Raw genomic sequence first — 115343 nt, 5'->3', positions numbered from 1 at the left:
TTGGCATCCAGCCCAGGAAATCCCGGGACTTCCTATTCTTTACCGGCGAGCCAACGGATGATGTTCGCCATCAGTTTTCCGTAGAGCGGCCATCCTAGGAAATCCTGCGACAGCCAGTGCGGGCCGATATCGGTCGCCCAGGCCACAGTGCGGCCGTGGCCATGGTTGCGGACGGCAAGAAGCGGCCAATCCGCGCCGCGATGGTGGCAGGTCGCCAGAAGCCGGGACGAACCGTCACTCCTGAAATCCAGCTTGTTCATGCCGAGGATCGGTGGCAATGGCCCCGGCACGCCGGCAAAGATCGGATGCGACGGCTGCAGGATCAAGGCCTGCAGGCCTTGCGGCACCTCCATGCCGTCGCTGAACGGCAGGCAGCGCACGGGCAACACATCCTCGACCGGGGTGTCATAGAACCGCGCCGTCCCGAACATGCCTTGAAAGCCCATATAGCCGCCCGCCAGCATCAATCCGCCACCAGCTTCGACATAGGCCTTGAGCATTTCGAGGCGGTTGACGCCGACACGGCCGGCGCGGGCATCCGGTGTCACCAGCAAGGTCAGCGCGCCGACATCGGAGATCACCACGGCCTGGTACTGGGCGAGCGCATCGAGATCGAACGGAAACTCGGCACCACAGCGATCGCCGCCGATCTGTGTGACCGCGATGCCCTCACCGGCGAGCGCGGCGTTGAAGGCCGTTGCACCATTTGTCGATGTCGCACTTGTCAGCACATCGCCCCCGACGGCGACCGAGGTCGTTGCCGCGAAGGTTTCGCCTGCAAGCAACATTTTCATTGCCGCCCCCACATTGTTCGACTGAAAGAAGCGAGTTGAGAGGGGGGCACCGGCTGGAGCCGGCGCCCGCCGTGGTTTCAAGACCGCGGGATCAGAACTTGAACTCGGCCAGATTGTCGGGGGTGACGATCTTGGCCGGCCCCAGGATCAATTCACCACCGGCGCCGATCGTGTATTCGCCGAGCCGGCCGGCGGTGAACTTGTCGCCTTCCTTGCCGGTGATCTTGCACTGCGCCAGTGCCTGGGCGGCCTGGTAGGTCAGGTAGCCGAGATCGGAGACATTCCACCAGATGTCCTGGGCAGCGCCGTCCTTGATGTATTTCGAGATCAGCGTCGCCGGGGCCAGACCGGTCAGCTTGACCTTGCCGATCATGCCGGCTTCCTCCAATGCACGTGCCGCCGCCGGCAGGCCGATGCCGGCCGGAACGATGATCGCCTTGAGGTCGGGGAACGCCTGCACCAGCGCCAGCGCCTGCTGCTGGTTGATCTGCTCGCTCTCCTCGCCATAGGCGACCTGGACCAGCTTCATCTTGGCGAACTTCGGCTCGGCCGCCATCTTCTTCTTCATGAAGTCGATCCAGGCATTCTGGTTGGTTGCCGTCGGCGTCGACGACAGGATCGCGAACTCGCCCTCGCCGCCGGTCAGATTATAGGCGCTTTCCAGCATCATCTCGGCCAGGCTGTCGCCCTTGGCCTGGTTGATGAAGATCGAGCGGGCGTCACCCGCGACGTCGGAATCGTAGGACACGACCCTGACGCCCTGCTGTGCGGCACGCTTCAAGGCCGGCGCGACGGCATTGGCGTCATTGGCCGAAATCGCGATGACGCCGACCTTTTGCGAGACCAGGCTGTTGATGAAGTCGATCTGCGCTTCGGCAGTCGCTTGCGAGGGCGCGACCTGGATCGCCTTGCCGCCGATTTCCTTGGCGGCCTCCTCGGCGCCCTGCTGGGCGACCTTGAAGTAGGGATCGGTGTCGAGCTTGGGCAGGAAGCCGACCGTTACCGGTTCCTTGGCGCATTCCTGGCTGAGAGCCAGCGAGGTTGGCGCGAGCAGAACCGCGGATGCGAGCAGGGCTAATCTAAACGCTTTCATTGTGACTCCTCCGTCAAAAATTCGGGCTTGAAGGAAGGGGCCCGAGATCACCCCTTGGTCTCGCGCAGGACGCGCGATCTCGAGAGCCGCTCCTGTACGGAGCGCCAGTAATTGCCGACCAGCAGCGAGCCGATCAGAAGCATGCCAATGGTCATGCCCTGCGCGTCGCCGCCGATCTGGTTGAGCGCCAGCACGTTGCGGATGACAGCGATCAGGACCAGTGCCAGCATGACCCCGGTCAGGCGACCCTTGCCGCCAAAGACACTGACGCCGCCGAGCAGGACGATGGTGATGACGTCGAGCTCCATGCCGAGTGCATTGTTGGCGCGGGCATTGGACAGGCGCGCCGTGTAGACGATGCCGGCGATAGCGGCGACGACACCCGAGGCGGCGAACAGGTTCAGCACCATGCGGCGCGTGTTGATGCCGGAATAGCGCGCCACTTCGGGGCTGCCGCCGAGCGCGTAGATGCGCTTGCCGGTCGGCGTCTTCTGCAGCACCACCGCGAACACCGGCGCCAGCACCAGGAACGGCACGATGGTCCACGGTATCTCGGTACCAGGCAGATTGTTGATGCCGAAATCGACGACCGCGGGCGGCAGGATGTTGACCGAACCGGTGCCGAGCAGGATGTAGCCAATACCGCGATAGAGCGCCATCGTGCCGAGCGTCACCACCAGCGACTGCAGTCCGAGGCCCGAGACCAGATAGCCATTGAAGGTGCCGAGCAGGCCGCCGGCGACAAGCGTCAGCGGGATGGCCGCCAGTGTCGGCACGCCGGCCTGGACAAGCAGGCCGAAGACCACGGACGTAAGCGCCAGCACCGAGGCGATCGACAGGTCGATCTCGCGGGTGATGATGAGCAGCGTCATCGGCAGGATCAGCAGTGCCTTTTCCGAGGCGCTCGCGGCAAGTTGCGAGAGATTGAAGCCGGAGACGAAGTTCGGCACGAAGACCGCCGCGTAGAGGAAGACCGCAAGGCAAGCGGTCGCCAGCAAAAGGTCCCAGAAGTCGATCGAGCTCAGGAACTTTCTCATCTCGCCCTCGCCTGTCTTGCATGCTCCGCACGCCGCACGATCAAGGTGTCGATACCGATGGCGACCAGGATCACCAGGCCGTACACGCCCTGCAGCCACAACGGGTCGACTCGCACCAGCGTCAGCCCGTTCTTGATGACCAGCAAAGTGAGCGCGCCGAGGATGATGCCAAGCAATGTGCCCGATCCGCCGCGGATGGCGACGCCGCCGACCACCGCCGAAGCGATCACCGTGAGTTCGAAGCCGAGCGCAACACGGGCATCGATTGTGGCGTAGCGGGATGCCCAAAGCGCCCCGCACAGGCCGCCGAGCACGCCAGCCATGCCAAAGGCCAGGAGGATGCGCCGGTCAACGGGGATACCGATAAGGCGCGCGCCATCCGGATTGGATCCGGTGGCGTAAAGTTCGCGCCCGATGGCCGTGCGATAGAGCAGCACATAGCCGGCGCAGAGAATGACGATGGCGATGACGACGATCAGCGGCACGCCGGCGATCTTCAGGCCAGTCATGTCGAGCCAGGCTTGCGTGACCTCGTCGGCGCTGATCTGGTTGCCGGCCGCCCATAGTGAATTAAAGCCACGAAAGATCGACATCGAGCCCAGTGTGACGACGATGGCTGGGATCCTTCCCTTGGTGACGACAAGGCCGTTGAGCAGCCCGGCGACGCCGCCGACCGCGCAAGCGGTCGCCAGGCCGACGCCGATGTCGAGCCCTGGATAGGCTTGAACCATGCTGGCCGCCATGTAGGCTGAAAGGCCGATCACTGCGGCGATTGAAAGGTCGATGTTGCGGGTGATCAGCACCAGCATCTGGGCGAGTGCCGCCACGACCAGCAGCGCAGCGTCCATCGACACGGCGGTCAGGTTTGCCGCACTCACCATGCGCGGATTGATGATGGTAACCGGGATGGCGACCGCCAGCATCGCGGCGAGCAGCCCGAACTCCCGCCGCTTGAGGAAATCGAGCATTCCTTTTTTCTTCTCGTTGACGGCGACACGCTCCGCCTCCGCTGCCGGATCGACGCGATCGCTGGTCTTCGTCGCCGCCTCCAGCACTTTTTCCTGGGTGGCTTCGTCCCTGGCGAATTCGGCCGTCTGGTGTCCTTCGCGCAGAACGACGATGCGGTCGCACATGCCGATGAGCTCGGGCATTTCGGAGGAGATCAGGATGATCGCCATGCCTTGCGCGGCAAGGTCTGCGATCATCGCGTGCACTTCCGCCTTGGTGCCGACGTCGATGCCTTGCGTCGGCTCGTCGAGGATGAGGACGCGCGGCTCGGTGCGCAGCCATTTGGCCAGCACGACCTTCTGCTGGTTGCCACCGGACAGTTCCTTCACCGGCTGCCCGTAGCCGGAGAAGCGCAGGTTCATGCGCTTCAGCCAATCCGCGACCAGATCAATCGCGCGGTCAGTGCCGTAGAATCCGAAGTGAGCGGCCTTGTCGAGGACCGGCAGCACCGCATTGTCGAGGATGGAGAAATCCATCACCAGGCTCTGTCCCATGCGGTCTTCCGAGACATAGGCGATGCGCGCGTCCATGGCGTCGCGCGCCGATGCGAAGCGCACAGGTTGGCCGTCGATAAGAATTTCGCCGGCATCCGGCCGATCGATGCCGAATAGCACGCGCGCGATCTCGGTCCGCCCGCTGCCGACCAGGCCGCCAAGCCCGAGCACCTCTCCGGCGTGGAGCTTGAGGTCGATGTTGGAAAAGCCGCCGGCGCGCGAAAGCCCCCTCGCCTCCAGCACCAGCGCGCCGGTTGCGTGACGCCGTTCTGGATAGAGGTCGGTCACTTCGCGACCGACCATCATGCTGATGGCGGCGGCGCGACCGAGCTCTGCCTTCGGCTTGACGCCGATGAGGCGCCCGTCGCGCAGCACCGCGATACGGTCTGCGATGCGGAAGATTTCGTCCATGCGATGACCGACGAACATCATTGCCACGCCGTGCAGCCTCAGATCAGCGACGACGGTGAAAAGCCGCTCAACTTCGCGCTGCGAGAGGGCCGCCGTGGGCTCGTCCATGATCAGCACGCGCGCGTTGAGCGACAGAGCACGGGCGATCTCGACCAGTTGTTGTTCGGAGGTACGCAGCATTCCAAGCCGCGTTTCGGCGGGCACGTCGAGGCCGACTGTCGCCAGCACCTTGCGCGCGCCAACAAGCATCGCCGCGTTGTCGATGCCGCCGAAGCGGTCGCGCGGCATATGACCGAGATAGATGTTTTCCGCCACTGAAAGATCGGGGAACAGGCCGGGATGCTGGTGCATGACCGCAATGCCGGCGGCCTGGGCGTCGTGCGGGGAATGGAAAACCACAGGCTTGCCGTCGACTTCGACATGGCCGTCGGTTGGGGAGTGCACGCCGGCCAGCAGCTTCACGCAAGTGCTCTTGCCGGCGCCATTTTCCCCAAGCAGCGCCAACACCTCGCCGGAGCGCAATTCGAAGGACGCGTCCTTGAGGGCGATCGTGCCGCCGAAGGCCTTTGTCGCCTGAACCAGGGCAACAGGGACAGCCACGTCCCTACGCCCGGTGGCGTCGGCTTCGCCTAATGCGGTCAGCTGCAACACCTCTCCTCCCTGGCTTTAGTTATTTTTTCAATTTGCTATATTAAATAGGTGCGGGTCGCAATAGGAAAATTGACTTCCACGATCTGGGCGCGCACTGTCCCGTCACGCACAGGCGCTGCCGGAGTGCCTCGAGCGCAGCAGTTTCAAAGCTGTAAGCGGCCAGAGTGGCTCCGCGAGAAATAAATGGGAGGCGCCAGTTTTGTCTGGAAAAGGCAGCAATTCCGTCAAGGTTCGGCATTACAATGAGCGCTTCGTGCTCGATGCCATCCGCCGCCTGAAGGAGGCGTCCAAGTCCGATCTGGCACGCGTCGCAAATCTGACGCCGGCCGCAGTCGCCACCATTGTCGACGGGCTGGAGTCGTCTGGATTCGTAAAGCAAGTGGGAAAAAGGTTCGGGCAACGCGGATCTCCCTCCACTCTCTACAGGCTTACGCCGGAGCGGATCTACAGCGTCGGCATCAAGATCGGCCGGCGTGCGCTGGAAGCCGTGCTTGTAGACTTCGCCGGCGAGGTCCGCGCCCGCGAGTCGCACGAATATCGGTTTCCGGATCCCGATCTGGTGCTCAGGGCCGGAAATATGTCGCTCTCCAATTTCGACAAGGTGGTCGCCGGACTTGGCGATGCCAGCATCGTGGGCGTCGGCATCGCTTCGCCCTATTTCCTCGGCGGCTGGAGTGAGGAACTGGGCTTTCCCGACGACCTTGGCAGCCGCTGGGAGGCAATCGACCTGACAACATTCTTCACTACTCGGCCGAAGACGCCGGTCTTCGTCGAAAACGACGCGTCATCGGCAGCACTCGCCGAACTCATCCAGGGGGCCGGCGCGCGGTTTCGCGACTTCATGCATATTTCTATCGACACTTTCGTCGGCGGCGGGCTGGTGCAAGGCGGCAAGGTCCATACTGGTCCGCATGGCAACAGCGCCGCACTCGGACCATTGCCAGTCTCACCTTCAAGTCTTGATTCGGTAGCGGCCAAGCCGGCGCGCTACCAAAGCCTGCTGCATCGCGCTTCCATCTATGTGCTGGTCAATCATCTCAAGTCGCGCGGCGTCGAGATCAATCGTGTGCGGGAACTGGACCCTTTGCCGCCGGGGGCGCGCGAGCCACTGTTCGAATGGATCGACGATTGTGCGAACGCGCTGGTCGAGGCGATCATTGCCATCACCTCCGTCATCGACATCGAGGCGATAGTTCTCGACAGCATCCTGCCGCGGCCGATCCATCTCGAACTACTGGCAAGAGTGCAGACCCAGTTCAACCGGACCAGCGCGATCGGCATCGTCGCGCCGGAAATCGTTTCTGGACAATTCGGCCCCGAGGCCTCGCCGATCGGCGCGGCTATGTTGCCGTTCTCGGCACTGCTGGCCCCCGACAGCGGCGTGCTGATGATCGGCAAGGACAAAACGAAGCTTCTAGGCAGCCTGTCGGCGCTGGCCGGCCACGCCTGAATGCTCCTAACTCGAAAAAGGCGTCTCCACCAGAGGCACCATCCCCTCTTCTCCCGGCATTCCCTCTCGCCGAAGCCGCTACGCTTCAGGCGGCGCAAAGCCATGAAATAATTTATCTTTTAGACGTGCAGGGCGGGTTGGTATTTTCGCGGTCTTCGGCGCATATGGTCCAACGAGCCGACGTGTTGGTATTTTTGTTGGTATCCGACATCCTGTTGGTATCGACGCAACCAATGTGAGACCCCAAATGGCCCTTTCCGACGTGAAATGCCGCAGCGCCCGAGCCACCTCAAAACTCATGAAACCGTCTGACGGTGGCGGGCTCCAGCTTTGGATGCAGCCTACCGGGCGATCGCCTCGACCTTCCGGGTCGACACGCCCTGTATGAGGTCCTCAACGAGAAGCAGTTTCAATGGCTGCCCCTAAATTTGCAACTAACCTGTCGCGATCGGCATAGAGATATGGTGCCGCAGTCAGTCCCGAGGGTAGTGGCGTGCCACCCCAGTAAGGCGTGCCTGCATAGTAACGATTGGCCGCCGTGTTCCTGACGCGGAGCTCTATTGCGACCTCCCCGCACGCGACAGGCAGCGCGAAGCGTGCTTCTCCCGCGACATGCCGGCCGACAAATGTGCCATCGAGCCAAAGCTCCGCCGTTTCATGCAGGCCTGGCAGCAGCAGATGCCAGACGAGACCGTCGGCGAGAATGGGCAGGTTTGCGCACCGGCGGTAGACTCCTGAGCCGGCGAAAGTGGCATGGCCTTGCGCCTCCCATCCGCGATCGACGGCAACCGGAATTGGTTCGCCGCCGTCGATCTCCAGGGTCCAGCCTTCGGAAAGCACGATCGGCGCCGGCACATCGACAAGGGCGGCGGCGCGACGCCGTCTGGCATCGACCGAGTTGTTCGACGCCGGGTCGCCATTCCGGATCGACAGGCACACCAGACGCTGGGCACCGACATCGAGGGACAATGTTCCATCGATCACCGTACAAGGCGTGACGCCCACTTCGCCCGTCTCGGGATTCCAGAACGAGACTTCCGGCGTCGGCTCGGCCAACCGGACGTTGAGCCGCCGCGTGGTCGCCTGGTCGTTGAAAGCGGCCAGTCGCCAGATGTCACCGCACCGCGAAACCGAACTCCAGGAAGGGCCATCTTCGAACCGCATGTCGGGCAGCGGGCGCGGTTCGGCCGCGATATGGCGCGCGGTGTCTTGCTGTCCCGCATCCGGCAGATGCACCACACGCCCACACTCCGCAGCAAGGCTGGTTAAGAGCACGGCGCCGGACGGGTCCTCTCCCTTCGTTCTGGTCTTGTGCGGCAGTGGGCCGGTCGCCAGCAGCCGACCGCCACTTCGAACGAAAGCGGCGATAATCTCGGCCGTGGCAACCGAGGCGAGCGTCGTCACCGCAGGCAATACCAGCACCTCATAGCGCGGCGTGGGCCCCAGCACCGAGGCCAGCATGCTCTCGTCCACGATGTCGTAGCCGAGGCCTGCGCGCGCCAGCGCTTCCGCCCACCAGCCGAAATGCTCTCCGCAGGCAGGTGCCATCGCCTCTGCACGGATCGTCTCGAGCGGATAAAGAAGCGCCACCGGTCGCAGCGGTTCGCCGTGCTCCAGAAAAGCCGAGAGCCGCGCCAGTTCCGCGAAGATCGCCGGGCAATCCTCCCACCACGGCTCGAAGTTGAAGGCTGGCGGAAAGTCGAAACGTGCGCTGAGCAGCCCGTCGCCCTTGTCGCCATCGGTGACATTGTAGGCGTGCAGCAGGATCTGCCGCGCGCCGAACAGGAGATGGCGGATCGCCTGCGCGCGGAACCGCTCGGCCGTCAGTCCCCATTGCCCGGCAAGGCTCGCCGTGCCCGTCTCCCGTCCGGTCGAGTACTGCTCGATCATACAACGGCGGCGCCCGTGCGCCCGCGCCACGCTGTCGCCGAGCTTGGCAGAGAGTTGCGGCGCGTAGCCGGCCGCATCGACCGCCGTCATACTTCGGTAGGCGTCGATACCGAAATAGTCGACACCCGGCATGCTGCGAGGATCGAAACCCTTGAGACCGGCGTGCAGCCCCCAGGCGCCGACATGGGTCAAAAGTTCGTGCCCGGTAAAGCCAATGCCGCGCTCGTCGGTCCAGCGAGACAGAGTTCCGAAGAAGGCTTCATGCATGCGCCGGCCATAGGCTTCGAAAAAGCTGGCCCGCAACGCGGCCGTGCGCGGACCGACGTCGCGCACCAGCGACAGCAGTTGCATGGCGTCGGCCGGGTCGGCGGCGTCCCAGAGCAGGCTGTTGCCGACGTCGCCATGGTGCTCGTCCCAGACGTGGAACCCGGCATAGGGGTGGTCGAAGAAGAAGCCGTCCGCCGCGCCACTGGCGGCGTCCAGCAGCGGCGCGTAGACAGCGTCGGCAAAGCGTTCCGCCGCTTCCGGCAGGAGATAATTGATGAGCCGCGAAGTCAGGCATCTTGCCGATGCAAAGACGGTGACCGCACTTCCTGCAGGGATGGTACCCCCGTGCTCGATCACGATCCGGCACGAGGCGGCGCCTGTTTGCTTGACCTCGACTGCGCCAGTCACCAAGCGGATGTCGCTTTCGGCAGAGAAGGTCGATTCCTGATCGGGGTGCGAAACAGCGAGCACCACCTGCCAGTCGTCCCAGCGCGGCACGCCACCCTCGTAGCACCAGGTGCGGCCCGCCTCGCCCAGAAAATCGAGAAAGGGCGAGTGGATATTTGAGATCGTCAATTCGGTGCTGTCCTGCCTCGTTTTCCCGCTCGTCCAGAATAAGTGGCGCTCGCGCAGGTGGTCGGCATTGTGGACGGTGTGCCCACCGCCGTGACCGGACATCCAGCCATATTCGTCATAGATCGTGAGCCTGAGATCCAGTCGCCGCGCCTCGGCCGCCGCCAGCCGATATGCGTCAAGGTAGGGAGGAGACAGATAGGATTCGAGCGGGAGCGCGCGACGGGCCTGGATCATCACCGTGCCGACGCCCTTGGCGCGCATATCTGCCAGTTGCCGACCGATTTCCTCCACAGTGGGAATGCGGTGCCAGAACCAGAAGACCGCCGGCCGAAAATCCGGCCCCGGTGCGCGAAACCAGTCCAGGCCGTCACCGCTCATGACGCAGGCGCCAAATGGCAGTCAAGCCGCGCGCCGGCCCCTGCCCCCGACAGATCCATGACGCAGCACCCGTCGTCCAGCGCCGTCGCGATCTCCTCCCCATCGAGGCGCGCTGACACGAGGCGCGCAGCCATTTCCGGCCCGAGCCGGAAGGTTGCACTGCTGGTGCAGCCCTCCGGGAAACGGACCGACAGCAGCCCTCGTTCCACGACGATCTGGCTGATGCGGCCTCTGTAATCAGTGGAAAACAGCACGGCGCCTCTTGCCGAGAGAGTGAGCGTTCCCGCTTCGACCGTGATCACGACGTCACCGGCGGGGCTCGACAGCGGGCCTAGCCGCACGGTTTCGCCGTTATTTGCCAATTCCCAGCCGTGCCACGGGCCGATGTCCATGACCTGGCAGACTCCGAGCAGCGGCAACATCGCACCCCATGTGTAGAAGGGATCGGCATCGCCTTGATCGACGATTTCGCCGGTCTCGGCATTGTAATTCTCACCGCAAAGCCGCGCGCTCGTCCACGACTGCTCGAACAGGGTAAGGCTCTTGCGCGCAAGTTCGGCCGCCTCCAGCTCGAATCCATAACGGCGCAGACCCTGCCAGACGAAATAGTTGACATTCGCCCAGATGCGCCCTCGCCAATAAACGTTTTCCTGGTAGGCGGGATCGTCGCGCGACGCATTGGGCAGCACGAACTGCCCGCCGAATGTCGCCGGATCGGCAAGGTGCTCAAGAAGCCGGGCTGCCTGCTCCTCGCTCGCAGCGCCGCACAACAGCGGATAGAAACTTGTGGGGCAGACGCTGGAGACGAAGCCGCCGTGGCGCTGCCGGTTGGCGAACAGCCCGCGCGCCTCGTCCCACAGTTCGGTCCGGATCCTGCCGCAAATATCTTTTGCCAGAGCTTCGAAACTTGCGGCATCGTCGATGTGGCCGAGCTCACGGGCAATCTTTCCCAGCATTTCGGCATCGAGCGCCAGCGCGCAATTGAGCCCGACGTCAAACGTCGAAAGCGAGCGTGTGACGGGATCGTAGATCGCCTCGTCATGCGTTGCGGAATTGTCCATGCCGGTTTCGTTGCGCGCGCCGAAAGCTGTGCCCTTGTAGAGGGCATCGCCAACGTCCGAAGTGCCGCAGGAAACCAGCCCGCGCCCGTCCGGATCGCGGCTGGCTCGCCACCACCGATTGTTCCGCAGCAATGGGCCATAGGCGTGTTCGAGCAACGATCGGTCCCGGCTGCGTAGATACATCGTCCAGGCGACGAAGGCGCCGTGCGGCGCTTGTGACCGGTCGACCCAGGAATCGCGCGATGTCAGCAGGCAGGCAAAATTGCCCTGCGGCGTCGCGCTGGCCATCGCGACGTCGAAATTATCACGCGCAAGCGACGGATCGAAAAGACCGGCCATTAGCGCCGCGAAAGTCTGGTCGTTGAACCAGACGGCGAAGCCGCCCAGATTCCAGATGCGGCTGATCGCGGTATAGGTGCGGGCATTGATGCGGTCATAGAGCGTGTTCCAGCCGATCACGTCGCGCACCGCGTCGAGCGCGCCTTCGTTGCGCCCGGTGTGAAGCGGCTTGGCGGGTGCTGCGTCTGTCACCAGCGCTTCCTTCGCTGTCTTCACGGCCAGCGCGCGGCTGTCAGCCACCGCTGCGGCAAACCGGGCTTCCGGCATCATTTCGAGATTGAACCGCAGCGCGATGACCTTTGCCGAATTCGACCGGCTCGATAGGTCGAAATAGCCGTTGGCGTCCATCTCGGCGACCAGGGCTTCGACGCTGTCGTGACCGGTCACCTGTACCGGCGCGTCGCGCGAGACCAGCGACACGTATCGCGATCCGACAGCCAGGGTCGCGGCGCCATCTTGATGGTTGTAGCTGACCTCTTCCCCGTTCTCCGCCGACAGGCAAAGCACGACCCAGTAGCGCAGACCCCACTCCCGCTTTTCGCGCACCGACCAGCGGCCCTCGATGCAGAAGGGATCGCGCTTTGCATAGGAGAACTTGAGCCGCGTGCCGCCATGCGTGGTCTCGAAATCGATGACCTCGCCATGGAGGCCGTGGCGTCCGAAGCGAATTTCCACGGGCGGGCTGATGGTTGTCGCCTTGCGCGCACCGGACGAGAACAGCACTGGCGTCATGCGGACGCCGAGCGGCAGGAACACCATCTCGCCCGGCCGTTCCGACCATGTGTTCCAGGCGCGTTCGGCGGGCACGTTGGCGTTTTTGAGCATGTGATATTTCCGTTGCATCAATGGTGAGCGGATCGAACGGCAGCGAGCGAATCCGGGATGGCTTGCCAATCCGGTCTGTCGGGCGCGAAACGCGCCCTCAGATAGCCCAAGAGGTCAACCAGATCGGTATCATCCAGCACGCCGCCGAAGGCAGGCATCGCCATGACACCGAAATCGCCCGCGTCCGTCCTGAGCGGCGAGGCAGCCGGCGCGGAGACGCCTTCCAGGACGGCGTGGAGAAGATTGTCCGGCACATCGGAATGAAGATTGGTGTTGAAGGCCAGCGACGTGATGGACGACGTTTCGGAGTGACAAGTCTCGCAAGCGCCGGCGAACAGGCGCGCACCGCGGGGAAAGGCGGCCGCCGCTTTGGGGGCGGCAAGATTTGCAGCGGCGATTGCGCTTCCGGCCGACGAGCCGGCTGGAGACGTTTCGCCGCCGACGTTGAAGCCGGCGAGATAGACCGCCATCGCTCGGATGTCCGCGTCGGGAAGTGGTGCCAGCGAGTCCACCACGTGGGCCATCGGCCCGGCCGCGGCGCCATGCGCGGCCGAATGACCGGTTCGCAGATAGTCGTAGAAGGCGTTTTCGCTCCACGCGACCGGAGCGAATGATTTTGCCGTCAGCGCATGCGCATGCCAGCCGTCTGCGACGCCGCCGGCAAGATGCATCGCCCCCTTGATCTCTCCGCCAAGCGCATTGCGCGGTGAATGGCAGGCACTGCAATGGCCAAGGCCTTCGACCAGTTCCGCGCCCCGGTTCCAGGCCGCGCTTCGGATCGGGTCAGACGGTACCGGCGATGACGACAGGAAAAGCGCGTTCCACCCGGCCATCAGTGGCCGCATGCCGAAGGGGAAACGCAGCTGCGTTTCCGGTGCTTTGGCAGTCACTGCAGGCTGCACCATGAGATAGGCGTAGAGCGCTTGAATATCGGCCTCGCTCGCCTTGGCGAAGGATGTGTAGGGATGCGCCGGATAGAGATGATGTCCATCGCGCGCAACACCCTGGCGCATTGCCCTGGCGAAAGCCGGATAGGACCAGGCACCGATGCCGGCCGCTTCATCCGGGGTGATGTTGGTGGCATAGACGGTACCGAAGGGGGTTTCGAGAGCCCTGCCCCCGGCAAACGGCGTGCCGTCGGCGCCAACATGGCAGACGTTGCAGGCGCCTGCCGCCGCTGCCAGCCGGCCACGCTCGATCGTGGCGGCTGAAAAGACGTCGGGCAGCGGACGCGCCACCGGCGCGATCCCGGCACTGAACGGAAAAATCCCCGCACCGAGGGCCACGGCGCCGGAAAAGGCGCCGGCGAGCGGCCATGCGAATCTCAGGCGCAACCGCCTGGATCGCCTATTCTCGTTCGATACCAGCGGAGTCGGCAGCGGATTCAAGGCAGCGCGCACACGTTCCGGCGTCAACGGCAGTTCGCGAAAGCGCACGCCGGTGGCGTCGAACACCGCGTTGGCAATGGCGGCGGCACTTGGCACCGAGGCAGATTCGCCCGCACCCAGCGGCGGCTCGTCGGGACGCGGGATCATCAGCACGTCGATGTCCGGCACTTCGGGAAAGCCGATGATCGGGTAAGCGCCCCATTCGAGGCTGGCGACGGCGGTAGAGGAAAATTTGACCTCTTCCTTGAGAACCCGGCTCGTCGACTGGATGACATTGCCATGGATCTGGTGGCGAACGCCGTCGGGGTTGATCACCGCACCGGTATCCTGGCCGCAGATGACTTTGGTGACGGCGATCTCGCCCGTCACCTTGTTCACCGCCACGTCGGCGACCCAGGCCGCCCAGGCGGCGGCCTTGCCGGGGAAGGGACCATGGACATAGACCGCGTAGGCGAAGCCGCGTCCGCAGAGGATGTCACCCTCGCGCCCGAGCGTGCCCGGTGCGGTATGCGGCTTCCAATTCGCTCGTTCGGCGACGGCCCGCACGAGGTCGATGGCTCGTGGATCGGTCAGGTAGCGCAGGCGATACTCGATCGGATCGACTTGCGCTGCCGTTGCCAGTTCGTCGATGAAGGATTCATGGGCGAAGCTGTTGGGCATCGCCGACACGCCTCGGAACCAGGAGGCGCGAGCGAGTGTCGGCATATCGTGAACGGTGACGCGCAGATTGCCGAACGCGTAGGGAGGCACCGCCGTGCGATCGCCCATCAACGCGACCTCTGCGACTGGCGAAACCTTTCCGGTCAGGATCAGCGGCAGGGTCGGCGCCAGATTGGACGGGTAACGCGTTTCAAAATCGTAAGCCGCGGGGCCGCCCTCGCCGTCAAGTCCGCCGCGCACGTCGATCACCTGCGCAGCCCCCTTTGGCTCCCAGGCGTGCTCCTGCTCACGGGTCAGTTGGACGCGCACCGGGCGACCCACGGCACGGGAAAGAAGCGCGGCATCGGCCGTCACATCGTCGGCGCAGTTGCGACCGTAGCAGCCGGCCGCCTCCAGCCGCTCGACGACGATCCGCTCCTCCGGCAGGTCGAGCAGTTTTGAGAGGTCAGCGCGCATCGGAAACGGATTCTGCGTGCCGGACCAGACAGTCAGGCCGTCTTCGCGCCAGTCAGCGACCGCACAGGAAGGGCCGATCGAGCCGTGCATTTGGTAAGGCCAGACATAGGTCCGTTCCATAGGCATCGCCGTCGCGCCGAGCGCGCGTTCGACATCGCCGCGGTCAGCAAGCTTGCGGATCGTCGACCGATTGTTACGAAGCGCCGCCTCGGGAGCATTGAGGTCGGGGACGACGGGCGCGTCGCGCCATTGCACCTTGAGCCGCTGCATCGCCTCGATGGCGTGCTCTTCGCGCGCCGCCACAACGCCAACGAAATCGCCGATGGTCACGACCGCCACCAGCCCCGGCACATCGGCCACCGATGCCTGGTCGACGGCGATCAGGCTGGCGGCGACGTGACCCCCTGAATCGAAGCCGGCGTAGGGCGGGCGGACAACGCGGCCATGCAGCATGCCTGGCAGGCGCACGTCATGGACGTAGACAAAGGCTCCGGTGGCCTTGGCCGGAATGTCGGCGCGCGGCTGCGGCCGGCCCACTATACGGTACTGCGCGGCTGGCTTCAGGGGCGCGTGCGGATCGATCGCAAGGTGCGTATTGGCGCCGGCGATGAGATCCCCAAAGGAGACGAAGAGATTTTCTTCCCTATCCGCCGGCTTGACTACACCGTCCTCGATGATCAGTTCCTCCGCCGAGATGCCAAGCCTTGGGGCGGCCAGCTTGATCAGATATGCGCGGGCGGTCGCGGCGGCGGCGCGCAGTGGCATGGCGGTGACCTGGATGGTCTCGCTGGCGATGGTCGCGCCCTGATCCGGAGCCGCAGAAGTCGAGCCGAGAACCATACGTACGCGCTCGAACGGAACGTCCAGTTCCTCGGCAACGATTTGGGCCAACGCCGTGCGTATGCCGGTGCCGAGATCGACGTGGCCGTTGAAGGCGGTCACGGAGCCGTCCGCGTCGAGCGCGAGGAAGAGTTCGCCATCTTGGCCGGCGACACGGCTCGGCCGCAGAACCAGGAGCGCCTCGCTGTCGCGTAGATAGGCGGTGGCAGGCCGGTCGCGCGGGCCGCTCATCAAACGTGCTCCGAAGTGGCGCCAGCGGTCACTTGCGCGGTGGCGCTGGCTGCCGCGCGCACGGCGGCGAGGATTTCCAGATGGGTGCCGCAGCGGCACAAATGATGCCGCAGCGCGGCGCGGATCGCCGTCTCGTCTGGCCGCGGATCGCGCCTGAGCAGCGCGACAGTGGCAATGATCATGCCGTTCAGGCAGTAGCCACATTGGGCGGCATTGTTGGCAATGAACGCGGCCTGCACGAGATGGAGGTGATCCGTGGTTCCCAGCCCCTCCAGGGTGGTGACCGACCGATCGGCGACCGCGCCGATGGGAACCACGCACGACCGGACCGAGGTGTCGCCGACGAGAACGGCGCAGGCTCCGCATTCGGCCAGGCCACAGCCATATTTCGGAGCGTTCAAGCCGAGGTCATTACGCAGCACGTGGAGGAGCAGTGTTGTTGATGGGAGGGAGAGTTCAATATCCCTGCCATTCACGCGGAGCGCAATCAAAGCATCCACTCGAGCCTCCGCAAAACTCGGAATGCCAGAAGATCGGTATGCTTCACTCGTTCGTGTCGGCGTCCTCTCCCAATAGACGCAGCGTATGGAGAAGCGCCATGCGCTCGGCCGGGTTGAGGTGCTTCATGGTCAGCTCGGTGATCTCCAGCGCATGCGGCACCGTGCGCTCCAACAATTGCAGGCCGGCCGCGGTGATGGAGACAATCACCTTGCGTGCATCCGCGGGATCCTTCGAAAACGCGATCAGGCCGCGATCCTTCAGCCTGTCGATGATCCCGCGGATCGTGCCCTGGTCGACACTTGTCGCCTTCACGAGTTCGCTCTGGGACTGGGGTCCGTTGTCCTTCAGCGCGCACAGTGTCGAGAATTGCACTGCCGTTAGTTGCGGGTCGCCGGCATTCGCCTGGAAGATGGCGAGATGGCGCTGATAGGCCCGCCGGAGCAGGTAGCCGACCTGATCCGAGAAGACATAGCGATCTACGCCTTCCATACGATCCTCTTCGCTCGACTGGTGTCCCGGCACCTAGCGTCCCAACCCAGAATATTGACGTTCGAGGTATGCTTAAGACGTTGGCATCGTACAAAGCAAGATGGCGTCCACGGCTTTCGGGCCTGCTTTCCCGACAACACGTCGTCAGCGGCGATCGATGTCCGCATAGAGCGGTTTGCAACCGGCCCTTTCTCGGCTTCGGTAGCGTTGCGCAGCGTGCGTTCAAACACATGACGGGTCCATTGCCCAACAAGGTGGCGACGGCAGCTGGGATCGAATTTGCGACCGATGGCAACATCATGCGGGCTGCATCCATCACTGGTCATGGCGGGAATGAGGTCGTGAAGATCGGTGATTTTCCCGATGCAGTTCGCAGCCCAAGGCCCTCGTTGGCGCCAGTGCCTTGTCGATGCCGACACGGTCTGGAATGCTGCTTTGTGCACCCTCTTTCGTGCAGGCCAGCGATCCCGCTGTCGAGCCGATACGGAGGGCTGCTCCGAAAGGCAGCCCTTCGTCGATCGCCGCCGCGAAGGCGCTGACAAAACTGTCGCCGGCAACGGTTGTGTCCAAGGGAGTGACCGCAAGCGCTTGCGCCGTATGGTGTTCACCGGCCACGAAAGCCACAGCGCCCGCAGCCCCAAGCGTCACCACAACCTGGCAGCCGAAACGGTCGTGCAGGGCTTTGCCCGCGGTTTCCGCATCGGCGGCCGGAAGCCCGGCGTTTTCCGCGATGGACAACACTTCGTGTTCGTTGACCACCAACGTTTCCAGCGACCGCATCATGTCCTCTGGCACGGGCCCAGCCGGCGCTGCGTTGAGGATGATCCGCCAGTGCCGGTCTGCTGCGAAGCGGACGGGTTCGCGCAGCGCGTCCTCGCGGATTTCCCGTTGCAACAGCAGGATGGTGCCGGCCGGGCAATCCAGAGCCGCAAGCTGAGCGGCCTCGGTTTCGAGGTTGGCACCGGCCGCAACGACGATGGCGTTCTCTCCCTGCGCATCGACAGTGATGAAGGCGAGAGCGGTTGGGCTGCCAGAGACGGCGAGCGCGGACAGATCGACGCCGGCATTCTCCATCTCTGCGACAGCCTCGCGGCCGAAGGCATCGTTTCCGCGCGACCCCACGAATGCTACCATCGCGCCTGTCCGAGCTGCGGCCACCGCCTGGTTGGCCCCCTTGCCGCCCGGAACTTTGTATAGGCCGGGCCCATGACAGTTTCGCCGGGATGCGGAATTCGCTCGACCGGGATGATCAAGTCCATGTTGACAGAGCCAAAAACAACAATCATTTCAGCAGCCAGCCTTCTTGGAGCACGGTTTCCCCACCGGCCGGCCTCTTGCAGGTCAGAGAGCCTCGGCCGATGGTGAACGCCGTGTTGTGGTCAGTCCGTCCAGCCTGCGATCAGCGTGGCGGTACTCGCCAGCGCGATTTGCTCTGGCACCCGCGGCAACAACAGATCCATGACCGCCTGATGGGATTCGAGTGACGAACTGGTCACGGCATCCTCCACGACTATGACCCGGTATCCCCGGTCAACGGCATCGAATACCGTCGCCAGCACACAGATGTCCGTCTCCACGCCCGTAATGATCAGCGTGTCGATATTGCGGGCCGCGAGACGCTCCTGGAGTTCTGCGACTCCGAACATGGAATAGGTTGGCTTATCGAGGATTTCCTCACCACGCGCCAGCGTAGCAAACGGTTCGACCAGATCGATCAGGCCGGGGTCCTTCGACGCCGCCTCCGTAATTCCCAACCATCGTCGATAGTAGCTTCGCCACGCACCTTGCGCGGTTTCGGGCGTGTCGGGCACGGTGAAGCGTGCGAAGATCGTGTGTCCGGCCTTTGCCTCGAGGATCCTTGTCACATTGGGCACGATGTCGGCCAGCGTCGGTGTATGCCAATCCGTGCTCTCGGCAAACAGGCGCTGCATATCGATGCACAGATGGACGGCATTGCGGCCGATGGGTTCGGACAGTGCCGTCATGCCGCCACCTCCAGTGGAACCGTGTGCGCGGGCGACCATGTCAGCTCGACGAGCTCGCCGACCGTATGCGGCTTGCCATCACTGTTCTGGGCGAAGATCTTGAAGCTGAGGCCGTCGAATGCCGCCTCGTAGGTCAATGCCGTTCCCGCATAGACCGATGACGATATCGTGGCGCTGACGCGGTTGCTGCGGTCGGTGTCTTTTCCGCCACGTGCCACGTTCCTGATGACAATCTTTTCCGGCCGCACCGCGACCGTCGCTTCGCTTCCCGTAGCGGGCAGCGGTGCGTCGACGGCCACAGTCGATCCGTTGGCAAGCCTGATGCCGCCCGCAACGACCGTGCCGGTGAGGAAATTCGTGTCGCCCAGAAATTCCGCCGCGAAACGGGTTTTCGGGCGTTCATAGACCTCGGTGGGGGCGCCGATCTGCACGATGCGTCCGCGGTCGAGTATCGCCACCTTGTCCGACAGTGTCAGCGCCTCTTCCTGATCGTGCGTGACGAAGATGGTGGTCAGGCCGCTTTCCTTCTGGATGCGGATCAGTTCCACCTGCATCTCCTGGCGCAGTCGGCGGTCGAGCGCCGAAAGTGGCTCGTCCAGCAGAAGCACGCTCGGCTTGGTGACGATCGCCCTGGCGAGCGCGACACGCTGCTGCTGGCCGCCGGACAATTGCTTGGGTTTGCGGTCGCCGAAGCCAGGCAAGCGCACAAGCTCGAGTGCGCGCTCGACCTGTTTGCGCGACTCCTCGCCCTTGATGCCGCGGCGAGCCAGCCCGAACGCCACGTTTTCGTTCACCGTCATGTGCGGGAAGAGCGCATAGGACTGAAACACCATGCCGATGTTGCGCGCCCAGACCGGGGTGCGCGTAACGTCGCGCCCGCCGATCGACACATTGCCCTGATCCGGGATGATGAACCCAGCGATAATGCGCAGCAGCGTGGTTTTTCCCGACCCGGACGGTCCCAGCAGGCTGGTGAAGGAGCCTTGCGTGAAGTCCGTGGAAATGTCGGTCAGGACGGGAACCGCGCCATAGTTCTTGGCGATCGAACGGACTTCAACGTTTGTCACTGACGCCTCCCGGCTTTGCGAACAGGGCGAAGATCACGATGACCGCCATCGAGCCGACCAGCAGGATGGTCGAGATAGCGTTGATCTCCGGGGTGAAACCCTTGCGGATTGCCGAATAGATCTGCACCGGCAGGGTCGAGAATCCGGGCGTGGCAAGGAAGTACGAGATGACGAACTGGTCGAGCGAGACTGCGAAGGCAAACAGTGCCGCGCCAAGGATGCTCGGATAGAGCAGCGGCAAGGTGATCGAGAAGAAGGCGTGCACCGGCGTCGAGCCGAGGCTCATCGCCGCCTCCTCAAGATCGGCACGCACCGTCTGGAAGCCGGTGCCGACGACCAGCACGACATAAGGGATGGCAAGCGCCACATGGCCGATCAGCAGCGCGTGCAGGCCACGGCCGATGCCGCTGTAGAAGAAGAACACCAGCATCGCCGTGCCGGTGATCAGCCAGGGAATGGCGATCGGCGGCAAGAGCATCAGCTGAAGCAGCGTCTTGCCGCGAAAGGTTCGCCGCGACAGCGCCACCGAGGCCATGGTGCCCAGCGCCGTTGCGATGATCGAAGTGGCAATGGCGATCCAGACGCTGTTGATGCCGGAATTGACGAGCTGGGTGTTGCCGGCGAGCGATGCGTACCACCGGGTCGAGAAGGTGAACGGCAGCTCGTAGAGCGGGGATTCGTTGAACCCCATCGCCATCATCACAAGGATCGGCAGATAAAGGAAGGCCAGGATGGCAAAGATGTAGAAGCGGGCGGCGATCTTCATCTTCGGTCTCTCACAAAGCCGTGCCGCGGCGCAACACGCCGGAGAAGGTGGCGAAGATGCCCAAAACCACTGCAAGCATGGTGAACGAGAGAGCCGCACCGAGCGGCCAGTTGAAGGCCTGCGTAAACTGATCCTCGATCACCGTGCCCATGGTCACGCCGACGCGGCCACCGAGAATTCTGGGCTCCATGAACGAGCCAATCACCGGCACGAAGATCAGGACCGATCCGGAGATCAGGCCGGGGGCGGCCATTGGCAGCAGGATCTTCAAAAGAATCGTCCACCAGCGCGCACCGAGGCTGGTGGCGGCTTCGACGATGGTGTTGTCGATGGTGACCAGCGCGATGTAGCACGTCAGGATCATGTAGGGCAGATAGCCGTGCACCAGGCCGACCACGACAGCCTGCCGCGTGTACAGGAATCCGACCGACCCGGCGCTAGGCCAGACCGAATGGATAAGATAATCTAGGAACCCGCCTTCGCGCAGCACCATGGTCCAGGAGAATACGCGCACGAGACCGTTCGTCCAGAACGGCAGCAGAACCAGGATCAGCAGGGTCTCGCGCACCTTGCCTTCGGTGGCGCGGACCAGGGCCAGCGCAGCAAAGAAGCCCATCACGGCGCAGAAGAACGTCGTCCAGAAGCCCATCAGCAGGGATTGCCAGGCGACGCCGATCAGGTAGGGCTGGTCGATGAAGGCACGGTACTGTTTCAACGTGAAGGCAATCGGAGCCTTGCCCATCGGCGTCGCGGTCAGGAAACTGAACGCGAACATGGTGCAGAGCGGCAGGAACACCGCGAGCGTCAGCCAGCCATACGTTGGCACCAGCAACGCCGCCGTCGCCGCCCACGACGGCAACGGCCTGCGCGAGCCGCCAGGCTCGCGCGACGGGGTCGGCTTCGCCGCCTCAGCCGGCATAGAACGCCTTGACCTCTTCCCAGACGTTGTTGAAGGCCGCGCGCCGGTCATCGGGAAGCGCCGACTGCAGCGTCATCGTCTTGAGATACTCCGGCTTGTGGATGACCCGGTTCAGGTCATCGGCGGGGAGCTTTTCCATAGCTGCGGCGTTGGCCGAAGCGGGCGCGCCGACTTTGGTCGCCCACTCGACATAGAATTCCGGGTCGATCATGTAGTCGATGAAGGCGAGCCCTGCGTCTTGCTTGGTGCTGGTCGCCGGAACCGACAGGCTGTCCAGCCAGCCAATGCCGCCTTCCTTGGGCACAACGAATTCGACTGGCAGCTTACTGATGCGCCTGGAGCGGACGGATGCCCCCGACCAGTAGACGGAGAGGTCGAACTCCTTGGCGGCGAAGGATTTGTTCCACTGGTCCTCGCTCGACCACAAAAGCTTGACGTTGGGCTTGAACGCCTTGAGCTTCTCGGTGACGACCGCGAGGTCGGTCGGGTTGTTCATATCCTGACCGGACAGCAGCGCGCCGATGGCGACACCGCTCACGGCGTCGTCGAACAGCGCCACGCGGCCGGCATTGGCCGGATCGCCCAACGCGGCATAGCTGTCCGGCTTGGTGCTGCCTTCGCGGATGGCGAGCGCTGTGATGCCCCACACCCACGGCACGCCATAGACTTTGCCGGCCGTCTTGAGGTTGGGATGGTTGCGCAGCTCAGGCGACAGGCCGCTGGCGTTCTTGAGCTTGCTGAAGTCGATCTCGGCAAGGAGGTCTTCGCCGGCCGCCTGCTGGGAACGGGCACTGTTGATCAGCGCCACGTCGTAGACGCCGGGGTTGGTTCGCAGCTTCGTCAGCATTTCCGCTTCCGAACTGAAATAGTCGTGCACCACCTGGATTCCGGTCTTCTCGGTAAAGGCTTTTACCGCCCAGGCCTCGTCGGTTCCGTAACCCTGCCAGTTCAGAACCGTTATGCTGGTCGCGGCCCGTGCCAGCCTTGGCCCTGCCATGCCGGCCACCGCGGCAGCACCCATCATTGTCAGAAAACTGCGTCGTGTCTGTTGCATGTTCTTGCTCCCATTTTTTGTTGGTATACAAACAAAACTTCCGAACCCGATCGTTGTCAATAGGTTACATAAATATTTTGTAATATAAGATTTCGTCGGTGCAAATTATGGTGCAATATATCTCAGGTTCCGTCCTTCAGAAGAAGCGACGGAAAGCAATAATGCCGAAAGAATTTTAGTATCGTTACATCGATTTTATCGACGGAGGCTTGTTCTATGCGTGCTGCATCTCCTTCACAACGATCTTGCCATCCACGACGATCGGCTCATCATCCAGAAAAAGGCTGCAATCCCGCATCGGGATATCGAGGTGACAGGCGGTGTCATTGGGGCCGCCGAGTTCGTTGTTCGGGCCTGTCGAAAACATCACGTTGCCGTAGAAGGAGCGCAGCTCCATGCCCATGCCGCCGGGAAACTGCGTCAGGCCGTGCCACTGCGCCCGGTGGTCGAGCCCCCAGCCGACATGGCTCATGCCCATGCCACGCGGGTCCTTGAACTCGCCCATGTAGGATTTGATCAGCTCGGCCTCGAGCCCGCCGCGGATGTCTTGAACGAAGCCTTTTTCGATCGTGTAGACGACCGGTTCGCGCACGTAGGTGTTGAATGGCAAAAGCACGTCCCCAGGCGCCAGCACGATCTTGCCGTCGACGCCGTCGTCGGCGCCGCCGGTGAAGACGAAGGCCGCTGGCCAGTGGTCCCAGCGCCCGGGCTGGTCGGTGTACCCGTATTCGCCAACCGTCGGATAGACGCCGAGCTTGTAGACCACGTCGGTGCCATGGCGTGAGGTGATGCGCATCGTCTTGGCCTTCGACAAAAGCGCTTCGCCGATTTCGACGCGCTCGCGCAATTCCTTGGTGGGCAGCAGTCGGGCGAGCAGCGGTGCGGGTTCGACCGCCGTCAGCACGCGCGCGCCCGCCGCCTGGATCGCCATCTGCTCCGGGCTGAACAAAAGAAAGATGAGGTCGACGACCATGTCGGCCTGCTTCAGCGCTTCGACCGCCTCAGGATTTGCAGCCAGGCCGGTCTCGCCGACCGCCCAGGCGCCGTTGCCGGGCAGCGGCGCGGGCAGGCGCATGTGGTACATGCGTGCACCGAGGCGCTGGCCGGCGGCGAGGAAGGCGTCGGCATAGTCGAGCCGCTCGCTGCCTTGCGACAGCACGATGACCTTCTCTCCTTCATGCACGCCGCTGAGCGTGAGCTGGTGCAGGCAGATTTCAGTCAGAACGTTGCGGTCCATCCAGCGATCTCCTTTGCAATGTGGGCGGCGTTGCGGCCCAGTTCATGGGGTTCGGTTATTCATTCTGCTCGGGCGCCCTTCGCCGGCCAGCGCGGCTGATTTCTTCCAGCGCCTCCTTCAGGCCGACGACGTCGCCATATTTGGCATCGATGTCGAACAGGTTGGCTTCATGCGGCCCGGCGTGCCGGTCGCCAACGCAATCCCTGATCACGATGGTTCGGAAGCCGTGCTGGACCGCGTCCACGGCGCTTGCCCGGATGCAGCCGCTGGTCGAGCAGCCGGCGAGTATGACCGTGTCGATGCCATCGGCATGCAGCATCGGCGCGAGGCTGGTGCCGAAGAAGGCACTGGCATACTGCTTGGTGACGACCAGTTCGCCCGGCACCGGTTCGACGCCGTCGCAGAATTCGGCCAGCGGACTGCCGGGGACCAGGGCCGCCATCACAGGCGCCTTCTTCACCCAGATCCCGCCGTCGGCGCAGTTCGGCGCGCGGTAGAGGATGTTGGTGTGGATCACCGGTACGCCGGCTTGGCGCGCAGCGGCCAGCAGCCCGGACGTGTGTGCGACGGCCTCCACCACGCCCTGCGCGAAGAGCGCTGCGCCGGGGGTCGTGTAGGCCTTCATGAAGTCGATCACCAGTAGCGCCGGCTTGCGCCCGAAGCCGATGCGACTGCCCCAGACGCCGCTGTAGTTGTCGGCTGCCGCCTGCGTTTCGGCCTCTATGGGAATTGCCGGCTGCGTCATGGCCCGCCTCCGTCAGTACGCGCCGGAAAGCAGTGCGCCGGCGCCGGGAACGACCGGCTCCAGGCCGACCGCCTTCAGCAGGCCGTAGGTGGTGGCGATCGCCGCCGTCAGCACGGGTTTCCCGGTAAGAGCTTCGACCTTGGCGACGACGGGCAGCGAAGGCATCTGCACGCAAGCCGACAGTACGATCACGTCGACGCCGTCGAGGTTCATGCCGGCAACGATGCCAGGCAGGTTTTCCGGATCATGCCGCGCCACGTCGAGGTTGTCGGGTATCTCCAGCGCGCGCCAGTCGACGACTTCGAAACCTTCCTCGCGGATGTAGTTCACCACGAGTTCGGTCAGCGGCCGCATATAGGGCGCCACGACGGCAATGCGCTTGGCCTGCAGCACCTTGAGGCCTTCGATCAGGGCGCCGGCGCTGGTGACGACGGGAATGTCGGCGCCATTCTCTTGCGTGCGACCGCGCAGCCGCGCCTCCGACTGGCGATGATAGCCGAGGCCCGTCGCCATGATTGCGACCAGGCAGGCATAGCCGAGCACATCGACGCGGGCATCCGAAAGCTCGGCGGCGCAGCGGTCGGACTCGCCGTCCATGGCGGCAAGCTCGTCCTTGCTCACCGTCTTCATGCGCATGCGGCTCGAATGGAAGGTGAAACGCTCGGGACGAATGGCCTGCCGCGCCAGCAGCATCGCCGGGATCTCGGTTTCCATCGTGGTATTTGAGCTCGGCACGATCTGGCCGATCCGGAACAGCTTGGTCGTCATGCCGCTTTCCTTCCGGCCAGAGCAGTTCCCAGGAGCTTGTCGGTCGCGGCCAGGAAGCCGTCGAAATTGTCCCAGGGGATCATGTGCCCGGCAGCGGGTACCCGCTCTATGCGGATGCCGGGGTTGAGCGACTGAATTTCCGCCTCGTCGGCAGGTTCGATGACGCCGCCGCGCGTTGCCACCATCAGGCAGGCAGGGACGGGAAGACCGGGCAGATCGCGATGGATGTCGTCGGTATGAAAGCCTTCGAAGGCCGTCACGATGGCGGGCTCAAAGCAGGTGTGCAGCCATTCTGCCCGCAGCGCGCGCTGCTCGCGGCTCCAGGTCGGACAGAAGGCGCGCATAGCCTCGGCATCCATGCCCTTTTCCGCCTGCCGGATCGAATCCACATACCAGGACAGCTTCGAGGGGTAGGCGCGGCGGCCCGGCCCCGAGACCGGTGGGTCGACGAGGAGGAGCCGCGCCATGCCGGCCGGGTTTCGCGTCGCCGCGCGGATCGCGATGCGCGCGCCCATGGAATGGCCGAGCACCGTCACGCCGGAAAGACCGAGCGCCGCGATGAAACCCGAGAGGTCGTCGGCCAGGCTGTCGAGGCAGTAGTCGAGGTCCGGGCCAGATTGCGACAAGCCGCGGCCGCGGACATCGAGGACGTAAACGTCGAATTCGCGGGCGAGCCTTTCGGCGACGAAGCCCCAGGTCACGGCCGGGCTGGTGATGCCCGGCACCAGCACCAGCGGCGCTCCCGTGCCGAGATGATGCAAATAGTGCTGGCGGATGCCGTTAGCGGCGACATTGGCGCCTGTGACCGCTGACGCGCTCATTGTGCCGCCTCACGGCTCTGCAGCTGCGTCTGGTAGACGTCATAGCCGAACACCCAGGCCGGATCTTCCTGGCTGCGCAGCCACGTGTTGGCGTTGGACACCGCCTGGACGCGCGAGGCGCGATCCCTACGGTTCGCTTCGTAGAGGGCGAAGGCCGATGCATAGTCGCCGGTCCCGGTTTCGCCAAGGCAACGCGCCAGCATGGCCGCGTCCTCGATCGCCATGGCCGCGCCCTGCGCCATATGCGGCTTCATTGGATGACAAGCGTCGCCGAGCAGCACCATCCGCCCCTCGCTCCACACCGGCAACGGCTTGCGGTTGAGCAGCGGCCATTTGGTAACCTCGTCGCTCGCGTCGATCAGCGCGTCCACCACCGGATGGCAGCCGGCAAAGGCTTCGCGCATTTCTTCGCGGCTGGACGGCACGAAGGCGCCATCGAATTCCCAGGCAGGATGAGGCACGCCGGTGACGTAGTAGTACTCGCTGCGGTCCGCGGTGGTGTGGTAGACCATCATGTGACGGTCCGCGAACCACCACTTCGCGCAGTCTTCAAATTCGAGGCCATAGCTGCTTAGCTTGTCGGACGAAATCACCGCCCTGTGGGCGACCCAGCCGCTGTAATTCGGCTTTTCCTCGCCGAGCAGAGCTTCGCGCACCTTAGAATTGATCCCGTCGGCGCCGATCACGATGTCGGCCCGGACCTGGGTGCCGTCGGCGAAGCCTAGGTCGACGCTGGAGCCGCTTTCCGTCATCGCCTCGAGGCGCTTGCCGAAATGCAGGTTTTCCGGCCGCAGCAGCGAAACCTGAAGGGCGTGCAGATCGCCGCGATGGACGGTCACATAGGGAGCGCCATACTCCTTCTCGGCGAATGCGCCCAGCCGGATCCGCGAAAGATATTCGCCCGAACGCCCATCCCGGCTGAACCAGAAGTCCGGCTTCGAGCCCAACGTCGTGACGGCGTCTTCCATCCCAAGTTGGCGAAACACCTTCATGACGTTCGGACCCATATGAATCCCGGCGCCGAGGCGCGCAAAGGCTGGCGCCTGCTCGAAGACGTCGACCTGAAAGCCGGCCTGTTGGAGAAGGCCGGCCGCCGCCGCCCCTCCAAGTCCGGCACCTATGACCGCAATCTGCGTGTGAATTGGCATGAACCTAACGACCTCCCGACTGGACTCCGATAAGCGAGCTGGGCGGTATTTATAGAGTATACACTGTAAATGTCAACGGCCATCGATTCAGCTGGCAATCCATAAATTTGCATGCCACTCCGAAGCTAGTTGGCCTTTCATGGCGGAGAGAGCTAAAGTTTCGACACACCACGCAACAGAGACATTATAGAGTATACTCTATTTTTAAGCTGCTCAATGCGGCTTCAACCGTGGTCGGACGACTTGGTTGACGTGGCCGGCCATGTTGAGGACGGCCCTTTTTTTTGGCTCCAAATTGCCTTACGCGCGCCAGCCATAGGTTTAGGCGTGGTGTCTGGATCCCACACCCCGAAGAGCCAGGGAACTGGCCCGGCGGTTCGACCGGATCGTCGGCATGAAGACCAGGTTCGTGACCCTCGACCGTCTACTCGCGCGCATCCGGACCGACCGCCAAAGCTTCCTGAAGATCCTCCAACGTCCGGACATTCCGCTCCACACCAACGGCTCGGAGAACGATATCCGCAGCGTGGTGACCCGGCGCAAGATCAGCGGCGGAACCCACCGCGACCAGGGCCGTGCCGCCCGCGACACCATGCTCAGCATGATGAAGACCTGCAACAAGCTCGGTGTCAGCTTCTGGGATTATCTCGGCGACCGTCTCGGCATCCCTGGCAACAAGATCCTACCGCTTCCCGTTCTCCTCGCCGCTCGCTGAACCCGAACAGCAGATCGACGCGCCCAAACGCCTCCGCTTTTACCCCGGTTACTCGTGGCAGGTGATCTGCCGGTCGATGATGCCGAGCTGACGCTGGGTCTGCCGGCGAGCTTCTTCCATACGGAAGAGCTGCGCACAGCGATCACAGGGGAACATTATGCCGCCCTCACGCCAGGTGGCGAAGCTCGATGGTCCGATATAGGACGCGTACTGCTCCGGATCGATGACGAGCCGAAGCGGTGAACACGGTATTCGTCCGAAGGAACAAGGAAGCGTCGTTCCTCTGTTCCAGGCCCACGCTTGCCACCGGCCGTCCCGACCACCTCGGTAAAGCTGGGCTGGTGATCACACAACGATCCAGTCATTTGGCGTGCTTGTCGAAGAAAGCGCGCTCATCCTTCTTCCAGGATTCGCCTGAATCAAGAACGTTGCCTGTGATCGCTTCCCAGGCGTCCGGAAAACTGGCCTTCATCGTGCGTTCGGCATACCGGCGCTCGAAGAGCAATTGGTCAGATCGGCATGCGATAGCCGTAGAATTCATGATCCTCATTGTAGCCGCCCTGACCCGCGCCGAGATCGGCGAAATCCCGCACGAATTCGATTGCTGCAATCCACTTGACCATCTTGAAGCCCAGTTCGTTCTCGCACCGCAGCCGCAACGGCGCACCGTGCAGGACGCTGACGGGTGCGCCGTTCATCTCGTAGGCCAGGATCGTCAGCGAATGACGCATGTTCTCGATCCTATGGACGTCATAGTAGCGCCCGCCGTCGGCGCCGTCGGCCAAAGAGTAGAACACTGCGTAGCGTGCCTCGGGCGTTGGCTTCACCAGATCCAGCATGTCGCGCATAGGAACACCGCCCCATTCGGCGACACCGGACCAACCCTGGATACAGAAATGCGTTGTGATCTGTTCTTGCTTAGCCATCCCCTTGAGGTCGCACAGGGAGAGTTCCCGCGGCGAGGTGACAAGACCACTGATGCGGAGCCTGTAGCTGGCGAACTGTTCCGCCACCAGATCATCGAATTCCTTGGAGTGGGGCATGGTGCCGTTCGGCCAGAAGTACGGGGAAATATCCTTCTTGGTGAGTTGCGAGCGCGGGTCCCAGTCTTCGGCCAGCCCCATGATCCAGCCGATCGTGAACGCGCCGACGCGCTGTACCAGGCGGGCGTACCGGATGGTGAACGGTGACACCACAAGCCAGGTAATCAGCAGGATAGCCATGGCAAGGAGAAACAGCGGGAATCCTGCCCATGAGGCGTTGTCGACGCCACCGAACATGTGATTGGTGTTTTGCCTGATGCCTGTGACGAACACCATGGCGCCATGCGCCACGATAAAGCCCACGAACCAGGCGAACGAGATGAAGTGAACCGACCGCATCGCCTGCCGATTGAACACCCTGCCGAACCACCCCAGCGCATTGGAAATCGCCGGGCTCTGCATCAGCCCGGTCAGGATGGAGACGGGTGCCGCGATGAAAACGGTGACGAAGTAGCTGAACTGCTGCAGGCCGTTGTAGCGTGTCCAGCCTTCATCGACCGGAAAGTTCAGTGAGGCGTACTGGATCGCCGTCGACAATGCAGCCGGAAACACTTCCCAGGTCATGGGCACCAGCCTGCGCCACTGATCGGTGGAAAACAGCAGGGCGTAGAATGCGATGCCGTTGATCAGCCACAGCAGGTTGATCGAGAAATGCCACCAGCGCGAGAGCCCAAGGGTGTGGCGGAGGCCCGGAATACCCAGCCATGTCGGCAGCGTGACGGAGTCATCCTTGGCGGTCCAGATCCGGTCCTTCGGCACCGGAACCTGGAAACGGAACCAGTCGGTTCCCGGCGTGCAATCCCGCCCCCAGTAAAGCCGTGGATGATCAGCCAATATCTGTAGGCCGGCCCGCATGATGAACAGCATGAAGAACATGTTCAGGAAGTGCTGAAGCTGCAACCACCAAGGGAAGCCGGAATCGACCGAGGGCGCGGACTGCGCGATACCAGGATGGTTCTGGATAAAGGCTGCCACGCTAGGAAGCTCGCGCAGGCTTTGCGCCAGGGCAACCAGACAAAGCAGTGCCGCGGCACCGATGGGTAGGCTCCACAAGGTATTGATCCAGCGGCTCCCGATCCGGATTCGCGGAAAAATTCCTTGTTGCGGCGACATCCAGTGATCGAGGCGGACACGGTCGTCGGCGCCGCTGAGCTTCGCACGAAGCGGATCGATGGGGGGAGGTTGGAGAATGGCGGGCATAGGCCCATCGCTTTCTTTAAGGGATGGCGCCTCTATCGGCGTCAATCATGACCCTTGGTGAGCGCCGAAGCTTTGTGAAATGCGATGTGCTCGGTTTTGTTGCTCTTGATCTCATATTGCGGCGCTTCCGCGCTTGCATGGTGGGTATAGCCGTTGACCTCGAAATTTCGCGTGCGCACGCGAATGACCGTACCCGAGACCCGCCCGGCTTCCGAATTCCAACTCACATTGTCGCCAATCTTGAAGGTGTCCGCCATGGTGACCTTGTTCGATGCTTCCGTAGCGCTTGTGTCAGCATCGCAATCGAAATTGCTAGCCGCCGTCATGCGCTCAAATGACGCCAAGACAGCACCGACTACGGCAACAACCCGCGCTATCGATGTCGGTTCCGTCGAACTACGGGACGTCGCTGATAAACGACGCTTTTGATTTCGAAACCCTCGGCTTACGATCAAGGCCGATGCGGTGGATTGCCAAGTAACCTCGCCTCATCATTGGAGCCATGACGAACACCTTCTTCACCATAGGCCATTCCACAAGGACGGTCGCCGAATTCATAGATCTGCTCAGGGAATCCCAGGCCGATTTCGTTATCGACGTCAGATCAATGCCACGTTCGCGCACCAATCCGCAGTTCAACGGTGAAAGCCTGCCAGCGACGCTGGCATCGTGGCAGATTGGCTATGAGCATATCGCCTCGCTTGGCGGTCATCGGGGGAGGGCGCGGAACGTGGAGGGGTCCCCAAACGCCTATTGGCGGGTGCGTGGCTTTCTAAACTACGCGGATTATGCGCTGACGGAACCGTTCGCCACAGGTCTGGCGCGGCTGCGAAAACTCGGCTTTCAGCACAGCTGCGCGATCATGTGCGCCGAGGCCGTCTGGTGGCGCTGTCATCGCAGGCTCATCGCCGACTATCTCCTCGCCGCCGGAGACCGTGTAGTGCATATACTCGGACCGTCGCATGTCGACGAGGCGCAGTTGACACCCAGCGCCGTCGTTCGCGACAATGGAACGGTCATCTATCCCGCCGAAGATTCATTACCGAACGTTGATGACGGTCGCTCTTAGCTGCAGCGGAGCTACTACTATGGCCTGTGCCTTCATCGTTCTTGGCGAGAAATTCAGGTCCCGGCCGCTCATCGACATTCAAGGGACCCCAGCAGGCGCATGGGCTACTGCTTTATGCCCTCGGCGACGGCCAATGGGATATCCCGCCCCTGCGCCTCCTGGAAACGATCATCCCCCGAGCAGACGGACGACTTCGAGGTTGGGGCGTCGGCGAAGCTTCGTCGCGCGAGTTGCGGGCTTGAGATGCCAAAATGGAGGTGGTCCGCGACACGAACGGCACTAGCGTTTCCGCGACCGGAGCTTCATTCACGCCTCGGATACCGCACGCGGTGCAGCGGATCGGCAATGCGTCAGAGCAGTCGCCCGGCCAATTCAGGTCCTTTCGGTTGTCCCAAGCGCCCGGTCGACGATAGTCTGTGCCTCGGCTAGGATTTCGTGCAAGTGGTCCTTTCCGCGAAAACTCTCGCCGTAGATCTTGTAAATATCTTCGGTGCCCGACGGCCGTGCGGCAAACCACCCATTTTCGGTAGTCACCTTCACACCGCCGATTTCCGCATTGTTGCCTGGCGCGCGGCTGAGCACTGATCGGATCGGTTCTCCAGCCAATGTCTTCGACGTGATCTCTTGCGGTGAAAGCTTCGACAGTTTCTCTTTTTGTGCTGGGGTTGCGGTTGCCTGGAGCCGGTCGGCGACCGGTTCACCCAACTCCTTCGTCAGGTCGCGATAGACCTCGCCAGGATCGCGACCCATCCTTGCCGTGATCTCGGCCGACAGCAACGCCGGAACGATGCCATCCTTGTCGGTCGTCCAGACGGCACCGTTGCGGCGCATGAACGCTGCTCCGGCGCTTTCCTCGCCACAAAAACCTAGCGAGCCGTCCTGAAGCCCCTGCGCGTACCATTTGAACCCGACCGGGACTTCATACAGTCTGCGCTTCAACCTGGTGCTGACGCGATCGATCATCTGGCTGCTCACCACCGTCTTTCCAACGGCGGCGTCCTTGCGCCATTCAGGGCGATGCTGGAACAGGTAGTCAATCGCCACCGACAAGTAATGGTTGGGCGGCAGCAGCCCGGCGTTGCGCGTGACGATGCCGTGCCGGTCATGATCGGTGTCGCATGCAAAAGCGATGTCGAATTGGGCCTTCAAGCTGATCAGGCCTTGCATGGCGTAGGATGAAGACGGGTCCATGCGGATCTGGCCATCCCAATCGACCGTCATGAAACGAAAGGTGGGATCGACCTGCCGATTGACGATGGTCAGGTCGAGTTTGTAGCGGTCGGCAATGGCGGGCCAGTAGTGGACTCCCGCGCCGCCGAGCGGGTCGACGCCCATGCGAACACGTGCTCCGCGAATTGCGTCCATGTCGATCACGTTACCGAGATCGTTGACGTAAGCGTTCAGGAAGTCGTGGGCATGGACTGTCGGCGCATGCAGGGCTCTTTCGAACGCCATCCGGCGGACGCCTTTCAGTCCGTTGCCAAGCAGATCATTGGCCTGTTTTTCGATCCAGCCAGTGACGTCGGTATCCGCCGGGCCGCCATTGGGCGGATTGTACTTGAAGCCGCCGTCGCCGGGCGGGTTGTGTGACGGGGTGATGACGATGCCATCGGCGAGCCCGGTCTTCCGTCCGTTGTTGTAGTTGAGGATCGCATGGGAAACGGCCGGGGTGGGCGTATATTCGCCACCCGCCGCAATCATCACATTCACTCCGTTTGCGGCCAGCACCTCAAGGGCGCTCGCAAAGGCTGGCTCCGAAAGCGCATGGGTATCGATGCCGACGAATATGGGGCCATCGATGCCCTGTCGCTCGCGGTACAGGCAAATGGCCTGGCTGATTGCCAGAACATGCGCCTCGTTGAACGTGTTCTCAAACGCCGAGCCGCGATGCCCGGATGTACCGAACGCCACCCGCTGCAAGGGGTTGGCAGGGTCCGGTGCCTGACTGTAATAGGCCGTGACGAGCTTGGCGACATTGACCAGCATGTCAGGCGGCGCCGGCTTTCCGGCCAATGGACTGATTTTCATGGTCATGCTGGTTGCCTCATTCGGTTCGGGCAATCCCGACTTGTTTGGTTCACCGGCGGCCCGCAATTTGCGCCTTGGCAGCCGCAACGACGTGTGCCGGCTCGAAGCTGAAGTGTTCTGCGACAACTTTCGATGGCGCTGACAAGCCGAAACTATGCAGAGCGAGGATAGCGCCATCGAAACCCGTATAGCGCTCCCACCCAAAACCAGATGCTTCCTCCACGGCCACCCGGGCCGTTACGGCCGGCGGCAGGACCGTCTCGCGATAGTCTTTCGGTTGGCTTTCGAACAATTCCCATGACGGAATGCTGACGACGCGTGCCTTGATGCCCTCGGCTTTCAGCTCTTCAAATGCAGTCACGCAGAGCGCGACTTCGCTGCCGGTCGCCAGCAGCAGGACATCGGGTTTGCCGTCGGGTGCATCAGCCAGCACATAGGCGCCAAGCGCCACGCCGCTTGCGCTCGCATAGGTCGCGCGATCGAGCGTCGGTACTGCCTGTCGCGTCAGCACGAGGCAGACAGGCCTGTCCCTGAGATGCATGATTAGCTTCCATGCCTCCACGACTTCATTCGCGTCTGCAGGGCGCAGCACGACCATGCCGGGCATGGCCCGGAACGATGCAAGCTGTTCGATCGGCTGATGGGTTGGACCATCCTCGCCCAGACTGATCGAATCATGGGTCCAGATGGAGATGAGCGGGAGTTCCATCATCGAACTCAGCCTCAGCGCCGCGCGGCAATAGTCGGTGAAGATCAGGAAGCTGGAAACGAACGGCCGCAGTTTCGACAGGCTCATGCCGTTGCCGATGGCGCACATGGCATGTTCGCGCAGGCCGAAGTGGAAATTGCGCCCGCGATAGCTTACGGCCTGGTCACCCCCAGGGGCCTGGAAGTCGCCGGCAAAGTCAAAATCGAGGTTTGTCTTGGTTGACGGCGACAGGTCTGCCGCGCCACCCAGCAGCCATGGCATGTGGGCCGCGATGGCGTTCAACACCTGGCTGGAGGAGTCGCGCGTCGCGAGGCCCTTCGCATCCGCTGCAAAGGCCGGCAGCGCGGCGTCCCACCCGGGAGGCACTTCGCGTCGCTGCATCTGATCAATCTGTTCAGCCAGGTCTGGATATTGGGTCCGGTACGCGGCAAAGAGCTGCCTCCAGGCAGCATGAGCATCCTTTCCGCGCTTGCCGACATGTGCTCGGAAATGCGCCACGACACCATCCGGAATCATGAAATCGGCATCCGGATCCCAGCCGTAGAATTCCTTTGTCAGCCGAACTTCTTCGACGCCCAGTGGCTCTCCGTGAGCTTTGTTTGTGTCGTGCTTATGCGGCGCGCCATAACCGATATGGCTTTGAACGATGATGAGCGTTGGGCGGTCGTGCGTATCGATGAATCTCTGATAAGCCTTGCCCAGCAACACCAGATCGTTTGCATCGCTTACCCGCTCGACGTGCCATCCGTATGCGGCGAAGCGGGTTGCCACGTCTTCGGTAAATGTAAGGCCAGTCGGACCCTCGATGGTGATATGGTTATCGTCGTAAATCCAGCACAGGTTCGACAATTTGAGGTGTCCCGCCAGCGATGCCGCCTCGTTACTGAGCCCTTCCATCATGTCGCCGTCGCTGCACAGCGCATACACGTTGTGCGAGAACAGATCGTAGTCGGGTCGATTGTAGGTGGCCGCCAGCCAGCGTTCCGCAATTGCCATCCCGACGCTTGTTGCTGCACCTTGTCCGAGTGGACCCGTGGTGGTTTCCACGCCCGACGTCCAGCCATATTCGGGATGTCCTGTGCAGTGGCTGCCTGCCTGACGAAAAGTCTTCAAATCTTCCAACGTCACGGCAAGCCGGTCGCCCGCCGGATAGCTCGGGCCCTTTGCCTTGACGCCGCACAGGTAAAGCAGGCTGTAGAGCAGGGCGCAGGCGTGGCCGGCCGAGAGCACGAAGCGGTCGCGGTTCGGCCAATCGGGATCGGCAGGGTCGTAACGAAGGAAGCGCTGCCACAGGCAATAGGCCGTCGGCGCGGCATCGAGCGGCGTTCCGGGATGGCCGGATTTTGCTTTCTGGACCGCATCGATGGAAAGCATTCGCAGCGTGTTGATGCTGAGCTGGTCGAGTGGCAGGTGTTTCATTAGGAATCCTTTGATCGGATTTATGCCACCCGATTGTCCAAGTGCTGGCTAAGCTGCGCCGCCGTGAGTTTGGTCAGGTCGGCGCCATAAGCGCCGCCCACTGCGCTTCATTTCTTTCGCTTCCGGAAACGGCGATAGCGCTCGATCAAAGCGTTGGTCGAGCTGTCATGTCGAAGATTCGGAGCCTTAGAGCTTTCCAGCTCCAGGATTGTTTTCTCGGCCAGTGCCTTGCCCAGTTCAACGCCCCATTGATCAAAGGAGTCGATGTTCCAGATGACGCCTTGTGTGAAAACGCTGTGCTCGTATAGCGCCACCAGACTGCCTAGTGTTTTCGGAGTCAGGCGCTCGGCAAGCAAGGTATTGGTGGGGCGGTTGCCTTCGAAGGTGCGGTGAGGAACCAGCCAATCCGGCGTCCCTTCGGTCCTGAGTTCCTCTTCCGTCTTGCCGAACGCCAGTGCCTCGGTCTGCGCGAAGAGATTTGCCATCAGAAGGTCGTGGTGGCGTCCCTGCGGATTCAACGCCTGGCAAAACCCGATGAAGTCGCACGGAACCAGCTTGGTGCCTTGATGAATGAGTTGGTAGAATGAATGCTGCCCGTTTGTGCCTGGTTCGCCCCAATAGATCGGCCCTGTTTGGTAATCGACCTTCATGCCGCCAAGCGTGACGTGCTTGCCATTGCTTTCCATTGTCAATTGCTGGAGATACGCAGGAAAGCGCTTCAGATATTGCTCGTAGGGCAGCACCGCGACCGTCTGTGCCCCGAAGAAATTGTTGTACCACACCGCGAGCAGGCCCATCAGAACTGGCAGGTTCTGACCAAATCGCGCGGTGCGGAAGTGCTGGTCCATGTCGTGGAAGCCCGACAGCATCGCCTGGAAATTTTCTGCCCCGATGGCGAGCATTGTGGATAGGCCGATCGCCGAATCCATCGAATAGCGGCCGCCGTCCCAATCCCACATGCCGAACATCTGCTCGCTGTCGATGCCGAATTCGGCGACCCCTTCGGCATTAGTCGAGACGGCGACGAAATGCCGGGCCACAGCCTGCTCGTCGCCCAACTTCTGTAGTGCCCATTTACGTGCCGTTTGGGCGTTGGCCAGCGTTTTGAAGGTCTTTGAGCAGATGATGAACAGCGTTTCTTCAGGGTTCAGATCCCGCGTTGCTTCCACGAAGTCGGTACCGTCGATGTTCGAGATGAAGCGGAAGATCATGTCACGGCGGCTATAGTGGCGCAGCGCTTCATAGGCCATGACCGGCCCGAGGTCCGAGCCGCCGATGCCGATATTGATGACGTTGCGGATCGGCAGGCCAGAATGGCCGCGCCATGCGCCGCTGTGAATCTTGCCCGTGAAATCGGCCATCTTGCCGAGCACCGCGTGCACTTCCGGCACGACATCGATACCATCGACTAGAATTCGCTCGCCGACCGGCGCGCGAAGCGCCGTGTGAAGCGCCGCGCGCTGCTCCGTCACATTGATCTTCTGCCCTTTGAACATCGCCTCGGTGCGCTCGCGCAACTTGCAAGCCTCGGCAAGTTGAATGAGAAGCTGGATTGTCTCAGCGGTGATGCGGTTTTTGGAATAGTCCAGGTAGAGTCCGCATGCGTCGACGGCGAACTGAGTGCCACGCTGGGGATCGTCCGCGAAGAGCTGTCGCAGATGCAACACGCGCACTTCCTGGTAATGCGTCAGCAACGCCTTCCAGGCTGGAAGCTCCGTTAGCGGCAATGCCCTGGCCATAAGAGGCTCGGTCATTATCCGCGTGCCGATGCGGGAGAACGATGTAACTGCTCGCTCTTCGACGCAATCACGGCCATCAGATCGTTCCACGATTTGGTGAAGGATTGCGCACCTTCCAGTTGGAGCTGCGCGGCAAGCGCGTCAGTGTCGACGCCGGCCTTTGCGAAGTCGGCAAGGACGGTTTCGCAATCGCCGCCATCCTCCTGCATGGGGCCCCTCAATGTACCGTTTGCCGCGAACGCACCAAGCGTCTTCTCCGGCATGGTGTTGATAGTGTCGGGTGCCGCGAGCGCTTCGACGTAATAGGATTGCGGAAGCTGTGGATCCTTGGTCCCGGTGCTCGCCCAAAGCAGACGCTGAGAAAGTGCGCCGGCATCGGCCAGCTTGCGCCAACCGGGCGAGGCGAGCTGTTTGCGATAAGCCTTATAAATTTGCCCCGATATTGCGATGCCCAGGCGGTTGCGGAGTGCTGGGGCAACCTTGTCCATCACCGCCTTGTCCCAGCGGCTGACGAAGATCGACGCGACAGAAGCGATCTTCGGATCGAGTCCGGCATTGATGCGACGCTGGATGCCTCGGCTATACGCGTCGGCCGCCGCGATGTAGTGCTCACGCGAAAACAATAGCGTCACGTTGACGGGCACCCCGGCAAAGATCGATTCCTCAATGGCTTCGACGCCCGAGGGCGTGCCTGGAATTTTGATGAACAGGTTGGAACAGTTCGCTTGCGCGTGCAATCGCTTGGCGGCCTCGACAGTGGCACCGGCATCGTTAGCCAGCAAAGGCGACACTTCCAGGGAAACCCAGCCATCGACTCCGTCTGTCGCTTCATGAACCGGTCGGAACAGTGCTGCGGCTTGCGTCAGGTCTTCCAGGGCCAATTCGAAGAATAGCTGCTCGCCGACTTTCCCCTGCTTCCCTTTCCGGTGAAGGGCATCGTCGTATGCTTTGCTGTTCCGAATGGCTTCATCGAAAATAGTGGGATTTGAAGTCAATCCCGTCACGGAAAACTCGGCGCAATAGCGCTGCAGGATGCCGCTACTCAGCAGATCGCGGGTGATGTTGTCCAACCAAAGGCTTTGCCCGAGTTCATGCAATCGGGTTGTTGCGTTCATGGCGACCTCGCTAGAGCATATCGGTGGATTTGGACGGGCGGAGAAACATGGAAAACCGCGGCGGCGCCTTATGCGACCCGTCATCAATTGCCGCCGCGCAACTCACTCGACCAACATATGCGCTTCCCGCGCTGCTTCGATAAACGCGTCTCTGGCGACGTCAGCAGAAACACTGCCGTTCAATGCCTGCTGGCACGCCCGTCGCGCGGATCGATGCTTATCGCTCCCCCCGCTGCGCCATTGATCGGTTAGCAAGTCAAAAGCTTGCCGAGCATTGGTAAGGTTTCGAATGTCGCCGCTTATGCCGGTGGCAACAGATACTGGCTTGGAAAACCATGCATCGTACATGGGGGTGGGCCTCGGATTGGCTGAACTCACACAACGCACATCGTCGCAGGAAGTTTCATAGACACGCATCACCCTCGCGTGAAACCAGGCTGCGTGAATGTCGCGGCGCGCCTGATAGCGGCCGCACGGCTAAAACGGTCTAATCAGTATGCGCTGTTTGGGAGGGCTGGCGTTCGAGGGCACAAAAACTGCGCGTCGAGCCTGATCGCTTCGGGTGCCAGAGCAATCTCTTCCATGCAATCAGCCGATCATGCCGCTTGGAGCAGCATCTCGATCGGATCAGCGGTTTTCGAAACTGGTCTGTCATCCGTCACAGGAACCGCCACATGGTCCCTCGCTGATGAAATCAGGTCTAAACAACTCGCCACATTGGCAAAGGCTCCATCCCGGGCCTGTCGGGTTGCCGATAGTGGGCGCAGGGCGGGTGCCGACGTGCCGGAAGCAAATCAAGCCGGGGCTTGGTTGCGAAAGATTTCAGGCAGCAGGCAGTTGGTTGACATCAGGCTTAGGCGCAAGCCAAGTCTAGATGGACTTTTTAGGTGAGGATTCCTCAGGCCGATGGGGGCGAATCCGGGTCAAACGTCGGCGACATGTGGAGGGCTAAGGGCATCGACAGTGCGATCACCGCCAATTCAAGGATTCGAAGATCGACAGCGCCGATTGGACCGAGCCAAAAAGCCTGCAACGAAGAATGAAACCGGGCTACTGATACGAGAAAACTTCCCCGCTAACTGAGGATGAAAACCGTCGTCGCCATGGAGAGATACGCGGCCATGACGAATGTTCGATCAAAAAGGGAAACAAAGGACCCGCGCCCCCGTTGCAGAACGCGGGTCGGCCGGTTGCCTTCCGACCAGCAGCGAAAACCGGACAGAATTCGCTGCTAGCTGTTGAACACGCTCCAGCCAAAAATGTTCCGGCCGGAGGGTGCGTCGGCGACTGATGGTTTGCACTGCAAATTGCCAATATCGCCGTCATGTCGCCGAGATCGATTTAGCCGGCTTCGTTTTCAAGGCGAATGCGTTTCACGCAGTTCCCGATCGGTCAATGTTAGCACTATGGAGAAGGTCCGGAAACCCTTCACCTCCGTCCCGTCATCGGCGATTATCATTGCTTCGAGAGCGATGCAGGTCCCGCCGAACCTCACGAATTCCAAGCGACGCTGGTATTGGAGGCGATCGATCAGCGGCAAGAGTTGCCATTTCAAGATGGTGGAACCGGAAGGCCATCACCACTGAGGCAGATGCGCCATTCAATCGCCTACGGATCGGCACATGCGTAGTGGTCAAACAACATTTCAAAGGCCGCTGTGAACGGACACAATGTGCGAAATTCTGATCTGGACAAAACGATTTCAAAAAATCCGGTAGGCGCCTTTTGATCAGGCCGCGAGCTCCCTCGCCGCATCAGATGCTCGGCAAGGCCTTGGCGGCACCCGAGAGTCGCGGCCAGGCAGGAGCCGCCAAGCCTCTATGGCGGCGTGCACGCCCAACGTCGCCACGGTCAGATGCTGTTCCGACGTGCCATTGTCGTTCGCCAGGTCAGCAGCCACCGGCCGCTTCACTTGCGGATGATCCACTCGATGACGCCGGTGTCAACGTGAAGATTGCCCGTGAGTTCGCGCACCATCGCGGTGGCGTGTTCTACCCATTTCGTTTCAGGTAGCTGCAATTCGGCAATGGAAGCCTTAAAGGCTTCCTCAGAGTGTGGAAATCGAGAGCCGAAATGACGCCGCTTGGGATTTTGTCGTCTTGCATGCGTGCCTCGCAAAGGCCGGGAGTACACGCACTCTCAAGCAGCGGCGCCCGTTTCGTGGTCGGTGACCGCTCGACTCTTAAGAGCTTTGTGCGCAGACACAACAACAAATGAAACCACGAAAAGATGAGGTCCTTTCGTACCGTAGGTCTCTCAGCTCGGCCAGACGCAAACAAGCGGGCGTTGAATGGCATATGCCGTACGAACGTTGCGCTTCGGTTCTATCGAGCCTCGATCTGGCTTGATCGATGCCGTGCCTGTGTTAGGTCGGGTATCTCACCTAGGAACCGACATGGCAGACGTATCGCGTAAATACCCAATGCTGCGGCGCTCGCGGGCCATGTGGGGGTCGCGCCGCGTCTGGCAGCCGCGCCTTGTGTTCTGGGCCGGCGCCATTGCCATAGGTATCATAAGCGTGCTGTTTGCGGTTCTGGCTGACAAAGCGCAGGCGTTGTTCCACCAAATTAATGGCGATAGTGGAGGCTGGCGCAGCTATTTGCCGCTCGCCATCACGCCGCTTGGTTTTGTTTTCTGCGCGTGGCTAGCCTATGCTTTCTTTCCCGGCTCGCAAGGCAGCGGCATTCCTCAGGCGATCGCTGCTCGGCACCTACGCGACGACGAAGATCGCAGCCACATACTGTCGCTGCGGCTGATCGTGGGCAAGATTGCGCTTACCGCCGTCGGATTGTTTTGCGGCGCCTCCATCGGCCGCGAAGGGCCCACCGTACAGGTCGGCGCGTCGCTTATGCGCGACGACCGCCGCCTCTATCATCTGGCGGATAGAAAGCGCCTCGCCGCAGTCGCGCCGGATATCCGCAGGCACGAACCAGTTAAAGCAAAGATTGGAGTTGTTGGCGCGCTGCTGTTCGGGGAAGAGGACCGCAAAACCCTGCTCGGTCGCTAGTTGCGACCAGCCGGATCCATGATCATAGCCGGCTGCGTTCTGCGTGCAGCCGTGCAACACTACTACCAATGCTGCATCCTCGGGCAGATTTTCCGGAACGTAGAGGCGCGCGCAAGGCACAGGATTGGAACCAAACCCCGTCACATCCGACAAACGATATTCATGGCGCTGTTCGGGTCCGACAGGCCGGCCGCGCATCGCGCTCAGGCGCGCGATCGTATCTGATATGTTTCGCAAATCGGTATCCTTGCTCGCCGGAATGGCAGAGTTGTGCACAACGCACATGCAGCGATACCGTTGCTGCACTGCACAATAACAAGCTGATGCCTAGTGAAGTAGAGCGCCGCTTACCTAACTTATCGCGCTTCAGCGGCTGGTCAGGAAAACGGCTTCCTCATCGTCGCGCTGCCTGCCACAAGGGCTGCGGCAGCACTGACGATGAAGGCGCCGATAACCAGCGACAAGGCACCTAGCAGAGCGAACGTCGCGCTGCCTTTCCTGCCACTCCGCTAGCGACCCCCCGTCTTGGCCGCAACGACGTTGCTTGCCGTTGCCAACAGCAGACACTCGGCTGCGGCACCGCGTTGGTCGCTTTGCGCCTAAGGTGAAATCAAGCGAAGTCGCCTTGCATCCTGCAATATAAGGGAGTTGCTATCTGACCTTGACGACGACCTTGCCCTTAGCACGTCCTGTTTCGACGTAAGCCAGAGCCTCGTTGGTCGCTTTAAAGGGAAAGACCCTGTCGACAACCGGGCGGATCGCTCCGGATTCGATGAGGGATTTGATCTTACTCAGCTGATCACCCTGCGCCCACATGAACAGGAACGAAAATCCGACGCCCCGGCGCTTGGCTTTGGCCCGGATACCGCGGCTCAGCAGGCGCAGCACCAGCCTCAGCACCAGGTTCAGTCCCTGCTTCTTGGCAAATTCCGGATCCGGCGGACCGGAGATGGAGATGAGCTTGCCGCCCGGTTTGAGCACATTCAGGGATTTTTCAAGCGTCTTGGCGTCCTGGCTATTCACCACGACGTCGTAGCCCGACAGGACTTTCTCGAAGTCGTCTTTCCTGTAGTCGACGACGACATCGGCGCCGAGACCCTTGACCAGATCGGCACTCGCCGCGCTCGCCGTTGTCGCAACGGTCGCGCCGAGATGCTTTGCCAGCTGGATGGCGAACGTCCCGACACCGCCGGAGCCAGCCTGGATGAAGACTTTTTGGCCCTTCTTCAGATTTGCCCTTTCGATCAGCACCTGCCATGCGGTCAGGCCGACCAGGGGAATAGAAGCCGCTTCTTCCATGCTGAGGTTTTTGGGTTTCAGGGCCACGTCGGCCTCATCGATTGCGATGAACTCGGCAAATGTCCCGATCCGACCGTCGCGCGGCCGCGAATAGACAGCGTCGCCGGGTTTGAATTTGCGGACTTTTGCGCCCACCCTGACAACGGTCCCAGCCACGTCGTGACCCAGGATGAAGGGCCGGCGATAGGGCAGGATGAGCTTGAATTCGCCGGTTCTGACCTTGGAATCCAGCAGGTTCACGCCTGCGGCATGGATCTCGACCAGGACATCATTGTCCAGCAGCTCCGGCTCCGGCATCTCGGCCAGCCGCAGAATGCCCTTCTTGTTATATTTATCGACAACGAATGCCTTCATGGCAGTGACTTTCTAAGAGTGTTTATCGGTGTTCCTGAACGAAACAAGCCGAGCGTTTCCGGCGGCAAAGCCGCCCGGTGGGAAAGGCCTTAGCCCTCGAGGAAGGACAGGGCTTTCGGGACGAAATCGGCGTAATTCTGGAAGATCCCGCCATGCCCGGCGTCTGGGTAGATGACCAGTTGCGCCCCCGGGATACGCCGGGCGAGATCGTGGGTATTGGCGCTCGGCACCATCCTGTCCTGATCGCCATTCGCCACCAGGGTAGGAATGCGGATGGTGCTCAAATCTTGCGGCGTTTGCAGCCCATAGGCCTTGATCGCTTTCAGTTGCGCGCCGAACGCGCTCAGCGAAATCGCCTTGTCCCGGTTACTCTTGCGCTCTTTCAGCCGCTCCAGAAATGCGTTTGCGGCACGGCGGCCATTCGCTGTCCTTGTGAAGAAGAGATAGTATTTCGCATCCCGAAAAGTCAGCGCGCCCTTGATCATGTCCACGATCGTCAGCGGCGTCACCTTGTCGATGCCTTGACCGCCGGCCGGCCCGGTGCCGGAGAGGATGAATTTGCGCACAAGCTTGGGCTCGGTCAGCACAATCTCCTGCGCCACGAAGCCACCGAGTGAAAAGCCGAAGAGGTCGACTTCTTCGAACCCCAATGCCCGGATAAAGGCGACGGCATCGCGCGCCATCTGCGAGATGGTTGACGGCGTTTTGCCAGCCGAAGCACCGATGCCTCTGTTATCAAAGACAATCACCCGCCGGGTCGCAGCGAGGCCATCGACGATGCGTGGATCAAAATTGTCCAGCTGAGCCCCCAGATGGTTGAGCAGGATCACCGGCACGCCCGTCCTGGGCCCGAGTTCCCGGTAAACAAATGCCGTGCCGCCGACATCGACAGAGCGCGTCGGCGCGTCCTGGAATGATAGCCGTGAATGGGGCGACTGATCGAATATATGTGCCATGTTTGACACCTCAGAGCCGTGGCGTCTGACCAATTGTGTTGTGGTTGCCAGTCTCATATGCGTGAACTCCTCGCTGTGGTTCAGACCGGTAGGCGGAACTGCTTGCGCAGGGTCTTGTCGAACATCTCCGCGGGGGCGAAGCGGCGCAGCATGCTGACCTGACGCGCTGCCTTGCCAGCGGTATAGCGCCGTCGCGGACGGGAATCGGTTGCCGCCTTGACGACCACATCCGCCACCACTTCCGGCCGATCGGCTTTGGGCATCACATCGCGAAGCAGCGCTTCGACCCCGGCTCGGGCCTGATCGTATTCTTCCAACACCGAATCGGGCTCAATCCCGTTCTGGTCGAAGACGGTACGCACGTATGCCGGCTCGATGACCGAGACGCGAATGTTGAAGGCGCGCACCTCGTGGTCGAGCGATTCCGAATAGCCCTCGAGTGCGTGCTTGACCGCTGAGTAATGAGCTGAGTATGGCGAGGGGACTAATCCCAGAATCGAGCCGATGTTGATGATGCGCCCTTCGCCTTGCTGCCGCATCGACGGCAACACCGCATTGGTCATGCGGATGACGCCGAACAGATTGACGTCGAACAGAGCCTGCACCTGTGCGACCGAGGATTCTTCGGCGCCGCCAAGCAGGCCGACGCCGGCATTGTTGACCAGCAGATCCATCCGGCCGGTCTGCGCCAGCACAGTTGAAACGAGGGCGCTGACGGAGTCACCATCGGTCACGTCGCAAGACAGCATGGTCACCCCGTCCGGGCCGTTGCCGACCGTGCGCCGACTTGTCCCGAAGACGGTAAACCCTGCCCGCGCCAAGGCCTCGGCGCTGGCGCGGCCGATGCCCGACGAGGCGCCGGTCACAACAGCAGTTTTTCCAGAGTTCGCATTCATTTTTGATGCTCCAAAACTATCGGGGGCTAGCTTTCGTCCGCCGGTTCAATTATGATCATAATATAAAATTATGAACATAATGCAATAGCAGAAAGGAATAGCGGGCATGCGCTACGAAAAGGGCCGAAAGGACGCGTCACGCAGCCGGATCATGGAGGTCGCTACGGAACGCTTTCGGAATAACGGCATAGCGGCGTCCGGACTGGCAACCATCATGGGCGACGCCGGGCTGACGAACGGGGCCTTCTATCCCCACTTTCAATCAAAGGCGGCGCTTGTACGTGAAACGGTTGCTTCAGCTCTCGAGGATCAGTCAGACCAGATTGGGCAAGCATTGGCCTCCGGCGGTCTGATAGTGGCCATAGACACATATCTGTCGGCCGCGCACCGGGACAATCCTGGGAAGGGCTGCGCCTCTGCCGCGCTGCTGCCCGAAATCGCCCGTGAGCCACCCGAAACGCGTCAGCTTTATACCGAGCGTTGGCTGACCCAGGTGCGCCAGGTGTTGGCAGAGCTGCCGCCGCAAACTCCTGATCCGGAGAGCGTTGCGTTCGGCATCTTGGCGACCCTCATTGGCACGCTTCAGCTGGCCCGTGCCGTGGACGGAACGGAATTGTCGGATCGTATCCTTGCGGCGGGAGCAAATGCCGCAAAGGCGCTGATCCAGCCGGTTTAAGACGAGGTGCCTGATGGCGGCCGTATCTGCGGAACGGCAAAGGGCTCGGCATCATTGGAACCGCACTGTCAGGTTCGCCCAGGATCAAACCGAGACGGGGCAATACGGATGTCTGCTTTTCCCTTTTTGAGTATCTAACTCAGTCCGACTTCTTTCGGTCCGACTATTCGCTAGGGTCGAACTCACCTTTGAACAGGACTGTCTCCACTGGCCCGAGGGGATTGACGATCCGGCTCTCCAGGACTTCGACAAGTTTGCGCCCGACATCCGCCATGTCCACGAAATGAACTCCGATCTTCGCCGGCAGGAAGCGTGCCAGCCGCGTGCTGTCCCGAGTGACAATGTGGATGTCGCTCCCCGGCACAAGACCCCTTCTGCCAAGAGCGTGTAACGCCCCTAGAAGGCCCAGTTCGTTGGCACATGCCAAGCCCGTCGGCGGATCTGACCAGGCCAGCATGCGATCGAACCAGGCTGCGCTCGATTCCATGGTGAACATTCCATGACCGATCAGCGACTGGTCGATCGGAATACCGGCCTCGGCCATTGCCCGTCCATAGCCGGCGAGACGCATGGCACTCGCCTGATCCTCCGGAACGAGAAGTTGCAGCGCAATGCGTCGACAGCCTTTATCCATGAGCCGTCGGGTCGCCTCGTAGGCAATCTGTTCATTGTCGATGTCGACATAAGGATACGCGGTATCCAGGTCGGTTCTTCCAAACGCGACGAATGGCATCCGTCTATCTAGCAGCAGCTTGACGCGCGGATCACCCGAGACCATGCGCGTGATAATCAGTCCGTCTGTGCTGCCCGCCTGAAGCTGCCGCCGCACACTCTCGACGGGATCGTCATCGGGGGTGGTGGAATAGATGGACAGACTATAACCCGCTTGCCGCGCCGCCAGCGTCATGCCTTCTATCAAAGGAAGCTTCAACAGATCGGACAGGTAGTCGCGTGTCTCCATCGGAAGCACTGCCGTCAGCGTCAGGGTTCGTCCGGTTTTCAGCGCGCGACCATGATGATTTGGCACATAGCCGACCCGCTTCGCCGCCTCCTTGACGCGCGCCATGGTCGAGGGATGCACCTCCGCCCCATCCTTCAGAGCGCGGGACACCGTGGTCACCGAAAGGGAAAGTTCCGCCGCGAGCTGTTTTAGATTGGCCATACCGCCAGACTTCATTTGCGAAAGCGCCGGCTGATTTTGCTGGGCATCGTAACGTTACCGGATTCGGCCTATCGGGTAAATCGAAGCTCACCGAACCTGAGCGGAGCGAGCTGGGAGCGGCTTGACTTCTGGGACTTTTGCGGTAATCGTAACGTTACGATTGATAAAAATACCGTCTATTCGACATTTTTAGGATCCGGAGGAGGAGAAACCAATGTCTTGGCTACTACACATTTCCCTGGCGGCGATCGCAATCTCGGCTGCCTTGCCCGTCCATGCTGAAACAGTCACCATCACGACCGCAGGTGGCGATTATGGCAACGCCATGAAGGAAGCCATGTGGGCCCCCGCTGCAAAAGAGCTTGGCTATGATGTCCGCGAGGAGACCCTGAGCGACGGCCTGGCCGCCTTGAAGATGCAGGTCACTTCTGGGGCCATCACGACCGACGTCATTCACCTTGGCTCACCGGAAGGCGCGCAGGCGGCCGCACAGTCGCTGCTGGAGCCGCTTGACTACAAGATCATCGATCCCAAGTCCGTGCCGGATGGTGCAAAGTCCGACTACTGCTATCCCTTCGACTCTTATGGCACCGTCATGTCGTGGAACACCAAAACCTATGGCGAGAATCCGCCGAAGACGTGGGCGGAGTTCTGGGATGTTGCCAAATTCCCGGGCCGTCGCGCTCTGCGCGCCAATGCACAGGACTCGATCGAGATCGCACTGCTCTCCGACGGCGTGGCGCCGGCCGACGTCTATTCCGTGCTCAGCACGCCGGAGGGTCTGGATCGCGCCATCAAGCGGCTCGAAGCGATTAAACCAAATGTCTCGGTGTGGTGGACCTCGGGCGCTCAGTCGGCGCAGTTGCTGAAAGACGGGGAGGCGGATTTGATCATTACCTGGAACGGACGGGCAGAGACTGTGAAAAAAGACGGCGGCGCGGCCGACTACACGTTCAAGGGTTCCGTCATTGGCACCGACTGTCTCGCAGTGCCGAAGGGGGCGCCGAACAAGGAAGCAGCCATGAAGCTCATCGCGGCGATGACACAGCCTGCGCGCGTGGCCAAGCTGACCGATTTTATTGCCTACGGCCCAGTCAATCCTGCTGGCTATGAGGGTGGCCTCATCCCTAAGGACCGTCTGAAGACCCTTGCGACCGCGCCTGAAAATGCTGGCACTTCGGTATTTTCGAATGCAGACTGGTGGGTCAAGAATGGCGAGGCTGCCCAAAAAGCCTTCGATGAGATGATGGCTCGCTGAGTCTCGGCTTTAAGGCCGAAGCACATGATGAAGTCGCTCCCGATCACCATCGACAGCGTGCGCAAGACCTATGGATCTTACGTCGCGCTGGACGATGTCTCGCTCGACATTCAGGCTGGCGAGTTCCTCACGCTGCTGGGGCCGTCCGGATCGGGCAAGACCACGTTGCTCATGACCCTGGCTGGATTTGTCCGGCCCGATGGCGGTAAGCTCCTGTTGGGGGATAGGGACATCACCCGCCTGGCCCCCAACAAGCGGGACATCGGCATCGTGTTTCAGAACTATGCCCTGTTTCCCCACATGAACGTCCTGTCGAATGTCGAATATCCGTTGGTACTGCGCAAGACGCCGAGAGCGGAGGTCCGAAAGCGGGCGTCTGAGGCCTTGGCCCGCGTGAAGCTGGACGGTCTGTCGGAGCGCAACATTGCCGCGCTATCCGGCGGACAGCGCCAGCGGGTAGCGCTGGCGCGGGCGATCGTCTTCGAGCCACGCGTGATGCTGATGGACGAACCGTTGTCTGCGCTCGACAAGAATCTGCGCGAAACCATGCAGTACGAGATCCGGCGTCTGCACGATGATCTGGGGATCACCACAATCTATGTGACGCATGACCAGCGCGAAGCACTGATTATGTCAGACCGGGTCGCGGTAATGAATTCCGGCCGCATCCAACAGATCGATACGCCGCAGCGGATTTATAATCATCCATCGACCCGCTTCGTCGCGGAATTCATGGGCGAGGCCAACATTATAGCCCCAGGCTTGGTGCGCAGAATCGACGGCGCCGATGCATCGCCCGAAGCCCTGATGATCCGCGCGGAAAGCTTCCATCTTGATCAGAAGCTCGTGGGGCGAGATGGCGTCGCGCTCGAAGGAACACTGCACGCCAAGGCGTTTCGCGGCGAGAACTGGCTTTTGACGCTGGCGCTTGACGGCGGCCAAGAGGTTCTTGTCTGCATTCCGGCAGCCCTGGCCAGAGGCTGCGCCGAGCTCGCCACAGGTCAGCGGATTACCGCATATGCACCAGCCGCGAAAGTTCACGCGATACCGGGAGCAAGAGCGTGACCGTCATGGCGGATCCCGCGCTCGCCGCAGATGCGCGACGAGAGCGGCGGTTCTTCCTCTCGCTTTCGCTGCCAGCGCTGTTCATCGTTGGACTGGCGGCGATACTGCCCATCCTGTGGATCATTCGGCAATCCTTCCTGACCACGGGAGGCGAATACACTTTCGGCAATTACGAGAAGGTGCTTTCGAGCGGACTGACATGGTCGGCGCTCGTTACAACCCTTGAACTGTCCCTGGGCACGCTGGCGATCTGCATTCTACTCGGTACCCCCTTGGCGCTCGCCCTGGCCAGCGCCAGACCAAGGGTGGCCAATTTGCTGATGGCCTTCGTCATGCTGCCGTTGTGGACCTCCATTCTGGTGCGCACCTATGGCTGGCTCGTGCTGTTGCGGCGCGATGGCCTGATCAACGCGGCTTTGACAGGTTCAGGCCTGACAGCAGAGCCATTGCCGCTGGTCTACAACTTCACAGGAACGCTCATCGGCATGGTTCACTACATGTTGCCGCTTTTTCTGCTGCCCGTTTATGCCGCAATGCGCGATATCGATTCGAACCTCATACGCGCGGCGGCGAGCATGGGAGCCTCACTGGGGCAAGTGATCCGCACAGTCATTCTTCCTCTTTCGGCCGGCGGCATCTTCTCGGGGTCGATCATCGTCTTCATCTATACCCTAGGCTTCTTCATCACGCCGGCGGTGCTTGGCGGCGGCAAGGTAAATCCTCTTTCCACCCGGATCGAGCGCACGCTATCGACCTTCCAGGATTGGGGCTCGGCGAGCGTCTTGGGCATTCTGCTCCTCGTTCTTATGGCGCTGATCGGAGTGATGTTCCTGGCGGCGAGGCGACTGATGATGCGCAACGGTGCGGCCCATGCTTGAGGCCTATCCGGACAACAGGCTGGTCCGCATCCTTCTGTGGGGCTTTTCCGCACTCGTAATGGCGTTTTTGATGCTGCCAACGCTCGTGGTCGTGCCGCTGTCCTTTTCGGCGTCCGATCTTCTTGAGTTTCCTCCGCGGGCATATTCATTGCGCTGGTACGAGCATTTCTTCGGTTCGGCGACGTGGATGGCCGCGCTTAGGACGAGCATGATCCTTGGAACATTGACGGCGATGCTCGCCGTGCCCCTGGGGCTGCTGGCCTGCATTTCGATAAATCGGCTCGGCGGAAAGGCCGCTGTTGCCATTCAGGGCATTCTGCTCAGCCCGTCCATCATGCCAGGAATTCTGCTTGCGATCGGTCTCTTTTTCGTGCTGGCGGCGCAACATCTGGTCGGAACGCTGTTCGGCGTGCTGGTCGGGCACGTGGTGCTGGCCATTCCTGTCGTGTGCATTGTGCTGTTGCCCGCTCTGACCCGCTTTGACTGGAACCAGGTTCAGGCGGCGCGCAGCCTCGGCGCGAACTGGGCGAGAGCCATTGGTGGCATAATTGTTCCGCAGCTTCAGATCAGCTTACTGTCGGCCATATTGATGGCATTCCTGACTTCCCTTGACGAGTCCGTGATTTCGATCTTCGTCTCAAGTGGTCAAAACAGCACGCTGCCGAAGCTCATGTTCATATCTCTGCGCGATCAGATCGATCCGACCATCGCGGCGATCTCAACGGTGTGGACCGCTATCGTCGTGGTCGTCGTCTTGATCGTGACCCTTCGCCAAAAATCATGACCGAGAATTGGAAACATGCTCACAAATCTGCACGCAGCCGGTGCGCCGGCGGATCATTCAGCGGACATACCTCAGGTAGGATTGGCCATCATCACAGGGTCGGCAAACTGGGGCCTGGCCTTTCCGGAGGATGTCGAATTCGATGGCGTGCGCACCTTGCGGCGTGACATGAGTTTTGAAACGCCTTTCGGCCGCAGCGACAACTGGAAGGTGCTCGAGTTCGATGCCTCGATTACCGCGGAAGGCAGAACGAAACGTGCGTTGTGCATGTATTCGCACGGCAATCCGCGCGACCACATCGACCATTCCTGTCATCGCCGCGCGTTCTGGGTATTGATGACCGCGGGTGTAAAGCAAGTCCTGTCCTGCTCGACCATTGGCGCCGTCAACAAGGCGATCCAACCCGGCGACATGGTGGTGACCGCCGATATCATCGAACTGACGCAGACGCCTTTTTCACTGCTTCCAGACCGCCAGAGCTTCGACTGCTCGGGCAAGCAGATCGTATGTCCACGATGTGCGGCGGTTCTGGTTGAGACGGCCCGCCGTCATTGGCCAGCCGAATGCCGCGTTCATGGCATTGAACAGCAGTTGGTGGCTGCCCATTGTTATGGGCCGCGACTGACAACCCCAGCCGAGGCTTTGGCGTATCGCGGCATGGGGGCCGATGTACTCAACCATTCGATCGCCCCTGAGGCTACCTTGTCGCGCGAAATCGGCGCGTGTTTCGTGCCTCTTGCGTTTGTAACGGCAGGTTTCAACGATTACATGGACCGCAATCGCCAAGCATTGCTGCAGGACGACGTGTTGCCGAACCTCTCTATGACAGCCTCGCGGGTTGCGCTGGAGACCGCGGCACGTCTTCCGGTCAATCCTGAATGCTCTTGCCACGGTTTGAAGTCGCCCCAACCCGCAGAGCGTTCTACCCGGTTCTGAAGCAGCGAGGGAGTCTGGATCGTTCACTCACGACGATGCTCGCGCCGAACTGAGAGTCCCCTTTTGAAGGTCCCATGCCCGGAGCGTCCGGGCCGATTGCAACCCAAAATAGGACGTTCGGAACGTCGATCCCTGATGTCGGCTTCTCGCATGGAGCAGACCGAACCGGCACAGAAATACGTTCCTCTATCGGTCGGCATCTGAACCAAAGCGTCCGCGCGCCCGTCCTACGGTGCAAATCTGAGTGCTGCCCATATGAGCAAAGCTCAACCACGCCGCGCATCTTTTGACGATCACTCCCGCAGAAAATGAATGAATCCGACCCATAATCGGTCCAATTGACGTACAGTCAGTTAATGGGAAAGCTTGCACGATTGCTTACGGGCGCGATGCCCTGCACAAACGAAATTTAGTCGATGGCTATCTAATCTATTGAAATAAAAGTGAAAATTGGCGCACCCGACAGGATTCGAACCTGTGACCTCTGCCTTCGGAGGGCATCGGCTATCCTCTGTCCCCAAAATTGGAAGATTGTCGACTAAACTGCGGGCCGTCGATAGCAGAAGAACGCCTCTTCGATAGTGGGTCTCGCGATGTAGCGGTCTTCCGACTCGAACCCCTGTAGGCGAGCGAACGCTACGCCTAGGCGGATCTCGCTACTATGAACTGCCGAAGGGCATTCAGGTCCAGACCGAGTGCGAAGATCAAGCTAGCCCAATAGCGTGCCTTGATGCCCCAATCTCTTTCACAAGCGCCCGCAATTCGGCTGGAGGCGCGAGACAGAAAGTTCGAAAAGCCTCCAAGAACCCGACGCCGCCTCGTGGAGCGCGCGGGTCACGTCCGCGTCGCCAGCCTTCGAGATGCAGAGTCCGTGAGAAGCCAAGCGCATCACCAAGCAACGGCAGATCAGCCAACCACGAAGGCCCGTTTGTGTGGAAACCCAGCCAAAAAGAACCGGGCGGTGCGGATTCCCACACAAACGGGGCCTTTTTGGCGATCGTCGCTTCGGCAAAAATACTGCCTTATCAACAACATAGACAAGAGGCCACGACACTACGCTTATTGGCACGCAATGTGCTTGGAGATGGAGGCGACGAACAGCGATCAATGCCTGTTGTCGAAAATGACGTTCTCACGGGAGGAGACTCACAATGCTATCCAAGCCAATACGTGCAACGCTGGCGGTCGCCGCTATCGTTTTTAGTGCCACATGTGGCGCACAGGCGCAGGATCCGCAGAAATTCTATCAGTTGCAATCCGTTGTCGAGTTAGGTGGCAGCGGTACATCCTGGGACCACATCGATTACGATCAAACCAAGAAACTCGTTTATCTCAGTCGCCGGGCCGACGGCCTGACAGTCGTCGACGCTAACAACGGCAAAGTCGTTGCAAATGTCGCAAACGCTAAAGGAACCGGCTCTGTGGCCTTCGCGCCAAAGCTCGACCGCGGTTTCACTGCTAACACGGACGGCTCAACTTCAGTCTTCAAGCTGTCGGATTTTTCACCTGTCGACCGGATCAGCTTCGGCGACAATTTTGACGGCGTGGTCTATGACGAGGGTACAAACATCCTCGCCTATCAGCAGGCCGACAATTCAAGGGAACTGCTGGTCGATGCCGCTACGATGAAACTGGCGACTACGATCGAGGTTGAAGGCGATCAGCTTGAACGCCCTACCCTGGATGGCAAAGGTAACTTGTACTTACCGCTGCGCGATAAGAGCGCTGTTTACAAAATCGATTTGAGGGCCAAGAAAATCGTCGCGCATTGGGACGTTTCAGAAAAATGCACGGAGCCGTCGGGAGCAGACTATGACGCAGCCACCGATCGGCTGTTTCTGGGCTGCCGTGGTAAGCAAACGAACCCGCAGCTCGTGGTTGTCGACGGCGCCAGCGGCAAAACCGTTGCGAGCGCGCCGATTGGACGCGGCGTTGACGATGTGATCTTCGATCCCGCGACCAAGCTCATCTATACAGCCAACGGTCTGGACGCCAATGTCGTCGTCTACAAGCAGGGCGATGGGGACAAATATAGCTTGAGCGAGGCTTTCTCGACCCGTGCAGGTATGCGCGTAATGCGCCTCGATACAGAAACAAAGCTGATCTATGGCATGACGGCTGATTACACTGTCGATCCTTCCAAGAAGAATCTGGCTGCCATTTCGCCCTTCTATCCCAACAGGATCTTTCCGGACACGTTCGTGATGTTGACCTACGGGCGCGGCGCACCGGCCAAATAATTAGGCATATACCACCGCGAGCGGCCCACCAGCGGCCGCTCGCCAAATCGGACTCGCCCACGATCCGACGACGGTGAGACAGCCACAGGCTGTCCAGGCGTGCGGTTGCGCGATGGGCGGGCGCGGTGACAAGCTAACGGACGGGCCGGCGCTACCGAAGGCGAGAAAAAAGCGCTTGCAGATAGGGCGACAAGTCAGTTAGCGGGCCGTGCCCCTGAAGCAGGAAGAACCGCTAGCATCACGATGACCCAGCCCGAGCCAGAGACTGCGCGTTTTCATGCGGCCCACACTCGCCATTAGCCTGTTATCAGTTCCGCAGCGATGCGACTGCCCCCAAATCATGATGTCGGCACGATCGAAGCGGATTTGCGTGCCGCTGGCTTTTCAACCAACCGGATCGAAACGCTAAGCAGATAAACGCCCGCCACACCATTCCGCGGTCGCGCCGTGGAATGAAGTCGAAGCGCCACCGAGGTGCTTGCGAAGGCGCATAGAGACCGGCAGTCTCCTGGAAAATTTCAGGCTCATGCAATTGTTGCAAGCGTCTAGATTCACCGGGCGCGCCGAAAAACCAGCCAGAAAAAACCTCCTGATGCCAACCGCTCTGGCCGCAGTGTCAGCCGATTATCATCTCTGTGCACATTTGCGAAGCCGGCAGGCAGCAAACGCCGGGTCTAGCATTCAGCTGGCCACGCGCAGACGCCGAGATCGAACCAAGACCTTTAGGCCGTCGGAATCCAACGCCTGCCCGAAAGCGTAACCCTGCAGTATGTCGCAGCCCAAGACCTTGAGTACCCGTGCGTGCTCCATCGTCTCGACGCCTTCCGCAATGACCTCGATACCCAAGGACTTGCCGATTTCAATGATCGACGAAACAACCTGCCTTCGTTGCTGCGATTCGACAATTGGGATGACCAGCTGCCGATCTATCTTCAGTCGGCGAGGCTGCAGCTTGAGCAGGCTGACTATGGAGGCATAGCCCGTACCGAAATCATCTATCTCTATATCAATGCCGAGTTGTTTAATCTGATCGACATTCCAAGTTACCAAATCATCGCTTTCGTCAAGGAAAATGGACTCAACAAGCTCGAACGAAACTGTTCCCTTCTTGATATTCAGTTCTCTCAAGCTCTTTATGAGTTCTTCGTCCTGAAGGCGCCGAGCCGAAACGTTGACTGATACGCGTGGTATATGAAGTCCCGCAGCGGACCAGCCTTCAAAATCTGAAAGCGCCTGGTTCAGTATGGTTCGATCGATCGTCGAGACGACGTTTAGCTCTTCTGCAATCCTTAGGAAGACATCCGGCGATAAAACACCCTTCTTTGGATGTCTCCATCGCGCAAGCGCCTCGACTCCGACAAGTTCGAGCGTTTTTGCGCTAAATTGGGGCTGGTAGAAGGCTATGAACTCGTTGCGCTCAAGGCCACCAAGCACCTCATCCGCAATCCGCTTTGTGTCGACGATTTCGCTTTGCATCGCCTCAGTGAAGAATTCGTGCCGATTGCGCCCACGACTCTTTGCTCGGTAAAGCGCGATGTCGGCGTTCATCAGCAGGTGCTTGGCTTCGACGTCTTTTCCGTTGTCGACTGCAATTCCCACGCTAACACCAAACCGGCATCGGTGGCCCTGGTAGTAGACGGGTTCGCGCATCTGGCTGATGACGCGGTCAGCCAGCAGCGCCAGTTGCTTGATTTCGTCATGCACTATGCACAGGATGACGAATTCGTCTCCTCCGATCCGAGCGACGAATCCTCCATCCTCGACCTTGGATCGAAGGACGGTAGATGCGTGAACCAACATCGCGTCGCCCGCGGCGTGGCCAAGCGTATCGTTGATATGCTTGAACCGATCCAGGTCGATGTGAAGCAGGGCCGCTTGACCGCCGTCGCGCCTGGCGTTGGCTGCGTACTGTTCCAATACCTGGTCGAGGTAACGACGGTTGGGCAAACCGGTCAGCGAATCATGAAGCGCGATATGCTCGATGCGCGCCTTGGCCGCCTCGAGTTCGGCATTTCTCGACTCGGACAGTTGTTTTGCGCGAACCAGATCGCTGTTTAGCAGGACGTCGGCTGTGACATCCCATTCCGCACCAATCATTTTGGGCGTCTCATTTGGGGCTTCGTATATGGTCGCCTTAGATCGGACATGACGAATCTCGCCATCCGGACGAACAATCCGGTATTCCGACGAATATGTTCCGCGGCTGGCCACGGCATTGTCGAAATCTGCGTGGGCGGCGGCCAAATCCAGGGGGTGAATTGCGCCTGCCCAATCCGAGTAGCCGCGACGTCCTCCATCGCTGGGTTTGCCATATATTTCATTGACCCGCTCGTCCCACGACAGGTCATTGGTCGCGAGATCGTGTTCCCAAACGCCAATAGCAGATGCCTCCAAAGCGAGTTCTAGGCGTCTCGACAATCGACGCAGTTCCGCATAGTTGCGCTGTCTCTCGCCGATCAGACGACCTGCGACCAGGAATGGGATCACAACCAGCGCCCCGGCCGCGGCCATGATCGCGCGCAAGAACCACGCGTTGCTGGGCGTCGAAGGCCAGCCGTTTTTGGGGATGGCTGCGATCTGCCACGATCCTGACGGGAGCAGAACTTCGGCCGTCACTGGATTGTTTTTGCGGACGCCCACATCGCCGAAGAATTGATCTCCGCTTGGGCCGAGGGCGTCTTTACCGATGAGCGCGATGTCAATCCCGAGATCATCGTCGAACAGGCCGCTCGCCTTGTAAAGGCGCTGCACGTCGACAACAGCGGAAATGATGCCCCAGAACCTTTCAGTGTTGCCCGCACTCGGCACGAAAACTGGAAACCGGCCGATGAACCCTTGGCCTCCCTGCTTCAACTCGACCGGACCGGCAAGAATCAACGTGCGCCCGTCTCTCGCCCGTAGCGCGGCGTCGCGCTGCCGATCGTCTTTACGGTAATCGAGGCCTACGGCTTTCTCGTTGCCCTTTAGCGGGTACACCAAGGAAACGACCAGATCGGGTGCGCCGGCAATGTTGTTCAATTGCGAGCCCTCGCCAAACAGGTTACTCGCGAGTGAGGCGAAGCGTTGCTGTCCCATGTAGGGTTCAGTCACGACCGTCGCGACCAGCCCATGCACAAGTTGAAGGTTTCCGTTGATATTCCCTTCCAGCTTGGCGCGGATCAGATTGACCTTGGCCAAGACATCCGCGCGGACGGCTTGGTCCGAGACGATTTTGTTCTGATGGTCCGCATACGCCGCGCTGATGGCAAGAACCAAAACCGCCACTGCCGCCGGAATATTCGCCGACGAAAACACGGCATCCTTTATGCCGCCTAGCCTAGCGCCGAAAAGAGCCAATAGGGTGAAAACCCCCTTGTGTTATCCAGGTTCTCGGATCGACCCGCCGATAGAACATTAGCTTTCATTAATTAATTTTGAACTTCACAGTCCTGAAAACTTTGCACTGTCCGACCGCTCGAGGTCATTCTGGCTCGACACCGGAGGGGTTGGAACCAGCCGCCACGCAATGAGGCAACGTGACGGCTGGGGACGATTCCCAGGTTGGGGTAATCGTGCTCCGGCGATGACAATGCAAAACCGGATTAACAGTAGAACTAGTGGCCCTCAATCGCTTTGGGAGCAACAAGGTATGGTATCTTGCCGACGCTTCGCTTCGTCGCGCCGATGGAATAGGCCATTGGGATCTTGGGAGAGTTGCTTGGCAAGCCGTACATATCCTTGCCGGCCCTCACTGCAAATGAAAAGTGCTGCCACGAAACCGTGTCATGCTCATTCAGAAAATCGAGCGTCAGCCCCGCTGAAATCAGCGCATTCACCACGTCGCTGATCGGATGGATCCACTCATAATAGCGAGGATGCTTCAAAATGCGGTCGTCGCCGGTATAGGTCCGTTCCTCGTTCCATGCGAGCGGCCGAGCTATAGGCGTTCGCCAATCGTGCTTAAACTCCAGCGCCGCGGCCTTGCGGTCACACTGGAACATCAAAGGATGGCCCTCGGCCATATAGAGCCGCCCGCCTGGTCGCAGAAGCTCGGCAACGACTCGCGCCCAGCGGAATACATCGTCCAGCCAGTTTACAGAACCCCAGGTAACGTAAGCGATGTCAAAGGTTCGGCCGAGCGCTTCGACGGCCTCGAACAGTGGCGCTTCCACGAAGCGCACATCAACGCCTGCCTTCGCGGCGAAATCCCGCGCAGCTGCGATCGCGGTCGGCGAAAAGTCGAGACCAGTCACGCTGCCCGCGCCGAGATTCTTCAGGCTGATCGTGTCGAGCCCGATATGACACTGCAAGTGTACGATATCCCTGCCGAAAATATCGCCGACCTCGCCCGTTTCCAGTTCATAGAGATTGGAGCCGCCTGCCAGCACATTTTCAATCTGGTAGCTGCCCGTTGTGTCGGTCGAATGCAGTTCGGCCCGATCATCCCAATTAAGGCGGTTCGCACCCAGAAACGGTTCCAAATTTTCCCCCAGTTCCCCGCGATGACTGACGCTTGGTAAACAAGTCGTTAATATTGTTGCAGTGAAAGGGTCGCGCGTCAAATTCGAGGCCCGGAGGGTCGTGGAGTGGGCCCCTTGAGCCGGACGGATGGTTTTCAGTAATTGACCGGATAGCGGGGCTTTCATGAAAGCCCATGGCAAAGCACCGGACCCACAGCGTCGAGTTCAAGCGGCAGGTTTCGCAGGAATTTTCGGCAGCGAGACCCTGCATGCCCTCTAGAATCGTCAAGCTTGCCCAATAGCGAGTCCTGATACCCAATCTCTTTCATAAGCACTCGCAATTCGACTGAAGGCGCAATGCAGAAAGTTCGAAAAGCTTCCAAGAACCCCAGCCAAACTGGATGCCCTGTGGATAGCTTCCGCCCCGGATCGAGCGTCTCCAGCGCTTCCACGATCCTGTGCAGCCTCCCGAGGCTGGTCCCGGCCATCTGCCCATTCTCAACGATCCGAAGCAGGATATCCGCCTAGATACCCACCGCTTCAGAAGCTTCCTCGATAGACAGGCCGCGCCGGAGCATTGACGCCTTGATAGTGAGCGCGAGCGAGGCTTTCATCTCCCTTGAGAGTCCGGGCTGGAGGAGGATTTCGTCGAAACCATCCTCGACATCCGTATCCTTAAGCACTGCTAGCGCCTCAACGATCCTGTCGAGCCGTTCAACGCTTATGGCCGCAAGCTAGTGCGTCTTGATGTGCGGCCGGACCTTGAGACCATGGGTATCGGCGTGGGCTTGAAGGCGCTTGATATCTTTCATCACGACATTGATGCCCACCAGGACGGCGAGTGTCTGGATTTGCTGCTGCAACATGTGCGTTTTTCGCTTCCCAAGCCCTCATCTCGGAGCTCACTCGTCCGAACCACTTGACAAACTATGGAGTTTGGATGTTTGATCGACAATCCACTATTAAAGACACATGTCCAAAATAGCGGACAATTTAGGGGAACTCTTTCGAAAAGGAACGATGTGATGAAGACCTATTTCATGGCGGCTGTGGCCGCGCTCGCGCTCATGCAGGCCGCATCGGCAGGCGCTCAGGACGCGAAAAGCAAACTCGATGAGGTTCTGGCGCGCGGACATCTCGTTCTCGGCACCGGCAGCACCAATGCGCCTTGGCACTTCAAGAGCGCCGACGACAAGCTGCAGGGCTTCGACATCGACATGGGTCGGATTGTTGCCAAGGCGCTGTTCGGCGATCCGGATAAGATCGAATACGTCAACCAGTCGTCGGACGCCCGCATTCCCAACATCACCACCAACAAGGTGGACCTGACTTGCCAGTTCATGACTGTGACCGGCGAGCGCGCGCAGCAGATCGCCTTCACCATTCCCTACTACCGCGAAGGCGTCGGCCTGATGCTGAAGGCCGACAGCAAATATGCCGACTATGCCGCGCTGAAGGCGGCCGGTTCCGCAGTCACCATATCCGTCCTGCAGAACGTCTATGCCGAAGCGATGGTGCATGCGGCCCTGCCGGCGGCCAAGGTCGACCAGTATGATTCCGTCGACCTGATCTATCAGGCGCTGGAATCGGACCGCGCCGATGCGGTTGCCACAGACCAGTCGTCGCTGGCCTGGTACATGAAGCAGAACCCGGACCGCTACAAGGACGCAGGCTATGGCTGGAACCCCCAGACCTATGCCTGCGGCGTCAAGCGTGGCGATCAGGATTGGCTGAACTTTGTCAACACCGCGCTGCATGAAGCGATGACCGGCGTCGAGTTCGATTTCTACGCGAACTCCTACAAGACCTGGTTCGGCAAGGAGCTGGCACCGCCGCAGATCGGCTTCCCTGTCGAGTACAAGTAAGCTTTACCAGTCGGCGCGGTTCGGCATGACGTGCCGGGCCGCCGTCCCCTCTCGGAGCTGTTTGGCATCATGGGCTACACCCTCAATTTCTCCGCGGTCTGGCGCAGCTTCGATCTGTTGCTCGAAGGTCTGGCGCTCAGTCTTGGCCTTGCCTTCGTGTCAATCGCCATCGGCTGTGTGCTCGGTCTCGTCACGGCCTTCGGGCTGCTGTCGAAGTCGGGGGGCTTCCGCCATCCGGCCCGGATTTACGTCACGGTAATCCGCAACACACCGATCTTGGTGCTGGTCCTGTTCGCCTTCTTTGCCTTGCCGCAGCTTGGCGTGAAGCTCGGCAAGATCGAGAGCTTCGTCTTCACGCTCTCGATCTATTCGGGCGCCTATCTCGCCGAAGTGTTCAGGGGCGGGCTGCTGTCGGTGCCGCACGGGCTGCGCGAAGCCGGACTGGCGATCGGCCTGAGCGAAATGCAGATCCGGAGCTCGGTCATCATGCCGCTGATGTTGCGCAACGTGTTGCCGTCGCTGAGCAGCACCCTCATCTCGCTGTTCAAGGACACGTCGCTCGCCGCGGCGATCGCCGTCCCCGAACTCACCTTCGAGGCCCGCAAGATCAATGTCGAGACCTTCCGCGTCATCGAGACGTGGATGGTCGCCAGCTGCCTTTATGTCGCCACCTGCTCGGTGCTCGCAGCCCTGCTGCGCCAGCTCGAGCGGCGCATGTCCATTCCCCGGTGATCGCCATGGAACTTGTGACATTCTTTGAAACTCTGTGGCTCGCCCGCATCCCCATCCTCAAGGGCATCGGCGTCACCATCTCCATTTCGCTTCTGGCGATCTGCGTCGGCACCATCCTCGGCATCGGCGTCGGCCTGGCGCTGACTTATGGTGCGCGGCCGCTGCGCTGGCTGGTGCGGGGCTATACCGATTTCATCCGCGGCACGCCGGTGCTCGTGTTGGTGCTGGCGAGCTACTATGTGCTTGGCACTATCGGCATCGATCTCGGGCCGTTCCAGGCCGGCGTTCTGGCGCTTGCCGTGTTCTGCAGCTCGCATGTCGGCGAGATCGTGCGCGGTGCGCTGCAGTCGATCCCCAAGGGCCAGACCGAGGCCGCCAAGGCGATCGGGCTGACGTTTGCGCAGACCTTCGCATATGTGCTCGGCCCGCAGGCGCTGCGCCAGGTGCTTCCCGCCTGGGTCAACACTGCGGCCGAGATGGTCAAGGCGTCGACGCTGCTGTCAATCATCGGCGTCGCCGAGCTTTTGCTTCGGACCCAGGAGCTGATCTCGCGCACCTTCATGAGCCTCGAATTCTATTTCTTCGCGGGCTTCCTCTATTTCGCCGTCAATTACGGCATCGAGCGTTTCGGCCGCTACGTCGAGCGCAAAACCTCCATCCCGTCGTGAGACCGACCGTCATGAAAAACCTTCTCGAAATACGCGACCTTCACAAGCAGTACGGTCTGGTCGAAGTCCTCAAGGGCGTCGACTGCACCATGCGCCAGGGCGAGGTCATCGCCATCATCGGCTCCAGCGGCTCCGGCAAGACGACCATGCTGCGCTGCATCAATATGCTGGAGGACTTTCAGGGCGGATCGATCCGCATCGACGGCGAGGAGATCGGCTACGAGACGGCCGGCGGCGTGCGCCGCCGAAAGAAGGAGGCCGAGATCGCCCGTCAGCGCGCGATGACCGGCATGGCCTTCCAGCAGTTCAATTTGTTTCCGCATATGAGCGCCGCCGCCAATGTCATGCTCGGCCTGGTCAAGGTGAAGGGCATGAATCGCGACGAGGCGCGCGCGACAGCCGAGAAATGGCTGCAGCGTGTCGGCCTCGGCGATCGCGCAGATCGTTATCCCGGCCAGCTTTCCGGCGGCCAGCAGCAGCGCGTCGCCATCGCGAGGGCAATCGCCATGAATCCCAAGCTGATGCTGTTCGACGAAGTCACCTCGGCGCTCGACCCGGAACTGGTCAACGAAGTGCTCCAGGTCATCAAGGACCTGGCGCAGGACGGCATGAGCATGCTGCTCGTCACCCATGAGATGCGTTTTGCCTACGAGGTCTCCTCGCGCGTCATCTTCATGAACCAGGGCCGCATCGGCGAAGAGGGCAACCCGCGCGAGATGTTCCTGAAGCCGCAGACCGAGCGGCTGGCGGAATTCCTCAAGACCTCAACCTTCACCTGAGCATTCGGAGAATTAGTATGACGATCAAGCGCTACGGCACCGGCGAAACCGGGGCAGGCAAGCAAGCATTGCCTTTCGCCCGCGCCGTCGAGGCCAATGGCTGGCTCTATGTATCCGGTCAGGTCGCCATGGAAAAGGGCGAGATCGTCAGTGGCGGCATCATCGCCGAAAGCCGCAAGGCGATCGAGAACATGATCGCCATCCTGAAGGAAGCGGATTATGGCCTCGAAGACCTCGTGCGCGTCGGCGTATGGCTCGACGACCCGCGCGATTTCTGGACCTTCAACGGCGTCTATGCCGAGTATTTCGGGGCCAACCCGCCGGCCCGTGCTTGTGTCCAGTCACGGATGATGGTCGATTGCAAAGTCGAGGTCGATTGCGTCGCCTACAAGGTAAAGTGACGGTGAGCAAGGCGGTATTCTATCAGATTTATGCCCAGGAGGCGGCGCATGGATGACGTTTCAGTGGACATGATCAATCGCCGGGCGCGCGGCCTCGACCGCGCCTTCGAGATACTGGATTTCCTGCGCCAGAAACGCCAGCCGATGCGGCCCAACGAAATCGCGCAGGCGATCCGCGCGCCACGCTCCTCGGTCTATGAACTCGTCAATCTGATGATGCGGCAAGGCATGCTGGAGTATCGCGGAGATGACGGTCGCGTCTTCCTCGGGCGAAAACTGTATTTCCTCGGCATGGCCTATGCCGAGCAGTTCGACCTGATGCGCGAATGCGACAAGCTGTTGACCAAGATCGCCGAAGAGACGCGCGAGACCGCGCAGATGTGCCTGCTCGAAGGCAACAAATACACTGTCGCGCAGATGAAGGAAGGCATCCGGCCGTTCCGGATTTCCTCCAATGTCGGCGACCAGGTGCCGATCCCGTGGACTGCGTCGGGACGGCTTCTCGTCTCGCATATGAGCGACGCCGAGATCGTGGATTTCATCCCGAAGGAAGATTTCCGCATGCCCGACGGCCAGTGGCTCGATCCGGCGTACTTCATCGGGCAGGTGCGCGAGGCGGCCAGGGTCGGCTACTTCACCTTCAACAGCACAGTCGAGACCTTTACCCATTGTTTTGCCGTGCCGGTCTATCAGGCCGACCGGATCTGCGTCGCCACGCTCTGCCTGGTCACGCCGAAGGAAGACGGCCTCAGGAACCACGCCAGCTACCTGCGCAGCCTCCAGGACGCGGCGGCAGACCTGTCGAGCCGGCTCGGCCACACCGGCGACGAACGCGACCATAGCGCGACAGCCGCATCGAACCGGCGGGCGCTACCTTAAAGAGTGTCCCCTTGAAACTCTCCAGACTCATAATCCGCTGACAGCGTGGCAGGCTCGGTTCTCTGTATCGGCGAATGCATGGTGGAGTTGCGGCAGGCGGAAGGCGGCCTCATGCGCAAGGGTTTTGCCGGCGACACCTTCAACACCGCCTATTATCTACGCGCCTTCCTGCCAAAGGTATGGTCGGTCGACTAGTTTACGGCTGTCGGCACGGACACGATTTCCGATGAGATGATCGGATTCATCGAGCAAGCCGGAATAAGAACCCACTTCGTCCAGCGGATCGCCGGGCGCAGCCCCGGGCTCTACATGATCCATCTGAAGGAAGGCGAGCGCAGCTTTTCCTATTGACGTTCGGCCTCGGCGGCCAGGCTATTGGCGGATGACGGCGACGCCGTGCGCGATGCCGTCGAGGCTGCTGCGAATGCCGTCTTCTTTTTCGGCATCACCCTGGCGATTCTGGCGCCATCAGCTGTCAGCACGGCGGTGCAGCTCCCCCTCCTGGTCCGGCTCACCGCTACATCTTCACAGTGCATGCATTGAAGGTAGAGAAGCTCGATCTCGATGCCGACGCAAGCGCGGCTCTGGTTGGCTTCATGGTGCATATGAATACACTCGGCAAGGCAGAGATCGCTTTTGAACGCCTTCTTGACGATGTCGGAGCGCACTTTGTCGGGGGCTTCGGAGACCTTCTTGGCGTGCCCGCGCGTAACCTCGATTTCCTCGAATGCGCCGTCGAGGGTCTGCAGGCGCGCGAGCGTCTCATCGAGTTCCGATCGCATGATGCCGATCTGGGCGATGTCGCGGATGCGCAGGTCGAACCCCGAGCCCGCCCGGATCCTGACGGCGGCGACTCGCTCGGCCTCTGTGACGCGCTCCTCGACGACCCGGAGTGTCAATGACCGTGGAATCGGGACCCTGTATTTTCGCGCAAAAGGGGCTCTGACTCACATTTGATGATTTTCGCTGCTGGCGTTGTGCTGTTTTCTGAGGGGAATCAGCACCATGGTGAGAAATTTGCGTTTGTCGTCGTTGATCCCGGCGGGATTAGCCGTCGAGGCCATCGCCGAGAGCGAAGGAGTGATTGCCGTTACCGCCCGCTCAGGGGCGTCAGCGCGACCTTGCCCTCTTTGCCGCAGAGTGTCGCACCGGATCCATAGCCGCTATCTTCGACGAGTTTCGGATCTTCCCTGTACCGGGATGAAGGTAGAGCTTCACCTCGTCGCCCGCCGCTTTATCTGCGATGCGCCATTGTGCCGTCGACGAATCTTCGCTGAACGCTTTGACGACTGCGTTGTCGCCGAGCGATCCCGCCGGACCTCGCGATTGGAGTGTATCGTTCATCATCTTGGGCTGGCGCTCGGCGGCCGGCCGGCGGCCAGTTTTGCGAAGCGGCTGATGGTCCCGGTCAGTAATGACACGCTGCTGCGGGTGGTGCGGCGACGGGCCTGTTTGCAAACAGATCCTCTCAAAATTGTCGGCATTGATGATTGGGCCTTCCGTCGCGGCCATCGTTACGGCACGATCGTCTGTGATCTGGAGCGGCGGCGGATCGTGACGCTGTTGCCTGATCGTGAGGTTGCCACCGTCGAGGCTTGGCTCGCCGACCATCCTCAGATCGAAACCGTCTCGCGCGACCGCGGCGGCGGTTACGGTGAAGCGACCGCGAAGGCGTTGCCCGAAGCGGTTCAGGTCGCCGACCGCTGGCATCTCATGGAGAATGCGAGTGCGGCTTTCCTCGACGCCGTCCGCAAGTCGATGCGGACAATCCGAACTGCGATCGGCGCTACGACGATCAATCCCGATCTGCTCACCTACGCGGAGAAGCGGCAATACGAAGGCTATCTGCGGCGTGAGGAGACAAATGCGGCAATCATGAAACTTGCCAGCGAAGACATCCCCATCAAGGAGATCGTGCGTCGCACCGGCCACAGCCGTAAGCTGGTCCGTCAAGTGGTCCGTGGCCAGCGGACCGATATCTTCCGCGTCCGCCAGAGTTCACTCGAAGCCTGGCTGCCCTTCCTGGACGGGCAATGGAAATCTGGTTGCCACAATGCAAGCGAGCTTTGGCGACGGCTGAAGACAAAGGGCTTTCGGGGACGTCTGGGTGTCGTCAGCGAATGGGCGAGGCGACGACGACGCGCCGAACAGGCATCCGATCAGCAACTCCACAAGGTGCCATCAGCCAGAACGATCGCACGGTTAATGACGACGGCGCGCGATCATCTGAACAAAACCGACACTGTGATGATCGCCGTCATCGAGGCGGGTGTGCCCATGCTGGTGGAAGCACGCAATCTGATCGCTGGTTTCCATTCCATGATCCGCAAGAAAGTCGCCGATGAGCTCGAGCCGTGGATCGCCGACGCCAGCAAAAGCCTCATTGCGTCTTTCGCCAATGGCATCATTCGCGACCGCGCTGCCGTCCGCGCCGCGATCACCGAGCCATGGTCCAACGGGCAGACGGAAGGACAGATCACCAAGCTCAAGCTTGTAAAACGGCAGATGTACGGCCGCGGAAAGCTTGACCTTCTCCAAGCACGTTTGATCGGTGCTGCCTGAAAGAAAATATCATCGAGAGTGCGTCAGACCCCAAAAGGGACCCCGTCTGGGGCATTGAAGGGTGCGCCGGTTAGCGCCCGATCAGGCGGAGCTGGTCAGGGTTGCACAGCCTGATCGGGCGCGACTGATTGGCGTTCGGACTTCAGCTTTGAGAGCGGCTTTTGAAGCGCCAGGATTCGTTACCAGTCTCGGCGATCTCGCAATGATGGGTGAGCCGATCGAGGAGCGCGGTCGTCATCTTGGCATCGCCGAAGACGCTCGGCCATTCGCCGAAGGCGAGATTGGTGGTGATGATGACGCTGGTGCGTTCGTAAAGCTTCGAGACCAGATGGAAGAGCAACTGCCCGCCGGCCTAGGCGAAGGGGAGATAGCCGAGCTCATCGAGCACGACGAAGTCGAGCCGGGTGAGATGGTCGGCGATGCGGCCCTGGCGGCCGGAGCGGGCCTCGGTCTCGAGCCTGTTGACGAGGTCGACGACGTTGAAGAAGCGCCCGCGTGTGCCGTTGCGGATGAGAGCACGGGCAATGGCGATCGCCAGATGCGACTTGCCGGTGCCTGTCCCACCGACCAGGACGACATTGCGCTGATCGGCGACGAAGGCGCCGGTGGCGAGGTCGCGGATCAGGCTCTCGTTGACCGGCGTGCCGGCAAAATCGAAGTCCTCGATGTCCTTGGCCAGTGGCAGCTTGGCGACGGTGAGCTGGTATTTGATCGAGCGGGCCTGCTTCTCCGATATCTCGGCCTGCAACAGATCGCCGACGATCTTCGGCGGTTCGTGCTGCCGCTTGATGGCGACGCCCATGATCTCGGCATAGGCCGCGCGCATCCCGAAGAGTTTCAGCGCCGCCATCAGTTCCAATACTTCGGTGCGTTCCATGGCTGTTCGTCCTCCTGAGACTATCATAGCGGGCGCAGTCGGCGATCGGCTCGTGAGCCAGCTTCAGCGCCTGGGGAATGGAAAGGAGCGTGCCCGGCGCCGGATCGCGGCTGCGGGCCAGGATGTTGAGGATCACCGCCGCCGATGAGACGCCGTGTTCGATGGCTTCCTGGCAGGCAGCCTCGACCGCGCTCAATCCGTCGGTGAGCACGCAGGTGAGGATCGACACCATCTGCCGGTCGCCGTCATCGGCCGCCTTGAGCTTGCGGCGCACCTTCTCCATTGCCGACGGCAGGACCCATTCCCGGAACGGCGCGCCGTTGCGCAATCCGCCCGGCTTGCGGGCCAGCACCGGCACGTAGTGCCAGGGATCGTAGATGACCTCGTTGCGGCCGAAGCAGCGGGCATGCTCGCCCACGACCATGCCGTCCTGGCGGATAATGATCCGGTCGGCATAAGCATGGATCTCGACCGGCCGGCCGACGGCACTCGATAGCACCGAGTATTTGTTGTTGTCGAAGCGCACCGTGCAGGTCTTCGACACCGACGCGGGAATGCAATGGAAGCCGTCAAAGCGCCCGGCATAGGGGATGAAGCTGGCACGCTCTTCCTCGAACACCTCCCACACCGTGCGCTCGCCCTGTTCGGGATGCCGATGCGCTTTGGCATAGGCGACGCATTTGTCGGCCAGCCAGCCGTTGAGATCCTCCAGCGTCTTGAAGCGCAGCCTCGGCGTGAAGAAGCGCTCGCGCACCAGCCCGACCTGGTTCTCGACCTGGCCCTTCTCCCAGCCGGCCGCCGGCGTGCAGGCCTCCGGCTCGACAAGGTAGTGCCCGCACATCTGCGCAAAGCGGCGGTTGTAGCGGCGATCCCTGCCGATGAAGATCGCGTCCACCGCCGTCTTCATGTTGTCGTAGATGCCGCGCGTGCAGGCGCCGCGGAAGAAGCTGAGCGCCCGGTCATGGGCGTCGAACACCATCTCCTGCGTTTCGCGCGGATAGGCCCGAACGAAGAACATGCGGCTGTGGCAAAGCCGCATATGCGCCACCTTCACGGTCACCGTCACGCCGTCGAGCAGGACGATCTCGTGGCTCCAGTCGAACTGGTAGGCCTCGCCCGGCGCAAAGCTCAACGGAATATAAGCTTCGGCCGCGGCGCTGCCGCGATCCGCCTCCCAACTCTGAGCATGCCGCCACACCGAACTGTAGGTGCCGTCATAGCCGAGGCCGCGAAGTTCCTCGAAGATGCGGATCAGCGTCAGTCGCTCCAGCTGAGACTTGGCCGCATTCGTCGACAGCAGCCGATCCAACTCGTCGCGCCAGGCGCCCATCCGGGGATAGGGCTGATGCTTGCGCTCGTAGCGGAACTCCGTCTCGTCCGAACGCAGCACCTTGCGCACCACTTTCCGGGAGATCTTCAGCTCCCGGCAGATCGCCTTGATCGACTTTCCCTGCACCAGCGACAGCCGGCGTATCTTCGCAATCGTCTCCACGACCAACATCCAAAACACAAATGCCTCCGATCAAACCGGAGGCATCTTGATGACCCCATCGTTAAGGGGTCCCGTTTGGACGAAAATCACCCCTCAAACAGGGTCCTCATTCCACGAAAAATCACACTTGGTGATCCACTCGCTGGCATAGGACAGCGGTGAAAGCTGCTCTTGAAGACCCTGCAATACGCCCGTCACGCCAAGGCCGCCACCACCGGCACCGATTGCCGCGTCGGCCGGCGCGGTCGACGGCGCCGGCGTTGCGTCCTCGACCAATGCTTTTGCCTGGCCGCCATCGACGAAGCTCGCGGCCTGTGGCGTCTCGCCCGTCGCCCATGCCTTGCCGATCGCGCGAACTTCCTTCACGCGAGCGGTCCAGCCTTTGCCGAAAGTCGCGAAGGTGCTCAGGCGGCGAAGGAAGGACATGCGGGCATCGCAGATCCTGTCAATGAGAGCGTCGTTGTCGTTGACGGCTTTCAGCGCGATCAGCGTACCCAACCCGATCACGCCATCGATCTTGCCGGTGTAGACAGGCCGCAGCGCCTGTTGAAGCCACATGATGGAACGGCCGGGGCCAGAATTCACGGCGCCGTCAAACACCACATAATCGACGCCATCGGGCAGCAAATCGCCTTTCACGGCGTCCCAATACTGCTTGTCGTAGATGTCGTTCAGTTCGTCGGTCGTGATGCTCTTGAAGCCGCGCGGACAACGCGCTCCACCCCCTACCCATGGTTGCAATGGTGCGCGCTAGGTTGCATCGGGCCTAGATCGGCCAACCATCTGGCCCGAACCGAACGACCGTTTTGCCGTTGTCCTCTAACTGGCCTCGGCTCGAGTGGCATGATTTGCACGTGCTAATGAACGGACCGGACCAGAACAGGTCAAGGTCGCCTTTGTGGACGACTGCATGATGCACCTCGGTTGCAGGCTTTACTATCTCCTGGTCAAGACACCACTCGCATAGCGGCTGATTGGAGAGCTGATGTGCACGCAGTCGCCGCCACCTTGCCGAGCCATAGAGGTGGCGCCAAGGTCTATTGTCATCGTGCCGCATGCATTGCCACCTCGGCCTCTGCACGCGCCAGGCGGTTGGTCTGCGGATCGCAAGTCATGCTGCGATGCCTCGCACTCGATGGTCTAACTCCATCTTCATTCGCGCCATACGCGCAGCGCGGAACGTCGAAAGGTTGCGCATTGCTATGGGCGCCAGTTTGCTTTCCTGCGATCGTGCGGGCCGCTCGATCGGCCTCAACGGTTTGCCCTTGGAAGTCCTGCCCAACTCAACAAGTTCGTTGCCATTGAATCGCAGATTACCAAACTTGATGTGAGCCGCGACTTGAGGTTTCCGCATCACGACTTCCGGCTTGGTGCAGCTAGGCTCGTAAATGCGTGCCTTCTTGCCGGTATGGTGCCAGCGCTCCTTGCCTGTCGCCTTCCAGCCTATGGCCCGCAGAAGGGCTGGCTCCGTTGGTTGTATCTCGAGATCTTCTTCTGTATTCGTCTCGTCTTCGCCAACCGTGCCGCCAAGCATGCCGGCAGGCTCTGTTAGGTCTCGCCAGTACTGCAATGCCTTAACGCGATCCAGCTTGCCAGCATGCGCCAGCCGTTCAAATGTCGGCCATGCCAGCACGGGTGCCGGTTCGCGAGTGCAGGACGCGCCATTGATGTTGATCATTTGGGAAGTTCCCCAGGTTTGAAGAACCGGCCGCCAGGCCGGTAACACCGCCGCCATGTGCGGGTCGGGTAGTTTTGATGATGGTGCAGCGCAACAAATATGTTGCATTGCACGCGAGTTTCCGTTAGGTAACGCTAATATGAACTCGAAGGCTTTTTAAAAGCCCACCCCAAACCGAAGGATGGAAACTTTGTCCAAGACCACTGAAAAGACCGCTGAATTTATCGACAACGCGTACCCCGCTTTCGATGCATCCAAGGCTATCGAACAGGTCAGCGCTTTCACCGAAAGGGGCGTTGAGCAGTCGAAGGAAGTTCTCGCCAAATTCAAGGCAGGATCCGAGACGACCCAAAAGGCTCTGGAATCGACATACGAGACTGCCAAGACTGTTTCCAGCGATCTGTCGCTCAAGACCATCGCGGCTCTGCGCGCCAATGCCGACTCCGCCTTCTCGCATTTCGAAGCCCTGATTGCCGTGAAGTCGCCCTCCGAATTCGCCGAACTGCAGACCGCCTTCGTCCGCAAGCAGGTTGAAAGTGCCGTCGAGCAGGCCAAGGAATTCCAGGCCGCCACGACCAAGGCTTTCGAGGACGTCTCCAAGCCGATGAAGACCGCCTTCGAGAAAGCGCTGAAGGAAATCAAAGTCGCCTAGTTTTTTCTTGGGGTGGATAGAATACGGGGCGTGGTTATCACGGCTCTCCCTACTGGAGGGCCGTGGCTACCTAGGCACTCGGCCTCTTGTCTCTTGACGTAATCAAGCGCCTTGTGCGGGTTCCGGCCAGGCCGGTCTTTATCGGCGCCAACGCGGCGCGGCGAGCACGGTGGCCAATGCGGCTTTTCAAAAACGCTCACGACGTATGGGTAATCTGCTGGTCTGCCATCGTTCACCCACTTCCCAGAAAGAAGCCCGCGCCTCTGGCGGAGAACGCGGGCCGATCGGAGGCCCGATCTTCGACAGACGCCGGAGGGCGGCCATCGCCGAATTCGAACTCTTAGGATCAGCTAATGTTCCAGAATATCTCGGCTTACGGGCAACCCGGAATAGATACCGCGATCACACCATAGCCCCCTCCGGCACGCCTGTTAGGTTGTTCTTGCGGCGGACCTTCGGCCTGGCCGGCGACTTTGCCCGGTAGAAGAGCTTCCCCAAGGAATTGACTCGCTAATCGGTCAGTAGGGCGTACTCTTCAAGGGTCGTCCGTTTCCGAATGGCGCACGGACGCTTGGAAGCAAATCCGGTGCTCCCGCCTATCGGGAGGAAACGGTGATGAGTTTGTCCCAAGACTTGGCTGACGTGGCCCTCGCGTTCGAATGTCCGCGTTGCCTGCATCCCACCGTAAGGATGGGTTCCGCCCTCAGAACAATTGCCCATTTCAAATGCGGCGGATGCCACGCGAAGGTTCGGATTACCTATCCAATAAAGCTTGCGATTTTTGAGAGACATAAGGCTTTAGCCATTAGCCAATCGATAGCTCGCCGCGCGCTTGTTCCCGATGCTTGGTCATAAACGTACAGTCGAATCCGTTGTGCCGCCGAAGTGGCTATGACTCTCGCCCATATGATTGCCCGATTGCCCCAAAGCGCATTCTTAGGTCCCGACGACTTGGCTCGATGTCAAAGCGTGTTCGATCAAGTATGCGCTGACGCTCATTGGGAACGAAACACGCTTGACGGCCACCTGCTCGCGTCAAGTGTATTGGGTATTTTCCAGTTGTCCCCGGACACGACCGAAGCTGACTTGCTGGCCAAAATACGGTCCAAGCGCAATGATTTCGTAAAGCTAGCCGGCTAAGGATGAAGATGCCTCCCGTAACGACAGACCTCGCCAACGACAACGTAAGGCAGAAGACCACCTAGTCGTGATGACGATAGCCACCCGCACCGCCCTGAAGCGGCTGGCAGCGCCGGTTGCGCTGTTGGTGGACGCGTTGACCGGTGAATCGCCTATAAACGCTACCCAGCCATATGGGCCTTACGGTCCAGTTCTACCTGACTTAACCAATGAGCACAGGCGGCCGAAAGGTGGCGATACAGGCGTATCGGGTCAACCCGCCGGACCGCCGTCGTGGTGCACAATCGCATCTAGGACCGTTTCATAGACGCTGCCCGTCTCGTCCTCGATCTCGGTGCTGCTGATCCCGAGCGCCTTGGCGTCAGCGAACAATTTCTGGATGGCTTCGGCCACCGATATGACGTCGGAACTTACAATGCCTGACAGATTGTTGCTCAGCCATTGGTGCAGGAAGTTTGTTCCGCGCGTGCTCATGAGGCCATAAGCTTGGTCTGAACGTTAGGTTCCCGAAGGTGAATCGCTTGCCGCTTTGCTGTCAAGTCGAAGTGACCCGCATCAGGCTTGCAGCAGACCAGAATTCAAGAATGCCAAACGGCGTGAGCCTCTAAGCTCCCCGCCGCTGAGCTACGGGAGTCATGGGCATGTTCTTAGGATTTTTAGGTTGAACGCCGATATTGGACGACTAACTCCCGTTGGCTCAACCAGACGCCACCAAGAACATCAAAATCGGTTGGCGGGTTTGGGTAGCTCTTTGTCTTTGTGGTCCAAAATTGAAGCGATCCTCCGCAATTTCGTCATCGCCTCATCGATCAGTTGCCAGGATTGCTGTCCTTCTACCGCGCCCCTGGCGGTCGCCAGATCAGTTTCGACGATCTGCATTAGTTCGCGGGCAGCTTCCTTTTTGTCCATACCTGCCACTCCTGAGAGACGAGAATGCGGTCTTGGGCGCATGATGCCACGACCGCGGGCGTGTCGGCAACGGAACCAACTGCTGTCCGCATGGTTTCTCGCTGAAAGGAGAACCCCATGCTCAGATTCCTAATCCGACTCGGCGCACTCTATGCGGCATTCCAAATCGGTCGTGAGTACGGCCGAAAGGAAAGCGAGGTCATGCTGTTGCCCCCCGTCGACTACGAGCGGCGTCCCACAGCAAGAAACGAAGAGGAATTCGGCACACTCTAGGCCTTGGCCTACATCATGCCGCGCTTCTCCAGACCCCATCACGCAGCGACGGGGATAATCGGTGGACGGCGTTCCGATTTCCTTACCATCTCTATGGGAAGAGTGCCTGTCCCACTTTTCGGTAAGCATTTGAATCAATTAAATTCATCATCCCCGCCTCTGGGCATCATTTCTTTTGAGTCCATTCTGGACACATAGGTTACGGTTTATACCGGAGACATGGGTAACACTTTTGGCCCGAATGGGTTTTGGAGTGGTTCGAGCCTGCATGTCTCATCATCGAAGTATCCCAAATCATAGTCCATGAAGCTAGCCAGCCAGATATGGTCCTCGACCTGTTTGATGCCGACGGTCTGACCGGCAAAGACGAGGCTGAGATTGATCTTCTTGCGGTCGAAACGGATGCGCCCGCACCGTCGAGTCATCGCTAAGACGCTAGGGACGAAAGATCCCGAAGAAACAAAACAAAGGCATGCTGCGGTCCTTGCCGAATTTGAGTTTTAGTGGGCGCAGATTCGGCTTCGAGGCAGTGAAGCAGCAGACCAGGGAGATCCGAACAAGGACGCTGGAGATGAGGCGCGGTACATTACCGACCGCGAGGCCCATGCTCCAGCCAAGGCCATCCACGACGAATAGCTCGCAGATTTTTTCGAAAACCCGAACGAACAGCTGTACTGGCATACGAATTTGTATGAGGGCGTGTGGACAAAATTTCCGCTCCCGACAGCCGACCCTATTCCTGGGGTGGAAGGTATCGCGGACGCGCTTCCAGGGACCGTCCCAATCGAAAACATCCTTTGGAAGGCGATGAGAACGCGATGTATTCGTAGCGCTGATGCGCGTCGATGTGGTCGTTATAGCAGGCTTCGGCATGTGGGAAAGGCCACCGGAGCTCGGCTTTGAGCGATGGATTCCAGTGATGAGCAAACGCTGCTGAGACGTCGACAAATCGCTACGAGGGCAGCGCAAAAGAGACTCACGGCCAGCCCGAACTACCGACACATTGTGCGGTTGGCCCGGGTCCAGACCCATCTGGCTTTTTGTTATCGTTGGTTTGTTTTGGCCTTATGACGCCTCCGAATGCGGAATTCGCATACCACCAGTCCTTCTTGATGGCAGCCGAAAGACTTGACTGCCAACGCCGCGCGCTTGGCGGCCGGCTCGGTGGTCTCGCTTTTATGTTAGTGCAATGTGCGGACCACCGCGGCGGGGACAGTCGGTCCCGCGTCTCCGCCTTCGGCGGTCGCTATGCTGACGCTCCTACGGCTGTCCGGTTCACCGCCGCGGCGGAGGCGAATTTCCTCCATCCCGCGCGCGAAGCTCGTCCGACCTAACGGACGCGCGCGGGATTCCGGTTTATACGCCCTCTATCCTTCGCGCACCGGCTGCCGCCGGACGCAGAATTCGTGATAGGGGGAAAAGTAAGTCGCTGTCCGCGTGATGGCGGCCGGATCGACGTGCTGCGAAAGGCACCACGCCGTTTCCAATTGTCGCCGTAGTGCCAGAGGCCATCGGTGTGGTGCACCGAGGGATGTCCAGCGGGCGGCTCGGAACCCTTCTCGGGCGCGATCGTCGCGGGCGGTTTGCCGCAAGATAATTCAAATATACCTCGGTCTCTAGTTGTGAGCTTTCCAGAAGTTGTCCATTCGGACCGAACCGAGGAGACTGGAGTTACCACGCTTCAGCACTCATCGGAGGGTCCGAATGAACATCCACAAGAATGCCCGTCTCACGCTTTTGCGTCGAGAGGAGATGGCGCTTTTGGTAATAGAAGGCAGCCTTTCCAAAGCCCATGCGGCGCGGACTTATGGCGTGTCGCCCAAGATCGTGGCGCGGTGGGTCGAGCGCTACAAGACCGAAGGCAGCAAAGGCATGGCCGACCGTTCGTCACGGCCCAACGTCATGCCGGGTCTGACCAGCCAGGCCGTGGCCGAGCGCATCGTCGTCCTGCGCCGCCAACGGCTGACCGGCAAGCACATCGCCATGGAGATGGGCGTCTCGCCCGCCACCGTCAGCCGGGTTCTCAGGCGTGCAGGGTTGTCGCGTCTGAAGGACATCGCACCAGCCGAACCGATCCGCCGCTACGAACGCGAGCATCCCAGCGACATGATCCACATCGACCGACATCAAGAAGCTCGGGCGATTTGAACGGGTTGGCCACCGCATCACCGGCGATCGCACCGGCCAATCCAACAGTCGCGGGGTGGGCTGGGAGTTCGTTCATGTCTGCATCGACGACGCTTCGCGCGTCGCCTTCTCGCAAATACTGCCCGACGAGCGCAAGGAAAGCGCCATCGCCTTCCTCAAGGCAGCGGTGGCCTACTATGCCAGCCTTGGTATCTCAGTCGCGCGCGTCATGACCGACAACGGCTCGTGCTGCAGATCGAAAGCCTTCGCCAAGACCTGCCGCGAGCTTGGCCTCAAACATATCCGCACAAAGCCCTACACGCCCAAGACCAATGGCAAGGCAGAGCGCTTCATTCAGGCCGCGCTCAGGGAATGGGCCTACGCCATTGCCTACCCGAACTCCGATCATCGTGCCGGAGAACTTCCCGTCTGGCTGCACCGATACAATTGGCATCGACCTCACGGCAGCCTAAAGTCCAAAACACCAATCAGCCGCCTCGGCCTAACCGAGGACAACCTGTTGAGGCTCCACAGCTAGCGGTGCTGATGCGAGGGCGTGGAATTGCTCCTCGGATGAGATGTCGCCCTCGGCCTCAAACACAAGCGCACGAAGCCCTATACCCCAAACCGATCAATTTTCGGGACCAACGTGGTCGAGCTAAGCTGAAGGTCGAGAACCTCTCGAAGATAGGTTCATGGTGAAGTGGGGCGGACCTGATGGCCGCTTGGGCGGCGCCAAAGGCCAGTTCCCTACGCCCCGCGCCGGTCTGTACGGGGATGATCATGTTGAAATATGAGAGAATCTTTAGCCTCGACCAGCGCTACATGGCCCGACAAAAAGAAAGCCCTGCGGCAAAGCCACAGGGCTCATTTCGCGATCCTGGGATCAATAGCAGTAGTAGGCGTATTCGCAGTAGCCATTCCAATAGCAATAGTACTGCCAGTAACAGACGGCTTTGGAATTGGCTTTGGCCATCGTGCGCACGTCGGCGGCCACCTTGGTGATCAACTCGTCGCCCTGGGCGAGGCCTTCGGCCTTCTTGAGCACCGCTTCGACATCGAAGTTCGCGCCCTTGTCGCCTTGCTGGCCATCGGCCAGAACCCGACCGGGAACGCTTGCCACCATCTTGGCGGAAGTGACGAGCGCGAGTGGGTCACCCTTGGCTTCGCCATAGCTTTCGAGAGCCCGTGCCGTCTCTAGGATCTGGCGGCCTTCGGCCTGCTGGGCGGCCGAAATATCCGGCTTTTTGTCTTCCGCAAGCGAAGCGCCGGCGGTCAGGCTGTTTGCGGCAAGAAGGCCGGCGAGAAGCAGTTTCTTCATCATAAGGTTAGTCCTCCGTTGTGTCAGTTTCATTGCCCCCGCCGGTTATCCATCGGTTTTCCCGGCGTTTCCCCAATCCGATGCCGCCTCCCTTCGCAGCGAAACCAGTTTGTGGACCCTTGCTAGCGCCGGCCCAGCCAGCGCCAATTCCCTCTACTGCCCCGGCAGCCGCTATTTCCCTGGCACGGTCGTGAAGGGCCTGACATCGATCGACATCTCTTCCTCCATGCGCGGCGGTTTGCTGATCGAGCTTTGCGCCATATCGTTCAGGCTCTTCGAAACCAGATCGTGCAGTTCGGTCATCTCCGGCGTGGCGTCGTCGCCAGAGGACGCATTGCGCAGACCCTCCTGCTCGAGATTGTCGAACGCCGTATGCGCCTTGCCGAGGCCCGGTACCGCGATGAGCACCAGGCGCTCGTCGCTGGCTGTCGCCGAACCAAGATCGATCTGAGCGATGTCGGCGCTCTTCTCGTCGCCGGAGGCAATCCGGTTGATCGTTGCCTCGGCCGGCCACAGTGTGGTGATGGAGAAATCCTGGCCGATCAGCAGCACAGTGACATCAACGGGCTTCGGTCCCGTGTTGCGCATCTTGACCGATATGATGTCGCAATCCCCAAGCCGCGGCGCGCTACCCGCCTCGAGCGGCGGCTCATAGTTGGTGCGATCGTCGGAACACGTCTTGCCGGCAATGGCTTCGGGTTTCGCCCGGGCAATCAAGACCTGCGATTCGAGCCCAATGGCTTGCCCGGCCTCGCTGCCTGCCAGACGTTGCAGCGCCAACGCACGGGCAATGCGATTGATTGCTGCGGCCACGGTCGAGGCCGCGGCGTCCGGATTGTCGGGCAATGTCAAACGCGGCGACGAACCGGCCCCGCTTTGGTCGATCTGCCCGCCTGTGGCGGAAAACGCCAGTTTGCCGTCGACCAGCGCAACGGCAATGTCATAACCGCTTGAGCGCATCGATACGCGTTTGGACAGCACGTCGGAGGCAATCGCCGAACGAAGCGCCGCGATGGCCGGCGCGTAATCCTTGCCGTCGGCCGGGTCTATCCGGACGGGCTGCGAGAGCGTGACCGATAGATCGACACCCGGCTCGACGACACGCGCGAAGCGGCCCTTCTTGAAGGCCGTTGCATCAGGCTCGGTTAGGCAGGAGCCGCTCTTGGCTGTCGGCGACGAGCATGGCCAGGCGATCTGGGTGACTGTGCTTTTAGTGGCGCCCGCATTCTCCACGACGCCATAAGCGACGGCATCTGCGTTAGGGGCGGCGGGGTCGGCATAAAGTGCGACGATCGCGCCGTCGTTCAGGCCGGCAAGTTGGCCGGCCTGAAGGTTTCCGGCATAGATCGGCCATTGCCGGATCGCAGTGGCGTTGCTCAGTCGGAGCACCGGTTCGTCCAGCAGATCGCCTTCCAGATCCGGCGTCTGCGTCGCCATAAGCGTGTTGCGCTTGATGTCGGCGACAACGGCCTGGTGCAGCGTGCGGTATGTCAGGTCAGGCGTCTGATTGAGCCGGTTCAACATCGTATAGGTGAAGACGCCGTAACTCTCGCCATCGGCAGCGCCTTTCGGCGTCTTTTCCAAAGCCACCTCGGTTGTCTGGGCGGCATAGAAAAAAGCGGCGCGCCCCCGCCCCTTGGGCAGCGCCTTGCGTTCCAGCGCAATCGGCCGCCCGGTCGAACCCACGGCCTCGGGCACCCCGAGATCAGTCGGATCGACGCCGCGCGCCCGTGCGTCATCGCTCGGAATGTCGCGAAAGCCGGTGGCGGAGTGGCAGGCGTCTAGGATGCCGAAGAAGTCTGCGCCCTTGTCGAGAATGCGCTGGACGCGCGCTCCAAGTTCGTCATCGACAATTGCACGGTCGACGCTCTCGCCGTTCCAGCGGCCGATGTCATAGGGCAGAAAAATCTGGTCGAAGCCGCCTTCCTCGTCGCCATTCAGGTCGGGCTGTTGCGAACCGTGCCCGGAGAAATAGAAGATGATGAGATCACCGTTGCGGGCCGTATCTGCGAGATGATCGAGGCCGGCCAGGACCGCCTGCCTGGTGCCTGGACCCGGGGCCGAAACGCCATCTTGCAGGCCACTCACTCCATCGGCCAGAACGGTAACATCCCCGGCCGGTACGCCGAGGCGAACCAGCGTGTTGGCCACTTCGCGGGCGTCGTTCTTCGGCCCGACAAGGTGAATGGCTTCAGGAAGGTTCGGATAGCCCGATACGCCGACAACTAGCGCGCGCGTCTCGGCATGCACCGCGGTGCAGCCAAGCAGAAAGGCTCCGGCTAAACCGCAAAGCCAACCCCAGCGCGCAGTCATGTCACTCGCCCGCCAACTAATTTAGCTCCAGCTAACACTCGCAAGCCGGGGCAGCCCATGTCCAGTTAAATCGCTCCGCCGCCCGATGATCGCGGAACATTTCCAAAGCATGGGCTTCTGGTAAGGCCGTCCGTTCGCCGAAATCAGCAAGCATGCCCTTGCGGGGGCGAAGCTTGCGCGCGGATGGACCGTGGCGAAAGTTGAAGTTGGGGCGCAAAATGTCGAAGTTGTCTATGTGGTGGCGCAATAGACGCCATCCAATACCGAAGAGCGCCACAATGGGACGCCGGACTTACGGCATAGGCGATGGCTCAATGATTTCCGGGTGTGGTCCAGAGTGACCGTTTGAGATCGGATCTTTTTGCTCAATCGCTGCCGAAGTGACCTTCTTGTGTAGTGGCAACCACCCAACGGACTGCGCGACGACTTCCCATGGCGGCCCTATGCGCCCGCAAAAGCGGACATCGCTGGTGCCGACACCATGAGCGGCGTTGCGCCATAACCGACATTGCAAATCGACATTACACTCGTGTTGTCAGGGTCGAGAGCTGGTCAGTATCGTAACGGTCCCGCAAGTCAGCAAGCGCTTTCGGATCCGGAGAGCCGTGTGCAGCCAGCTTGGCAAGCTCTTCGAAATAGTGCTCATGCCCGGGCGGAGAGACGGTCATCAGCACCCGCGCCGGCTTCTCGCTGACATTGGTGATGTTGTGCGGCAGCCCCGGTGGAATGAACAGGTAGGTACCTGGGGTCGCGTGGATCGCCCTGTCACCAACCTGCCAGACGCATTCGCCCTCCAGCACGTAGAAGGTTTCCTCCTGCACGCGATGAACATGAAGGCCGGTGGCGAAACCGGCCGGGATCGTCCAGTCGAACATGCTCGTGTATTTGGTATTCTCGCCGGTGACGAGGAACACCATCGGATGGCCACGTAGCATGATCCCCTTGTTCTCGTCGGGCATGCGAATGACGGGAGCGACGCTCATCTAATCCTCCATTGGCTCGGTGCTACTTCCGCAAGCACGGGCGCAAGATGCGCTGCCAGTTTCGGCGAGTCGTGAAGCCGTTCCGAAATCGTTGCGAAAAGATCACAAACGGTATCTTCTTCGCGAATGCCGACAAGCCTTGCGTTTGGCCCATTTCGCCTAGACACCGATGTCGGAATTCTATTCCACGGCGTCGAGCCGACGCCGCTCGGCCAGCGGGCGGTCGCGCTGCTTGCGCTGCTTGTGGAACGGGCGGGCGCGCCGGTTCCGAAGGAAACGCTGATCGAGGCGGCGTGGCCCACACAGGCCATTGAGGACAGCAACCTGACGGTCCAGATTGCGGCGGTACGGCGGCTCTTTGAGGAGCTGGCGGGCGGCGCATGCTGGATCGAAACGCTGCCGCGACGCGGCTATCGCTATGTCGGGCCGGCGGTCACAGCCGGTGGCCGTGAACCGGCAGCCGGCGCCGCACCAACGGCAATGCTGGCATTGCCGGGCAAGCCCTCGGTCGCGGTTTTACCGTTCTCGAACCTAAGCGGCGATCCGGAGCAGGATTACTTCGCCGACGGGATGGTTGACGATATCATCACCGGCCTTGCGCGCATCAACTGGCTGCTCGTCATCGCGCGAAATTCGACCTTTACCTACAAGGGCCGGGCCGTCGACGTGAAGCAGGTCGGCCGCGAACTTGGCGTACGGTATGTACTCGAAGGGAGCGTGCGAAAAGCCGGCGGCCATGTGCGCGTGACTGGCCAGATGATTGATGCATCGACCGGCGCTCACGTCTGGGCCGAGCGGTATGACCGCAGCTCCGACGATATCTTCGCGCTTCAGGATGAGATCGCCATATCGGCTGTCGGCGCAATCGCACCGAGCCTGCGACGAGCCGAAATCGACAGGGTGAAGCGCAGGCGTCCCGATAACCTGGATGCTTATGACCTTGTGCTGCGGGCACAGCTCGACGTTGATTCCGGAATGCCTGATCGGGTGACGCGAGCGCTCGTGCTGCTCGAACGCGCCATCGAACTCGATCCGGCCTATGCGCTGGCGCACGGCAACGCCGCGATGTGTCACCATTGCCTCTTCCTCCGCGCCGGCTTGCAGGAAGCCGACCGTGTCGCTTCGATCCGCTATGCCCGCTCCGCCATCCTCCACGGGCAGGACGATGCGTCCGCGCTGACTCTCGCGGGATTTTCGATTGGCATGGATGGACATGATCGTAAAGCTGCTTTCACTGCATTGGAAGCCGCGCTCGCTATCAGTCCTTCGTCCGCCCTGACCTACATTCTGGGCAGCGTCATTCTCGGATGGAGCGGAGAAGCAGAGCGGGCCATCGAGTGGAGCGAGCGGGGCATGCGGCTGAGCCCGTTTGACCCATGGGCTTTCGCCGCTTTCGATGCGCAGGCGATGAGTCATTTGCTGCGCGGCCGCTACGACGAAGCCTGTCGCGCCGCTTACAAGTCCGTTCAGGCAAATCCCGCACACAGCATCACTTATGTGCAATTGGCCGCTGCCCTTGCCAAACTCGGCCGGTTGGAGGAAGCGAGGGCAGCTGCCGCGCGGGTGCTCGAACTGCAACCAACATTCCGTTACAGCCGCCAGTTTGCGGGCGTGAACTGTGCTCCCGCGCTCGCGGAATGCCTTGGTGATGCGCTGCATGCTGCCGGGCTGTCAGATTAGCGCGAGACGCTTTCATGAATCTGTTCGACACGGTCCTAACAGGGCCCGTGCGTGCTGCAGGCGGGACTTTGGCGCCTAGAAGAAGTCCGCTTGCAGGTCAAACCGCGTCGCGCAGGTTAAGAGCTCGAACGACAGGAATGGCTCAGGACTCAACGCTCAGCAATGGCGGTCGTTGACTCGAAGCCCGGCTTGCGTCTGCCACGATGGAAACGACAGCTTTGCGCCCATGTCGGACATTTGGAGCGCTCGGGACGCTTCCTGAAAGCGGCCAGTCGTTAATGCTGTCGAGGCGCTTGCGGAAACCTGGCGCGAGGCCGTCGATGATAATCTTGCTGAACGGGACGGTATAGCGAATTCTTATGGCTTCTCAGCCTTCAGGCGGCGTCAGGCCGATGCAGCGAAGCAAGGCCATCAGATCAATTTCAACGCCTGCCGCGCGAGTGACGGCTTCGCGATCAATCTTCCTCGTCAGCTCGGCGCGGCTCATCGGCTTTTGATATTGAGGCCATTCCTGACGGATCGCATTCTGCGTGATCTGATTGGTCGGGGGCTTGTGCGCGGTCCTCCCGGCGAAGTGACGCAGCAGCACAGCCTCGAAACAAGGCTCCTGCCATACGATCCTGATGTCATTCGCGGTGGCTAGCTCTCGCGCACGATGCGCGCGATCGGCAGAGAGCGCCAATTGATCGGTATCGAGCAGCACGAATTTGTCGGCGAATGTGCCGCGCGTTTTTCGAAGCTGGGCGAGTCTGCGGATCGCAAGCTCGATGCGGGCTAGCGGATCGCCAGCTTTCAGCAACTCGATATTGAGGTGAACATGCAGGTCAGCCTCAAATATGAGGTCTTGCAGGAATCCTGCATAGCCTTGCTCGGACTCGCCTTCGCAGCCGATAAAGATCGGCTTGCGCTGCGGGATGAAGGGGCGACGCGTCTTCATCCGATTTGCGGCACGCCGCCGTAAGCGCCGCTCAGATATTTGCGATAGAGGTTTTCGTCTCGACGAACCTTCACGTCCATCAGGCTATAAGCCCGCGTCCGCCCTTTCCGGTCCTTCTCGCATATGATGATCTCTTCCTTCGTGAGGTCATCGAGCAGCGACACGGAATGGCAGGTAAACCAGAGCTGCGCATCCAACTGGTTCCGGTTCTCGCTATCATAGAACCACCCGATTAGCTCGGGCAGGACAAGCGGATGGATCGACGCGTCAAACTCATCGATAATGCACAGGCCTCCTTGCGCGAGCGCGAGGGTGAGCATCGGAAACATCTTGATGAATGACTGCGTGCCGTGGCTCTCCAGAATCCACGGCATTTCGACATGAAGGCCGGAATGTTTGAACATGGGCACAAGCCCGTTCGGCGTTTCCTGAAAGCGCATGGCTTCCACGCCGACATCGATCCGGCTGAGTTCCTTGTTTAGCTGGTCGAGCATTTCGGGTGCCTGACCGAGGAAGTTGATGATCGGCTGATCCTGTATGGATGGCGTCGGCCCTATCTGGAACATCACCTTCCTCGCCGTCTCAAGGAACAGCATCGCCGTAGGGTGCTGGAACAGTCCGAATGACGACAGGACAGAGACGTTTGGGCGCAGCGTGTTCAGGAGGTGTTGAAAGCCCGTGAGGGAGAAAGATCGGGAATCTTTCACCTTGGCCTCGCAATCGCGCTCGAAGACGCGTTGCCATTTGCCTTGGCCTTTCGGCTTCTGCCTTAGCGCCTCGCTGAGGACGCGTTGCGCGTTACCTTCGACTACCTCGATCTCGACCTCATAGCGATAGACGCCATGCTCTATCTCGTCGCCCGCTTCGATCCGGTCCATCGTTTCGCGGTTCAGGTTCATGACGCCGCCCATCTCGATCGCGAGCTTTATGGGGCGCGAGCGGGATCCCAGATCGTTGAATCGTTCGCACGGAAAGCCCGGCACTGTCCGCTGCGAACTGTCCCGCGCGAACATGATCAGGAACTGGAGGGCTTTTAGGATGGTGGTTTTGCCCGACCCGTTCGCGCCGTAGATTGAAACGACCTTCGGAGCGCGCAGGTCGGAGCCCGGAAAAATTTCGGCATAGCGTCCCTCAACGTCCGGCACGTTCGGCGCGATCGTGAGGTCGATGACCTGCGGATCGCGGATGGAGTAGAAATTTTCGATCTCAAGTTTGTAGAGCATGTCGCACTCCCTTCATTTCCAAAATAGCATTTTAACGAGAAATCGTCAAACATGCGCTTTGACGTTGAGAAATATGGAGTGTGACTGAAATTTCCCAAAGATAATGACCTTACGATATTCCAGGCAAGTTCTCTTGTGCCGACTTATCAGGGCGACGACTCTCGGGCTTCCAGAGCCCTGCGCAGGACCATATTGCGTCTGGTAATCACCCTGCGCTCCCGCGGCGTCCGGGCCTCTACCAGGTAAGCGAACGACAGCTAGCGGGAGTGCTGCTTGAAATCGGCCGAGCCGCTAGCCGCCATCTTCTGTCGTACTTGCTGAACCACTCTCAACGTCTGCTTTGCCGGGCTGCGACCTCAAAAGCTGGCTGACTGCTAACGGCCCCCTTCAACCGTCTACCGGCGTTTCTCCGGTGGCCAATCATGGCCGAAGGAGAAACGAAATGGGACACTCGTGCTACGACCTCACGGCCCCCGAGCGCCGTGCATGGAATGCAGGCAAGAAGGTTGGAACGAAACGCCCTCTGAAACCTCGACAGGTATGGGCGATACGCTTCTTTCTCGATCGGGAACGGCGTCAGCGAGACAGAGCGCTCTTCGATCTGGCGATCGACAGCAAGTTGCGCGGCTGCGATCTCGTCAAGATCAAAATCGGCAACCTTGTTGTAGGGCCGGAAATCCGAACTCGCGCGATGGTCATCCAACAGAAGACCGGCCGACCTGTTCAGTTCGAGTTGATGATCGACGCACGCTCCAGTCTTCTCGCATGGCTGGAACGACGCGGCGGGACAGTGGATGATTACGCATTTCCGAGCAGGATCGATCCAAGGGCTCACATGAGCACAAGGCAGTATGCCCGCCTCGTCGACGAATGGGTCGAGGCGATCGGGCTTCGACCCCAGGAATACGGCACTCATTCCCTGCGTCGCACCAAGGCGTCGATTATCTACAAAGCGACGGGAAATCTGCGAGCCATCCAGATTTTGCTCGGCCATACCAAGATCGAGAACACGGTCCGCTATCTGGGAGTCGATATAGAAGATGCTCTCGAACTTGCCGAGGCAACTGAGGTTTGATCAAGAGCGGCTCCACTTCACGAGTGGAGCGGTGAACAATTTGCGCCCAGATCTCGGTCATTAGAGTTCGCTGTGCCACTACCTTAAAGCGGACATCACCAGCGACCGCACGGGAGATTGCGGTTGTGCCACTCGCAGAGCGGGCTTTGCAGCCCGCGTGCGAGGTCAATCGCCGGTTCGCATCCAGGGCCTGACTCCGGTTTGCGATAGTGAAGGCCGACCTCGGCCAGAGCTTCATCGACTATCTGGTTTCTGCGCGGAAAGGCAGAAACCGTTCGCCGATTATCAGGTCGGTGGACAGCAATTGTTCTTTCCAAACGTCAGCCGCGACCCGTTCTAGCCGGTCGCTGGCCGAATCCCTGCATCGAGGCGGAAGGACGGCTCCGCCCGTCAATGCCAGTTGCAATCCGTATCCTAGCTGGCCCATCATTGGGCATGAGCATAACGCAGCCGTCGAACGGCACGCTGACCAGCCTCGAATCGGCGCTCGCCGAATTGCTCGACGGCTTGGCTCCGGCCGCCCTCACATCCGTACCGCTTGCGCAGGCTCGGGATCGTATTGCGGCTGAAATGCCAGCGCTTGCAAACCCGCTGCCTAAGAGCAACCGGGCCGTGATCGACGGCTGGGCGCTGCGTTCGCTCGATCTTGCCGGCGCATCGTCTTATTCGCCAGTTCCTTTGATGACCGCTCCGGTGTGGGTCGAAGCCGGCGATGCGCTTCCCGATGGCTGTGACTGCGTTCTGGAAGCCAATCTAGTCGCGTGCGGGGGCACAATCGCACAAGCCTTCGCAGATACAATTCCCGGCGAGGGCACCCGCCGTTCCGGCGAGGACATTGCCGCTGGCCGACCCGCCACGATCACTGGCCGTTCCCTGTCCGCGACCGATCTTCTGGCCGCTCGCGCCGCGGGACTTCAAATGGTTGTGGTTCGTTCGCCGAATGTCCACCTGATCGATGTGGCGGCAATCGATGGCAATTTGCTGACGGTGGAGTTCATCGCCGAATTGTTGCGGGCGGCCGGAGCGCGCGTCTCGGTTGAAACTGTCGCGCGCGATGCACGATCGATCACCGATGCGCTGGATGCTCCCCCTTGCGACCTGATTGTTACCGTCGGCGGCACCGGCTTCGGTCGCTCCGACGCCACCGCTGAGGCGCTGAAGATGCGCGGTGCATTGATTGCGCACGGCATAGCACTTCGGCCCGGCCGTACCGCGGCGATCGGCAAACTGGGCGCCATTCCGGTGATGGCGCTGCCCGGCGCGCCGGGTCAGGCTTTTGCGGTCTATCACGCATTGTTGCAGCCAGTACTTGACCGTCTGACCGGCCGCACGGGCAGGTTCGGCACTATCCTGCCATTGGCACGTAAGATTTCCTCCGTAGTCGGCATTGCCGAGATCGCGCTGCTCAGACAGGAGAAATCCGCATGGCTCCCGCTCGGCGTTGGCGATCTGTCGCTGGATCATCTTCGCATGGCCGATGCATGGCTTGTCGTTGCCGGCGACAGTGAGGGATATGCCGCAGGCGTGACCGTTGAAGCCCTTCCACTGCGTGTGACCTGAAATAAGGACGCTGATATGATTAAATCTTCTCAGCCAGCAGCTTCCCGTCGACGGCAAGGGGTTGCCCAAGACCAGTTCCTGACCATCCTATCACGCGAGGAAGCGATGGCCCGCTTTGAGGCGGCGCTCTTTCCACGCGACGTACTCCAGGAAGAGCGACCGCTGGCCGATACGCTCGGCTTGGCGCTGGCCCGCGATATCGTTGCGCCGGTCGATGCGCCGCCTTTCGACCGTTCGAATGTCGATGGCTTTGCCGTGCGATCCGCGGATATCACATCTGCATCGGAAGGAGCCTTCGTGCGCCTCTCGCTTAATGAAGAAATCATCGCTTGCGGCGTTGCGCCGAGTGAAACCGTGCGGGTCGGCACCGCAACTGCAATCGCGACCGGTGGGCCGCTTCCGCGCGGCGCTGATGCAGTCGCCATGGTGGAACATACCCAACCTGCGGAAGATGACGCCATCGAGATCCGGCGCAGCGCCTCGCCTGGCCAATTCGTATCCTATGCCGGATCCGATATTGCCCGCGGCGAGGTTTTGCTCCGCGCGGGAACGCAGATTGGCTCGCGGGAAATCGGCATGTTGGCCACCTGTGGGATTGCGCGTGTCGCTGTTGCACGCAAGCCTCTCGTTGCAGTGCTGTCGACCGGGGACGAGCTCGTCCAGCCAGGCGAACCCTTGCGCCCCGCTGCAGTCTACGACGCCAACGGCTCGGTGGTCAGCGCGGCAATCGCGGAAAATGGCGGGGAGGCGGTGTTTTTCGGCGCTATTGTGGATGACGAAGCTCTGCTCGAAAGCGCCATGCGCGAGGCACTTAAGGCTTCCGATATGCTGATCCTGTCCGGCGGGTCTTCGAAAGGCGCTGGCGACGTCAGCCACCGCATCATCTCCCGCCTCGGCAAACCGGGCATCATTGCACATGGTGTGGCGCTGAAGCCGGGCAAGCCGCTGTGCCTTGCTGTATGCGACGGCAAGCCCGTCGTCATCCTGCCGGGCTTCCCGACTTCGGCGATGTTCACCTTCCATGACATGATCGTGCCGGTGCTGCGCCGCATGGCTGGTCTGCCGCCGAGGGCCGAGATGCAGGTGGAGGCAACAATTCCGCTGCGCATCGGTTCAGAACTTGGCCGCACCGAATTTGTCATGGTGTCTTTGATCGAAGGTGAGAACGGGCTGATCGCCTATCCGACCGGCAAGGGCTCCGGCGCGGTCACCTCGTTTGCGCAGGCTGACGGGTTCATGCGCATCGATGCGCTTGCCGACCATATGCCGGCCGGTGCGCTGGTCGAGGTAACGCTGTTTACGCCGCATGTGAGGGTGCCGGATCTCGTCATCATCGGCAGTCATTGTACCGGACTCGATCTGGTGCTGGCGCCGCTCGCGCGCGCTGGCCTGTCTACCCGATCGCTTGCCGTTGGCAGCCTTGGCGGGCTGGCGGCCGCCCGGCGTGGCGAATGCGATCTGGCGCCGATCCACCTCTTCGACGACAGGACCCAAACCTACAACACACCGTTCCTAAGCGAGGGGTTGGAACTCGTGCCCGGCTGGCGGCGCATGCAGGGAATCGTCTATCGGGCGGGCGATACGCGCTTCGAGGGCAAGTCTGCCGAAGACGCGCTTGCTGCAGCCCTTGCCGATCCGACCTGCATGATGGTCAACCGCAATCAGGGTGCTGGAACCCGCATTCTCATCGACGGATTGCTCGGCCAGGCGCGACCGGACGGCTACTGGAACCAGCCCCGCTCGCACAATGCCGTCGCAGCGGCTGTGGTGCAAAAGCGCGCCGATTGGGGTGTCACGATTGCGCCCGTCGCTCGCGCCACCGGCCTCGGCTTTATTGCGCTGACCGAGGAGCACTACGATTTCGCGCTGGTCGCGATGCGCAAGTCGCGGCCGGCGGTCCAGGCATTCCTGGCCGCGCTGAAGTCGCCCGCAAGCCGTATTGCGATGGAAGAAGCGGGTTTCCGACCAGCGTGAATCAATCAGCGGCCAGAAAATGCCATGGATTGCATACGTCGATGAAACCCCCTCCGCCTCAACCAACGATACTTATATATGCGGCGAGAAGCCTGAGGTATGTCCTCCCATCGTTGGTTTCCGCTTTTTCGAAATTGAGCGGGGTCAGTGTAGAAACGCGACATGGTCCGGCCGGCCTGCTAAGGGAGCGCATTGAGGAAGGTGAGCGGCCTGATCTCTTCCTTTGCGCCAACTTCGCTCATCCAGCCCGTCTCGCCGCCTTAGGTCTCGCGCAGCCACCGGTGGTATTTGCCCGCAACATCATAGCTGCCGCGGTGCGCCGCGATGCAGGCTTCACGACGGCGAATTTCATTGACAGGCTGCTCGATCCTGCGATCGGCATTGCAACCTCGACGCCGTTCAAGGATCCCTTGGGCGACTATGCCTGGGCAATTTTCCGGCGCGCTGAAAAACTCCGGCCCGGCACCTTCGCTATTCTGGACGCGAAGGCACAGCAGTTGATCGGCAGTTCCCAAACGGCAAATCCGCCGGGGCGTTATGACCCGATCGCCGCGGCGCTAGCGACGGGCTCCGCCCATGTGTTTCTCGGCTATCGCACGAGCTTGAAGAGGCTAGCGGACGAGGTGCAAGGGGTCAAAACGATGAAGATTCCGGCCAATCTGAACGTCGTGCCAGAATATACCCTGGTCGCACTTCAGGACTGCTCGTTGGCTGGTATGTCCTTCGCATTGTTTATCCTCTCGGCGGCCGGACAGAAGCTGCTGCAGGATTTCGGCTTTCAGCCGGTCGCGCTTTCGAAGGAAATTTGAGGCAGCAAAGTCGCGCCAGTTCCCCGGGAAATCAGAAACCGGCCATAGCATTGAACTGGGTGATCTCAGCCGCCCTGAGCGACCGGGAGCGGACAGGGCGCATCCCTGCATTCCCTAACTTGTGCGCTTCGACGGCGGATACCGGCAACCCATCCTGGCGAACCAATGCTGAGGTCGACTATTCCGCCGCCTCTGCATGAGCCTTTTGCGCGACACGGGCGGCACAATATTTGAACTCCGGTATTTTGCCGTATGGATCAAGCATCGGGTTGGTCAACTTGTTTGCCGGGCTTTCGTTGAAACAGAACGGTATGAAGATCATCCCGTCGGCGACCTCGCGATCTGCCCGCAAGATCGCATCGATCGTTCCACGTCTCGTTTCAACCTGGATGACCTCACCCACCGACAGATCGCGCCGTTTGATTTCGTAAGGGTTCATCGCTGCGATGCCTTGCGGCTCGATTGCATCGAGCACTCCTGCGCGCCGGGTCATGGCGCCGGTGTGCCAATGTTCCAGCATGCGACCGGTCGTCAGCACCAGCGGATAGTCCTCATCCGGAACCTCGTCGGGCGGGAGCAGGTCGGTCGGCACGATGCGGCCCCGCCCATCGGTGGTGGGGAAGCCCGACGAGAAGATTACTTCATTGCCAGGCACATCTACGCCGTCTGCCGGATAAATAACCGATCCTTCGCGCTCGACCCGTTCCCATGAAATGTGTTTCAGGGACGGCATGACCTGCGCCATTTCGGTGTAGACGTCGGAGACATCTTTGTACTCCCAGCCGAGACCCATGCGGTTGGCGAGGTCAATGATCAGGTCGAGATCCTGCCGCGCGTCGCCCGGAAGCTCGAGCGCGGGGCGACCCATCTGCACCTGGCGGTTGGTGTTGGTGTAGGTCCCGAACTTTTCGGCATGCGCGGACGCCGGCAGCACGACATCGGCGTGCCAGGCCGTCTCTGTCAGGAAAATGTCTTGCACGACCAGATGATCGAGCTTGGCAAGTGCCGCGCGGGCATGGGTTTGATCGGGGTCGGACATCGCCGGGTTTTCACCCATGATGTACATTCCCTTGATTTCGTCGTCGTGGATGGCATCGATAATCTCGACCACCGTCAGCCCGCGCTTTGGATCGAGCGTCTGACCCCAAAAATTCTCGTACTGGGCGCGAATGTCGATGTTCTCGACCGATTTGTAGTCGGGATAGTACATCGGGATCAGGCCCGCGTCCGAAGCGCCCTGCACATTGTTTTGACCACGCAACGGGTGGAGACCTGTGCCGGGGCGGCCGATATGTCCGGTGATCAGCGCGAGGGCGATCAGGCAGCGCGAATTGTCGGTTCCGTGGGTATGTTGAGAAATGCCCATGCCCCAGAAAATCATCGAACGCTCGGATCGCGCATACATCCGCGCAACATCGCGCAAAATACTGGCTTCGATGCCGCAGACCTCAGCCATGGCCTCGGGCGAAAAATCCTTGACCTTGGCCTTCAGCGCCTCGAAGCCGGTCACATTGGCCTGGATGTACTGCTCGTCGTAAAGCTTCTCCTCGATGATGGTGTGGATCAGCGAATTGAGCATGGCGACATCGCTGCCGGGCTTGAAGCGCAGAGAATGCGTGGCATAGCGCATCAGGTCCTGGCCACGCGGATCCATAATAATCAATTTCAGGCCGCGCTTTACCGCCTGCTTGAAATACGTCGCGGCGACGGGATGGTTGGTCGTCGGACGCGCGCCGATGATGATGGCGCATTCGGCCTTCATGGCATCCATGAACGGCGCCGACACGGCGCCGGAGCCGACGCCTTCCATCAAGGCGGCGACGGATGAGGCGTGGCAAAGCCGGGTACAGTGATCGACATTGTTGGTGCCGAAGCCCTGTCGGACGAACTTCTGAAACAAATAGGCTTCTTCGTTCGATCCCTTGGCAGAGCCGAAGCCGGCGAGCGCCGGGCCGCCATGATCCTTGAGGATTTTCTTGAAACCTGCGGCCGCACGTTCCATCGCCTCTTCCCAGGTGGCCTCGCGGAATACGGTCAACGGATCGACGTTGCGCAAATCGGCTTCACCGAATTTCGGGGCGTCGTCGCGACGGATAAGGGGCTTGGTCAGGCGATCCGGGGACATCGCATAGTCGAAGCCGAAGCGCCCTTTCACGCAAAGACGGTTCTCGTTCGCCGGGCCGTTGCGGCCATCGACCTGGACAATGCGGTTATCCTTCACGGCCACGCTTGTCTGGCAGCCGACGCCACAGAAGGGGCATAGAGTATCGACGACCTTGTCAAAGTCCTGGACAACGCGGGTCTTGGCCGACTTGTCCATCAGTGTTTTTTCGTAAAGCGCCCCCGTCGGACAGGCTTGCACGCATTCGCCGCAAGTCACGCAGGTCGACAGGCCCATGGGATCGTGCATATCGAAAACAGGGACAGTATGCCCACCACGATCGGCCATACCGATGACGTCGTTGACCTGAACCTCCCGGCAGGCCCGGACACAGGCCCCGCAGGCGATACATGCATCCAGGTTGACAGCGATCGCAGGGTTGGAGATGTCAAACCCGGCAGCCTCGCCTTCGTGGAACTTGGAGTCGAAACGGTCGCTTCCGGAGATGCCCATTGAACTGGCCCACTGCCAGAACTTTGACTGGTTGTCCGGGCCGTCACTTGCTGGCCGCATGTTGCTGGCGAGCAATTCGAACACCATCGCGCGCGACTTTTCGGCGCGCTCGGTGGCGGTATTGACCACCATCCCGGTCGTCGGCTTGCGGATGCAAGACGCCGCCAGGACCCGTTCGCCCTCGATATCGACCATGCAGGCCCGGCAGTTGCCGTCGGCACGGTAGCCCGGAAGATCAACGTGGCACAGGTTTGGAATGGCTGTACCTTCGCGCTTGGCGACCTGCCAGATGGTCTCGCCGTCAGCCGCTGTGACGGACTTCCCGTCTAACGTAAATTCAATCTGACCAGCCATTTCAGATGTCCTCGCGGAAGTGTTTGAGCAGATGGTTGACGGGGTTCGGAGCCGCCTGGCCCAAGCCGCAGATCGAGGAATCGCGCATCACCATCTCCAGGTCGCGCAGTCCGGTCTCGTTCAGGGGCCCATCTTTCTCCAGCAGCGAAACCATTTTTCCGGTTCCCTCGCGGCATGGCGTGCATTGGCCGCAGCTCTCATGCTGGAAGAACTTAAGCAGATTGACCGTCGCTGCCTTGGCGCTGTCCTGGTCGGAAAATACCACCACCGCATGGGAGCCGACAAATGCGCCTTGCTTGGCAAGCTCACCGCCGAAATCGAGAGGGATGTCGCCCATGGACGCGGGCAGTATGCCACCGGACGCACCACCTGGCAGGTAAGCCTTGAACGCGTGACCGTCCTGCATGCCGTCGCAGTAGTCTTCGATCAGCTCGCGAACCGTGATGCCAGCCGGCGCCAGCTTGACCCCCGGGTTTTTCACGCGACCCGAGACCGACCACGAGCGCACGCCGGGGTGGCCATGCTTGCCCAGGCCCGCGAACCAGTCTGCGCCCTTTTCCACGATGTCGCGGATCCACCAGAGCGTCTCGACATTGTGGTTGAGCGTCGGGCGGCCGAAGAGGCCGACCTCAGCGATGTAGGGGGGGCGGTGGCGCGGCAGTCCGCGCTTGCCTTCGATGCTCTCCAGCATCGCGCTTTCCTCGCCGCAAATGTAGGCGCCGGCACCGCGCCGAAGCTCGATAAATCCAGGCTCGGCAATACCGGCCAGTTCGAGCGCGGCGATTTCACTTCGAAGGATTTGAAGCACCGCCGGATACTCGTCGCGCATGTAGAAATAGATGCGACCGGCTTCCACCGCATGGGCAGCGATCAGCGCACCCTCCAATGTGCGATGGGGGTCACGTTCGAGATAGACGCGATCCTTGAAGGTACCCGGCTCGCCCTCGTCACCATTGATCGACATCAGCCGAGGGCCTTTGTAGGAGCGGACAAATTCCCATTTCTTGCCAGCCGGGAAACCAGCCCCACCAAGTCCCCTGAGGCCCGCACCCTGCATGGTCGCGATGATGGCCTCGGTGGAGAGTATGCCGTCGCGCACCTTCTGCAGGAGCTGGTAACCGCCGGCCGCTCGATAGGCTTCAAAGCCTATATATTCCGGCACCGCGACTTTCGTATCGCCAACCTGCGCCATCTCCGACAGCCGTTCGGCCGTGGCATTGTCGACTTCGCGGTCCCCGATACGTGCGGCCGGTGCCGAGGCGCACCGACCCATGCACGGCGCGCGCATGACCCGGATAGCGGCGGGATCGACCTTCGAGGCGAGATCGTCCAGAAGGTTTTCCGCTCCGGCAAGCATGCAACTGATCGAGTCACACACCCGGATCGTCAGCGGTGCTGGCGGTGCCTCACCCTCCTTGACGACGTCGAAATGGTCATAGAACGACGCGACTTCGTAGACCTCGGCTTGTGAAAGGCGCATATCCTCGGCCAGCGCCCGGAGATGGCGCGCCGAGAGGCACCCATACGCGTCTTGTATAAGATGCAGAAATTCGATCAGGAGATCGCCGCGGCGCTGTCGACCCATAAGCAGGTCCTGGACCTCCCTGAGCGCGGTATCCTCAAGGGCTCGTCCCTTCGGTCCTCGATCGCGAGGGCGCCGAGCTTGCATCGTCATGCACATTCCCTTCCGTCGAATCGTCAGAGCCGCGACCTATTGCAGTGGGTCCAGCTTCTCCAAACTTAGCGTACTGATCGCCCGATGCGAGAAGAAATACGACAGGCACTTGGACAAGCGTGCCGCGAATTGGCAACCAATGACGAGGGCAAGCGTCAAACCAGCTAGAAACGCTTGGGCTTTGCGGGAGGGGCGTTTGCCTTTGTGATCAGAAATACGATGCTGTTCCCGGCGCGATCAGTGCTTTCGAGGCAATCTCCGGTTTCGTTGAGGAGGTTGGGAATGTCGATGGCTGACAAGGGGTCAGTACAATGGACTTCGAGCCTGTCGCCCCGTTCGATTGACGAAAGTGCCTTGCGCGTCTTCAGCGCTGGCAACGGGCATTTCAGGCCTGATAGGTCAAGCTTTGTGGTCTTCATCTTCTGAGCCTCGCAAGGGCATCGCTTGCCGTCAATTGGCCAAGGCGGCGCATGGCATGGATCACTGCAATGACATTAGATCAGGAACGAGTAGGGAATGAATCCGACCGTGTCGCCCACTTTAACCTCGGTGCTTTCCTCGCCAAGTTCGACGAGGCCGTCCGTATCGACTAGCGATGAAAGGAGGCCTGCACCCTCTCGCGGAAACTTGACAGCTTCCGGCAAGCCGTCCTCCCCTTGGCGCAAATTGACGCGGACATATTCACGTCTTCCCACTTTCTTTCGGTAGGAGAAGGCAGCTCGGATCGGCGTTTTTGCTATTGGTGCCGGCGATGCTCCAGCCAGAGCCATGATCGCCGGCCGGGCAATCAAGGCGAACGTGACAAAACTCGCGACCGGATTCCCAGGCAGGCCTATGAACGGCGTGCCTTTGATGACTCCCATGGCGACGGGGCGGCCAGGTTTGACTGCGACGCGCCAGAACACAAGCGTTCCCACGCTCTCGACACTTGCCTTGACGAAATCGGCTTCGCCTGTTGATACGCCCCCGGATGTAAGGATCAGATCGTGCGTCGAGGCGGCAGCATCCAGCACTTCGGCGATCGCCGCGCGATCGTCTCTCAGAATGCCAAGATCGGTGACCAAGCAGCCCAGGCGTGAAGCCATTGCTGACAACATGAAGCGGTTGGAATCGAAAAGCTGCGAAACTCCACGTTCTGCCCCGGGGGCAACAATTTCGTTGCCGGTCGAGAAGATGGCGACCCTTACGGGCTTGATCACCTCGACGCCTGTCATGCCCAATGCCGCAACCAGGGCAACGTCCTGAGGACGAAGCTGGTGACCTGCTCTCAGAACCTTTTTCCCCAAGGGGATATCCTCGCCCGTTGGGCGTACGTTTGAACCCCGCTTCAGACCGGGCGGCAGCGTTACGCTATCGGCGGGGCCGACAACGACATCTTCCTGCATGAACACCGTGTCCGCACCGTCCGGCATCGGCGCCCCAGTGAAGATGCGAATGGCTTGGCCGGGTGCCATGGCCTGGCGTGCAGCCATGCCAGCCTGAACATAGTCTGTAACGGGAAAGCTCTGGGCAGCAGCATCGGGGATATCGGCGCCACGAATGGCATAGCCGTCGACCGCCGAATTGGTGAAGGGGGGTAGTGGCAATGGCGCCAGAAGATCGTGGGCAAGAATGCGGCCATCGGCCGCGCCAAGCGTCACGAGTTCGTGTCCATCCAGGGGGCTAAGGCGCGACGCGATAAGCGCGAGGATTTCGTCGACCGGAATAAGCGGGCCGCCGAACGCGAAGCAATCGTCCGAAAGTTGTGCCATTTCAACTAACGCAATGTTCCACCAGCGCAAAAGATTGGCCAGCCTTCCCAGGTCGGCCTATATCATCAGACGCCAGCGGGCGAGCGTTTTCAGGCGGACTCCAGCACTCAGCCCGTTCGCCAAACATCGCGAGAACAGAATGCAACCTGTCAAAGTCGTTCCTGAATTGGTTGTCGTTATGCCGGACCCGGCCGCCCCCCGTCTTACTGAGAGGGTAAGCGGCATCGATCACACCGGCGCGCGTGTCGAAATCAACGTCCCCGCCGAGCGCGCGCTCACGCTTTACCTCAATGCGCAGGAAATCGTCACCATGATGACGATCAACGACTACCCGGAGTATTTGGCCCTTGGTTATCTGCTCAACCAAAACATGCTCAAACCTGACGATGTCGTCACCGAAGTCGAATACGATGATGACCTTCAGGTCGTCGTCGTACGCACAGAGCGGAACACGAACTACGAGCAAAAGCTGAAGAAGAGGACGCTGACTTCAGGCTGTGCACAAGGTACCGCCTTTGGCGACCTTATGGAAGCACTTGAGGAAATTGATCTGCCTGCGGCCGAATTGCGGACTTCGTGGCTCTATCAGATGACCCGGAGCATCAATACGACGCCTTCGCTCTATCTTGAGGCGGGCGCTATCCACGGATGCGTGCTTTGTCGAGAAGGAACACCAATCTGCTACATGGAGGATGTCGGTCGTCACAATGCGGTCGACAAGATCGCCGGCTGGATGTACCGCCATGAAGTCGATCCAGCAGACATGATTCTCTACACGACTGGCCGCCTCACCTCCGAAATGACCATCAAGACCGTGCGCATGGGCATTCCCATCCTCGTTTCGCGATCTGGATTCACGGCTTGGGGAGTGGCGCTTGCACGACAGGTCGGTTTGACCTTGGTCGGACGAGCGCGCGGCAAGCGTTTCACGGCGCTTTCCGGCGAAAAAAGGATCGTGTTCGACCAGGATATCGAACAGATCGAGGAAGAGCCATCCCGGCATCGGCGAAAGGGCGGCGGAGACGGCGATGACTGACACCATCCCTACGATCGGAGTTGTCCTGGCAGGAGGTCTCGCGCGTCGCCTTGGAGGAGGCGACAAGCCAATGCGTGAAATCGGTGGGCGCACGATCCTAAGCCGAGTGATCGAGAGGCTCGCCCCGCAATGCGACGGGCTTATCCTGAACGCCAATGGAGATCCTCAACGCTTCGCATTGTTCGGCCTGACGGTCGTTCCTGACACCGTCGGCGATTTCCCCGGGCCCCTTGCAGGTGTGCTTGCGGCGCTCGACTGGGCGGCGGCGAATAGGCCCGAAACGGAATGGGTCGTAAGCATCCCTGGGGATTGCCCGTTTTTGCCGCGCAACCTTGTCTACCGCCTCCAGACCGCGCGGACAGAGGAAGACGCCGAACTTGCTGTGGCGGTGTCAGGTGACCAGACACATCCGGTCGTCGGTCTATGGAGTGTTGCTCTACGTGATGAACTGCGCCAGGCGTTGGTCGAGGAGAATATCCGAAAAATCGATCGCTGGACCGAACGGTATCGCCTGGCGAAAGTGACGTGGCCGTTGGAGCCCTTGGATCCCTTCTTCAACGCCAATACGCCGGAGGACATGGCCGAGGCTGAGAGACTGGCGGGTCAGTTTGACGACTAGAACCGCTCAACGGGTGTCGGGAGGCTTCTGTCGGCGTTGGAAGGATAGGGCAGCACCTGCGTTGGTCGAGCCTATTGGAACAAGAGACCGCCGGGCCTTGCCAGTCACGGTTCTGGTGCTCAGCCGACGCGGAGCCGCCCGCTCCCTCCGTCGGTCTGTGGCGCGACCGCAGCGGAACGTCCGCTTACTGATTGCTGCGGCGAATCGCGGACCGTCCGCTTCCGGCCCCCTTGCAGCCATTCAGCAGGCTGCGCGAAAGTCACCATTTCGGGGCAATTTCCGATTCGAACTGTGCACGCCACTTCAGGTTGGGTGCCTGGCCCAATCGCCTCGGCCGAGCAACCGGATGGTCATTATGAGGCGATTGTTTATAACGATCGGCGAGGTCGCGATGATCAAGGGGAGACGATGCGCTACATACGTCCGCTTTCAATCGAAGATGCTGTTGGCCTGCTGACCGGGTCGACCGGCACGGCCGCCATTCTTGCCGGAGGCAGCGACCTCCTGGTGAGGATGAAAGGCGGCTTTGTCGAACCCGACCTTATCGTCGACATCAAAGCCATAGATGGCTTGAGCGAAATCCGGGAGACGGCTGACGGCTTCAGCATCGGCGCCGCGGTCCCTTGCGCGGTCCTGGGAGAAAGCGCTGCGCTGAAGGCGGCATGGCCGGGCGTCGTCGAAGCGGCCAAGCTGATCGGCTCGAAACAGGTACAGGGCCGCTGCACGATCACGGGCAATCTCTGCAACGCCTCGCCGGCCGCCGACAGCGTGCCGGCGTTGGTCGCGGCGGGCGCCAGGGCATCGATCGTCGGGCCAGGCGGCCGGCGCACGATCCCCGTGGCCAGCGTGCCGACCGGGCCGGGCAAGACGTCGCTCGCCAAAGGCGAGATCATCGAGGCAATCCTGCTCGACAAGCGCGCACCGCGCTCGGGCGACGCCTATCTGCGTTTCATTCCGCGCACCGAGATGGACATTGCTGTGGTCAGCGCCGGCGTGAACCTGACGCTCGACGAGCACGGCGTCGTCAAGGCGGCCCGCGTGGCGCTAGGCGCCGCCGCACCGACGGTGCTTCTGGTGGAAGAGGCAGCCGAGGCCCTTATCGGCAGGAAGCTGGACGAAGCAGCACTCGAGCGGCTCGCCAAGGTCTGCTTTGGGGCCTGCCGCCCCATCGACGACAAGCGCGGTACCATCGAGTTCAGACGGAAGGTTGCGGGTGTGCTGGCCAGGCGGGCCGCCACCACCGCCTATGCACGTGCAGGAGGCAAATGATGGCTGGTGTAGCGGTCTCAACGACAATCAACGGCGACACAATCGAATACCTTTGCCAGCCTGACGAGACGTTGCTGGATGTCCTGCGCGATCGCCTGGGGCTGACGGGCGCCAAGGAAGGCTGCGGCACCGGCGACTGTGGCGCTTGCAGCATCATCCTCGACGACCGGCTTGTCTGCTCGTGCCTGGTGCTTGGCGCCGAGGCCGAAGGCCGGCGCGTCGAGACCATCGAAGGCATGGCGCATGGCGACAAGCTGCATCCGCTGCAGCAGAAATTCCTCGAGCACGCGGCGCTGCAATGCGGCATCTGCACGCCCGGGTTCCTGATTGCGGCGAAGGACCTTCTGGCCAAGAACCCCGACCCGACCGAAGAGGAAATCCGCTTCGGCCTCGCGGGAAATCTTTGCCGCTGCACCGGCTATGACAAGATCGTGCGTGCCGTCCAGGACGCCGCCAGCGTGATGAAGGGAGCGCACGCATGAATTTCGATCCGCAATTTTCGGCTCGCAACTTCGCATCCGTCGGCACGCGACCCATCCGTCCCGACGGTATCGACAAGGTGACGGGCCGCGCCCGCTACGGGGCGGACTTCAACATGGCGGGCCAGTTGGTTGGCCGTATCCTGCGCAGCCCGCACGCGCACGCGACGATCAGGAAAATCGACACGTCGAAGGCGGAAAAGCTGAGTGGCGTGAAGGCGGTGATCACCGCCGCCGACCTGCCGGACCTGACCGCCGGCGATGCCGCCATGTACGACATCCTCGACAATTGCATGGCACGCACCAAGGCGCTCTATGACGGGCATGCGGTGGCCGCGGTGGCCGCTGTCGACGCCCGCACGGCAAGGCAAGCGCTGAAGCTAATCGAGGTTGAATATGAAGTGCTGCCGCATGTTACCGATGTCGACGAGGCGATGAAGCACTCGGCACCCCTTATCAACGACGCGATCTTCACCGAGGGTCTCGAGGAAAAGCCGGTAAAGCCCTCCAACGTCACCAAGCGCAGCCAGTTTGGCCATGGCGATGTTCATCAGGGTTTCGGCCACGCCGACTTCATCGTCGAGCGCTCCTTCAAGACCGAGCAGACGCACCAGGGCTATATCGAGCCGCATGCCTGCGTGGCGAGCGTCAGTTCCGACGGCACCGCCGACCTCTGGGTCTGTACGCAGGGCCATTTTGTCTATCGCCAGCACTGCGCCCAGTTGCTTGGCATGGAAGCCTCGAAGCTGCGCGTCACCTCTTCGGAGATCGGTGGCGGCTTTGGCGGCAAGACCCATGTCTGGGCCGAGCCGGTGGCGCTGGCGTTGTCGCGCAAGGCCGGTCGGCCGGTAAAGCTCGTCATGACTCGCGACGAGGTGTTCCGCGCTTCCGGCCCGACCAGCGCCACCTCGATCGACGTGAAGATCGGTGCCCGCAAGGACGGCACCATCACCGCCGCCGAAGCGACTTTGCGCTACACGAGCGGCCCTTATGCCGGTAGCTGGGCCGAGGTCGGCGCCATGACGGCCTTCGCCTGCTACAGGCTCGATAACGTCAAGACGGTCGGCTACGAAGTGCTGGTCAACCGGCCGAAGACGGCGGCCTATCGCGCGCCCTCGGCACCGATGGCGGCGTTCGCAGTGGAAAGTGCTGTCGACGAACTGGCCAAGGAGATCGGTATGGATCCGGTCGAGTTCCGCATCAGGAACGCCGCGCAGGAAGGCACAAGGTCGTCCTACGGTCCGGTCTATGGCCCGATCGGCATCGGCCCGACGCTGGAAGCGGCGAAGAACCATCCGCACATGAAGGCCAAGCTCGGCAAAAACCAGGGGCGCGGAATGGCCTGCGGCTTCTGGTTCAACTTCGGCGGCCAGACTTGCACCGACCTCAACATCGGCATGGACGGCTCGGTCTCGCTGGCCGTCGGCACGGTCGATGTCGGTGGTTCCCGCGCCTCGCTGTCGCTGGTGGCGGCGGAGGAGCTCGGCATCGACTACTCCCAGGTCAAGGCCATTGTCGCCGACACGTCAAGCCTCGGCTACAATGACATGACCGACGGCAGCCGCGGCACCTTCTCCTCCTCCATGGCCACGATCTCTGCTGCCCGCAATGCGATAAAAATCCTGCGCGGGCGGGCCGCGCAGATGTGGGACATTCCCGTCGACGACGTCGTCTGGGAAAAGGGCCATGCCCTTGCCAAGGGCGAGAAATACGGCAACCTCGCGGCACTCTCGCTGAAGGAGATCGCACTGCAGTCCGGCAGGACAGGCGGGCCGATCGCCGGCCACAGCGAGCTCGTCGCCGACGGCGCAGGCGTCTCCTTCGCCACCCATATCTGCGATATCGAGGTTGATCCCGAGACGGGCGCCACCAGGGTCATCCGCTACACGGTCGTGCAGGATGCCGGCAAGGCGGTGCACCCGACCTATGTCGAGGGACAGTACCAGGGCGGTGCCGCGCAAGGCATCGGCTGGGCGCTCAACGAGGAGTATATCTACGGCAAGGACGGGCGGCTGCAGAACGCCGGCTTCCTCGACTACCGCATCCCGGTGTGCTCGGACTTGCCGATGATCGACACGCAGATCCTGGAGATTCCCAACCCCAACCACCCCTATGGGGTGCGCGGCGTCGGCGAGACCTCGATCGTGCCGCCGCTGGCGGCGATCGCCAATGCGGTGTCGAACGCCGCCGGCGTGCGTATGACCCACATCCCGATGTCGCCGCCGCGCATCCTGGCGGCGATCGAGGCGGAACGGGCAGGCTGATGGTCGAAGTGACGCTCTGGGGATCGCTTGGCGCGGCCGCCGGAGGCAAGAACAAGCTCGAGATCGAGGCCAAGGACATAAGGGAGCTGTTCAGGAAGCTGGCTGAACAGTATCCCGGCCTCAAGCCCTTGATCGACCGCGGCATCGCCGTCGCCATCGACGGGACGATCTATCGCGACACATGGTCGAAGGAATTGCCAAAAGACGCTGAAATTTTCCTGCTGCCGCGTCTTGCCGGCGGATAGTCGGACAAGCATCTCGCTGCCTTTGACGAATCAACCTTGGTCTACAATGTAGGCAGCTTAAGAAATCCGGCTATCCAAGACAGTTCTTGGCCTGTTCAGCCGGAGAGCGAGGCTACTATTCTATAACTACTTAGGGTCATATCCAGTCGGCAACGATCAGGACTCAACGGTTCAAATGGTGGGGCTGAATGGCTGCTTTTGCCAGTTGGATCCTGGAAGCAGAATGTCCGTTTTCGGCCCACTGCGGTCATTCAAAAACTGGCGGCAGATGACTGCTTCTGACGCTAAGCAAACCTTGCAATTCCCCGATACGGCAGTCGCTTCTCGCAGCGCATTCGCCACGCAGTTAAGATAACAAATCGACTGCGTGCGACTAGGCACCGGCCGCTTTTCTCACCCGCTCCAGATGCTCCAGACAGACCAGTTCAGCGCACTTGTGGAGTACTGCCGTCCGCTCGCCCAGCCAGACGAGCGCCTCCTCGCTTATCAGGTAATGCTTGGAATAGCGGGCCTTCACGTAGGCTTCATTCAGTGTGTTGAACCAGGCGCGATGACGCTGCTGCTCACGGGGCCACGCCTCGAACAATCGCCGATCCTGGTCCTCGGCCAGAGACCGAAGGAAAGTGAGCTTATGGGACGGGGGACTGTAGTTGGTGAGCACCAATAGCAGTGTCGAATAGGTATGCTCGATAGCTTGATGCAAAAGAAAAGCTGCTGTTTTCGACAGGCCTTTTTCCATGCCGGCATCGAAGAGTTGTAAGAAGTCTCGCGCCCCTGGGAACCGGCTCTCAAAATGTTCTTTGGCTGTCTCATACACTGCTCTCGGCGTGAGCGGCTTGGGTTCGGCCAGCGGCTCATCGTCGAGTTCGTAAAGGACAATGCCCTCGCGGCGGATGTCGGTGAAAAAGTACTGCCCCTGCCGCAGCGCCGTGTTCACGAAGCGCCGGCTGTGTACGATGAAGCTGGTTGGCGTCTTGATGGCGCGATCGCGCTCCAGCCGATCCTTGGCTTTGTACCAATAGGCGAAGTCGGAAAGCTTGTTGTTGTTGACGATCACCAGCAGGTCGAAATCGCTGCGATAGCCCTTCATCGTCAGCGGCTCGTCGACCCAGTTGCCGCGGGCATAGGAGCCGAACAGGATGATCTTCAGGATGCGGCCGCTCTTCTTCCAGTCCGCGCTGCTTTCTGCCAGCGCGTCCTCGAATTCGGCATGCAGGATTTCGACCACTCGGGCCAGCTCCTCCTGCTTGTGCTCCGGCAAATGATCGATGCTGGTTTTCATCCTGGTCGGTTCAAATGTGGTGAACGCAGATGCGCGTCGATGTGGTCGTTATAGCAGGCTTCGGCATGTGGGAAAGGCCACCGGAGCTCGGCTTTGAGCGATGGATTCCAGTGATGAGCAAACGCTGCTGAGACGTCGACAAATCGCTACGAGGGCAGCGCAAAAGAGACTCACGGCCAGCCCGAACTACCGACACATTGTGCGGTTGGCCCGGGTCCAGACCCATCTGGCTTTTTGTTATCGTTGGTTTGTTTTGGCCTTATGACGCCTCCGAATGCGGAATTCGCATACCACCAGTCCTTCTTGATGGTAGCCGAAAGACTTGACTGCCAACGCCGCGCGCTTGGCGGCCGGCTCGGTGGTCTCGCTTTTATGTTAGTGCAATGTGCGGACCACCGCGGCGGGGACAGTCGGTCCCGCGTCTCCGCCTTCGGTGGTCGCTATGCTGACGCTCCTACGGCTGTCCGGTTCACCGCCGCGGCGGAGGCGAATTTCCTCCATCCCGCGCGCGAAGCTCGTCCGACCTAACGGACGCGCGCGGGATTCCGGTTTATACGCCCTCTATCCTTCGCGCACCGGCTGCCGCCGGACGCAGAATTCGTGATAGGGGGAAAAGTAAGTCGCTGTCCGCGTGATGGCGGCCGGATCGACGTGCTGCGAAAGGCACCACGCCGTTTCCAATTGTCGCCGTAGTGCCAGAGGCCATCGGTGTGGTGCACCGAGGGATGTCCAGCGGGCGGCTCGGAACCCTTCTCGGGCGCGATCGTCGCGGGCGGTTTGCCGCAAGATAATTCAAATATACCTCGGTCTCGGTCCCTAGTCGACTGCGCGTGTTCCCTTGATCGGCACCATCGAGCCTTCCAGCTTCGCCGGCTTGTTCTTTTTCAGTTCCTCGTCTCGCCTGGCTATCCGGCTTTCGAGGTTTGCGATCCTCTCGGCCAAAAAATAGCGGCCTACCAGAAATCCACCGCCGCCGAATAGGACGGCAAAGGTGGCAAAAGCCACCGGGTTGGCGAGAACCAGCGCCGCGTTCGCTTGCAGAAAATCAATCACCTCTTGCATCAGGCGATTTTACCAGAACTGAGAGGCCGAGCGAACAGCGCGACGGGACGGTTGTATTCAGTCAAGCTGGCGGCGGCCAAGACAGGCGCGGCTAGGCACGCCCTCGCCGCGGGCAAAGCTTTGTGCAAATCGACAGGCCCGCCGCCGGCCGGTGAGCGGGCCATTAGCTTCGGCGGGTGGAGGCCTACCGGGCAGCAAAGTGCCGTTCGCTTCCGACGGTGATGACTAGCTGGCTTTACCTGGATCGGCGACCTACGGATTCATAAACAACTGGACGGCGCTGGGCGGTGTCGCTCGCTGTTCGCATCGCCGGGATTGCGGGGTAGATGAGCGACGACTTGCCCATGCCACCACTCACGTCCATCCTCACTCACGCGAATTCCTTCCGGCCTTGGCTACTACCGTCCAAAGCTATACCGCTACCCACTCTCCGCGGCGCGGCTGGGCAAAATTGCTACTTCAACGAGGCAAGCGCCTTATCGATCTGTGCCATGTGTTCCCTAAAATACCCGTCATATTGCGGGTAGCCCGCGTCGCGGTAAAATGTCCAGGCTGTTTGCATCGCCTGGCGCGCCTCGCCGATGAGCTTCGCATCAGATCTGTCGCGGCCGAGTATGAGCAGCGCCTCGCCGACGCTGCCTTGGAGCGACGCCCATTGCAGCGGTGCGCTCTGCCGCGTCCATTCCTTCAGAGCCTCCTGATACGAAGCGAGCCCGGCCTCGATGGTTGCCTCGTCCCCAGACCGCTCGCCGGTGACCACTAGCGTGCGCCCCAGATTGTTGTGTGCGGTTGCCCAGTTGAAAGGCTCGCGCTCGCGTGTCCACTCTTCCAGCGCCCTGCGATAAGCCTCGGTAGCCAGCTCGAGGCTTGCCATCCCGGTCTCTCGTTGGCCAATCGAGAACAGCGCATTGCCCAGATTGTTCTGGCCCGCGGCCCACCAGAGAGGCACGCGCTCACGCGTGTTTTCGCTCAGTGCAGCGGTATAGGCTTGTACGGCCTTGTGCAGCAACTCGCTGTCATCAAGCCGATCGCCGATCGCCCATAGTGCACTGCCGAGGCTATCCTGGACCCCAGCCCAGGAGAGTGGGTCGAGGTCGCGGGTCAGCGTCGTCAAGACGTCCTCATAGGCTTTGACGGCCTCGCGCAGCCGGTCGGGCTCATTGCCACGCAGGCCGATCCAGGCCACCGCGTCTGCCTCGCCCCGGCGTGCCAGCGCCCATTTGAGAGGTTGCTGCGCCCGCGAAATGACCTGCTGGGCGGAGCGGAAAGCCACGGCCGCCTGCTCATATTGCTCCGGTCCGCTCTTGCGCGTTCCAAGCGATATCAACGCCGTGCCGAGATTGGATTGGGCCTCTGCCCAGAGCGAAGGATCGACCTGTTTGATGCCGCTGGACACGATGTTGGAGAAGATGCCTACGGCCTGCTCCAGCGACGCGGAGTCACTCTGGCGTTCCCCATACATAAACATCGCCAGGCCGAAATCGTTCTGGGTCATCACCAATTGGGGTGTCAGGTGATCCTGAGGAAGTAGTTTGGCCGCTTCGGTAAATGTTCGCATCGAGTCTTGCAATGCCTTGTTGTCGCCGCGAAACGTGCCATAAGCGCGAATAGCATTGGCTTGCGCCAGCTTGTAATGCCAGGCGAGGCCAGCATCCCATTTCTTCACCTGTTCGAAAGCCTTGCCATAGTCGTCGGCGGCCTTCATCTGCTGGAAGGCGAGGAAATACGTATCGCCGCTGCGGCTGTAGACTTCGGCGAATTCGATCCGCCTGGCCTTCACGTCGGCCTCCGCCTGATCGACGGTTTTGGACAGTTGCGCGATGCGCGCCTTGGCCTGTTGCTGAAACTGGATCGCTGCTGTCACGGCACCGTCGGCAAGCGCCTTTTCGGCGAGATTCGACAAGCGCACGATGTCCACGTCAGTGCTCTTCAGCGCCTGCCTTTCCGCAATGATGGTCTTGAGACGCTCGGTCTGGCCGCGCAGCAGCTGATCCAGTTCGCGCGGGTCGCTCGGCACATCGGTGCCAAGTGCCGCCAGCAGACCATAGAGCGTGCCGAGCGGAACGGCTTCTGAATTTGCGGCGGCCTCGACGATCCGCCTGGTGTCAGGAGGTGTGGCGGCGATGGTGAGCAGCAGCTTGCGGTGTTCGCCGCGGATGGCGGCATCGTCACCCGTCGCCTGCTCCGGCGACAGTCCGAAATAGAGCAGCCGGCGCAGGCTGGCATTGGTCCATGGCCGCTGGCGGCCGCCGGTCTGTACATAGACTTCTTCGGCCACCATCGTCATCACGTCACCGAAGGCAAAGCCGCCGGCGGCGAGATGTTTTATCAGGGCTGCGGCATAGGGGCTGTTGCCGCCGGCATCGCCGTCGAGCGCGGCGTGGCCGGGTTCGGCGGCAAAGCCGATCACCTCGCCCAGGCTCTGCGGCGCGTCAGTGGCGTCGGCGAGAGGGGCAGCTCCGCGCGTCAGGTCGAGCCCGGCGGCGGCGACCGACGCCGAGCCGGAAACCGTGGTGATGGTTGCCCCTGCCGGGAATGGATTGGTGCGGCAGGCATCGAGCAACACGATGGCGACGGGAACCTTGGCCTTCAACTCGGCCAACAGGCCCGACAAGGCTACGAGGTTCTTGCCGGCGTCGGCGAGCGACGACGGATCGGCGCTGACCGGCACCAGATAGTTCTCGCCGCCGGCCTCGATGCCATGTCCTGAATAATAGAGCAGCGCGACGTCGGCGCCGGCGGCATCCTCGACGAAGCGTTGCAGGCTGCGGTCGAGCTTAGCCTTGTCACCATCGGTGACGGAGGTGACGTCGAAGTCGAGTTCGCCGAGCAGGCGTTCGACAGAGCGAGCGTCGTTGGCGGGATTGGGCAGGGCAGGCAAATTGTCGTAGTGGGACTCGCCGATGACCAACGCCACGCCGCGCATCGGCTTGGCGTCCTCGGCTTTGGCTGGAGCGTGTGAAATTATGGCGAAGAACAGCGCCAGCAGCGCTGCGAATATGCTCCCGCTAGGCCGGCCGACCATCCTCATCCTTCCGCCCGAAAGATTCAAATCCGCCCCATGCTAGTGCGCCGACCCTGGCGGCTCAATGGCGCAAGAGCGGCGGGACTTAGACATAGACGGCAGATCCGCCGAACCGCTTAGCCCTCGTACGGAAGTCTCCGGCCGCCGCCGCCAAGCCTCCGATCTGGGTGACGTAACCTGAAATTCACATATCAAATTCAAAATTAGATAATGCGTTTCTTCATCCTATTTTCTAGCTGGGTAATATTCTTCGCCTGGGACCTCGCTGCCAACCGTGGCGAAGTCACGATGGGCCTTGGTATGCGAGTCGTTCATCTAGCCTATCGGTTCGGGATCATGTGACTAAGGATCGTGCGGCCGCTGGCGCACTCACGATCATGGGCCGTCATGCAATTTCGCAAGCTTTTGCTGGAGCACGCGCAATCGATCGGCGAAGTAAGTGTCGTGCTGCCTCTGGCCCCCCGTCTGGAAGGCACGCCATGCAGCTTCGATTGTGCTGATGCCCTGAGCGAATTGCGTGGCGGATCCCGCGCGGATCGCCATGTCGATCTGGATCTCGCCGATGATGTCTGTGATCTGTGCCCATTGTACCGGCGCCTGTTCGCGGGGGTATTGCTCCAGCAAGACTCCGTAGGTCGCCGCCGCTTTTTCGAGGTTTTCCACGCCAGTCTCACGTTGGCCTTCGAGCTTCAAAGCCCACCCAAGGTTCGATTGCGCCGCCGCCCAGTCGGAAGGTGAGTGCCCACGGGTATAGACTTCGAGAACCTGGCGGTAGGCGGAGACGGCCTCCGCGAATGACTGCACCCCTTCCTCGCGCTGACCGAGCATACCCAATGCATTTGCTAGATTGTTTTCGGTGATGACCCATTGCTCGGGGATCTTCTCCCGGGTCAGCTCTGTCAGGGCGGCCCGATAGGCGGCTACTGCGTCCTTCAGTGGAGCAGCGCTAGTATCGCGCGTCGCCAGCGTCACCAGCGCCTGAGCCAAATGATTCTGAGTCCCTGCCCAGTCGAATGGCGCGCGTTCCCTCGTCTGTTCTTCGAGGGCAAGACGGAAGGCGCTGGTCGCTTGCGTCACAAGCGTCATGTCGCTTTCAATTTTGCCTAGATAGTGCAGGGTTATACCGACATTTGACTGCGCAGCTGCCCATAAAAGGGGCGTCCGGTCTCGTGGAAATTCCTGCAGCGCTTTGCCATACGCATCTAGAGCCTCTCGTAGCGACTCCGGCTTACCCTCAACTTCACCAAGAATCATGAGAGCGTTACCAAGGGCCGCCTGGTTGGTGGCCCAGGACTGGGGCGATATCGTGCGTTCAGTTTCCGACAGCGCATCGCGATAATTCGAAATAGCCGCTAGCAAGGGTCCTGATTTTTGTTGCCGGTAGCCCAGAAGCCAGAATGCATTTCCTTGGCTCGTCTTGATCGATGCCCAGTCGGCAGGTGCTCTGTCGCGCGTGTAGGTCTTGAGGGCTACGTCGAACGCGGCAATGGCCTGCTGCAGGTCTGTAAGATCGCTTGTGCGTTCGCCGAGCGCAAGTAGCACGGTTCCAAGGTCGACCTGGATGGCAGTGCGCTGGGCTTGCGTAAGGTCCCGTCCGAAGTCAGCGAGTATCGCCCGATAGGTTTCGGCGGCCTCGCCCAGGTGTTTTGGATCGCTTTGCCGTTTTCCAAGGATATAGAAGGCTCGCGCCGTATTGATGCGAATGGCGACGGCATTGGATGCGCTGAGATTGCCTCCCTCACTCCGAAACATGTCCTGGCTATCCTGCGCCGCCTGTTCGAGTGCATTGTTGTCGCCTTCGAAATCGCCTAGCGCGATCAGCGATCGAACTCGGTCGTTCCTATAATTTATCGCCAAGTCGTGGTCCCAAGTGCGCACTTCCTCGAATGCGCGTTGATAGTCCTGTGCCGCGCTGAGATGTTCGAACGCTATCGCATAGGCCTGCGCGCTCTTGGCATAGACTTTGGCAAACTCGATGTGCCGCGCCTTTAGGCTGGCCTCGACCGTGCCGATGACTTTTTCCAACTCGCCGACGCGCACTTTGGCGCGCTCGTTCAAAGCGATGGCGGCATCGAGTGCCCCTTCACGGATCGCATTGTCGGAGAGATCGGCTAGACGTCTAATCTCTGGGTCGGAAGTCTCAAATGTCTGGCGCTCGGCGAGAATGGATTTGAGCCTGTCACTCTGCGCCTTCAGCACCTTGTCGAGTTCGGCCGGGTCTTTAGGTACATTGGCGCCGAGCGTTCGCAACAGACCGTACACCGCGTCCATGGGCACCCCGGCGGCTCCCGCGCTGACCTCTACTTGTTTGCGCTCAAAATCCGGCAGGCCCGCAATCGTGAGCAGAAGCCGCCGGCGTTCCTTGAGGATGTCGCCCTCGTCTCCCTCAGGCTCAGGGGCAGTCTTGCCGAAATAGAGAAGTTTGGTGAGCGACTCGTTGACCCAAGGTCGCTGGCGGCCATTGGTCTTAAGATAGACCTCTTCCGCCACCATGCGCATTACGGTGCCGAATTCCTCGCCCGACATCGCCGAAAAATGCTTCAGTACGGCCGCCGCATAGGGGCTGTCAGTGCCGGGCTGGCCGTCCAGAGCAACCTTGCCCGGCGCGGCCGAGAAGGCGATGACCGTACCGGCATCGTCATCGGCCCCGCCTGCAGAACTATCGCGAGCGCTAAGAGCTGCTGCCCCGCGTGCCCCGCCAAGGCCTCCGGCTGCGATGGCTATCGGTGCGGAGCCCGAGGTAAGTCGCATGGTTGCACCAGGTGGGAAGGGATTGTTTCTGCAGGCATCCAGCATGACAATGACTACAGGCACCCTTGTCCTGAGTTCATCAAGCAGGGTCGAGAGTGGCACTAGCCTCTCGGTGGCATCGTTGAGGGAAGCAAGGTCGGCGTCGACAGGAATGAGAAAGTTCTCGCCCCCGGCCTCGATGCCGTGGCCGGAATAATACACGACCGCGACGGCAGCGCCCTGGGCGTCTTCGGCGAAGCGTTCCAGGTCGCGCTTGAGCTTGACGGCGTTATGGTCAGACGAGACGGCGACGTCGAAGCCGAGGTTGCCGAGCAAACTCTCGATGGCATGAGCGTCGTTGGCCGGATTGGTCAGCTTTGGCAGATAGTCGTAGTCGCTGTTGCCGATTACAATCGCCACGCCGCGCAGTGGGCCACCCTGCTGCGCCGAAGCCGGCGGTGCGAACAACACCATTATTGCCAGTGGTGCAAACAGCAGCCTTGCCGAAGGCGTCAGACTCGCCGTTACGAAACGGCGATAGAAACGCATTGTGTTGAGCGGGAAGAACGCTGGAAACCCCATTTCCGATATTTCCGAGAAACAGCCCCTATGCAGGGTCAAGGTGAACTGCGTTAAAATCAAGGCCCAGCCCGAGGGAGTGTCCGTCTCCAATCACCATCGCTAGCCATCAGGCTGTGATCCTCTCTTCCAGGCGATAACTGATATCGGCAATCAGACACATCCCCCGTCAGTTCCCTGGAGAATGCAGACCTTATCAGCCAATTGACTCGCGGTTGGCGTGAACTCATGATTTATCGTTAGATTTGAGCGTGCCGCCGACCTCCAAATTCACGAAGCCAGATCGACGTGAACAACGAACCAAGCTCGCATCCATGGCAGAACTTGTTTCGGGCATTTGCAATAGAGTGGCTATTGCTATGCGCGTTGGCGCTTGTGGTCAGTCTCGTCATGACGGCGCTTGGCCATGTCGAAGCCGTCAGGTCGCTCGACCGCAATGTCACCGACGTTATCATGCGCGAACTGGCGCGGGAACGGCTGGCCGGTGCCCAGTCTGAGACGAGCAAACGCTACGTCTTTGTCAGTGTCGGTGAGGCGACGTGTCGTATTTGGGCCAAGGCCCGCGGTGAGGCCTGCGCTGCCGGCTTCGAGACACCTCGCGACGAACTCATCGAAATGTTAAAGGCGCTTGCTAGCGCCAACGCCGGCCGAACTCCGATGAAGCTTGTGATGCTCGACGTCGAGCTCGCCCCGCAGCAGAGTGAAAAAGCGAGCGCCACCGACAAGCTGCTGTGCGCCGAGACTTATTCGATCGCGAAGTCGATCCCTGTACTGGCCGTGCGGCCGGTGGTGAGCGAAGCCTCGAATCCGTCACGGCCGATTGCCCAGGCCTATCCATCCATTTTCGACGACACCAAATGCAGTCCCGATGCTTCGACATCGTCACATCCGGATCTCTGGTTTGCGTCCCCGCTGCTCCAACCCGATCCGGACAATGTCGTGCGCTCGGTCTATGCCTGGCACCTGATACGCGGGGATACGCCCGCGGCGGCGCAGCGCATTTCCGGCTTTGGACTGCTTGGCGCCGCGCTGACGGACGGACAAGTCGACCGAAGCGGTCTTGCATGTCTGTTTCCAGCGTCGCGTCCCGGCTCGAGCGCAAAGTGCGAAGCCAAACCCCTCAATCTGGCAAACCACGTTTACGAGCCGTCGGACAACCACGACTTTTCGGTCCTGCGGATCCTGTTTTCGCTGCCGTCGGATCCGGGCAGCGCAGTTGCAGCGACCTACAGCTACGCGCCATTCGTTTTCCAGACCATCGAAGCCTACGAGTTGCAGCAGCGCTTGAGCGAGAACCCGTCGCTGCTGGACGGGGCTGTCGTCGTCATCGGCGGCGGCTACGCGGCCTCCGGGGATCTGCATGCAACGCCTCTGGGCCTGCGCATGCCAGGCGCAATGGTGCACGCCAATGCCATTCGAGCGATCGCCGCCGGAACCTTGGTCGACGAGTATGAAGGCTGGGGCTGGGAGCTGCTGCTGATCGGCCTTGCCAGTTTGATCGGCGCCGTCTTCCACGTCGCCGGCCATCAGGCACATGAGCGGCTGCGATCGCCTTTCAATCACATCGCCAAACTCGTCCTGGCCGCGCTTTCGATCGTCGTCACCATCCTGGCGGTATTTATTCTTGGGGCCGTTCATGGGTTCGCTAGCCTTGCGGCTGGCACAGCCATAGCTGTCATGTCGCCGATCATTGCCGTTGCCTTCGAGGGAATGTCCTCTATCCTGCAGGTCATCCGAGAGGCGCTTTCCGCGGCCCTGACCTGGGCGCAGGCGATTGGAAGCCGCCCGCATACTCCGCCGGCTAGCGAGTGAATTCTGCTGACGGGCCGCTAGGGGGCACGATGGTGGTTGATAAGCGCTTCGAATTACGGAATGGGTTCGAACGGTTTGCCTTGGGCGCCGCGATGGCTGTCGCCGTGGCCCTGTCCTGTGTGCAAGCTGCCTTGGGGCAGGACGAGAAACCACCTCTTTGTGAATGTGGCCCCAACACCCGTGCGAACGTGATCAAGGTCGAGCGGCAGGCCGGAGCTGACACATGGCTCAGCGTCGAACGGGGCGTCGATATCCAGCCGGCAAAGGCCGGCTGTTTCCTGCAGCCGGGCGATATTGTGCGCCCAGGCGCCGGTGTGAGCGCTGAGATCAACATGCCGGACAACACCGTGCGTTCCGTCAGGTTTCCCGATGTCGTGGAAATACCCGAGGTCGCCGTGACCTCAAGTTTTCAACGCCTCATGGACTTTACGCTGGGTATCATCGGCAAGGATTGGCAAGAGACGCGCGATATGGCAGCTGCCATTGTTGGCGACACACGCGAGACGATACCCTCTCAATATCTGATTATGCCGGGCGTCTATGCCGTTGGCGAACAGTCGATCGACCCCAGCCATACGCTTTCCATCCGCTGGGTCGGCAGCACGGCGCCCTATTCGATTTCCATGGCCAAGGAAGATGGCGGCGCCGCGAAAGTGCTGGACGTCACTGACGATCGTCACGCGAACCTGACGATGTCCGGCGTCGAGCCCGGCGTCTACACAGTCGAGATCAAAGGTGCCAACGGCATATCCCTCGAGCTGCCTGTCCGCCTCGTGGCCGCCGAGGATGTCCCGGTGCTTGAAGGCGCCACCATCGACGAGCCGTCGAGCCAGGAGTATCGGCTGGAAGAGGCTTTATTCCTGCTTCGGCGCGCGCCCCCGACATGGCGAGTGGAAGCCATCTCGCGCTTGCTGGTTCTGGCCAGTGAGAACCAGGATTTCTTTGCTCAAGCCATCGTTGGCCTGGAAAACATCACCAGGAAATAGGCTGCGCCGGCAGGCGACATCATTTCGAAGGCACGACGCGAAATCATTGATGTCCGTCTCGGTTGGTCATTTACGGATGATCCGCAGAACAAGATCGGAGTCTACGAATTCATGGGGCGGCCAGCAATAAGTTACGTGATAAACGCTACCGTCATCTGAGCTCCGCACCCTCGCGCTTGCCGAAACGCGCTCCAGCCGGGCCTCGGCAGCGTCGACGACGCTCTGGTCATCGACATGTCGCTGATCCGCGGCCGTGCGTGTCGACCCGAAGGCAGGCGCAGTCAGGGTTGGTGCGGGGTGCGTGACCGGCGAAGTGGACCACGCCACGCACGCTTTCGGCCTCGCAGTACCCTTCGGCATCATCTCGACCACTGAGGTGCTGGGTTGACGCTCTCAGGCGGCCACGGCTATCTCAGCCGCCAGTACGGGCTCGCCGCCGATTTCAGCGATGCACCTCTATCCGATCGACGGCGCGGTGCACGCGCCGCAAGACGGACGCCCAGGCCTGGAATATGCGCGATTCCCTCTGGTCGATGGCAATCGTCGGCGTCAGCCCCGCTGCGACACAGGCGTCGGTGCCCAAGCAGTGGACGCGCAACTACTGGACGGCGGTGCAGCCCTACAATCTGGCGGGCCTTACCCCAATTTCATGATGGAAGTGAGGGCGAAACACGCCTCAAGGCGACTTTCGGCAATAACTTTTCGCGGCCCGCCACCTTGAAACGGAAATGCGACCCGCAGAACCTCTTCGGGGTCAATCACAATATCTCACCGGCGATGTAGCGCGACGATCATCCACGCCTCGGAAATTCCGATTTTGGGTTTTATTGGATTTTGAAGGCGCGATTAACGTGGACGTTGCGCGAACGGCGCAAGTGCCCATGTCGTCCGCACCTTGGTTTTCCAGATCGGGACGAGATGCCAGTGGCTCCTACTTAGGCTTGAGTAAGGATCCCGTGGACTTCCTCCGCGATCGAAATGGACCGCAAGTGCTTGGTCGACTGCGCACAATACGGCGTAACGCTCAATCTGGTCGTCGGACAGCTCGCAGTCAGGGACTTTGTCTCGCACGGACCGCACTGCTGAAAAGGTTGAAATGATGCGTCCGGGAGCACAGCAGCCGACATACCCCTGCACAGCGTCGACGACGTCGTCAGAAATAAGAAAGTTAAAGTGCCGCGAGTTAGGTGTGGTGGAAGCTACGGTCCGGTCTAGCATTTCGCCTTCAGAAAGCCCCAGCCGAGGGTAGCAGGTAGATGGATGTATCGGCAAGCACGGATCGATAGCATTCTCCGCAAACGGACGAGATAATATCCGTGCAAATGCGGAGATTGGCGCCCGCATTCTCCGCAAATTGGGGACCCGATGGGCCGCGGGTGGCCCTCAACGGTTGCACACAACCGGTCGGGAGCAGTTCAGCTCGTCTGTCGACGCGGCGGGCCTCCAGACTGGCGCGGCAGGTCACCTCCCAAGGAGCGGCGCCTTCTCATTCCAGCCAGTCGCAGTGGTCCCTATGATGGGAACCAGCGACGCCTTCAGCTTCTTCGCCGAACGCCCAGACAGGCTTCGACTTGTGGGAAGGAGCGCCCGTGCCGGCTTTGAGCGATGGGTTCTCGTGATGAGCAAGCGTCGCCGCAGCCTCGACAAATCGCTGTGACGGCAGCACGAAAGAGGCTTAGGTTCAAGCTGAACGACCGTCACATGGTAGCGGCCGGCCTGGTGTGAGTACCCATCTGGGCTTTGTTGTTATAGTTGGCTTGTTCTGGCATTCTGGCATCTGAAAATGTGGGATTCGCCATACAGCCAGGCCGTCTTGATGGCAGCCGAAAGACCTAGTGGATGGAATCTAACACTTGGTGCCCACGTTTGACGGCAGCAATGATTTTGTCGGGATCGGCGGTCCAAGTGAAGGGTTTGGGTTGCTGGTTGTGCTCTGCCACGAAGCGGTTGATTGCCGCCTGGAGGTCGACGACGGAGTGGAAGACGCCTCGCTTGAGACGACGCGTGGAGAGTTTGGCGAAGAAGCCCTCGACGGCATTGAGCCACGAGCATGAGGTCGGCGTGAAGTGGAAGGTGAAGCGCTGATGGCGGTCGAGCCAGGCACGCACCTTGGGGTGCTTGTGAGCGGCGTAGTTGTCGAGGATGACATGGACCGCCTTGCCGGCCGGCGCCTCGGTGTCGATGGCGTTGAGGAAGCGGATGAACTCCTGGTGGCGGTGACGCTGCATGTTGCGGCCGATGACGGCGCCGTCGAGCACGTTGAGAGCGGCAAACAGCGTGGTGGTGCCGTGCCGCTTATAATCGTGCGTCATGGTG

General features: G+C 60.8%; 86 protein-coding genes and 11 pseudogenes (1 of these 97 running past the window's edge). 39 read left to right on the top strand and 58 right to left on the bottom strand.

The genetic code is table 11. From position 1 onward, the window contains the following. Window positions 1–32 precede the first annotated feature (32 nt). The 4 genes from BPNPMPFG_RS41850 to BPNPMPFG_RS41835 all read right to left on the bottom strand — a co-directional run bounded on the left by BPNPMPFG_RS41850 (window position 33) and on the right by BPNPMPFG_RS41835 (window position 5488). Window positions 33–794: a glutamine amidotransferase gene (locus BPNPMPFG_RS41850; RefSeq protein WP_258599505.1), complete on the bottom strand. Its 762-nt coding sequence runs from the start codon at window positions 792–794 to the stop codon at window positions 33–35. A 91-nt stretch (window positions 795–885) separates the two neighbouring features. Then, window positions 886–1887, bottom strand: coding sequence for a rhamnose ABC transporter substrate-binding protein (locus BPNPMPFG_RS41845; protein WP_258599503.1), 1002 nt, complete (start codon window positions 1885–1887; stop codon window positions 886–888). A gap of 47 nt (window positions 1888–1934) precedes the next feature. Next, the gene (locus tag BPNPMPFG_RS41840) at window positions 1935–2924 is read right to left on the bottom strand and encodes an ABC transporter permease (protein ID WP_258599501.1); all 990 of its coding nucleotides are present in this window, start codon (window positions 2922–2924) and stop codon (window positions 1935–1937) included. Then, on the bottom strand, window positions 2921–5488 hold the full coding sequence (locus tag BPNPMPFG_RS41835) for an ATP-binding cassette domain-containing protein (protein ID WP_413776984.1): 2568 nt from the start codon (window positions 5486–5488) through the stop codon (window positions 2921–2923). The genes BPNPMPFG_RS41840 and BPNPMPFG_RS41835 overlap by 4 nt, the downstream gene beginning before the upstream one ends. Before the next feature lie 199 nt (window positions 5489–5687). Here BPNPMPFG_RS41835 and BPNPMPFG_RS41830 point away from each other — a divergent pair, with 199 nt between their 5' ends. Further along, entirely contained in the window at window positions 5688–6938 is a 1251-nt protein-coding gene (locus BPNPMPFG_RS41830) for an ROK family transcriptional regulator (RefSeq protein WP_258599499.1), read from the top strand. Window positions 6939–7331: 393 nt separating this feature from the next. Here the strand turns inward: BPNPMPFG_RS41830 and BPNPMPFG_RS41820 are convergent, their stop codons facing one another. The 16 genes and pseudogenes from BPNPMPFG_RS41820 to BPNPMPFG_RS41745 all read right to left on the bottom strand — a co-directional run bounded on the left by BPNPMPFG_RS41820 (window position 7332) and on the right by BPNPMPFG_RS41745 (window position 27349). Continuing rightward, window positions 7332–10049 carry a glycosyl hydrolase family 2 protein gene (locus BPNPMPFG_RS41820; RefSeq protein WP_258599498.1) on the bottom strand — a complete coding sequence of 906 codons (2718 nt, stop codon included), beginning with the start codon at window positions 10047–10049 and terminating at the stop codon, window positions 7332–7334. Further along, window positions 10046–12274 carry an MGH1-like glycoside hydrolase domain-containing protein gene (locus tag BPNPMPFG_RS41815; RefSeq protein ID WP_258599497.1) on the bottom strand — a complete coding sequence of 743 codons (2229 nt, stop codon included), beginning with the start codon at window positions 12272–12274 and terminating at the stop codon, window positions 10046–10048. The genes BPNPMPFG_RS41820 and BPNPMPFG_RS41815 overlap by 4 nt, the downstream gene beginning before the upstream one ends. Window positions 12275–12291: 17 nt before the next feature. Next, entirely contained in the window at window positions 12292–15849 is a 3558-nt protein-coding gene (locus tag BPNPMPFG_RS41810) for a molybdopterin cofactor-binding domain-containing protein (RefSeq protein ID WP_258599496.1), read from the bottom strand. Further along, a complete protein-coding gene (locus BPNPMPFG_RS41805; protein WP_258599522.1) occupies window positions 15849–16340 on the bottom strand; it encodes a (2Fe-2S)-binding protein in 492 nt (163 codons plus the stop codon). The genes BPNPMPFG_RS41810 and BPNPMPFG_RS41805 overlap by 1 nt, the downstream gene beginning before the upstream one ends. Window positions 16341–16392: 52 nt before the next feature. Continuing rightward, window positions 16393–16839 (bottom strand): MarR family winged helix-turn-helix transcriptional regulator, encoded by a 447-nt coding sequence (locus tag BPNPMPFG_RS41800; RefSeq protein ID WP_258599494.1) that lies wholly within the window; start codon window positions 16837–16839, stop codon window positions 16393–16395. Between the two features lie 315 nt (window positions 16840–17154). Beyond that, a pseudogene (locus BPNPMPFG_RS41795) lies at window positions 17155–18042 on the bottom strand (ribokinase); the annotation flags it as partial. Between the two features lie 176 nt (window positions 18043–18218). Further along, window positions 18219–18824 (bottom strand): cysteine hydrolase family protein, encoded by a 606-nt coding sequence (locus BPNPMPFG_RS41790; RefSeq protein ID WP_258599493.1) that lies wholly within the window; start codon window positions 18822–18824, stop codon window positions 18219–18221. Then, the gene (locus BPNPMPFG_RS41785) at window positions 18821–19891 is read right to left on the bottom strand and encodes an ABC transporter ATP-binding protein (RefSeq protein WP_258599492.1); all 1071 of its coding nucleotides are present in this window, start codon (window positions 19889–19891) and stop codon (window positions 18821–18823) included. Before BPNPMPFG_RS41785 ends, BPNPMPFG_RS41790 begins: the two co-directional genes overlap by 4 nt. Further along, window positions 19878–20657, bottom strand: coding sequence for an ABC transporter permease (locus tag BPNPMPFG_RS41780; protein WP_258599490.1), 780 nt, complete (start codon window positions 20655–20657; stop codon window positions 19878–19880). Before BPNPMPFG_RS41780 ends, BPNPMPFG_RS41785 begins: the two co-directional genes overlap by 14 nt. A 10-nt stretch (window positions 20658–20667) precedes the next feature. Further along, window positions 20668–21576: an ABC transporter permease gene (locus tag BPNPMPFG_RS41775; RefSeq protein WP_258599488.1), complete on the bottom strand. Its 909-nt coding sequence runs from the start codon at window positions 21574–21576 to the stop codon at window positions 20668–20670. Then, a complete protein-coding gene (locus BPNPMPFG_RS41770) occupies window positions 21566–22597 on the bottom strand; it encodes an ABC transporter substrate-binding protein (RefSeq protein ID WP_319946074.1) in 1032 nt (343 codons plus the stop codon). The genes BPNPMPFG_RS41775 and BPNPMPFG_RS41770 overlap by 11 nt, the downstream gene beginning before the upstream one ends. Before the next feature lie 247 nt (window positions 22598–22844). Further along, on the bottom strand, window positions 22845–23867 hold the full coding sequence (locus tag BPNPMPFG_RS41765; RefSeq protein WP_258599485.1) for a 2,5-dihydroxypyridine 5,6-dioxygenase NicX family protein: 1023 nt from the start codon (window positions 23865–23867) through the stop codon (window positions 22845–22847). A gap of 55 nt (window positions 23868–23922) precedes the next feature. Further along, window positions 23923–24612, bottom strand: a complete 690-nt coding sequence (locus BPNPMPFG_RS41760) for an N-carbamoylsarcosine amidohydrolase (protein WP_258599483.1) — start codon at window positions 24610–24612, stop codon at window positions 23923–23925. Between the two features lie 12 nt (window positions 24613–24624). Further along, entirely contained in the window at window positions 24625–25380 is a 756-nt protein-coding gene (locus BPNPMPFG_RS41755; protein WP_319946072.1) for a maleate cis-trans isomerase family protein, read from the bottom strand. Then, window positions 25377–26201, bottom strand: coding sequence for an alpha/beta fold hydrolase (locus tag BPNPMPFG_RS41750; RefSeq protein ID WP_258599482.1), 825 nt, complete (start codon window positions 26199–26201; stop codon window positions 25377–25379). The genes BPNPMPFG_RS41755 and BPNPMPFG_RS41750 overlap by 4 nt, the downstream gene beginning before the upstream one ends. Further along, window positions 26198–27349: an FAD-dependent monooxygenase gene (locus BPNPMPFG_RS41745; RefSeq protein ID WP_258599480.1), complete on the bottom strand. Its 1152-nt coding sequence runs from the start codon at window positions 27347–27349 to the stop codon at window positions 26198–26200. Before BPNPMPFG_RS41745 ends, BPNPMPFG_RS41750 begins: the two co-directional genes overlap by 4 nt. 394 nt (window positions 27350–27743) lie before the next feature. Between BPNPMPFG_RS41745 and BPNPMPFG_RS41740 the strand changes: the two genes are divergently transcribed. Then, complete coding sequence (locus BPNPMPFG_RS41740; RefSeq protein WP_258599479.1) at window positions 27744–28064, top strand: IS66 family transposase; 321 nt, start codon at window positions 27744–27746, stop codon at window positions 28062–28064. A 361-nt stretch (window positions 28065–28425) separates the two neighbouring features. On the opposite strand, the gene BPNPMPFG_RS41735 is transcribed toward BPNPMPFG_RS41740, so the two are convergent. The 3 genes from BPNPMPFG_RS41735 to BPNPMPFG_RS41725 are packed head-to-tail and all read right to left on the bottom strand — an operon-like array spanning window position 28426 to window position 30564. Further along, window positions 28426–28569 (bottom strand): DUF7007 domain-containing protein, encoded by a 144-nt coding sequence (locus BPNPMPFG_RS41735; RefSeq protein WP_258599478.1) that lies wholly within the window; start codon window positions 28567–28569, stop codon window positions 28426–28428. Between the two features lie 4 nt (window positions 28570–28573). Beyond that, on the bottom strand, window positions 28574–30307 hold the full coding sequence (locus BPNPMPFG_RS41730; protein ID WP_258599476.1) for a molybdopterin-dependent oxidoreductase: 1734 nt from the start codon (window positions 30305–30307) through the stop codon (window positions 28574–28576). A gap of 41 nt (window positions 30308–30348) precedes the next feature. Beyond that, window positions 30349–30564, bottom strand: coding sequence for a hypervirulence associated TUDOR domain-containing protein (locus BPNPMPFG_RS41725; RefSeq protein ID WP_258599474.1), 216 nt, complete (start codon window positions 30562–30564; stop codon window positions 30349–30351). 245 nt (window positions 30565–30809) lie between these two features. Between BPNPMPFG_RS41725 and BPNPMPFG_RS41720 the strand changes: the two genes are divergently transcribed. Together BPNPMPFG_RS41720 and BPNPMPFG_RS41715 are read left to right on the top strand one after the other, a co-directional pair. Beyond that, window positions 30810–31376, top strand: a complete 567-nt coding sequence (locus BPNPMPFG_RS41720; RefSeq protein ID WP_258599473.1) for a DUF488 domain-containing protein — start codon at window positions 30810–30812, stop codon at window positions 31374–31376. Further along, a pseudogene (locus BPNPMPFG_RS41715) lies at window positions 31360–31552 on the top strand (hypothetical protein); the annotation flags it as partial. The gene BPNPMPFG_RS41720 and the pseudogene BPNPMPFG_RS41715, both read left to right, overlap by 17 nt. Before the next feature lie 196 nt (window positions 31553–31748). Here the strand turns inward: BPNPMPFG_RS41715 and pgm are convergent. From pgm to BPNPMPFG_RS41690, 5 genes are all read right to left on the bottom strand, one after another. Next, window positions 31749–33404 (bottom strand): phosphoglucomutase (alpha-D-glucose-1,6-bisphosphate-dependent), encoded by a 1656-nt coding sequence (gene pgm, locus BPNPMPFG_RS41710; RefSeq protein ID WP_258599519.1) that lies wholly within the window; start codon window positions 33402–33404, stop codon window positions 31749–31751. A gap of 49 nt (window positions 33405–33453) precedes the next feature. Then, complete coding sequence (gene tkt, locus BPNPMPFG_RS41705) at window positions 33454–35532, bottom strand: transketolase (RefSeq protein ID WP_258599471.1); 2079 nt, start codon at window positions 35530–35532, stop codon at window positions 33454–33456. Between the two features lie 107 nt (window positions 35533–35639). Continuing rightward, on the bottom strand, window positions 35640–37286 hold the full coding sequence (gene pgi / locus BPNPMPFG_RS41700; protein WP_258599470.1) for a glucose-6-phosphate isomerase: 1647 nt from the start codon (window positions 37284–37286) through the stop codon (window positions 35640–35642). Continuing rightward, window positions 37286–38386, bottom strand: coding sequence for a transaldolase (tal, locus tag BPNPMPFG_RS41695; RefSeq protein ID WP_258599467.1), 1101 nt, complete (start codon window positions 38384–38386; stop codon window positions 37286–37288). The genes pgi and tal overlap by 1 nt, the downstream gene beginning before the upstream one ends. A gap of 102 nt (window positions 38387–38488) precedes the next feature. Next, entirely contained in the window at window positions 38489–38734 is a 246-nt protein-coding gene (locus tag BPNPMPFG_RS41690; RefSeq protein WP_258599464.1) for a DUF982 domain-containing protein, read from the bottom strand. Between the two features lie 2047 nt (window positions 38735–40781). Here BPNPMPFG_RS41690 and BPNPMPFG_RS41685 point away from each other — a divergent pair. Next, window positions 40782–41237 (top strand): annotated as a pseudogene (locus tag BPNPMPFG_RS41685) (chloride channel protein); the annotation flags it as partial. Here BPNPMPFG_RS41685 and BPNPMPFG_RS41680 read toward each other — a convergent pair. From BPNPMPFG_RS41680 to BPNPMPFG_RS41665, 4 genes and pseudogenes are all read right to left on the bottom strand, one after another. After that, window positions 41235–41591 (bottom strand): annotated as a pseudogene (locus BPNPMPFG_RS41680) (PHB depolymerase family esterase); the annotation flags it as partial. The pseudogenes BPNPMPFG_RS41685 and BPNPMPFG_RS41680 sit on opposite strands and share 3 nt — an antisense overlap. 453 nt (window positions 41592–42044) lie before the next feature. Next, complete coding sequence (locus BPNPMPFG_RS41675) at window positions 42045–43046, bottom strand: NADP-dependent oxidoreductase (protein WP_258599462.1); 1002 nt, start codon at window positions 43044–43046, stop codon at window positions 42045–42047. A gap of 89 nt (window positions 43047–43135) precedes the next feature. Next, complete coding sequence (locus tag BPNPMPFG_RS41670) at window positions 43136–44002, bottom strand: alpha/beta fold hydrolase (protein WP_258599461.1); 867 nt, start codon at window positions 44000–44002, stop codon at window positions 43136–43138. A gap of 80 nt (window positions 44003–44082) precedes the next feature. After that, a complete protein-coding gene (locus BPNPMPFG_RS41665) occupies window positions 44083–44898 on the bottom strand; it encodes an oxidoreductase (protein WP_258599459.1) in 816 nt (271 codons plus the stop codon). A gap of 106 nt (window positions 44899–45004) precedes the next feature. Here BPNPMPFG_RS41665 and BPNPMPFG_RS41660 point away from each other — a divergent pair, with 106 nt between their 5' ends. Continuing rightward, window positions 45005–45574, top strand: coding sequence for a TetR/AcrR family transcriptional regulator (locus tag BPNPMPFG_RS41660; protein WP_258599457.1), 570 nt, complete (start codon window positions 45005–45007; stop codon window positions 45572–45574). 163 nt (window positions 45575–45737) lie between these two features. Here the strand turns inward: BPNPMPFG_RS41660 and BPNPMPFG_RS41655 are convergent, their stop codons facing one another. Further along, window positions 45738–46736 (bottom strand): LacI family DNA-binding transcriptional regulator, encoded by a 999-nt coding sequence (locus tag BPNPMPFG_RS41655; protein WP_258599456.1) that lies wholly within the window; start codon window positions 46734–46736, stop codon window positions 45738–45740. Window positions 46737–46950: 214 nt separating this feature from the next. On the opposite strand from BPNPMPFG_RS41655, the gene BPNPMPFG_RS41650 reads away from it, so the two are divergent. The 6 genes from BPNPMPFG_RS41650 to BPNPMPFG_RS41625 all read left to right on the top strand — a co-directional run bounded on the left by BPNPMPFG_RS41650 (window position 46951) and on the right by BPNPMPFG_RS41625 (window position 53897). Beyond that, window positions 46951–47994, top strand: coding sequence for an ABC transporter substrate-binding protein (locus BPNPMPFG_RS41650; RefSeq protein WP_258599454.1), 1044 nt, complete (start codon window positions 46951–46953; stop codon window positions 47992–47994). A gap of 27 nt (window positions 47995–48021) precedes the next feature. Beyond that, a complete protein-coding gene (locus BPNPMPFG_RS41645) occupies window positions 48022–49059 on the top strand; it encodes an ABC transporter ATP-binding protein (RefSeq protein ID WP_258599518.1) in 1038 nt (345 codons plus the stop codon). Beyond that, window positions 49056–49937, top strand: coding sequence for an ABC transporter permease (locus tag BPNPMPFG_RS41640; protein WP_319946071.1), 882 nt, complete (start codon window positions 49056–49058; stop codon window positions 49935–49937). The genes BPNPMPFG_RS41645 and BPNPMPFG_RS41640 overlap by 4 nt, the downstream gene beginning before the upstream one ends. Next, window positions 49930–50721, top strand: coding sequence for an ABC transporter permease (locus BPNPMPFG_RS41635; RefSeq protein ID WP_258599453.1), 792 nt, complete (start codon window positions 49930–49932; stop codon window positions 50719–50721). The genes BPNPMPFG_RS41640 and BPNPMPFG_RS41635 overlap by 8 nt, the downstream gene beginning before the upstream one ends. A gap of 15 nt (window positions 50722–50736) precedes the next feature. Further along, on the top strand, window positions 50737–51657 hold the full coding sequence (locus BPNPMPFG_RS41630; protein WP_258599452.1) for a phosphorylase family protein: 921 nt from the start codon (window positions 50737–50739) through the stop codon (window positions 51655–51657). A 1151-nt stretch (window positions 51658–52808) separates the two neighbouring features. After that, entirely contained in the window at window positions 52809–53897 is a 1089-nt protein-coding gene (locus BPNPMPFG_RS41625) for a YncE family protein (RefSeq protein WP_258599450.1), read from the top strand. Between the two features lie 681 nt (window positions 53898–54578). Here BPNPMPFG_RS41625 and BPNPMPFG_RS41620 read toward each other — a convergent pair. The 4 genes from BPNPMPFG_RS41620 to BPNPMPFG_RS41605 form a co-directional block, all read right to left on the bottom strand. Continuing rightward, window positions 54579–57191, bottom strand: coding sequence for a bifunctional diguanylate cyclase/phosphodiesterase (locus BPNPMPFG_RS41620; RefSeq protein ID WP_413776983.1), 2613 nt, complete (start codon window positions 57189–57191; stop codon window positions 54579–54581). Between the two features lie 299 nt (window positions 57192–57490). Further along, window positions 57491–58357 (bottom strand): class I SAM-dependent methyltransferase, encoded by an 867-nt coding sequence (locus BPNPMPFG_RS41615; RefSeq protein ID WP_258599448.1) that lies wholly within the window; start codon window positions 58355–58357, stop codon window positions 57491–57493. A gap of 503 nt (window positions 58358–58860) precedes the next feature. Next, window positions 58861–59019, bottom strand: coding sequence for a hypothetical protein (locus BPNPMPFG_RS41610; protein ID WP_258599446.1), 159 nt, complete (start codon window positions 59017–59019; stop codon window positions 58861–58863). A 51-nt stretch (window positions 59020–59070) separates the two neighbouring features. Next, the gene (locus tag BPNPMPFG_RS41605) at window positions 59071–59202 is read right to left on the bottom strand and encodes a hypothetical protein (protein WP_258599445.1); all 132 of its coding nucleotides are present in this window, start codon (window positions 59200–59202) and stop codon (window positions 59071–59073) included. Window positions 59203–59361: 159 nt separating this feature from the next. On the opposite strand from BPNPMPFG_RS41605, the gene BPNPMPFG_RS41600 reads away from it, so the two are divergent. The 9 genes and pseudogenes from BPNPMPFG_RS41600 to BPNPMPFG_RS41560 all read left to right on the top strand — a co-directional run bounded on the left by BPNPMPFG_RS41600 (window position 59362) and on the right by BPNPMPFG_RS41560 (window position 66222). Then, complete coding sequence (locus BPNPMPFG_RS41600; protein ID WP_413776982.1) at window positions 59362–60201, top strand: transporter substrate-binding protein; 840 nt, start codon at window positions 59362–59364, stop codon at window positions 60199–60201. A 69-nt stretch (window positions 60202–60270) separates the two neighbouring features. Continuing rightward, window positions 60271–60933 carry an amino acid ABC transporter permease gene (locus BPNPMPFG_RS41595; RefSeq protein WP_258599444.1) on the top strand — a complete coding sequence of 221 codons (663 nt, stop codon included), beginning with the start codon at window positions 60271–60273 and terminating at the stop codon, window positions 60931–60933. A gap of 5 nt (window positions 60934–60938) precedes the next feature. Beyond that, on the top strand, window positions 60939–61601 hold the full coding sequence (locus BPNPMPFG_RS41590; RefSeq protein ID WP_258599443.1) for an amino acid ABC transporter permease: 663 nt from the start codon (window positions 60939–60941) through the stop codon (window positions 61599–61601). A gap of 11 nt (window positions 61602–61612) precedes the next feature. Continuing rightward, window positions 61613–62380, top strand: a complete 768-nt coding sequence (locus BPNPMPFG_RS41585) for an amino acid ABC transporter ATP-binding protein (protein WP_258599442.1) — start codon at window positions 61613–61615, stop codon at window positions 62378–62380. Between the two features lie 17 nt (window positions 62381–62397). After that, a complete protein-coding gene (locus BPNPMPFG_RS41580; RefSeq protein ID WP_258599441.1) occupies window positions 62398–62781 on the top strand; it encodes a RidA family protein in 384 nt (127 codons plus the stop codon). 48 nt (window positions 62782–62829) lie between these two features. After that, window positions 62830–63660 carry an IclR family transcriptional regulator gene (locus tag BPNPMPFG_RS41575; RefSeq protein WP_258599439.1) on the top strand — a complete coding sequence of 277 codons (831 nt, stop codon included), beginning with the start codon at window positions 62830–62832 and terminating at the stop codon, window positions 63658–63660. Between the two features lie 78 nt (window positions 63661–63738). After that, window positions 63739–64143, top strand: a pseudogene (locus BPNPMPFG_RS41570) (PfkB family carbohydrate kinase); the annotation flags it as partial. Further along, window positions 64140–64292: pseudogene (locus BPNPMPFG_RS41565) on the top strand (YbhB/YbcL family Raf kinase inhibitor-like protein); the annotation flags it as partial. The pseudogenes BPNPMPFG_RS41570 and BPNPMPFG_RS41565, both read left to right, overlap by 4 nt. A gap of 373 nt (window positions 64293–64665) precedes the next feature. Beyond that, the gene (locus BPNPMPFG_RS41560; RefSeq protein ID WP_258599071.1) at window positions 64666–66222 is read left to right on the top strand and encodes an ISL3 family transposase; all 1557 of its coding nucleotides are present in this window, start codon (window positions 64666–64668) and stop codon (window positions 66220–66222) included. A 142-nt stretch (window positions 66223–66364) separates the two neighbouring features. On the opposite strand, the pseudogene istB reads toward BPNPMPFG_RS41560, so the two are convergent. From istB to BPNPMPFG_RS41540, 4 genes and pseudogenes are all read right to left on the bottom strand, one after another. Continuing rightward, window positions 66365–67099 (bottom strand): annotated as a pseudogene (istB, locus tag BPNPMPFG_RS41555) (IS21-like element helper ATPase IstB). 1 nt (window position 67100) lies between these two features. Continuing rightward, window positions 67101–68600: pseudogene (istA, locus tag BPNPMPFG_RS41550) on the bottom strand (IS21 family transposase); the annotation flags it as partial. A gap of 84 nt (window positions 68601–68684) precedes the next feature. After that, a complete protein-coding gene (locus BPNPMPFG_RS41545) occupies window positions 68685–69332 on the bottom strand; it encodes a glycoside hydrolase family 108 protein (RefSeq protein WP_258599438.1) in 648 nt (215 codons plus the stop codon). Between the two features lie 370 nt (window positions 69333–69702). Continuing rightward, window positions 69703–70269, bottom strand: a complete 567-nt coding sequence (locus tag BPNPMPFG_RS41540; protein WP_258599436.1) for a hypothetical protein — start codon at window positions 70267–70269, stop codon at window positions 69703–69705. Between the two features lie 190 nt (window positions 70270–70459). Between BPNPMPFG_RS41540 and BPNPMPFG_RS41535 the strand changes: the two genes are divergently transcribed. Continuing rightward, window positions 70460–70921, top strand: a complete 462-nt coding sequence (locus BPNPMPFG_RS41535; protein ID WP_258599435.1) for a phasin — start codon at window positions 70460–70462, stop codon at window positions 70919–70921. A 1392-nt stretch (window positions 70922–72313) separates the two neighbouring features. Here the strand turns inward: BPNPMPFG_RS41535 and BPNPMPFG_RS41530 are convergent. The 3 genes and pseudogenes from BPNPMPFG_RS41530 to BPNPMPFG_RS43690 form a co-directional block, all read right to left on the bottom strand. Next, a complete protein-coding gene (locus BPNPMPFG_RS41530; protein WP_258599433.1) occupies window positions 72314–72535 on the bottom strand; it encodes a DUF768 domain-containing protein in 222 nt (73 codons plus the stop codon). 246 nt (window positions 72536–72781) lie between these two features. Beyond that, entirely contained in the window at window positions 72782–72970 is a 189-nt protein-coding gene (locus tag BPNPMPFG_RS41525; protein ID WP_258599432.1) for a hypothetical protein, read from the bottom strand. A gap of 479 nt (window positions 72971–73449) precedes the next feature. Beyond that, window positions 73450–73656: pseudogene (locus tag BPNPMPFG_RS43690) on the bottom strand (IS481 family transposase); the annotation flags it as partial. A 1291-nt stretch (window positions 73657–74947) separates the two neighbouring features. Here BPNPMPFG_RS43690 and BPNPMPFG_RS41515 point away from each other — a divergent pair. Next, window positions 74948–75908: pseudogene (locus tag BPNPMPFG_RS41515) on the top strand (IS481 family transposase). Between the two features lie 348 nt (window positions 75909–76256). Here BPNPMPFG_RS41515 and BPNPMPFG_RS41510 read toward each other — a convergent pair. From BPNPMPFG_RS41510 to BPNPMPFG_RS41500, 3 genes are all read right to left on the bottom strand, one after another. Next, window positions 76257–76694, bottom strand: a complete 438-nt coding sequence (locus tag BPNPMPFG_RS41510) for a hypothetical protein (RefSeq protein ID WP_258599430.1) — start codon at window positions 76692–76694, stop codon at window positions 76257–76259. 168 nt (window positions 76695–76862) lie between these two features. Beyond that, window positions 76863–79004, bottom strand: a complete 2142-nt coding sequence (locus tag BPNPMPFG_RS41505) for a caspase family protein (RefSeq protein WP_258599428.1) — start codon at window positions 79002–79004, stop codon at window positions 76863–76865. A gap of 521 nt (window positions 79005–79525) precedes the next feature. Further along, window positions 79526–79987 carry a cupin domain-containing protein gene (locus BPNPMPFG_RS41500; protein ID WP_258599427.1) on the bottom strand — a complete coding sequence of 154 codons (462 nt, stop codon included), beginning with the start codon at window positions 79985–79987 and terminating at the stop codon, window positions 79526–79528. Between the two features lie 126 nt (window positions 79988–80113). Here BPNPMPFG_RS41500 and BPNPMPFG_RS41495 point away from each other — a divergent pair, with 126 nt between their 5' ends. Continuing rightward, window positions 80114–81667, top strand: coding sequence for a winged helix-turn-helix domain-containing tetratricopeptide repeat protein (locus BPNPMPFG_RS41495; protein WP_258599425.1), 1554 nt, complete (start codon window positions 80114–80116; stop codon window positions 81665–81667). 367 nt (window positions 81668–82034) lie between these two features. Here the strand turns inward: BPNPMPFG_RS41495 and BPNPMPFG_RS41490 are convergent, their stop codons facing one another. Both BPNPMPFG_RS41490 and BPNPMPFG_RS41485 read right to left on the bottom strand, forming a co-directional pair. Continuing rightward, on the bottom strand, window positions 82035–82604 hold the full coding sequence (locus BPNPMPFG_RS41490; protein ID WP_258599424.1) for an RloB domain-containing protein: 570 nt from the start codon (window positions 82602–82604) through the stop codon (window positions 82035–82037). Then, on the bottom strand, window positions 82601–83827 hold the full coding sequence (locus BPNPMPFG_RS41485; protein ID WP_258599423.1) for an AAA family ATPase: 1227 nt from the start codon (window positions 83825–83827) through the stop codon (window positions 82601–82603). The genes BPNPMPFG_RS41490 and BPNPMPFG_RS41485 overlap by 4 nt, the downstream gene beginning before the upstream one ends. 442 nt (window positions 83828–84269) lie before the next feature. Here BPNPMPFG_RS41485 and BPNPMPFG_RS41480 point away from each other — a divergent pair, with 442 nt between their 5' ends. The 4 genes from BPNPMPFG_RS41480 (at window position 84270) to BPNPMPFG_RS41465 (ending at window position 89245) form a co-directional block, all read left to right on the top strand. Further along, window positions 84270–84902: a tyrosine-type recombinase/integrase gene (locus BPNPMPFG_RS41480; protein ID WP_258599422.1), complete on the top strand. Its 633-nt coding sequence runs from the start codon at window positions 84270–84272 to the stop codon at window positions 84900–84902. A gap of 435 nt (window positions 84903–85337) precedes the next feature. Then, complete coding sequence (locus BPNPMPFG_RS41475) at window positions 85338–86462, top strand: molybdopterin-binding protein (RefSeq protein WP_258599420.1); 1125 nt, start codon at window positions 85338–85340, stop codon at window positions 86460–86462. A 15-nt stretch (window positions 86463–86477) separates the two neighbouring features. Further along, window positions 86478–88436: a molybdopterin biosynthesis protein gene (locus BPNPMPFG_RS41470; protein ID WP_258599419.1), complete on the top strand. Its 1959-nt coding sequence runs from the start codon at window positions 86478–86480 to the stop codon at window positions 88434–88436. Between the two features lie 41 nt (window positions 88437–88477). Beyond that, a complete protein-coding gene (locus tag BPNPMPFG_RS41465) occupies window positions 88478–89245 on the top strand; it encodes a substrate-binding domain-containing protein (protein WP_258599417.1) in 768 nt (255 codons plus the stop codon). Between the two features lie 178 nt (window positions 89246–89423). On the opposite strand, the gene fdhF is transcribed toward BPNPMPFG_RS41465, so the two are convergent. The 4 genes from fdhF to BPNPMPFG_RS41445 all read right to left on the bottom strand — a co-directional run bounded on the left by fdhF (window position 89424) and on the right by BPNPMPFG_RS41445 (window position 95639). Beyond that, complete coding sequence (fdhF, locus tag BPNPMPFG_RS41460) at window positions 89424–92213, bottom strand: formate dehydrogenase subunit alpha (protein ID WP_258599416.1); 2790 nt, start codon at window positions 92211–92213, stop codon at window positions 89424–89426. A 1-nt stretch (window position 92214) separates the two neighbouring features. Then, on the bottom strand, window positions 92215–93888 hold the full coding sequence (locus BPNPMPFG_RS41455; protein ID WP_258599415.1) for an NAD(P)H-dependent oxidoreductase subunit E: 1674 nt from the start codon (window positions 93886–93888) through the stop codon (window positions 92215–92217). 164 nt (window positions 93889–94052) lie between these two features. Continuing rightward, entirely contained in the window at window positions 94053–94307 is a 255-nt protein-coding gene (locus BPNPMPFG_RS41450; protein ID WP_258599414.1) for a sulfurtransferase TusA family protein, read from the bottom strand. Window positions 94308–94382: 75 nt separating this feature from the next. Beyond that, on the bottom strand, window positions 94383–95639 hold the full coding sequence (locus BPNPMPFG_RS41445) for a molybdopterin molybdotransferase MoeA (protein WP_258599412.1): 1257 nt from the start codon (window positions 95637–95639) through the stop codon (window positions 94383–94385). Between the two features lie 139 nt (window positions 95640–95778). Here BPNPMPFG_RS41445 and BPNPMPFG_RS41440 point away from each other — a divergent pair, with 139 nt between their 5' ends. The 6 genes from BPNPMPFG_RS41440 (at window position 95779) to BPNPMPFG_RS41415 (ending at window position 101551) form a co-directional block, all read left to right on the top strand. After that, window positions 95779–96675, top strand: coding sequence for a formate dehydrogenase accessory sulfurtransferase FdhD (locus tag BPNPMPFG_RS41440; protein WP_258599410.1), 897 nt, complete (start codon window positions 95779–95781; stop codon window positions 96673–96675). Further along, a complete protein-coding gene (mobA, locus tag BPNPMPFG_RS41435; RefSeq protein ID WP_258599409.1) occupies window positions 96668–97294 on the top strand; it encodes a molybdenum cofactor guanylyltransferase MobA in 627 nt (208 codons plus the stop codon). Before BPNPMPFG_RS41440 ends, mobA begins: the two co-directional genes overlap by 8 nt. A 408-nt stretch (window positions 97295–97702) precedes the next feature. Further along, window positions 97703–98563 (top strand): FAD binding domain-containing protein, encoded by an 861-nt coding sequence (locus tag BPNPMPFG_RS41430; RefSeq protein ID WP_258599408.1) that lies wholly within the window; start codon window positions 97703–97705, stop codon window positions 98561–98563. Next, entirely contained in the window at window positions 98563–99045 is a 483-nt protein-coding gene (locus BPNPMPFG_RS41425; protein ID WP_258599407.1) for a (2Fe-2S)-binding protein, read from the top strand. The genes BPNPMPFG_RS41430 and BPNPMPFG_RS41425 overlap by 1 nt, the downstream gene beginning before the upstream one ends. Next, window positions 99042–101306 (top strand): xanthine dehydrogenase family protein molybdopterin-binding subunit, encoded by a 2265-nt coding sequence (locus tag BPNPMPFG_RS41420; protein ID WP_258599406.1) that lies wholly within the window; start codon window positions 99042–99044, stop codon window positions 101304–101306. Before BPNPMPFG_RS41425 ends, BPNPMPFG_RS41420 begins: the two co-directional genes overlap by 4 nt. Beyond that, window positions 101306–101551, top strand: a complete 246-nt coding sequence (locus BPNPMPFG_RS41415) for a MoaD/ThiS family protein (protein ID WP_258599404.1) — start codon at window positions 101306–101308, stop codon at window positions 101549–101551. Before BPNPMPFG_RS41420 ends, BPNPMPFG_RS41415 begins: the two co-directional genes overlap by 1 nt. A gap of 373 nt (window positions 101552–101924) precedes the next feature. Here the strand turns inward: BPNPMPFG_RS41415 and BPNPMPFG_RS41410 are convergent, their stop codons facing one another. The 4 genes from BPNPMPFG_RS41410 to BPNPMPFG_RS41395 form a co-directional block, all read right to left on the bottom strand. Continuing rightward, window positions 101925–102833 (bottom strand): nucleotidyltransferase and HEPN domain-containing protein, encoded by a 909-nt coding sequence (locus BPNPMPFG_RS41410; protein WP_258599403.1) that lies wholly within the window; start codon window positions 102831–102833, stop codon window positions 101925–101927. A gap of 816 nt (window positions 102834–103649) precedes the next feature. Then, on the bottom strand, window positions 103650–103895 hold the full coding sequence (locus BPNPMPFG_RS41405) for a hypothetical protein (RefSeq protein WP_258599401.1): 246 nt from the start codon (window positions 103893–103895) through the stop codon (window positions 103650–103652). 454 nt (window positions 103896–104349) lie between these two features. After that, window positions 104350–106920 (bottom strand): caspase family protein, encoded by a 2571-nt coding sequence (locus BPNPMPFG_RS41400; protein ID WP_258599399.1) that lies wholly within the window; start codon window positions 106918–106920, stop codon window positions 104350–104352. Window positions 106921–107295: 375 nt separating this feature from the next. Then, window positions 107296–110322, bottom strand: coding sequence for a caspase family protein (locus BPNPMPFG_RS41395; protein WP_258599397.1), 3027 nt, complete (start codon window positions 110320–110322; stop codon window positions 107296–107298). Window positions 110323–110604: 282 nt separating this feature from the next. Here BPNPMPFG_RS41395 and BPNPMPFG_RS41390 point away from each other — a divergent pair, with 282 nt between their 5' ends. From BPNPMPFG_RS41390 to BPNPMPFG_RS41375, 5 genes and pseudogenes are all read left to right on the top strand, one after another. Next, entirely contained in the window at window positions 110605–112041 is a 1437-nt protein-coding gene (locus BPNPMPFG_RS41390; protein WP_258599396.1) for a CHASE2 domain-containing protein, read from the top strand. 29 nt (window positions 112042–112070) lie between these two features. Next, window positions 112071–113027, top strand: a complete 957-nt coding sequence (locus BPNPMPFG_RS41385) for a hypothetical protein (protein WP_258599394.1) — start codon at window positions 112071–112073, stop codon at window positions 113025–113027. A gap of 198 nt (window positions 113028–113225) precedes the next feature. Beyond that, window positions 113226–113468 (top strand): annotated as a pseudogene (locus tag BPNPMPFG_RS43580) (FAD-binding protein); the annotation flags it as partial. A 71-nt stretch (window positions 113469–113539) separates the two neighbouring features. Continuing rightward, window positions 113540–113680, top strand: a complete 141-nt coding sequence (locus tag BPNPMPFG_RS41380; RefSeq protein ID WP_258599554.1) for a hypothetical protein — start codon at window positions 113540–113542, stop codon at window positions 113678–113680. Next, a complete protein-coding gene (locus BPNPMPFG_RS41375) occupies window positions 113652–113810 on the top strand; it encodes a BBE domain-containing protein (RefSeq protein ID WP_258599512.1) in 159 nt (52 codons plus the stop codon). Before BPNPMPFG_RS41380 ends, BPNPMPFG_RS41375 begins: the two co-directional genes overlap by 29 nt. 1049 nt (window positions 113811–114859) lie before the next feature. On the opposite strand, the gene BPNPMPFG_RS41370 is transcribed toward BPNPMPFG_RS41375, so the two are convergent. Continuing rightward, window positions 114860–115343, bottom strand: partial view of an IS630 family transposase gene (locus BPNPMPFG_RS41370; protein WP_258590135.1) — the 3' end only. Its footprint extends 596 nt past the window's final position; 484 of the gene's 1080 nt are visible here — the last part of the coding sequence; its start codon lies beyond the right edge, outside the window — the gene reads right to left on this strand; the stop codon is at window positions 114860–114862.

Source organism: Mesorhizobium sp. AR07, assembly GCF_024746815.1.
In the GTDB taxonomy this organism is placed as follows: domain Bacteria; phylum Pseudomonadota; class Alphaproteobacteria; order Rhizobiales; family Rhizobiaceae; genus Mesorhizobium.
This window is presented reverse-complemented; position numbering and strand designations above follow the sequence as displayed.

Bases quoted from the DNA above. Each gene is read 5' to 3' on its own strand.
- BPNPMPFG_RS41850 (WP_258599505.1), bottom strand. From the start codon at position 794: ATGAAAATGTTGCTTGCAGGCGAAACCTTCGCGGCAACGACCTCGGTC.
- BPNPMPFG_RS41845 (WP_258599503.1), bottom strand. From the start codon at position 1,887: ATGAAAGCGTTTAGATTAGCCCTGCTCGCATCCGCGGTTCTGCTCGCG.
- BPNPMPFG_RS41840 (WP_258599501.1), bottom strand. From the start codon at position 2,924: ATGAGAAAGTTCCTGAGCTCGATCGACTTCTGGGACCTTTTGCTGGCG.
- BPNPMPFG_RS41820 (WP_258599498.1), bottom strand. From the start codon at position 10,049: ATGAGCGGTGACGGCCTGGACTGGTTTCGCGCACCGGGGCCGGATTTT.
- BPNPMPFG_RS41815 (WP_258599497.1), bottom strand. From the start codon at position 12,274: ATGCTCAAAAACGCCAACGTGCCCGCCGAACGCGCCTGGAACACATGG.
- BPNPMPFG_RS41810 (WP_258599496.1), bottom strand. From the start codon at position 15,849: ATGAGCGGCCCGCGCGACCGGCCTGCCACCGCCTATCTACGCGACAGC.
- BPNPMPFG_RS41800 (WP_258599494.1), bottom strand. From the start codon at position 16,839: ATGGAAGGCGTAGATCGCTATGTCTTCTCGGATCAGGTCGGCTACCTG.
- BPNPMPFG_RS41790 (WP_258599493.1), bottom strand. From the start codon at position 18,824: ATGACGGCACTGTCCGAACCCATCGGCCGCAATGCCGTCCATCTGTGC.
- BPNPMPFG_RS41780 (WP_258599490.1), bottom strand. From the start codon at position 20,657: ATGAAGATCGCCGCCCGCTTCTACATCTTTGCCATCCTGGCCTTCCTT.
- BPNPMPFG_RS41775 (WP_258599488.1), bottom strand. From the start codon at position 21,576: ATGCCGGCTGAGGCGGCGAAGCCGACCCCGTCGCGCGAGCCTGGCGGC.
- BPNPMPFG_RS41770 (WP_319946074.1), bottom strand. From the start codon at position 22,597: ATGGGTGCTGCCGCGGTGGCCGGCATGGCAGGGCCAAGGCTGGCACGG.
- BPNPMPFG_RS41765 (WP_258599485.1), bottom strand. From the start codon at position 23,867: ATGGACCGCAACGTTCTGACTGAAATCTGCCTGCACCAGCTCACGCTC.
- BPNPMPFG_RS41760 (WP_258599483.1), bottom strand. From the start codon at position 24,612: ATGACGCAGCCGGCAATTCCCATAGAGGCCGAAACGCAGGCGGCAGCC.
- BPNPMPFG_RS41755 (WP_319946072.1), bottom strand. From the start codon at position 25,380: ATGACGACCAAGCTGTTCCGGATCGGCCAGATCGTGCCGAGCTCAAAT.
- BPNPMPFG_RS41750 (WP_258599482.1), bottom strand. From the start codon at position 26,201: ATGAGCGCGTCAGCGGTCACAGGCGCCAATGTCGCCGCTAACGGCATC.
- BPNPMPFG_RS41745 (WP_258599480.1), bottom strand. From the start codon at position 27,349: ATGCCAATTCACACGCAGATTGCGGTCATAGGTGCCGGACTTGGAGGG.
- BPNPMPFG_RS41740 (WP_258599479.1), top strand. From the start codon at position 27,744: ATGAAGACCAGGTTCGTGACCCTCGACCGTCTACTCGCGCGCATCCGG.
- BPNPMPFG_RS41730 (WP_258599476.1), bottom strand. From the start codon at position 30,307: ATGCCCGCCATTCTCCAACCTCCCCCCATCGATCCGCTTCGTGCGAAG.
- BPNPMPFG_RS41725 (WP_258599474.1), bottom strand. From the start codon at position 30,564: ATGGCGGACACCTTCAAGATTGGCGACAATGTGAGTTGGAATTCGGAA.
- BPNPMPFG_RS41720 (WP_258599473.1), top strand. From the start codon at position 30,810: ATGACGAACACCTTCTTCACCATAGGCCATTCCACAAGGACGGTCGCC.
- pgm (WP_258599519.1), bottom strand. From the start codon at position 33,404: ATGAAAATCAGTCCATTGGCCGGAAAGCCGGCGCCGCCTGACATGCTG.
- tkt (WP_258599471.1), bottom strand. From the start codon at position 35,532: ATGAAACACCTGCCACTCGACCAGCTCAGCATCAACACGCTGCGAATG.
- pgi (WP_258599470.1), bottom strand. From the start codon at position 37,286: ATGACCGAGCCTCTTATGGCCAGGGCATTGCCGCTAACGGAGCTTCCA.
- tal (WP_258599467.1), bottom strand. From the start codon at position 38,386: ATGAACGCAACAACCCGATTGCATGAACTCGGGCAAAGCCTTTGGTTG.
- BPNPMPFG_RS41690 (WP_258599464.1), bottom strand. From the start codon at position 38,734: ATGTACGATGCATGGTTTTCCAAGCCAGTATCTGTTGCCACCGGCATA.
- BPNPMPFG_RS41675 (WP_258599462.1), bottom strand. From the start codon at position 43,046: ATGAAGGCATTCGTTGTCGATAAATATAACAAGAAGGGCATTCTGCGG.
- BPNPMPFG_RS41670 (WP_258599461.1), bottom strand. From the start codon at position 44,002: ATGGCACATATATTCGATCAGTCGCCCCATTCACGGCTATCATTCCAG.
- BPNPMPFG_RS41665 (WP_258599459.1), bottom strand. From the start codon at position 44,898: ATGAATGCGAACTCTGGAAAAACTGCTGTTGTGACCGGCGCCTCGTCG.
- BPNPMPFG_RS41660 (WP_258599457.1), top strand. From the start codon at position 45,005: ATGCGCTACGAAAAGGGCCGAAAGGACGCGTCACGCAGCCGGATCATG.
- BPNPMPFG_RS41655 (WP_258599456.1), bottom strand. From the start codon at position 46,736: ATGGCCAATCTAAAACAGCTCGCGGCGGAACTTTCCCTTTCGGTGACC.
- BPNPMPFG_RS41650 (WP_258599454.1), top strand. From the start codon at position 46,951: ATGTCTTGGCTACTACACATTTCCCTGGCGGCGATCGCAATCTCGGCT.
- BPNPMPFG_RS41645 (WP_258599518.1), top strand. From the start codon at position 48,022: ATGAAGTCGCTCCCGATCACCATCGACAGCGTGCGCAAGACCTATGGA.
- BPNPMPFG_RS41635 (WP_258599453.1), top strand. From the start codon at position 49,930: ATGCTTGAGGCCTATCCGGACAACAGGCTGGTCCGCATCCTTCTGTGG.
- BPNPMPFG_RS41630 (WP_258599452.1), top strand. From the start codon at position 50,737: ATGCTCACAAATCTGCACGCAGCCGGTGCGCCGGCGGATCATTCAGCG.
- BPNPMPFG_RS41625 (WP_258599450.1), top strand. From the start codon at position 52,809: ATGCTATCCAAGCCAATACGTGCAACGCTGGCGGTCGCCGCTATCGTT.
- BPNPMPFG_RS41605 (WP_258599445.1), bottom strand. From the start codon at position 59,202: ATGTTGCAGCAGCAAATCCAGACACTCGCCGTCCTGGTGGGCATCAAT.
- BPNPMPFG_RS41600 (WP_413776982.1), top strand. From the start codon at position 59,362: ATGAAGACCTATTTCATGGCGGCTGTGGCCGCGCTCGCGCTCATGCAG.
- BPNPMPFG_RS41595 (WP_258599444.1), top strand. From the start codon at position 60,271: ATGGGCTACACCCTCAATTTCTCCGCGGTCTGGCGCAGCTTCGATCTG.
- BPNPMPFG_RS41590 (WP_258599443.1), top strand. From the start codon at position 60,939: ATGGAACTTGTGACATTCTTTGAAACTCTGTGGCTCGCCCGCATCCCC.
- BPNPMPFG_RS41585 (WP_258599442.1), top strand. From the start codon at position 61,613: ATGAAAAACCTTCTCGAAATACGCGACCTTCACAAGCAGTACGGTCTG.
- BPNPMPFG_RS41580 (WP_258599441.1), top strand. From the start codon at position 62,398: ATGACGATCAAGCGCTACGGCACCGGCGAAACCGGGGCAGGCAAGCAA.
- BPNPMPFG_RS41575 (WP_258599439.1), top strand. From the start codon at position 62,830: ATGGATGACGTTTCAGTGGACATGATCAATCGCCGGGCGCGCGGCCTC.
- BPNPMPFG_RS41560 (WP_258599071.1), top strand. From the start codon at position 64,666: ATGGTGAGAAATTTGCGTTTGTCGTCGTTGATCCCGGCGGGATTAGCC.
- BPNPMPFG_RS41540 (WP_258599436.1), bottom strand. From the start codon at position 70,269: ATGATCAACATCAATGGCGCGTCCTGCACTCGCGAACCGGCACCCGTG.
- BPNPMPFG_RS41530 (WP_258599433.1), bottom strand. From the start codon at position 72,535: ATGAGCACGCGCGGAACAAACTTCCTGCACCAATGGCTGAGCAACAAT.
- BPNPMPFG_RS41525 (WP_258599432.1), bottom strand. From the start codon at position 72,970: ATGGACAAAAAGGAAGCTGCCCGCGAACTAATGCAGATCGTCGAAACT.
- BPNPMPFG_RS41510 (WP_258599430.1), bottom strand. From the start codon at position 76,694: ATGATGAAGAAACTGCTTCTCGCCGGCCTTCTTGCCGCAAACAGCCTG.
- BPNPMPFG_RS41505 (WP_258599428.1), bottom strand. From the start codon at position 79,004: ATGACTGCGCGCTGGGGTTGGCTTTGCGGTTTAGCCGGAGCCTTTCTG.
- BPNPMPFG_RS41500 (WP_258599427.1), bottom strand. From the start codon at position 79,987: ATGAGCGTCGCTCCCGTCATTCGCATGCCCGACGAGAACAAGGGGATC.
- BPNPMPFG_RS41495 (WP_258599425.1), top strand. From the start codon at position 80,114: ATGCCGACAAGCCTTGCGTTTGGCCCATTTCGCCTAGACACCGATGTC.
- BPNPMPFG_RS41490 (WP_258599424.1), bottom strand. From the start codon at position 82,604: ATGAAGACGCGTCGCCCCTTCATCCCGCAGCGCAAGCCGATCTTTATC.
- BPNPMPFG_RS41485 (WP_258599423.1), bottom strand. From the start codon at position 83,827: ATGCTCTACAAACTTGAGATCGAAAATTTCTACTCCATCCGCGATCCG.
- BPNPMPFG_RS41480 (WP_258599422.1), top strand. From the start codon at position 84,270: ATGGGACACTCGTGCTACGACCTCACGGCCCCCGAGCGCCGTGCATGG.
- BPNPMPFG_RS41475 (WP_258599420.1), top strand. From the start codon at position 85,338: ATGAGCATAACGCAGCCGTCGAACGGCACGCTGACCAGCCTCGAATCG.
- BPNPMPFG_RS41470 (WP_258599419.1), top strand. From the start codon at position 86,478: ATGATTAAATCTTCTCAGCCAGCAGCTTCCCGTCGACGGCAAGGGGTT.
- BPNPMPFG_RS41465 (WP_258599417.1), top strand. From the start codon at position 88,478: ATGAAACCCCCTCCGCCTCAACCAACGATACTTATATATGCGGCGAGA.
- fdhF (WP_258599416.1), bottom strand. From the start codon at position 92,213: ATGGCTGGTCAGATTGAATTTACGTTAGACGGGAAGTCCGTCACAGCG.
- BPNPMPFG_RS41455 (WP_258599415.1), bottom strand. From the start codon at position 93,888: ATGACGATGCAAGCTCGGCGCCCTCGCGATCGAGGACCGAAGGGACGA.
- BPNPMPFG_RS41450 (WP_258599414.1), bottom strand. From the start codon at position 94,307: ATGAAGACCACAAAGCTTGACCTATCAGGCCTGAAATGCCCGTTGCCA.
- BPNPMPFG_RS41445 (WP_258599412.1), bottom strand. From the start codon at position 95,639: ATGGCACAACTTTCGGACGATTGCTTCGCGTTCGGCGGCCCGCTTATT.
- BPNPMPFG_RS41440 (WP_258599410.1), top strand. From the start codon at position 95,779: ATGCAACCTGTCAAAGTCGTTCCTGAATTGGTTGTCGTTATGCCGGAC.
- mobA (WP_258599409.1), top strand. From the start codon at position 96,668: ATGACTGACACCATCCCTACGATCGGAGTTGTCCTGGCAGGAGGTCTC.
- BPNPMPFG_RS41430 (WP_258599408.1), top strand. From the start codon at position 97,703: ATGCGCTACATACGTCCGCTTTCAATCGAAGATGCTGTTGGCCTGCTG.
- BPNPMPFG_RS41425 (WP_258599407.1), top strand. From the start codon at position 98,563: ATGGCTGGTGTAGCGGTCTCAACGACAATCAACGGCGACACAATCGAA.
- BPNPMPFG_RS41420 (WP_258599406.1), top strand. From the start codon at position 99,042: ATGAATTTCGATCCGCAATTTTCGGCTCGCAACTTCGCATCCGTCGGC.
- BPNPMPFG_RS41415 (WP_258599404.1), top strand. From the start codon at position 101,306: ATGGTCGAAGTGACGCTCTGGGGATCGCTTGGCGCGGCCGCCGGAGGC.
- BPNPMPFG_RS41410 (WP_258599403.1), bottom strand. From the start codon at position 102,833: ATGAAAACCAGCATCGATCATTTGCCGGAGCACAAGCAGGAGGAGCTG.
- BPNPMPFG_RS41405 (WP_258599401.1), bottom strand. From the start codon at position 103,895: ATGCAAGAGGTGATTGATTTTCTGCAAGCGAACGCGGCGCTGGTTCTC.
- BPNPMPFG_RS41400 (WP_258599399.1), bottom strand. From the start codon at position 106,920: ATGGTCGGCCGGCCTAGCGGGAGCATATTCGCAGCGCTGCTGGCGCTG.
- BPNPMPFG_RS41385 (WP_258599394.1), top strand. From the start codon at position 112,071: ATGGTGGTTGATAAGCGCTTCGAATTACGGAATGGGTTCGAACGGTTT.
- BPNPMPFG_RS41380 (WP_258599554.1), top strand. From the start codon at position 113,540: ATGCGCGATTCCCTCTGGTCGATGGCAATCGTCGGCGTCAGCCCCGCT.